Here is a 113,192-nt window from a genome sequence, read left to right as displayed (position 1 = left end):
TGCGGATTTTCCAGCCGTCGGTGTGGGTGATGCCGTGGTGGTGGCGCCAGCAGAGCAGGACCCCGTTGGTGACGTTGGTGGGGCCGCCGTTCTGCCAGGGCACGACGTGGTGGACCTCGGTCCATTGGGGTGGGCAGGTGCAGCCGGGGATGATGCAGCCGCCGTCGCGGGCGGTGATGGCTTTGCGTTGCATCGGGGTGAAGCAGCGGGCTTTGTTGCCCAGGGCCAGCACGGCGCCGGTGCCGCCGAAGAAGATCGGTTGGAAGCCGCCGTTGTCGATCATTTGGTTGATGGTTGTCATCGAGATCGGCCCCTCGATGCCGTCGATCCAGCCGACACCGGTGCCGGCGAGCAGGTCGGTCGCGCTCACGTGCACCATCACCGTGGGTGGCATGCCGCCCATGGTGGGGGTGCGGGGGTCTTGGGCGACCTGGACCAGGATGCCGCGGAGGATGTCGGCGCGTTTTTGGCCGCCGGTGCGTTCGTCCAGGATCTGGCCGGGCACGAGTTCGCCGGCCTCGATGCGCTGCTGGTCCTCCGCGGAGGGGAACGCGGGTGCACTGCGGGCGGATTGGAAGCTGTCGAAGAGGGTGTGGATGATGCCCTTGAGTTCCGGCGTCACTCCGCCGCGCAGCGGGTGCAACCCCCGGGTCAGCTTGCCGAAAGAGAGCGTCGATTTCGCCTCGAGAACAGCTTCGGTGGGTGCGGCGCCGTCGGGGTTCAGTGCGGCCTGCCAGGTCTGGGTCATTTCCCGGATCCGGTCGGCGGGGAAGGTGAACCCGGCCGAGTCACCCAGGCGGGCGATCGGACCCGTAAAGACGGTGCCGGCGTCCGTGCCGGTGCCGGCGTCCGTGTCGGTGTCGGCGCCGCTGTCAGCGTCCGGGCGGGTTTCTGCGGGGCCGGGGGTGCGGCCGAAGACCGACCCGGTGGCGCTTTCGACCAAACCGGCCTCACCGGCATCCACGTCGGCTTGGTTCGCGTCGAAGCGGCCGTGCACCTTGTAGTCGGACAGGCCCGTCACGATATTCTCGGCCGCGTCGATGCCGAGCTCGCCCGCGGCCAGCGCCGCGGCCACGAACGGGAACACCGGCTCCAACACCACCCCGCCCAATACCCGCGGGGCCACCTTCTCGCCCAAGAGCACCCGGCGTTTCATCTCCGGCACCGATGCGCCGGTCAACCGGATCAACAGGTCATTCGAGTGCGTCGCGCCCAACCGCCAGGCCATCGAGTCCCGGCCCAACCCGGACCGGGACCGGTAGCCCACCACCGTCGCGGTACTGACCCGGGCCGCATCCACCGGCCGGCCGGCACGCTCCACCATCTGCGTCAACGCCACCACCTCGGCGTCACTCAACGCATTCACGTCCAGCGAATCCATCACCGCCCGCACCGTGTCAGCCGCATCCTCCAGAGCCTGCAACTTCTCACCGAACACCCCGGTGTGCGCCCGTTGCACCCCGGGCATCTCGGCCGGATCCCGCCACTTGGGCCGCCCGTCCGTGAGGCCGCGACGGGAGTTGGCCGGGCGGGTGCCGCCCGTGGTCGGAGTGTCGGTGGTGCCGCCTAGGTTGGCGGCAGGCAAGCCGGCCGAATCCGAGACGGCAGCATCGAGGTCGGAAGCATCCGGCGCCGGAGCGGCCAAAGCTGTGTTCCAGTCATGGAGATTCGGACCGGCGGGAGGAGTTCCCGTCGGTGCGGTGGAGCCGGCTAGCTCTTCATCCATAACCCCATTCTCTCACGAATCAGAGATAAATGTGAGGAAACCTCAGATATTCCACAATCGAGTTTCGTAAGTTTCCTTCAGCCTTCGACAGGCTCAGCACGGCGTCGACAAGCGAGGCCAGCGAGGCCAGCGAGGTGGCGCTACCGGAGCGGGGCGAAAGTGTTGTATCCTGAAAGGCCGTAGTGGTGGGCTGCAATGTTCGCCACTGCGGTCTTGGAAACAAGATTGGCAACTCAACAGCGTGTGACAACAATCGCGTACTGCTTCGCTCATTAGAGTCGGCGGTACGACCATGGGGATGATCGGTTTCGACATTGCCTGCGTAACTGTGAGAAGCGGGTCGAGGATGCAGGGTTATCTCGTTAACGATCTCTGCAAAACAATAAGTGCCAATTCAAACCGCACTGTCTCGCGTTCCGCTTTCGCCCTCGCGGCCTAAGTAGAACCACATTGAGACCGTCAGACCGGGAATGCTCTCTACCCGGACCCTGACGTCATTTAGAGAGATTGCTCCTATCCTGAGCCTCGGGGTATAGGGGGACTCAAACGAGGGCTGGGCTCGTCGGATCAGCTGACAGTGGCAAGTTCCGGAGCCGAGTAGAACGTCTTCACTGGATACACCCGTAGAAGAAACATGACCACAGCAATGGACCGGGGTTCAATTCCCCGCATCTCCACCCTTGAGTTGTTGCCACACGCTGTTGAGAACCCGTCAGTCAGCCAGAAACTCCTGATGCCGGTACCCGTCCAGGTCGAGGATGAGTGCGGATGATTCCGGTACCTCCACGAAGGCTCCCGGGAGATCGTTGAGCGGTTCCGAGACGACGACCTTCGCTTGATCGCCGAAGGCGGCCAGACGCTCCTGGTCCGGGTACATCTGGCGCAACGTGCGGATGTCCGCCGAATGGAACAGCGACCGCGTGCGCCCCTGGGACGAGTACCTGAACGCCCACAGGGTTGAGCCGTCCGAGACGGCAACGGTGCCCTGCCAGGGAAATTGCACGCCATGGTCGTGACCGACGGACTCGACTGTGCGGATGGCGCGCCCGATGGCGTCGATCGGGTCGTCACGAAGACCGTAGGTCAACGCGAGATGAAAGAGCACCTCGGAGTCCGTTGTGCCGAGCACGTTCGGGTACAGCGACGGGTCGATCGCCATCGTCAGGTCGCGCCGCAGCTGTCGCCACCCCGTGATGGCGCCGTTGTGCATGAACATCCAGTTCTCGTAGCGGAACGGATGGCAGTTCGTCTGCTGGATCGGCGGTGCCGTCGCCGCGCGAACGTGGGTGAAGAAGAGCGGGCTGGTGATGGCCCGGGTGAGTTCGCTCAGATTCGCGTCGTTCCAGGCAGGTTCGATGCTGTGGAAGAGCGCCGGCTCGGTGCCCTGCGGGGCGTCCGTGGGATACCAGCCGAAGCCGAAGCCGTCACCGTTCACGGTCTCGGCCCCGAGCGGGGAGTTCAGCGATTGCGCGACGATAGAGTGCTTCGCGTCGAGCACGATCGTCGAGGGGCGCAGAGGTTCCCCGATGTACGCCAGCCATCTACACATCCGACCATCTCCCATCCGGCACGGCCGCGGCGGCGTGCACGCGACCATTGTGCACCCGTCCGCGACGGGCGGCACGGATGCCCCGGCACGACCCGGCGCCCCCGAGCGACGGACCCTTGACCACCATCCGGGGCGAGGCCACACTCGTCGCAAGCGGATCACACTGTCGTGTTCCGACGTGAACGGAAGAGGTCAACGTGGCGACGTTCGGCATCGAAGAGGAGTTCCAGTTCCTCAGTGCAGACACCCTGTTCCCGGTGGCTGTGGGCGATGAGGTCTTCGCGCGTCTCTCGGTGCTGCCCGCCTGGCGCGAGGTCACGCACCGGGAGTTCCTGGCCTCGCAGATCGAGCACGCCTCGGCGGTTTTCGACAGGATGGACGTGGCACGCACAGCCGTGACCGGCTTTCGCCGCGTGGTCGCCGAGCAGGCGGCCGACCTCGGTGTCATCGTGGCGAGCGTCGGCACTCCGCCCGACACGACGCCCTTCCCGTCGATCACCGACACCGAGCGTTACCAACGTATCGTGCGCACCATGGACGCCGTCATCGCCGACCACCAGGTGAGCGGTCTGCACGTGCACGTGGGTATCCCCAGCCGGGAGGCCGGCGTGATCGTCCTGAATGCGGTGCGGCCCTGGTTGCCGCTCTTGACGGCCATTTCGTCGAACTCGCCGATGTGGCGCGGCCAGGACACCGGGCACGACAGCTGGCGCACGGTGTTGCTGCGCCGGTGGACGACCTCGGGCTGCCCGCCCTCCTTCATCGACGCGGCGGACTACGACCGGCGGATCGTTCGGCTGCTGGGCATCGGCGGCACCGTCGACCTCGGAGTGATCATGTGGGACGTGCGCCTCTCGGAGCACCTGCCCACCATCGAGTTCCGGGTGGCCGACGCACAACTCGACGCCGAGACCACGCTGTTCATCACCGCCCTGTGCCGGGCCTTCGTGGCGCACTCCCTGGCCGTGCCGGCCGCGCGGTACGCCGCGGCACGAGCGTCCGCGCAGATGCCGTCCGAACTCCTCTCCGCCGCTCTGCTGCATTCGGCCCATCACGGGATGAGACACCAGATCTTCGACCCGCTGGTCGGCGGACTGGCCCCGGCGGCGGAGTGCCTCGACCGATTCGTGCGGATGCTCGAGCCCGACCTCGAAGAACTTGGCGACGCGGCGTTGACGAGGGAGGCAGTGGCGCGGTTGCGGATCGACGGCACCGGCGCGGCCCGGCAGCGCGCCGCATTCCAGCGCGGCGGACCGCCCGAGCTGGGCCGGCTGCTGACGGCGTCGATGACCCCGCGCGAGGATGGCGAGCGGGTGACGGCGGCGGCAGGTGCGATCCTGGGCTGAGCCCGACGTCAGCCCCCGGCGGCGACCGGATGCGGCGGCAGGCGAGCTGCGGATGCGGGGTGAGTCAGGCCGTGTCCAGGGATCACCTGGAAGGGAGCCGGCCTCACTCGGGGCCGGCGCCGTGGGGATGCAGCCGCAGGCCGGCCGAGGTGCCGATGGCCTCCCGCTGACCGCCGGAGTGCACGATCTCGGCGCCGTGCACGGTGAGCTGGCTGGCGTGCGCGCGCAACGCATCCGTCACCACGTTCAGGTGCTGGGGCAGGTCGAACCAGTCGCTGCCGGCCGCGGGTGCCTCGAGCACCTCGGCGAAGTCGGCGCCGGTGGCCAGGCATGCGGCACGCGCCGCGTCGTGGGCACGCACGTGATCGGGATGGCCGTAGCCGCCGCCGTCGTCGTAGCTGATCACCAGGGACGGCCGCAACCGCTCGACCAGGGCCGCGATGTCGGCGCTGACCTCCGCCAGCGAGGCCACCGACAGGGCGTCTTCGGCGGCGTCGTCCGCCGGTCCGGCCAGGCCGGGGCTGAGCCAGACCATGCCGGAGTCGCGATAGCGGCGGGCTTCGCGCCCGTCGACCCTGGCCGGCGGCTGGCCCAGCCAGAAGCGTTCGGTGATGCCCAGGATGTCGGTGGCCCGTTCCAGTTCCCGGTCCCGCTCCTCGGCCAGCTCGTCGGTGCCGGCCAGGGCGGTGAGCGGACCGTCGACGACCTCGCCGCGTTCACCGCGGGAGCAGGTGAGCAGGAAGACCCGGCTGCCCCTGGCGACGTACTCGGCGATGAGGGCGCCGGTGGAGATGGTCTCGTCGTCGGGGTGGGCGTGAACGAACAACACCGAGCGCTGCCCGTCGAGCAGGGTCACGCGCAAATCGCAACCGGCAGCAAAGTGCAGTACGCTCTCAACAGCGAGGCGGCGGAGCGGGGCCAGTCGAAGCTCTCGGCGCGGGCGCGGGCCGCCAGCGACAGCCGCTCAGCCAGCGCGGGGTCAGACAGTACCTCGGTGAGAGCTGCCGCCCAGACCCGCGGCTCGCGCGACTCGATCAGGAGGCCTGTGTCGCCGTCGAGCACCGCTTCGCGCAATCCGCCGGTGCCCTGGGCGACGACGGGCACGCCGCTGGCGGCGGCCTCGAGGGCCACCAGGCCGAAGGTCTCCGAGTGCGAGGGAACCAGCACCACCCGGGCGCCGCGGAGCAGCTTGGCCAGGTCGACGCGGGAACGCGGTCCGACGAAGCGCACCCCGTCCGTGATGCCGTGCGTGGCGGCCAGTCGGCCCAGTTCGTCGATGTAGCCGTCGTAGTCGGCCGACGCGTCACCCGCGATCACAAGCTCGGGCCGCAGCGCGGCCGGCACGGCGGCGATCGCCCGGATGGCGAGATCCAGGCCCTTCAGCGGCTGCAGTCGTCCGGCGACGACGGCGTAACCGCGGTCGGCGGCGACCCGGCCCGCGCCGGCCGTGCCGGCGGCGAGCGGGTGGAAGAGCGACCCGTCCACACCGGGCGGCACGATCGCGACGCGGTCCATCGACCCGCCCAGCCGCAGCACCACGGTGTCGGCCTCGGCGGCGCTCACGGCCACGATCAGGTCGGACTCCCGGGCCAACCAGGCCTCGCCGGCCATCCGTCCGCCGGACTCCGGGCGCTCACCATCCGACAGCGGGGTGGCCTCGTCGGCGGCGATGGAGTGGAAGCTCTGCACGTTCGGCACGCCCAACTCGCGAGCCAGCGGCAGCATGGCCATGCCGGAGAACCAGTGGTGCGAGTGGATGATGTCCCACGGTCCGAGCCGGGCCGCCTGGGCGCGGAAGTCGTCGATGAACCCCTCGTGGTCGCCCTTGGGCACCGATCGGAGCGGTCCGGCGTCGAGGTAACGCAGGGTGACGCCCGCGGTGAGGCGCCGGGCGGCGGGCATCTCGGGGGAGGAGCGACGGGTGAGGATCTCGACCTGGTGGCCCAGGGCCGCCAGCGCCTCGGCCTGGTGCCGCACCACGACATTCATGCCGCCGGCGTCCCCCGAACCGGGCTCGGCACCGGGGGAGGTGTGCAGGGAAACCAGGGCGATACGCAGGGGATCAGTAACAGGGGACACTGAAGAATCTTATGACACGAGCGGATGCGTAAGATGAATGCAAGTTGTATGCAATGTTCGCGTGGGACCTCGGTTCCCACAGCACCACCTTGGAGGGTCACGTGCGCGAAGCCCTGCGCTGGACGCTGGTCCCCGTGATGCGAACCTGGACGACCGCCCTCGAGCGCAAGTTCCGCGGAATCCCATTTCCGACCGATGCCCCCCAGGCTCATTCGCCGGGCATCGACAGCGACCGTATCCTCATCGTCGGTGGCGGTCCCGCCGTCGGCTGGGGTGTGCTCAGCCATACCCTCGCCCTGCCCGGGGCGTTGGCCAGGGCGCTTACTGCCCGCACCGGCCGCGGCGCCGATGTCGATGTGGTCTCTCGGCCGAAAATGACCGTACGTGCGGCGCCCGACTACATCGACTTCGCCAACCTGTGGCGCTACGACGCGGTGGTGCTCACTCTCGGCATCGGTGACGCCGGCCGGCTGACCTCCGTGCGGGCCTGGCGGCGGGACCTGAGCCGGTTGGTCGAGCAGGTCCAGCGCTCGAGTTCCCTCGGCACCGAGGTTTTCCTGGCCGGGATCGTGCCGTTGGCGGATCTTCCGGTCTTCCGCGGCCCGTGCGGGGCGCTTGCCGGAGCGCAGGCTCTCGAGCTCAACAGGGTCAGTCGTGAGGTGTGCGCCGGTGTGGACCGGTTCTGCTTCATTCCGCTGACGAGCCCGCCGGTTTCCGCGCTCGGCCGGTTCCTCGCTGCCAGCGACTATGAAGTCTGGGCGGATGCCCTGGCCGAGCGGATGGCGGTCTTCCTGGAGCGCGCACCGGGCTCCGACAGGGTGCAGGAGCCCGAGGTGCAGAGCCGCACGTCCGAGGAGATCGAGGGCGCCCGGCACCGGGCGTTGATGGCGCTGAACCTGCTCGACACCGAGCCGGAGGAGCGATTCGACCGGATCGTCGCCCTGGCCAGCTCGTCGCTCGGTACCAGCGCGGCCGCGTTCACCGTTCTCGACGGCGACCGGCAATGGCACAAGTCCACGGTGGGGCTGGACGTCGCCGAAATCCCCCGCAGCAGCTCGTTCTGCACGGTCACCGTGCTCGAACCCGCCGCTCTGGTCGTTCCCGACGCGCTGCTGGATGAGCGCTTCCGCGACAACCCCCTGGTCGTGGCCGATCCGAAGATGCGCTTTTATGCAGGGTTTCCGATCGAGTCGCCCTCGGGCGAACGGATCGGCGCCCTGTGCGTGTACGACCAGAGACCGCGGACCGAGGACGGCGTCGACGTCGTGTTGCTGCGCGAGCTGGCGCTGCTGCTGCAGAACGAACTCTGGCGCGCGGTCGACGGCGGTGGCCACCGTGCCGACTATCAGGCCGCCCCCCGTCGTGCGTGAATTCAGCCGGCCGCGCCGGCCAGTGACCCGGCGACCGGCCCGCCCATGGTGCCGATGAGGCAGGTGAACCCGTGTTCGGCCCGGGCTTTCCCGTCGGTCTCCGACGGGATCAGGTAGGTGTAGCCGAGCTCCGAGACGGTATCGGCCCGCGCGTCGGTATCGGCTGCGGCGGCCGGGTCGAGGCCGAGGAATGAGCCGAACCGTGCTCCGCAGTCCGTCTCGGCGGCGGCCATGAGCACCTCGTCGCCCGGATAGTCCTCGCCGGAGGGACCGGTTCCTGGCACACCGGCTTGGTAGTAGATCTCCCAGTCGTGGTCGTCCGCGCAGGGCACCAGGCTGACCCCGGAGTGAAGATCCCCATTGAGCGCATTGACGCAGTCGCCGACCGAGAGGGCGAACACATCCGTGCCGGGGGCCAGGCCGATGCCGGCCGAGGGGGCGGGGACGGCAGCGTCGATGGCTCCGCATCCGGTGAGCGCGGTCAGTGCGACCAGGATGCCGGCGGGCACCCCCCGACGGCGACGCACAGCGGTCTTCAGACGCATCAGGGTGCCGGCTCGGGCTCTGGCTGCGGGCCCGCTCAGCGAACCGGCCGGGCGATCGCGTCCAGCACGAGCTGGTGCAGCCGGCCGTTGGTGGCCAGGGCGCTGCCGTGCCAGGGGCCGTCCTCCCCGTCGGCGGAGCTGAACCGGCCGCCGGCCTCCTGCACGATGGGCACCAGCGCGGCCATGTCGTAAGGCTGTAGGTCGAATTCACCGGCGATGTCGAGGTGTCCCTCAGCGAGCAGCATGTACGACCACATGTCGCCGTAGGCCCGGGTGCGCCAGACCTGGCGGGTGAGCGAGACGAGTTCGTCGAGCCGGCCCGCGGCATCCCACTGCTGGATGCTGCCGTAGCTGAGCGACGCGTCGGCGAGGGTTTCGACGCCGGAGACCCGCAGGCGCGTGGGCGGGGCGTCGGGAAAGCGGGAGTCGGCCGACCAGGCGCCGCCGCCGGTCGCGGCCCACCAGCGTTTGCCCAGGGCGGGGGAGCTGACCACGCCGAGCACGGGAACTCCGTCGATCGCGAGGGCGATCAGGGTGCCCCAGATGCTGATGCCGCGCAGGAACCCGGCGGTGCCGTCAATGGGGTCGATGATCCACTGCCGGGCTGTGGGCCCCGCGGTGCCGAACTCCTCACCGAGAATGCCGTCCGTGGGGCGCCGTTCGGCCAGGAGGGCGCGGATGGCGCGCTCGACGGCCTGGTCGGCATCCGTCACCGGGGTGCGGTCGGGTTTGGTGGTGATGACCAGGTCGAGTGCCTCGAACCGGGCCATCGAGATCGCGTCGGCGGCGTCGGCCAGCTCGAGGGCGAGGGAAAGGTCATCGGCGAGGGTGGGCAGCGGGTTCTCGGTCACGCTGTCCAGAATAGTGACCGGCGCGCGACACGCCGGGACGCGACTCTCGATTGGCGTCCAGCGCGAATCTGGTGGTAATGTCTCATGTCGGCGGGGAAGCCTCCGCCGTGAAAAATATGCACAAAATACGCACCTCTAGCTCAATTGGCAGAGCAGCTGACTCTTAATCAGCGGGTTCCCGGTTCAAGTCCGGGGGGTGCACCAGACGAAGAGAAGCCCGGCCGCGAGTATGCGGCCGGGCTTTTCTGTACCCTGCACGACCGTTTAAACTGTGAGCGCGCTGTGTGTGATGAACGCACCGGAACAGGCCCGGACGCCCACACGTTGTGCCGAGGGAACGTCCACGATCAAGGAGAGACACTATGAGCACAACCACGCAGAAGGCGACACTGGCCGGCGGCTGTTTCTGGGGCGTCGAGGAACTCGTGCGAAAGCGGGACGGCGTGCTCTCCACCCGGGTGGGCTACACCGGTGGCGACACCCCGAACGCGACCTACCGTAACCACGGCGACCACGCCGAGGCCATCGAGATCACCTTCGACCCCGAGCGCACGAGCTTTCGCGAGCTGCTGGAGTTCTTCTTCCAGATCCACGACCCGTCCACCAAAGACCGCCAGGGCAACGACCGCGGCCGCAGCTACCGGTCGGCGATCTTCTTCGAGGATGCCGAGCAGGAGCGGGTCGCCCAGGACACGATCGCGGATGTCGACGCGTCCGGAATCTGGCCCGGCCCGGTGGTGACCGAAGTGGAGCCCGTCGGCGATTTCTGGTTGGCCGAGCCCGAGCACCAGGACTACCTGCAGAACTACCCGAACGGGTACACCTGCCACTTCGTGCGGCCGGGCTGGGTGCTGCCGCGTCGCGAACAGGTCGCCAACTAGCCACTCGGCATCGCCTGTCCAGGCCCGGTCGTTCGTGTGACGACCGGGCCGGTTTAGTGTGGGGGGATGAGCCACTCGCAACCGTCGCGGGAGTCCCCACCGGGCCCGGCCCTGCTCAGCCTGCCGTTCACGGGCCGCTGGATGGCCACGAACAGCCCGGCACGACGCATCCCGAGTCACGGCACCGACCTGCTGGGGGAGCGCTACGCCATCGACTTCGTGGGCGTCGACGAGCGCGGCCGCACCGCCGCCGTGCGCAGCTGGGGCACGTTCTTCGGCACCGAACCGCCGGAGCGGTTCGTCGCCTTCGGCCGGCCGATCCTGGCGCCGGCGGGCGGCACGGTCGTCCGCGTGCACGACGGTGAGCCCGATCACGTGGCCCGGCGATCCCAGCTGAGCCTGATTCCCTACGCCCTGGGGCAGGCCGCCCGGCTGCGGCAGGGAGTGGGTGCGATCGCGGGCAACCACGTCGTCATCCGGTTGGCCGACGGCGCCGGATTCGTCGCCCTCGTGCACCTGCGGAACGGGTCAATGCGGGTTCGGGTGGGCGAGGTCGTACACACGGGTGATCTGCTGGCACAGTGCGGCAACTCCGGGAACTCTACCCAACCGCATGTGCACCTGCAGGTGATGGACAACCTGGACCTCGCCAGGGCGGCTGGCCTGCCGGTGCGCTTCCGGGAATACCGGGTGTGGCCGACCGGCGGGCGCGGCGCCAAGCTGCACGAGAGCGGACTGCCCGGCGAGGGCGTCGTCGTCGAGCCGATTCGTCCGATGGCGTAGCCCAACTCACCCGCCGCGATCGACGGGGTGCTCAGCCCGTGCACGGGTCATCGTCATGGGCATCCTCTGCTCAGGTCGCGCCACAGCCTTCTTCAGGGGCTGAAACCGAGCTGGCGGGGCGGGTGCGGAACGCCCTCCCATTGACAGCCCCACCGGCCGGGGCAATCGTGGGTGCATTCAGCGTCGTCAAGCGAAGGGCTGACTTTCATGACCGAGGATTCGAGCGAGGCCGACCGTGTCGTCGGCACCGAGCATGCGAGCGTGGCCGACCGTGCCGCCGTCGGCAAGGCCGCCAGGGCCCAGACCCCGCTGAACAGTCATCGAGGCTGGTCGCCGGCCGAGGACCGGCCGGACCCCGTCGCCCTGCTCGAGGAGCAGAACCGCACCCGGGTGCCCGACCTGGTGCCGGTGCGGCACGGGCGCATGATGGCCTCGCCCTTCACCTTCTACCGGGGTTCCGCCAAGATCATGGCGACCGACCTGAAAGACACCCCCCGGGCCGGCCTCATCGTGCAACTCTGCGGGGACGCCCACCTGTCCAACTTCGGGATCTTCGCGTCGCCCGAACGCAACCTGCTCTTCGACCTCAACGACTTCGACGAGACCCTGCCGGGCCCGTTCGAGTACGACGTGCTGCGGATGACGGCGAGCTTCACGATCGCCGCTCGCAACAACGGCTTCTCCCCGTCGGACATCCGCGAGGTGACTCTGGAGGCGGTGCGCTCCTACCGGGAAGCGATGACCCAGTTCTCCACCATGGGCACCCTGGACATCTGGTACGCCCGGATGTCCGAGCAGGAGCTGTTGGCCGCGATGGACATGGCCAGGGCCAACCAGAAGGGCAAGGTGGCCAAGAAGGCCTCGAAGGTGCTCGAAAAGAACGCCCTGAAAAACGCCGCGAAAGCGCGCACCAGGGACAGTATGCAGGCGCTGGGCAAACTCGCCGAATTCGTTGACGGCCAGTACCGGATCATCAGCCAGCCGCCCATTGTGATTCCGGTCCGGGACTTCGCCGAGACCGTTGGGCTGACCGCGGAGGAAACCGAGGCCGCCGTGAGGGATCAGCTGCAGGCCTACCGGCAGACCCTGCAGGACGACCGGCGCCGGCTGCTTGAGCGCTTCGAGGTGGTCGACGTCGCCCACAAGGTGGTGGGCGTGGGCAGCGTGGGCAACCGGGCGTTCATCGCCCTGCTGGCGGGACGCGACGAGCAGGACCCGCTGTTCCTGCAGGTGAAGGAGGCGACCGCATCCGTTCTCGAAGATCACTTGCCCAAGAGCGTCTACGAGCAGCCCGGCGAACGGGTCGTGCAAGGGCAGCGGATGATGCAGGCCGCCAGCGACATCTTCCTGGGCTGGACCAAGGGGATGCAGGCCGACCGGTACCTGTACTGGCGTCAGCTGCGCGACATGAAGGCGTCAATCGTCGTGGAGGCGATGGTGCCGATGGGGATGACCTTCTACGCGCACGCGTGCGGCTGGACCCTGGCCAGGGCGCACGCACGCTCCGGCGACCCGGTCGCGATCGCGGCGTACCTCGGCGGCAGCGACAAGTTCGACCGCGCCGTCACCGACTTCGCCTACCGGTATGCCGACCAGAACGACGCGGACTACCAGGCCTTCCTCGACGCCGTGCGCACCGGCCGTCTGGTGGCCCGCGGCGGAGTCTGAGCCGCGCCGCTCCGGCGTAACTGTGCCCGTTCCGGACTAGTGGTCCCGGTGTGCCGGGTGCAATCGTCCGGAACGGGCACAGTAGCCGCCGTACGATGGCAGGACACCCCGCACGAGCGGCGGCAACAGGCGGCAGCACCGAGGGCGAGGAGGAGACGTGGCGAAAGCACCCACGGTCTACGACGTCGCCGAGCGCTCCGGCGTCTCGATCGCCACGGTCTCGAGGGTGCTGCGCTCGCCGGCTGCGGTGCGCGAGCACACCAGGGAACGCGTGCTCGCCGCCGTCACCGAGCTCGGCTACGTTCCCAGCGCGGCGGCCAGGGGGCTCGCCGCCCGGCGCACCAATGTGATCGGCCTGTTTTTCCCCGGCCACGACGAAACCGTTCCGGACCAGCCCGTGGACTCGGCGCGCGGTGACACCGTGCCCATCGTCGAGGACGACGCCGACATCTTCTCCGATACCGAGAACCTTTACTTCGACGAGGTGCTCCGTGGGGCCGAGATCGAGGCCTGGCGCCGCGGCTTCGCCCTGATGGTGGCCGCCGGACGCGGCTCGAGCCGGGAAGCCATGGTCACCGACATCGCCGGCCGGGTGGACGGCCTCGCCGTTCTGGCTCGCACCGTGCCGGACGAGCTGCTCGCCTATGTGGCCCGGCGGATCCCCGTCGTGATCCTGGCCGGCGCCCAGCGCGCCGACGACTTCGACCACGTCAGCGCGAACAACGGGCCCGGCATGCGCACGCTGGCCAACTACGTGCTGCAGGGCCACGGCGTGCACGACGTCGTCTACATCGCCGGTCCCACCGATTCCCCCGATGACGCCGAGCGGCTCGCGGGGTTCCGCGACGCCCTCGCCGACTCCGGTCTGGCCGAGAGCAGCGTGCGGATCCTGCGCAGCGACTTCACCCGCGATGGCGGACGGGCCACGGCCGCACGGATCCTGGCTGCGGACCGGCCCCGCGCCATCCTCTGCTCCAATGACGAAACCGCCCTGGGCGTTCTCGACGTGCTCGAGCAGCGCGGCATCCGGGTGCCGGAGGATGTCATGGTCACGGGGTTCGACGGCATCACGGCCGGCCGGCACTCGCGGCCGCGGCTGACCACGGTGCACCAGCCGATGGTGGAATTGGGCCGCGCCGCCGTGCACGCCATCACCGCGCGCTTGCAGGATCCAACGCTTGACCCGCAGGCGTTCACCCTGCCCGTGGAGGTTGTGCTGCGGGAGAGCTGCCCCCGCGTCTGACCGGGTGCGGCAACACCGTGGGGGAACCCGTGCTTGCATTCCGCCAATGTATGCGCATACACTCAGAGTCAGATCACGCGCCACCCCCGCCTGTCCCTGGCGCGATCAGCTCAACGATGACTGAGGAAACCCGGTAGTAATGATGCAACCCACTCGATCTCGGCCCCGATCAGGGCCTCTCCGTTCACAGGCGCGACGCTCGCTCGTCCGCCGCACGCTCGCCGGTGTGGCCCTGGCCGTCGCCGCCTCCACGCTCGCTGCCTGCAGCATCCAGATCCAGAGCGCGCCGGACCCGTCCATCCCCGACGACACCATGCTCGTCGCGGCCGACAACGGTTCCCCGCTGTTCGAAAAGAACTTCAACCCGTTCATGATCAACAAGCGGGTCGCGGCGTTCTACATGTACGAGCCGCTGATCGTGCTCGACAACCTCAACGCCGAAGAACACCCGTGGCTCTCCACCGGGTACACGCAGCCGGACCCCTCCACGATAGTTTTCGCGATCCGCGATGGCGTCACCTGGTCCGACGGCGAGGACTTCACCGCGGCAGACGTCGGCTTCACCTTCCAGCTCCTCAAGGACAATCCGTCGCTGGACCTGCAGGGCATCTGGAGCTACATCGATACCTTCGAGGTCGGCGCCGACACCGTCACGGTGCACCTCACCGCGCCGGACGTGCCCGCCGCTCAGCTGATCGCGTCCACCACCCTGATCGTGCCCGAGCACATCTGGGCCGACGTCGAGGATCCCACCACTTGGCGGAACCCCGACCCGGTCGGCACCGGTCCGTACACGCTGGGCAACTTCGCCCCGCAGCAGTACACCGTCGACAAGAACCAGGACTACTGGAAGGCCGACACCGTCGCCGCCGAGCACCTGATCCTGCCGGCCACCAACACCCAGCTCGACGTCGCCACCAAGGGCTACGACTGGGCATACTCGTTCATCAGCGATGTCGACGGCGCCTGGGTGGATGCCGGCAACCAGAACACCTACTGGTTCCCGCCGGGCGGCACCATCGCCCTGTTCCCCAACCTCACCAAGGCGCCGTTCAACGACGTCAACGTGCGCCAGGGCCTGTCCACGGCGCTGGACCGCACCCTGGTGGGCGACGCGGCCGCCGAGGGCTACATGGACGTGGCCGGGCAGACCAACATCCTGCTGCCCAACCAGGCCGACGTGCTCAACCCCGAGATCCCCGACGCCGGCCTGATCACCCAGGACACCGCCCAGGCGCTCGAGTACCTCGCCGCCGGCGGCTACACCCTTGAGGGCGGCAAGCTCGTCGACGCCTCCGGTGCCCAGCTCACCCTCACCATCACCACCGCGGCCGGCTACAACGACTGGCTCAAGGGGGTGCAGGAGGTGCAGAAGCAGTGGGGCGCGATCGGCGTCGACGTCAAGGTCGAGTCCCCGCAGCCGGCCGCCTACACCTTGGCGCTCCGGAACGGCGAGTACGACCTCGCCATGGGCGCCACTGGAGGCACCGGCAACACCTTCCGCGACTTCAACAACCTGCTCTCCAGCGAGTGGGTCAAGCCGGTGGGCGAAGAGGCCAGCAACAACTTCGAACGGTTCAGTGACCCCGCTGTCGACGAGATCCTGGCCGACTACAAGGTGGCCCTGGACCCGGCCGTGCAGGCCGAGCTCGCCAACCAGCTGCAGGAGGTGGTCTACGAGCAGATCCCGTCGATCAGCCTCTATTACGGCGGTGCCTGGGGCCTGTTCAGCGACGCGAAGTTCACCGGCTGGCCCAGCGCCGACGACCCGTACTCGTCGCCGAAGACGTACGAATCGACCCCACTGCTCATTCTCACGAACCTGAAGAAGGTCAACGATGACTAGCACCACTGCCGCGCCGCGCGGCGCCGACAGCCTCACCCCGGGGTTGAGTGCGACGGATGCGGCGCACGCGCCGAGCCCGGTTCTCACGTCCCTGGGCTTCGTCGCACGCAAGCTCGGCCTGTTCGCCCTCACCCTGTGGGCGGCCGTCACGGTCAACTTCCTGCTGCCGCGGCTGATGCCCGGCACGCCGGCGGATGCCGCGCTGGCCAAACTCGCCCAGAACGGACCGGTCACCGAGGCCACCAAGGCCGCCATCGAGGCCCAGCTCGGGGTGCCCACCGGCAACATCTTCGAACAGTACCTGGCCTACCTGCACCAGGTGGTGACGCTGGACTTCGGCATCTCGTACACCTTCTACCCGCAGAGCGTGGGCGAACTGGTCTCGGCCGCGCTGCCCTACACGCTCGTGCTGGTGGGCCTGGTCACCGTGGTCGCCTTCATTCTCGGCACCCTGCTCGGCGTGCTCGCGGCCTGGAAGCGCGGCACCTGGCTCGACAGCGTACCCACCCTGGTGGGCTCGTTCATGAGCGCCTTCCCGTACTTCTGGACGGCCCTGCTGCTGCTCTTCTTCGCCGGCTACGTGCTGCGGCTCTTCCCCACCTCCGGGGCCTACGGTCCCACGGCCTCGCCGAACCTCTCGTTCGAGTTCCTCGGGGATGCGCTCTACCACGGGGTGCTGCCGGCACTCACGATCCTGATCACCTCGCTCGGTGGCTGGATCCTGGGCATGCGCAACACCATGATCTCCACCCTGGGCGACGACTACGTCACCTTCGCGGAGGCGAACGGGCTCAAACCCCGCACCATCGCCCTGCGCTACGCCGCCCGCAACGCCATCCTGCCCAACCTCACCTCGTTCGGCCTGGCCCTCGGTGGCGTGGTCGGCGGCTCGATCCTGGTGGAACAGGTCTTCGGCTACCCGGGCATCGGCTACCTGCTCTTCAACGCCGTCACCAACCAGGACTACCCGTTGATGCAGGCACTCTTCCTGATGATCACCGTGAGCGTGCTCATCGCCAACTTCCTCGTCGACATTCTGTACGGCGTGCTGGACCCGAGGACTCGACGATGACCACCTCACTGCCCAAGGAAAAACTGCCTCCCACCACCGCCGCCATTCGCGCGCCCCGCACCCCGATCGACGCAGCACCCTCCGCCTGGAAGGTCGTTCTCCGCGTCGCCTCCACGGTGTGGAGCAATGGCAAGGCCCGCATCGGCCTCGTCATGCTCGCCGTGTTCATCGTCCTGGCGATCTTCGCCCCGCTCATCGCCCCATACGGTGCCAGGGAGACCGGCTTCGAGCGGAGCGCCGACGGCAGCGCCGCGCACTGGCTGGGCACCACCGCCGCCGGCGAAGACGTGCTCAGCCAACTCCTCTACGGCGCCCAGATCAGCATCTTCGTCGGACTCGTGGCGGGCCTGCTCTCCACCATCATCGCCGTGCTGATCGGGCTGAGCTGGGGCTACGTGCGGGGGTTCGGCGCCGACGTGATCAACTTCGTCGTCAACCTGTTCCTCGTCATCCCCGGCCTGCCGCTGATGATCGTGATCGCCGCGTACCTCTCCGGCGGCGGCATCGGCATGATCATCGTGGTCGTCGTGATCACCGGCTGGGCGTGGGGCGCCCGGGTGCTGCGCAGCCAGACCCAGTCGCTGCGCTCCCGCGACTTCGTCACGGCCGCCGTGTTCAGCGGCGAACGGCCCTTCCGCATCGTGTTCCGCGAGATCCTGCCGAACATGACCTCGCTCATCGTAGGCAACTTCTTCGGCGCCGCCACCGCGGCGATCCTCGCCGAAGCCGGCCTGGAGTTCCTCGGCCTCGGCGACTCCACCGTGGTGAGCTGGGGCACGATGCTCTTCTGGGCGCAGAACTCCAACGCTCTGCTCACCGGGCAGTGGGCGCTGCTGTTCGCCCCAGGCCTCTGCATCGCGCTGCTGGCGACCTCCCTCACCCTGATCAACTTCGGCGTCGACGGCATCAGCAATCCCCGCCTCCGGGAAGGAACCACGAAATGACCCCCGCACCGTTCAGGCAGACCCCGCCCGCCGCCAACACCACCCTGCTCGAGGTGCACGACCTCTCGGTGCACTACGGCTACGGCGCCGGGGCCACCAAGGCCGTGCAGAACGTGTCGTTCCGGCTGGCCCACGGCGAGTTCGTCGGCCTGGTGGGGGAGTCCGGCTCGGGCAAGTCCACCCTCGGCTTCGCGCTCACCGGCCTCTCCAAGCCGCCGGCGCACATCGAGAAGGGCCGCATCCTCTTCGGCGGCAAGGACATCGCCAGCCTCGACGCCGAGCAGCTGCGCGAGCAGCGCCACGGCGGCATCGCCATGGTGCTGCAGTCCGGCATGAACGCGCTCAACCCGGTGCGCAGCATCCGCAACCACTTCGTCGACATCTTCCGCGCCCACGGCCACGTCGAGAGAAGCCACTGGACGGCTCGGGCCACCGAGCTGATCGGCAAGGTCGAACTGACCCCGCAGGTGCTTGACAGGTTCCCGGGTGAGCTCTCCGGCGGCATGCGGCAGCGGGTCTCGATCGCGCTGGCCCTGTCGCTCGAACCCGAGCTGATGGTCTTCGACGAGCCCACCACGGCCTTGGATGTGTTGGTGCAGCACGCCGTGATGAACACCATCATCGAGCTGCAGAAGAGCGAGAACTTCACCGCCATCCTGATCAGCCACGACCTGGGCATCGTGCTCGAATCCGCCCAGCGGGTGATGGTCATGCACGAGGGCCGCATCGTCGAGGATGCCCCGGCCCGGCAGATCCTGGAAAACCCGGAGGCCCCGTACACCCGGATGCTGCTCTCGCACTACGCCGACCCGCGCGCCGAGGTGGTGGAGCTGCCCGGTTTCGCCGACCGGCAGCAACGCCAGAACGAGGGGGCTTTGCGGACCGAGGCCGCCACCCACACACCCACGGTCTCGCCGCGCACCCGGCGCACCGACCAGCACGCCATCATCGTCGACAACGTCTCGAAGATCTACCCGGCCCCGCGCCGCGGCGAGGCCCCCGTGCGCGCCGTGGACAACGTCTCGTTCACCCTCGAACCCGGCGCCGCACTGGCCCTGGTCGGGGCCTCCGGCTCGGGCAAGTCCACCATCGCCAAGCTCATCACTGCGGTCGAGAAGCCCACCGGCGGCAGCATCCGCTTCGGCGACCTCGACGTGGGAACGCTGGACCGCCGGCACTTCCGCCGGCTGCACCGTGACGTGCAGATGGTCTTCCAGGACCCGTACTCCGCGCTGAACCCGTTGCACACCGTGGAATACACGCTCACCCGCCCGGTGATCAACTTTACCGGACTGACCGGTACCGACGCGCGACGCCGGGTGCTGGAACTGCTCGACATCGTGGGCCTCGGCCCGGTGGAGGAGTTCGCGGCCAAGCTGCCGCACCAGCTCTCCGGCGGGCAGCGCCAGCGTGTGGTGATCGCCCGGGCGCTGGCCAGCGACCCGCAGGTGATCATCGCCGACGAACCGGTCTCGATGCTCGACGTGTCGCTGCGCGCCGGGGTGCTGGCCCTGCTCGAAGACCTGCGCGAACAGTGGGGGGTGAGCCTGCTCTACATCACCCACGACCTGCTCTCGGCCCGCGTGGTCACCGACAACATCATGGTGCTCAACGGGGGAGCGGTGGTGGAGCGCGGCGTCACCGCCGACGTGCTGCAGAACCCGCAGGACGACTACACGATCCGGCTGCTGGACGCGATCCCCAACCCGCGCAAGGTCGTCGCGTGACGGCCGCGTTCGGCGCCCTGGCCCTGGCCCCGGAGCTCGAGCACTTCAGCATCCACACCGCGGCGGGCCCGCTCACGGCGTTCCGGGTGCGGCCGCAGTGCCCGAGCCGTGGCGTGGCACTGCTGGTGCCGGGCTTCACCGGCTCCAAGGAGGACTTCCGGCTGCTGCTGCCGCTGATCGCGGCGCACGGCTGGGAGGTCGTGAGCTACAGCCAGCGCGGCCAGGCCGACTCCGCCGCGCCCGTGGGCATCGAGAGCTACCGGCTTGACGACTTCGCGGCGGATGCCGTCACGGTCGCCCACGCCATCGGCGCGGGCGGCCCGGTGCACCTGGTGGGCCACAGCCTGGGCGGCCTCGTCGCCCGGGCCGCGCTGCTGCGCAGTGTTTCCCCGAAGGATGGGCCGGCGCTGTTCACCGACCTGACCATGCTCTGCTCCGGCCCCGGCGGCCGCGCGGGTGCGCACGAGGACGAGGCCGAGTTGGTGGCCGAACACGGCACCCTGGCCGTCTGGGCACTCGACCACCCGGTGGGCAGCCCGCTCACCGCCGACGACGAGTTCGTGCGCGACCGCCTGATCGCCTCCTCGGTCGACAACATTCTCGGCGGCATCCGCATCCTCCAGTCCACCCCGGACTCCACCGCCGACGTGCGGGCCACCCGGGTGCCGACCCTCGTCGCCCACGGCGACACCGACGACGCCTGGCCCATCCCGTCTCAGAAGCTCATGGCCGAGCAGCTCGGCGCCGTGTACCGGGTGATCCCGCAGGCCGGTCACCTGCCCAACCTCGACAACCCGGGCTTCACGGCCGCGATGCTCGACGAGTTCTGGGCATCCACCAGCTGATTGTTCTCTCTTCACCACCTCGACTACGAACACCGCACCATCGCTACCCCAAGGAGATACTCCATGCTCACTTTCCCCCAAGGCTTCCTGTGGGGCGCCGCCACGGCCGCCCACCAGATCGAGGGCAACAACGTCAACAGCAACTGGTGGCCCAAGGAGCATGCCCAGGGCACGACCATGGTCGAACCCTCCGGGGACGCCGCCGACAGCTTCCACCGCTACCGCGACGACATCAAGCTGCTCGCCGACCTGGGCCTGGACTCCTACAGGTTCAGCATCGAGTGGGCGCGCATCGAACCCGAGCGCGGCTTCACCTCGCGTTCGGCCGTGGACCACTACCGCCGCATGGTCGACACCTGCCACGAGTTCGGCATCCAGCCGATCGTGACGCTGATGCACTTCACGGTGCCGCGCTGGTTCGAGAACGACGGGTTCTGGCGGTCGAAGGATGCCGCCGACCTGTTCGCGCGCTACACCGAGCTGGCCCTGCCCGTCGTGGCTGAGGGTGTCAACTACGTGTGCACCATCAACGAGCCCAATATCGCTGCGATGCTGGCCGGCGGAGAATACGCCGCCAACCTGGTGGCGCACGGGCTGCCCGACCCCGACCTGCAGGTGGCGGATGCGTTGCTCATCTCGCACCAGCGCTCTCGCGAGGTGCTCTCCCAGGTGAGCGGGCTCAAGACCGGCTGGACCATTGCCACCCAGGCCTTCGTGGCCGTGGACGAAGAGGGCGCCGCCGAGAAGCTCGTCGAGTACGGCCACCCGCGCGAGGACTGGTACCTGGAGAACGTGAAGGGTGACGACTTCGTGGGCGTGCAGGCCTACACCCGCACCTTCATCGGCCCAGAGGGCCCCCGCCCGGTCGCCGAGAACGTGGAGACCACGCTCACCGGCTGGGAGTTCTTCCCGCCGGCCGCCGGCATCGGCGTGCGCGCCGCGTGGGAGCTCACCGACCACGTGCCCGTCATGGTCACCGAGAACGGCATCGCCACCGCGGACGACAGCCGCCGCATCGACTATACCCAGGGCGCCCTCGAGGGCCTGCACGCCTGCATCGAGGACGGCATCGACCTGCTCGGTTACCTGCACTGGTCGGCGCTGGACAACTACGAGTGGGCCTCGGGCTTCACGCCCACCTTCGGCCTGATCGCCTGGGACAAGCAGACCTTCGCCCGCACCCCGAAGCCCAGCGCCAGCTGGCTCGGCGAGGTCGCCCGTCGCAACGGCCTCGAGCCGTCGGTCGCCCCCGCCCCCACCTTCGCATAACTATTACCGATGCGGACAATTGGGCCCGGTGCGCCGGGCCCAATTGTCCGCACGGGAACCAGTTAGTGGCAGAACCGCGGCGGCGGCTAGACGAAGCGCTCGAGCACGGTGCCGTCGCGCATCCGTTCGACGCGTGTGACGTGCTCACGGATGTCGCGCACCCCGCGGTACACCGCGAGCTCGGCCACATCCACCACCTTGGTCGAGGCGTGCGCCCGCGTGGGATGCGCGAACTCCTCGATCGATTGGAAGCTGTCCCGGCCGCGCGGCTCGGCGCTGAACCGCTGCGCGAAGCCCGTGTTCACCCTGGTGAGCTCGATATCGTCCTCGTGCGCGGTGATCAGGCTGCGGGTGTCCACCGTGAGCACGGTGTGCGCGTCGTCCCGGTACGACCGGGCGGCCAACAGTTCGTTCAGCCGGGTCTTCTGCAGGAAGAAGAACGCCCGCTCGTTGAGCATGGCGTACCACTCGCCGGGGGACAGGTCCTCCAGCGCCGCGGCCAGCGACGCCTCGTGGATGGCCTTCTGATGCCGGATGACGGCGGTGCCGTAGTCCGGATGCTCGAGCTCGATCGACTCGCCGCGCCGCTTGGTGAGGATCGCGGCCTGCGGCGCGCCCTGCCGCACACCCCAGCGGGTGACAAGCGCTGCCGTGGAGAGCAGCCCGTGCCGCTCGATCGACGGCCACGCGCCATCCGCTGCCACGTGGTACAGCTCGGGGTAGAGGCGGATCAGGTCCTTGGAGAGCACGGGAAAAGCGTACCGCGGCTCCGCCAATCCCCTTCAGCCGTTGTCCCCACGCACGCACGGCGGGACGGCGCCAGGGCTAAAGGTCGAAGGCCAGCCGGGCGCCGAGGGCGAGCATGACCACGGCGATGATGCCGTCCAGGATGCGCCAGGCCCCTGGGCGTGCGAACACCGGGCGCAGCAGGCGCGCGCCGAAACCCAGGGCCGCGAACCACACCAGGCTCGCGGTCATGGCGCCGCCGGCCCACCACCAGCGTTCGGCGGCATCCTGCTGGGAGGCCACCGACCCCAGCAGCACCACGGTGTCCAGGTACACGTGCGGGTTGAGCCAGGTGAGCGCGAGAACCGTGCCCACGGCGGCCCCCAGCCCGGTGGCACCGGGGGAGCCGGTCACCAGGAGGGCGCCCGGCCGAATGGCGCGGCGGGCCGCCCACAGTCCGTAACCCACCAGGAACGCCGCGCCGACGATACGCACCACGACCATGGCCACCGGCGCCGCCGCGACCAGGGCGCCCATGCCCAGCACCCCGGCCAGGATCAGCGCCGCATCGGACACGGCGCAGATCAGCACCACCGGCAGGATCACCCGGGTGCGCCCCTCGATGCCCAGTCGCAGCACGAACGCGTTCTGGGCGCCGATCGCGATGATCAGGGAGAGCCCCGTCGCCAGGCCCAGCAGTGCGGGCAGGAGTGTCGTCGCGGGGGTCATGGGTCCACGGTAGAGACCCGAGCCCGTGCAGTCTAGCTACGCTTTCTCATTATGCATAAGCTGAACTAATGCAACGCTTCACGCTCGACCAACTGGAGACCCTGCGCGCCCTGATCGAGGACGGTACCTTCGAGAAGGCCGCCCGCCGCCTGCACGTGACGGCGTCGGCCGTCTCCCAGCGGGTCAAGGCCATGGAGCAGTCCTCCGGCCGGGTGCTTGTGCAGCGCACCAGCCCGGTGCTGCTCACGCCCGCCGGTGCCGTGGTGCTGCGCTATGCGCGCCAGGTCGAGCTCCTGGAGGCCGACACCGAGCGGGCGCTGCAGGAGGATGGGCCCGCCGACCGGCCGGTGCTGATCTCCCTCGCCGTGAACGCCGACAGCCTGGCCACCTGGTTCCTCGGCGCCCTCGCCGGGGTGGCCGCCGACCTGGACCTCACCTTCGATCTGCACCGCGAAGACCAGGAGCACACCATCTCGCTGCTGCGCTCCGGCGCCGTCATGGCCGCGGTCACCTCCAACCGCGACTCCATCCAGGGCCGTGTGACCGAGCCGCTGGGCCGGATGCGTTACCGCGCCGTGGCGACGCCGGCCTTCGTGCGGCGCTGGCTCCCGACCGGGCTCGACGCGCTGTCGGCGGCGCCCGTGGTGACCTTCGACCGCAACGACGACCTGCAGGATGCCTTCCTGCGCGCCCACGCCGGACGGCCCGGCGAGGCGCCCCGCCACTTCATCCCCACCTCCCACGACTTCGCCCGCGCCGTGCTGCTCGGTCTGGGCTGGGGCGTGTTGCCCGAACAGCAGTGCCTGGCCGAGATTGCCGACGGCTCCCTGGTGGAGCTCGCGGCGGCGCATCCGGTGGACGTGCCGCTCTACTGGCAGCGCTGGAACCTGTCGTCGCCGCTGCTGGATGCCGTGTCGGCCGCGGTGCGCGCCGAGGCGAGCCGGGAACTGCGGCCGCTGCCTGGCTGAGGGTGGCTCTGCTAGAGGTCGCTGTGGGCCAGCGGTGTGCCGCTGGAGCTCGCCCGGATCTCCACGCTCCGGATCTGATCCAGCGGCAGATCGGTGGACGCGGCGAGGTTCTCGGTGCTCGGGCTGGTCGCCGTCCAGGTCGCGAGCACGGTGGAAGTGCCGGCCAGATCGGTCATCACCATGTCGTAGTTCTGGGGGCTGTTGTACTTCCACAGCTCGTTCAGGTACACACACGACCAGTCGAACCGGGTGCCCCAGTCGGTGTCGGTGATGGAGAGGTCGGCGGTGAGCGCGCCGGCCTGCACGGGCTCCATGGCCACGACCCGGGTCGCCGTCGGCGTCGAATCCGTCGGTGCTGAATCCGTCGGTGCTGAATCCGTCGGTGTTGATGCCGGCGGCGCGGATGCGGCCGGCCCCGCCTGAAGCGTCGAGGGCGCGGTCAGCGCGGCGCCGAGCAGAGCGCCGCCCAGCAGGAGAACGGCGGCGGCGGCGGTGCCGGCCAGGGCCAGGCGGATCCGGGTGCGCCGGGTGCGCCGGGCGGCGGCTCCGGCCAGCCGCCGCAGCTGAGGCTGGTGCATCGCGGCGCGCAGGTGCTCGTCGGCGGTGCTGCCGGGCAAGCCGCCGTCGGGCGAGCTGCTGAGGGGCAGAGCGCCCCCGGACGGGTCTGCCGGAGTTCCGGTCAGCGCCACGGCGTCCGCGGCGGGCAGCACGGCCAGGATTCCGGGCAGCCCGGCGAGTTCCGCGACGGCGGCCGCGCAGGCCGGGCAGGTCGGCAGGTGGCGTTCGAAGTCGCGTCGGTCCTCAGTGTTGAGCGCGCCGAGCACATAGGCGGCGTCCCAATCGCGAAAACCGTCGGGGGTGGAGGTCATTCGGTGACCCCTCTTTCCTGTAGGGCGAGCCGCATCGCTCGCAGGGCGTAGTGCAGGCGGGACTTCACGGTGCCCTCCGGTACCTGTTCCCGGCGGGCGATCTCCGCGATGGGGCGCCCGAGGTAGTAGGCGCTCACGAGCACGGTGCGGTGCTCGGGGGAGAGCGCGGTGAGGGCATCCGTCACCAGCCAGCGATCCAGGATGGCATCGGTGGCGTCGGCCGAAGCCGTTTCCGGCAGGGCGTCGGTCGAGATCTCCCGGGCGTACTTGGCGCTTCGCCGGTCATCGATCACGAGGTTGCGGGCCACGGTGAACAGCCAGGCGCGGACGGCGTCTTCGTCCCGGTCCAGCAGCGCCGGACGCTTCCACGCGCGCAGCAGGGTCTCCTGCACCACGTCCTGCGCGAACCCGTAATCCCCGGTCAGGCGCACCACGTACCTGAACAGGGCCGGCCCGTGGGCATCGTGCAGCGCCCGCAGGAGTTCCGCGTGTGGCTCTGCCACGGTTACCTCCGGCTCCGCCCGATGCCCACGACGAACATGCCTATGCCGCCGGACTAATTCTGCGCGACATTCAGAGAGAACTCGACGGAGCCGGCATCCTCGACCCTGACGAAGCCGAGGTCGGGCGCCTCGACGCCGTAGTCGCTGAAGGTGATCGGGATGCTGCCGACAACCTGGCCGCCGGCGTCGGTGAGCGCGGCCTGCAGCTCGACGCTGACCGGCTGGGTGACGCCGTGCATCGTGAGTTCGCCGTTTGCGGTCAGGGTCTGGGCCACGCCGGCCACCGGAGCCTCGAGGGTGACCGGTTCGGTGAGGGTGAACGTGGCGGTCGGGAAGTCGCCGACCTCCATGGCGGTGTCGCGGAAGTAGGAGTCCCTGGCGCCTTCGTCGGTGGCGATGCTCGCCACGTCCACCGTGATCGTGGCCGCGGTGAGGGACAGCGAGTCCACGGTGAGGTCACCGGTCACGTCTGCCGTGCGGCCGGTCACGGTGACATCGTTGCCCTGCAGCACTTCGTCGACGCGGTAACCGGCGTAGGAGTCGGCGCCGATGCTCCAGGTGCCGGAGAGGTCATCCGGGTTCACCGCGGCGGAGGTCGCCGAGCCGGTGGGGCTCGTTGGTGCCGGGGCTATGGTCGGGGCCGCCTCCACGTTGCTGTTGGCGTAGTCGGCATACACGGCCGGGCCGAAGGCCAGGGCGACGCCGCCGAGGACGACAACTGCGCCCGCTATCCACAGGCCGATTTTCGTCCTCTTCTGCATGTCGCCCTCGTTCATGGTCGGTGCGTCTCAGTGGCACGCCACGGATGATGCTCATCCACCCTGAACAACGAGCCCGGGGCCCAAAAGGTTCAGCCAGCGCCGAAGATTCTCGAAGAACCACGCATCGCTAGAGGGAAAAAGTGAGATTACAAGGACGGAATCGGACATTGGCTCCTAGTTTTCGGCCTTTTTCCTGACAATCGCATCGTGGATGCGCCTAGCCGGTGCGCCCGCTGATGCGGCGGCCCAGCTCGGCCGCGGCGTGCTCCACGGCGGCGGCGAGCTCCGGCCAACGTTCCGGCGGCACGCTCGACCTGGCGAAGGTCACGGCGATGCCGGCGGCCGGCCAACCGCTGTGGTCACGCACGGCCACGGCCACGGATGCCATCCCCGCGGTGACATCGCCGTCTTCTGCCGCGTAGCCCTGGGCGCGCACCTCGGCCAGGAGCCCGCTGAGCTCACGGTAGCTGGTCACGCTGCCCGGCAGCGGCGCGCGGGGGTCGTCGCCGCGCTGCACGAAGGCGGACCGGTCGGGGAACAACGCCCGGAGCTGGGAGAGCGGCAGAGTCGCGAGGAGTGCGCGACCGCTGGCGGTGAGGTGGCTGGGCAGCCGCACTCCGACATCCGTCACCAGGGCGGGGCGGCGGGGCGCCCGCTCCTCCACCAGGTAGATCACGTCGCGGCCGTGCAGCACCGCCAGGTGTGCGCTCTCGCCGATCTTGTCGACGAGGGAGGCCAGGATCGGCCGGCCCAGCCGGGCCAGGGGCTCCTGGCGGGCGAAGCCGCTGCTCAGTTCGAAGGCGGCCAGGCCGATGCCGTACCGGCGGGCCTCGGGGAAGTGCAGCACGAAGCCGAGCTCCTGCAGCACCCCGAGCAGCCGGTAGACCGTGGACCGGGGCAGGCCAAGGGCCTGGGCGAGACTGGACGCCGGAACCGGGCCGCGCTGGGCCGCCAGGTAGCTGAGGATCTGCAGGGTATGCCGGGCGGCCGGCACATCGGCCGTGCCCGGCGCCTCAGCGCTCATGCGACGAGGCTATCGGGTCCGGTCGGTCCGGCCCAGCCTGGCGGCGGTTTGCCGGTTTGGCAAGCGGGTTTGTCGCCGTCACACCGGCGCGGGATGATGCACTCATGCCGCACACCGACGCCGACGCCCACCCGCCTCAGGATCCCGACGCTGTGCGGGAGTTCTGGGATCAGCGCTACTCCGACCGGGAGACGCTGTGGAGCGGAGAGCCCAACGCCGCGCTGGTGAGCGAGACGCGCCCGCTGCGGCCCGGTCGTGCCCTCGACGTCGGCTGCGGTGAGGGCGCCGACGCGCTGTGGCTGGCCGCCGCGGGCTGGACCGTCACGGCCCTGGACGTGTCGCGGGTGGCCCTGGAGCGTGCCGCGCGGCAGGCCGAACTGGCCGGGATCACGTCGGTGCACTGGCTGCAGACCGGGCTCGTCGAAGCAGCCCTGCCGCACGGAACCTTCGACCTGGTCTCCGCCCAGTACCCGGCGCTGCTGCGCACCCCGGGCAACGATGCCGAACGCGCCCTGCTCGACGCCGTCGCCCCGGGCGGGGTGCTGCTCGTCGTGCACCACCCCACGCCCATCGGTGAGGAGGCCGCCGCGCACGGCTTCGACGCCGCGCTCTATGTGAGCCCGGCCCAGGTCGCGGCCCTGCTGGACGAGAACTGGCTGATCGAGGTTGACGAGACCCGGCCCCGCCACGTGGCCACCGGCGCCGGCGCCCACCACACCGAGGACGTCGTGCTGCGGGCGCGGCGGCTGGGCTGACCCCGCCGGGCTGCTGCGGGTCAGTCCCGCCGCCAGGTGTACTCGTTCTCCGGCCGCCCCGGTGTGCCGTAACGCGGGGTGCGGAGCACGGCCCCGTCGTCGGCCAGGTGCTCTAAGTACCGCCTTGCGGTCACCCGGGAGATCCCGAGCGCCTCGGTGAGCTCGGTCGCCGACACCGGTGCGCTGTTCGCCTTGAGCAGCTCGGTCACCGCGGCCAGGGTTCCCTCTGCCAGCCCCTTGGGCAGCGTCGCCGGGGAGGGCGTGCGCAGGCTGTTGAAGGCCTGGTCCACGTCCGCCTGGCTGGTCACCCGCGAGCGCTCGCCGAGCTGGCGATGGAACTCCCGGTAGGTGGTGAGCTTCTGCGCGAAGGTGGCGTAGCTGAACGGTTTGATCAGGTACTGCACCACCCCGGCGGCCACGGCGCCGCGCACCACCTGCAGGTCACGGATGGCCGTGATCGCGATGATGTCGCAGTCCAGGTTCGCCGTCCGCACCCGCCGGGAGACGTCCAGCCCGTGCAGGTCGGGCAGGTTCATGTCCATCAGCACCAGGTCGATCGGCGCACCGGATGCCGCGGCGTCGGTGAGCTGGCGGAGCGCCGCCTGTCCGGTCCCCGCCGTGCCCGCGTGGGTGAAGCCGGGCATCCGCTGCAGATAGGCGGCGTGGGCCTCGGCGGTGAGCGGCTCGTCCTCGACGATGAGCACCCGGATCTCGTCCTGCTCAGGCATCCGGACCGCCCTCCGCCGTCCACTCCGGCTCGGCGACGGGCGCCCGCAGCGGAATCGTCACGGTGAACACGGCGCCGCTCCGACGGGTGACGGTGAGGGTGCCGCCGAGCCTGGTCACCGCCTGGCGCACCAGGGCCAGGCCCAGCCCGCGACCGTAACGGCCGGGTTCCTTGGTGCTGTAGCCGAGTCTGAACACCTCGTCGAGCTCCTCGGGGTCCACGCCCCGTCCGCTGTCGGCGACCTCGATCACCACGTTCGGTGGCACGGTGTCCATCGTTGTGCGGATGGCGACGTCCACCCGGCGCGGAGCCTCGCCGCCGACCGCGGCCTCGAGCGCGTTGTCGACGAGGTTGCCCAGCACCGTCACGAGGTCCTGCACCGAGAGGCCGGAATCCACCGGCGTGCCCGCCGCATCCACGTTCAGCTGCACCCCGAGCTCACCGGCCTGGGCGAATTTGCCCACCAGCAGTGCGCCGATCACCGGCTCGTCGACCGAGCTGATCATCTCGTCGGTGAGCTGCTGGTTCACCGCCATGTCCCTGGTGGCGAACTCGAGCGCCTCGTCGGCCCGGCCCAGTTCCATGAGCGACACGATGGTGTGCAGCCGGTTGGCGTGTTCGTGGGTCTGCGCGCGCAGGGCATCCGACAGGGTGCGCATCGACGCCAGTTCGGTGCCGAGCGATTGCAGGTCGGTGTGGTCGCGGATGGTCGCCACGGTCCCCATCGGCGCCGTCCGGGGGCGCACCCGGCTCGGGGTGGGTACCGCGGGCTCCTGGCTGACCACCAGGACCCGGGTCTCGGTCAGATGGATCTCGTCGTGTGCGGTGCGCCCGCTCCGCAGCAGGTCGGCCAGGCTTGCCGGCAGGTCGAGGTCGTCGATGGCGGGAGCGGAGGCGCCGGCGGAGGGCGAGGGAGGCCGGGCCGGGATGCCGAGCAGGTCGGCGGCCTGGTCGTTGTAGAGCACGAGGTTGCCCTTGCGATCGACGAGAACCAGCCCCTCCCGCACCGAGTGCAGCACCGAGTCGTTGTAGACGAACAGCTGGGCGAGCTCTTCGGGGCCCCAGCCCAGGGTGACCCGGCGCAGGTAGCGACCCAGCAGCCAGGTGGCCACCGAGCCGGCCAGGAGCAATGCGAGCGAGAGCGCCAGGATGGCCGGCAGCCTGGCGTTGAGGGCGATCTGCAGGTTGCTCGTCTTCACTCCGGCGGCCACCATGCCCGCCACCTGGCCGTCCGGGTCGAGGATCGGCACGACAGCCCGCACCGAGGGGCCGAGGGTCCCCGCCGTCACCTCCGTCAGCGGGCTTCCGGCTTCGGCGGGGCCGGTCTCACCGATGTACTCCCGGCCGATCTCGGCGGGATCCGGGTGGGTCCACCTGATGCCGGCGGGGCTCATGATCGTGATGAAGTCCAGCGACGCGTCCTGGCTCACCTTCAGCGTGTACGCCTGCAGTGCCGCGGTCGGATCCGCCGATTCGGCGGCCGTGACCACCAACGGGCTGTCGGCGATCGAGATCGCGACCGCGAGCATCCGGTCGGCCGTTTCGGTGTAGCCGCGGTCGCGGGCGTCGACGAACGAGGCCGTGCCCACGAACACCGCCAGCGACACAACGAAGACGAAATGGGCAAGGAACAGCCGGCGTGCAATGCTCCAGCCCTGCATCCGGCACTCGCCTTTCACCGCTTTACGAATTCGAGATTCACGTCGTCGTGACCAATATGACCGCAAGAGTGACCGTACGCCTCTCGTCCCGCACTGTGTATTCACCACAGCTGATCGGGCCGTTACCGGTTCGACCAGCCTAGACAAAGGAGTCTGACATGGCACTTTCCTTTCCCCGCGGCGCTGCCGCCCGGCGCCCGGCCGGCACACCGCGCAAACGGCTCGACAAGTCCCATTACCTCTACATCGCGGTCATCGTCGCGGTGGGGCTGGGCATCCTCGTCGGCCTGATGTTCGGCGGTGAGGACGGCTTCGCGGTCGCACTCAAGCCGCTCGGTGACGTCTTCGTGCTGCTGATCAAGATGATGATCTCGCCGATCATCTTCTGCACCATCGTGCTGGGCATCGGATCGATCGCCAAGGCCGCCACGGTCGGCAAGATCGGCGGCCTGGCGCTGGGCTACTTCCTGATCATGTCCACCTTCGCGCTGGGCATCGGCCTGCTGGTCGGCAACCTGATCCACCCCGGTGAAGGCCTCAACCTGCAGGACGCGACCTACGCGCCGCCCGAAGCCGCCGACACGCATGACTTCCTGCTCGGCATCGTGCCCACCACGCTGATCTCCTCGCTCACCTCCGGCAACATCCTACAGACCCTGATGGTGGCCCTGGTCGTGGGCTTCGCGCTGCAGAAAATGGGCGCGGCCGGCAAGCCGATCCTTACGGGCATCGCCCACCTGCAGGCGCTGATCTTCCGCATCCTGGTCATGGTGATGTGGCTCGCCCCGATCGGCGCGTTCGGCGCCATCGCCGCGGTCGTGGGAGCCACCGGCATCCAGGCCGTGATCAGCCTGTTCACCCTGATGGCCGCGTTCTACCTCACCTGCATCATCTTCATCGTCGTGATTCTCGGCGGCCTGCTCAAGCTGGTCACCGGCATCAATATCTTCAAGCTGATGCGCTACCTCGGGCGGGAATATCTGCTGATCTTCTCGACCTCGTCGTCAGAGGCCGCGCTGCCCCGCCTCATCGCCAAGATGGAGCACCTCGGGGTGTCCAAGCCCGTCGTGGGCGTCACCGTACCCACCGGATACTCGTTCAACCTCGACGGCACCGCCATCTACCTCACCATGGCGTCGCTGTTCATCGCCACGGCGCTCGGCCAGCCGCTGATGCTGGGAGAGCAGATCGGGCTGCTGGTCTTCATGATCATCGCCTCCAAGGGTGCGGCAGGGGTCACCGGCGCGGGGCTCGCGACCCTCGCGGGCGGACTGCAGGCGCACGCCCCGCAACTCGTGGGCGGAGTCGCCTTCATCGTGGGCATCGACCGGTTCATGTCCGAGGCCCGCGCACTGACGAACTTCACCGGCAACGCTGTCGCCACCGTGCTGATCGGCACCTGGACCAACGAGATCGACCGTGCCCAGGTAGACCTCGTCCTCGACCGCCACGCGCCGTTCGACGAAGCCACGATGATGTCGACGCACCTGCCGGTTGAGCCGGCGGATGCCGTCGCCTCGGCGGCCGCCGCACCGCAGCCGGAGCCGGCCCTCCGGTAACGCTGACCTCGACCACCTGCACTCGCTGGAGACCGGGATGCTCGTCGATTACGAGGGCACGGACCACGGCCCCGTCGCCGCGAAGTGGATCGAAGACAACGAGGAGTACGTGGACTCGCTCACCGCGTAGTCGACCGCCCCACCAGAACGGCCCGTGCCTTGGCACGGGCCGTTTTTCTGACGTCTCCGCCGGCTGGGTTCAGGCGCTTGCCCGCAGTTCGGCACCGATGAACGCCGCCCAGGCACCGGCCTTGCCGGTCTCGCCGGGGGCAAGCGGACCCTCGGTGCCCTCGACGACAAAACCGTGCGGTTTGGCCACGATGCTGGCGCCGGCGGTTTGCAGGGCGTGCGAGATCTTGCCCGCGGCATCCCCGTGCAGAAACAGCTTGATGCGGGTGTCGAACGCGGCGGCCCGCACGCCGGCGAGTGAGCCCGGCGTGAGCGTCTGCAGGAAGGCGCGCATCCGTTCGGTGGGCTTCCAGCCGTTGATCGGGCAGCCCGCGACGAGCACATCGATACCGTCGAGGCTGGTCTCGGTGAGGTCGGTCACGTTGAGGGTGCGGGTTTCCCGGCCGAGCTCCAGGGCGATCACCTCCGCGATGGTGCGAGTGTTGCCGTAGTTGGTGTCATAGACGACGAGCGCGTGCATGGCTCCTCCAGGTTCGGGGCGACATTGGCCGACAGGAGCCATAGTGGCCCTGGCCCGCTGGGCCGACAAGAGCGAGGCTCCTGCCGGGTCAGACCCGGCGGGTCACTCCGACTGCATGAAGCGCAGCGCGGTGAAGGTCGAGAGCGCCTCGGTGATGGCCTGCTCCGACTCCGCCGGGCTGATCGTGGCCTCGCCGTCGCCGGGCTGGTCGCCGTAGGCGCCGAACGAGGCGTGGTTGGCCCCCTCGATCTCGACGAAGGTGGTGCCGGCGGGCAGCAGGTCGGCGCTGTCCTCGATCTTGGCCGGGGTGCTCAGGCCGTCCTCGCTGCCGCTGATGCTCAGCACCGGCAGGTCGTCGTCGACCGCCGCGGCGCAGTAGCTGCCGAACAGCACCAGGCCGGCCACCTCGGTGTCCAGCGTGTACATACAGGCGCGCACCCCGCCGAGCGAGTGGCCGCCCACGAACCAGGTCGTCACGTCCGGGGCGGCGGCGGTGAAGGCATCCAGGGGGCGCTGGTCGAAGAAGGCCAGGTTCAATACCGGTTTGGTGATGACCACGGTCATCCCGGTCTCCTCCACCGTGCCGCTCAACGTGGCGAGGTAGGCGTACGGGTCGACCTTGGCGCCGGGAATGAAGACCAGACCGGCGTTGGAGGGGTTCTCCGCCGGGGCGATCACCACAGAGTCAGCCGTGTCGGTCACGGTGACGGCTGGATTGTCGAAGACAGCCTGGGCCTCGGCGCGGTCGGCCGGCATGACCAGCTGGGTCCAGATGAGGAAGGCGACGATGCCGAGCGCCAGGGCAGTGAGCGCGGTCCAGCCAGCGAATTGAATGCGGGCGCGCGTGCGGGTGCGGGGTTTTTCCGTGTGTCCTGTCGTCACTGTGCTCAGTCGTCCAATCCGCGTGCGGCGAGGGCCTCTCCGATTGCATCGGCAGCGTACAACGAGCGTACGACGACCGGAACCGCCAGGGCGACGACGGACCCCTGCGCGCCGCGGGCCCTCCGGGCGTCGAGCACCTCCCGAACGATTTCCGCCACCAGCGGGATGCACCGGATGGTCAGGGCCACGAGCAGGCCCACCCGGTCGGCGTCCACCCAGCGGCGGAACGGCCGCAGCAGGATCTGGAACGCTCCGAGCACGGCGGTGACCGTCGTGGTGAGCGTGAAGAGGGCGGCGAGGGCCACCGCGACCAGCAGCCGGCCGGCCATCAGCCCCGCCGTGGTCCAGCCCTCCACCGAGCCGCCAGCGACCAGCACCTGCACCGGCACGGCGAAGAGAAGGATCCAGAGGATCGGACCGATCTGCGGCCACGCCGCCGAGGGCGGGATGCCGGCCAGCGCGTAGAGCAGCACCACGGCCGCGAGTTCGCCCGCGAGCACCAGCGGATCCGCCACCAGGCCGACCAGCACCATGGCCACGGCAAGCAGCCCCAGCTTGAGCAGGGCCGGCGCGCGGTGCAGCAGCGATGTCCCCGGCCGGTACAGCCCGATCACGACAGCAGGCTCAGATACGCGGCGAGGGCGGTGGCGGGCAGGTCGTCGGCGACCACCCGGCCCTCGTCGATCACGATCACCCTGTCAAAGCCGTCCAGCACCTCCAGGTCGTGGGTCACCACGATCACCTGCTGGGTCAGCGACACCAGCAGGCCGGTGATCAGGCGGGTGTTGCGGGCATCCAGCAGCGTGGTCGGTTCGTCGGCCACGACGACGCTGGGCCCGGCCACCAGGACCGCGGCCAGGGCCAGGAGCTGCTTCTGGCCGCCGGAGAGCCGGTGAGCGGGGCGTTCGGCCAGGTCGGTCAGGCCGAACCGGTCCAGCGCCTCCGCCGTGCGCAGGGCGATCTCGGCCGCGTCCAGGCCGCGCCGCCGCAGGGTGAACGCCACGTCTTCCTGCACGGTGGGCATCACGATCTGGTTGTCGGGATTGGTGAAGATGAAGCCCACCTCGCGCCGCACCAGCTTGGCCTGGCGGCGCACGTCCAAGCCGTTCACCGTGACGGTGCCGCCGGTCGGGGTGACCAGGCCGTTGATCATCCGCGCCAGCGTCGACTTGCCGCTGCCGTTGGCGCCGACGATGCCGACGCGCCGTTCGGTGAGGTGCAGGTCGATGCCCTGGAGCACCGGCTGGCCATCGAAGTCGTGCGTGACGCCCTCGAAACGGATGCCGGGGCAGCTCACGCTTACGCCCGGACGTCGACGGCGGGCAGGGGAACCGGTGCGGTACGGCGCGGGGTGATCAGGCCGGGGTAGGCGCGGTGCACCTGCTTGGCGACGAGCACCGTCACAACCACCTTGACCAGGTCGCCGGGCAGGAACTTGGCGCTGTCGACGGCGGCGGCCCAGAGCGGCAGGCCGAGGTTGATCGCCGTGACGGGCACCCCGATCAGGTAGACCGCCACGATCCCACCGAGCACGGTGGCGCCAAGGGCCGGCCAGAACGGGTAGCGCGGCAGCAGCCAGGCTGTGAGCGCACCGACCACCACGACGCCGAGCAGCCAACCGTACGGGTAGCCGGCGGAGGGGGAGGTGGTGAACCAGACCAGGCCGCCGCGTCCGCCGGAGAGCAACGGCAGACCGGCGGCCGCCAGCACCAGCAACAGCAACACGGCCAGGAAGCCCTTGCGCGCACCGAGGATCGCCCCCGCCAGCATCACCCCGAGGGTCTGGAAGGTGATCGGCACGGTGCTGGCGCCCAGCGAGAGCGCGCCGGGAAAACCGAGCGCGGCGATGAGGGCGGCAAAAATGGCGATCTGCGCGAGGTCGCGCACGCTGAGGCGGGCAAATGCTGAACGGGCTGTCATGGTTTTCAATCTAGGATTCCGCGCCGGGGCACCGCAGTGGAATACCTACAAAGAATCCAGCTGAACGCTGGTGGATGGCCCGGACGATGGGCCCGCAACGCCTATCGGTCTTCAGAGGGCGGTTTTATGATCGTCACAGCCGGCCACCGGCGAGGCAGTGCCAACAGAAGGGCAGTCATCATGGGTTTCTTCGGTTTTCTTCTACTCGGCCTGCTGGCCGGCGCCCTGGCCAAGCTGATCCTGCCCGGCACGCAGGGCGGCGGTTGGTTCGTGACCCTGCTGCTCGGTGTGGTCGGCGCCCTGCTCGGCGGATGGCTGGCCGGGCTGATCTTCGGGGTCGACATGGGGTCGTTTTTCGACCTGCGCACCTGGGTGATCGCGATCCTCGGCTCGATCATCGTGCTGCTCATCTACGGCGCGGCCACCCGCAATCGCGGCAGTTCCACCTGAGCGGCCCTGTCGATCCAGGGCCGCGACGATGGCGCCGGCGGCGCGCACCAGGGCCTATGGCGCGCACCAGGGCCAGTCGGACACCTTCACACGGTGACGCGCAGAGTCGGCTAAGCGACGAGACGACTCACAGTTGCGGCGCCGGCGCGGGCGCCGCTGTTCGCTTCGGAACCGCGCTGGTCGGTACTTTTCTGCACGGTGTTACGGGGTTCGGCCCAGACCGAGATCGGGGCGGGGTTCCAGGGCAACGCGGTCGGCTCGGCGCCGGAGGACACGAGGATCGCGCCGGTGGTCAGGCGGGGGTCGATGGCCGTGATGCCGTCAACGGGGGTGTCGGTACGCGGCTCGGAGACATTCGCGGGTGCGGCCGGCGCGTCGGTGCGCAGACGGATGGTTTCGGTGGCGAGGATCTCGGTGAGCGTCTCGGCGATCTGGTGGGCCTTGAGCCCGTGGAAGATCACATCCGTGTCGCCGGCCTGGCGGGGGACCAGGGTCCAGGCGCCGTGGGCTCCGACGAGGTCGGCCAGTGCTGCGTGCACGTGGTCGTAGACCTGAGCGCGGCTGAGTTCTGCCGGGGCCGGGGCGACCGGAGCCTGAATGACGGGTGCGGTGCGACGTCGACGACCGAACATCGTGAGCCCCTTCCTTCTAACAACGCGAGAAGTCCAGTTTCCTCGTCTGTGCCCCTAAAACACGGGGGACACGCCGCATAACGAGTACTGGCGGGAGCGGGCGCGCTATTTCTTCTTCGTGCCGGTCGTCAGCGCCTTCTCGTCGGCATCCTTCACCACGTTGCCGACGGCGACGGCGACGCTCAGACCCCACCCGATCCAGGTGAGCAGGAGCCGCCAGTCGCGCGGTCCGTGCCTCGTCGCCTGAACGATGTTCCACCCGCCGGCCACGACGCCGATCATGGCGCTGTTGAACAAGAACTTTCGCATGTGTTCCTCCTGGTTCTACGCTACCCGGGTGGTCGTCGATCACGCGACCGAACTCGCCCTCACCATCCGCCCCCGCCCCGCGAACTGTGAGTTAAGCCCCAAAAACCCCGAGTTGTGGGGGCTTAACTCACGGTTCGCGGGTGTGGATGCGGGCGAAGGCGAGGGTGTCGGTGAGCATGGTCAGGCGCTCAGGCTCGGTCTTGGCGGCGCGGGTGTTGACCTCGGCCACGACGGCGCCGTCCCAGCGCGACGCGGCCAGGAGCGCCAGCACCTCGGCCACCGGTTCGGAGCCCTGCCCGGGCACCAGGTGCTCGTCGAAGACCCGGCCCTCGTCGAGCGAGCCCGACCCGTCGCAGAGATGCACGTGGCGCAGCCTCTCGCCCAAGGCCGTCGCCATGGCCAGGCTGTCATGGCCGCTCAGGGCGCAGTGCGAGAAGTCGAGGGTCACCGCGGTGCAGTCCATCAGGGTGGTGTCCCAGCCGGGCGAGTACGCCTTGACCCCGCGGCCGCCGATCTTCCACGGGAACATGTTCTCCACGGCGATCTGGAGCCCCGTGCTCACGGCCAGCTCTCGCACGATGTCGAGGAAATCCTCCGCATAGCCGGCCTGCCAGCGGAACGGCGGATGCACCACGACGGTCCCGGCGCCGACTCGACCGGCCAGCTCGGCGGACTTCTCCAACTTCACCCGGGGGTCCCGGCCCCAGACGAAGTGGGTGAGCAGCAGCACCGGGGCGTGGATCGACAGGATCGGCAGGCCATACCGCTCGGACAGGGCCACCAGTGCCGTCGCATCCTGGGTCGCCTCGTCGCGCGTGACCATGATCTCGACGCCGTCGTACCCGGCCCGCCCTGCCAACCTGAAGGAGTCCTCCAGCGGCAGCGGGTAGGCGCAGGTGGAGCTCATGCCGATGCGAATCACGGCGTCAGCATAGTCTTCGCTGGTAACGTCGAGGTACAGCCAGGTGCCCGCGGAGACGGGTACCGGAATGGACGAATCATCGAAACCGCAGCCGACACTACCGCCGCCGACAGCACTCAGAGCACAACCAGCGCAGCACGCACCGACGCGAGCGGCAGCACCGCTTCCGAGCCCGGCCCCGATTCCGTGGCACCCGGTCACTTCGATCTGGTCGTGGTCTCCAACCGGCTCCCGGTCGACTACGAACTCGCCGAGGACGGCACCGAAAGCTGGCGCACCTCGCCCGGTGGCCTGGTCACCGCGCTCGAACCGATGATGCGCGCCTCCGACGGCGCCTGGGTGGGCTGGCCCGGTGTGGCCGACCGCGAATTCGACCCGTTCGAGAACGACGGCATCTCCATCGTTCCCGTGCGGCTGAGTACCGAAGACCTCGAGCTCTACTACGAGGGGTTCTCCAACGACACCCTCTGGCCGCTCTACCACGATGTCATCGCCTCGCCCAGCTACCACCGCGAATGGTGGGAGGCGTACGTGCAGGTCAACCGGCGTTTCGCCACGGCTGCCGCGGCATCCGCGGCACCCGGCGCCACGGTCTGGGTGCACGACTACCAGCTGCAGCTGGTGCCGCGGATGCTGCGCGACGCCCGACCCGACCTGGTGATCGGCTTCTTCAACCACATCCCGTTCCCGCCGTACGGCATCTTCGCGCAGCTGCCCTGGCGCAAGCAGATCCTCGACGGCCTGCTCGGCGCCGACCTGATCGGGTTTCAGCGGCTGGCCGACGCCGGCAACTTCTCCCGCGCCGTGCGTCGCCTGTTCGGCTACGCCACCCGCGGTGTCGCCGTGGACGTGCCCAGCCAGAACGGCCAGCACCGCCGCGTCATCGCCAAGCACTTCCCGATCTCGATCGACGCCGAAGCCTACGAGGAAATGGCCAGGCGGCCGGAGATCCAGGCACGCGCCCGGCAGATCCGCGAAGACCTCGGCAACCCCAAGACGATCATGCTCGGCGTGGACCGGTTGGACTACACCAAGGGCATCGGCCACCGTATCAAGGCCTTCGGCGAGCTCCTCGAAGACGGCACGCTCAGCGTCGAGGACGTCACCCTGGTGCAGGTCGCCAGCCCGTCCCGGGAACGCGTCGCCACCTACATGCAGCTGCGCGACGAGATCGAACTCGCGGTCGGCCGGGTCAACGGCGACTACTCCACCATCAGCCACACGGCCATCAGCTACCACCACCACGGTTACCCGCGTGAGGAGATGGTGGCGCTGTACCTCGCCGCCGACGTGATGCTCGTCACGGCGCTCCGCGACGGCATGAACCTCGTCGCCAAGGAGTACGTGGCCGTGCGCTACGACGGCGACGGTGTGCTGGTGCTCAGCGAATTCGCCGGCGCCGCCGACGAACTCAAGCAGGCCGTGCTGATCAACCCGCACGACATCGACGGCATGAAGGCGTCGATCATGAAGGCGATCACCATGCCCAAGCGCGAACGCACCCGGCGGATGCGGGCGCTGCGACGCAAGGTCTTCGACAACGACGTGGCCACCTGGTCCGCGTCCTTCCTGCGGACCCTCACGGGCGGGGCCGCTGTGCCCAGCGGCGTGCCGGAGAACCTGGTCGGCGCCCTCCGCGACCTGAGCCAGGCTCGGACCATCCTGGTGGCGCTGGACTTCGACGGCACTCTCGCACCGCACGTCGACGAGCCTGAGGACGCCCGTGCAGTGGACGGCACCCACGATGTGGTGCAGCGGCTGCTCGACCAGCCCGGCGTGCGCGTCGCATTCGTCTCCGGTCGCGCCCTGGTGAGCCTCAAGCACGTGGCCGAACCCCAGAGGGAGGTGCTGCTCACCGGGTCGCACGGCATCGAGGTGCAGCTGGACGCCAACGGCATCGAGCTGGGACTGGTACCCGAAGAGGTCGAGAAACTGGACACCCTCACCCGGGTGCTTGAGCGCATTTCCGGGCCGGTGTTCGGCACCTGGATCGAGCAGAAGCCGGCCGGTCTGGCCCTGCACACCCGCCTGGCCACCGCCCAGGACGGCCAGGCCGTGCAGCGTGAGGCCCGCGACCAGCTGGCCGAGCTGCTGCCGGCGCTCACCGTGCGCGAGGGCAAGAACGTGCTCGAATTCTCGGTGCGCTCCAGCACCAAGGGCGACGCCCTCGAACGCCTGCGCGTGCACACCGGCGCCGACCGGGTGCTCTATGCCGGCGACGACGTCACCGATGAAGACGCCTTCACCGTGCTGGGCGACGGTGACCTCGGCCTCAAGATCGGCCCGGGCGCCACCCAGGCCGGCTACCGGGTGCGCGGCCCCAAGGAAGTCACCGAGGTGCTGGCACTCCTGGCCGACTTCCGGGCGGCAGCCCGGCTGGAGTGACCGCGCCGTCGCGGGTGTGCCGACGGGTTCATGACCCGTGTGCCACCCGCGACGTTCTAGACTCGGAACATGTCTGAGATCGATATCAAGCCACGGAGCCGCGACGTCACAGATGGCATCGAAGCCACCACCTCCCGCGGCATGCTCCGTGCGGTCGGAATGGGAGACGCCGACTGGGACAAGCCTCAGATCGGCATCGCCAGCTCGTGGAACGAGATCACCCCGTGCAACCTGTCGCTTGACCGCCTCGCCCAGGCGTCCAAGGAGGGTGTGCACTCCGGTGGTGGCTACCCGCTGCAGTTCGGCACCATCTCGGTCTCCGACGGCATCTCGATGGGCCACGAGGGCATGCACTTCTCCCTGGTCTCCCGTGAGGTCATCGCCGACTCCGTCGAGGTCGTCATGCAGGCCGAGCGCCTCGACGGTTCGGTGCTGCTGGCCGGCTGTGACAAGTCGCTGCCCGGGATGCTCATGGCCGCCGCCCGCCTGGACCTCGCCAGCGTCTTCCTCTACGCCGGGTCCATCGCGCCCGGCTGGGTGAAGCTCTCCGACGGCACCGAAAAAGACATCACCATCATCGACTCGTTCGAGGCCGTCGGCGCCGTCAAGGCCGGCCGCATGAGCGAGGCCGACGCCAAGCGCATCGAGTGCGCCTTCGCCCCCGGCGAGGGAGCCTGCGGCGGCATGTACACCGCCAACACCATGGCCAGCGTGGCCGAGGCCCTGGGCATGAGCCTGCCCGGCTCCGCGTCGCCGGCTTCCGCCGACCGCCGACGGGACTACTACGCGCACCGCTCCGGCGAGGCCGTGGTCAACCTGCTGCGCCTCGGCATCACGGCCCGCGACATCCTCACCAAGAAGGCGTTCGAGAACGCCATCGCCGTGGCCATGGCCTTCGGCGGCTCCACCAACGTGGTGCTGCACCTTCTCGCCATCGCCCAGGAGGCAGAGGTCGAGCTGACCCTCGACGACTTCAATCGCATCGGCGACAAGGTTCCGCACATCGGAGACCTCAAGCCGTTCGGCAAGTTCGTGATGAACGACGTCGACCGCCACGGCGGCGTTCCGGTCGTCATGCGCGCCCTGCTCGAGGCGGGACTCATCCACGGAGACTGCCTCACCGTGACCGGCAAGACCGTCGCCGAGAACCTCGCCGAGATCGACCCGCCCGACCTGGACGGCACGGTGCTGCGCACCCTGGACAACCCGATCCACGCCTCCGGCGGCATCACCATCCTCAAGGGCTCCATCGCCCCGGAGGGCGCCGTCGTGAAGACCGCCGGCTTCGACAGCGACATCTTCGAGGGCCCCGCCCGGGTGTTCGAAAGGGAGCGCGCCGCCATGGACGCCCTCACCAACGGGGAGATCCTCAAGGGCGACGTCGTCGTCATCCGCTACGAGGGCCCCAAGGGCGGCCCGGGCATGCGCGAGATGCTCTCGATCACCGCGGCCATCAAGGGCGCCGGGCTCGGAGCCGATGTACTACTATTGACTGATGGTCGATTCTCAGGCGGCACAACCGGACTGTGTATCGGCCATATAGCACCCGAAGCGGTGGACGCAGGTCCCATCGCCTTCGTGCGCGATGGTGATCTGATACGGGTCGATATCGCAGCTCGCTCGCTTGACCTACTGGTCGACCCTGATGAGCTGGCCGCCCGCCGAGAAGGCTGGGCTCCGCTTCCTCCCCGTTACACCCGCGGCGTTCTCGCCAAGTACTCCAAGCTCGTGCAGTCCGCGGCCCTGGGTGCTACCACGGGCTAATCGACACCATCCGTCACCGACTTAGGGATTTGCCTCTCATGACCACGGAACATCTGCCCGTGCCATCCGCTCCGACCCCTGGTGCGCCGACCGCTCCGGCCGACACTGCTCCCGAGACCCTCACCGGTTCCGGAGCGATCCTGCGCACCCTCAAGCTGCTCGGTGTCACCGACGTCTTCGGGCTGCCCGGCGGCGCCGTCATCCCGCTCTACGACGAGCTGATGAACCAGGACGACATCCGCCACATCCTGGTGCGCCACGAACAGGGCGCCGGTCATGCCGCGGAGGGCTACGCGTCCTCGAGCAACCAGGTCGGGGTGGCCATCGCGACCTCCGGTCCCGGAGCGACCAACCTCGTCACGGCCATCGCCGACGCCTACATGGACTCGGTGCCGCTCCTGGCGATCACCGGTCAGGTGTTCTCCACCCTGATGGGCACGGATGCCTTCCAGGAGGCCGACATCGTCGGCATCACCATGCCGATCACCAAGCACTCCTTCCTGGTGAAGCGGCCCGAAGACATCCCCGCCGCCATTGCCTCGGCGTTCCTGATCTGCAACACCGGCCGGCCCGGCCCGGTACTGGTGGACATCACCAAGGACGCCCAGCAGATGAGCGCCCCGTTCATCTGGCCGCCCAAACTGGACCTGCCCGGCTACCGGCCGATCACCAAGGCGCACGGCAAGCAGGTGCAGGCCGCGGCAGCCCTGCTGGCCGGCGCCGAAAAGCCTGTCTTCTACGTCGGCGGCGGCGTCATCCGCGCCCAGGCCTCACCGGAACTGCTGGAGCTGGCCGAACTGACCGGCACCCCCATCGTCACCACGCTGATGGCGCGCGGCGCGTTCCCCGACTCGCACGAGCAGCACCTGGGCATGCCCGGTATGCACGGCACCGTCGCGGCCGTGCTCGCGCTGCAGGAGTCCGACCTGATCATCGCCCTCGGCGCCCGCTTCGATGACCGGGTCACCGGCAAGGCGAGCGAATTCGCGCCGAACGCCACGATCGTGCACGTGGACGTGGACCCCGCCGAGATCGGCAAGATCCGCGCCGCCGACGTGCCGATCGTGGGCGATGCGAAAGACGTCATCGCCGACCTCACGGTCGCGTACCGCGAGGCGATCACCACCACCACCCCCGACATCTCCGAATGGTGGACGTACCTCAGGGGCCTGCGCGAGAAGTTCCCGCTGGGCTACTCCGAGCCGGCCGACGGCCTGCTCGCTCCGCAGTACGTGATCAAGCGCATCGGTGAACTCACCGGACCGGAGGGCGTTTACGCCGCCGGCGTCGGCCAGCACCAGATGTGGGCCGCGCAGTTCATCAAGTACGAACGGCCCAACTCCTGGCTCAACTCCGGCGGCGCCGGCACCATGGGCTACTCGGTGCCGGCGGCCATGGGCGCCAAGGTCGCCGAACCCGACCGCGTGGTCTGGTCCATCGACGGTGACGGCTGCTTCCAGATGACCAACCAGGAGCTCGCCACCTGCACGATCAACAACATCCCGATCAAGGTGGCGATCATCAACAACTCGTCCCTCGGCATGGTGCGCCAGTGGCAGTCCCTGTTCTACGACGGCCGGCACTCGTTCACCGATCTCAACACCGGGCACGGCACCGCGATGGTGCCCGACTTCGTAAAGATGGCCGACGCCTACGGTGCCCTGGGCATCCGGGTCACCAGCGCCGACCAGGTCGATGACGCCATCAAGCTCGCCCTCGCCACCAACGACCGGCCCGTGGTGATCGACTTCATCGTCAGCCGCGACGCCATGGTCTGGCCGATGGTGCCGCAGGGTGTCAGCAACAGCTTTGTGCAGTACGCCAAGGACCACGCCCCCACCTGGGAAGAGGAGTAACCATGAGCACCCATGTTCTCAGCCTCCTCGTCGAGGACAAGCCCGGCCTGTTGACCCGCGTCGCCGGCCTGTTCGCCCGACGTGGCTTCAACATCGAGAGCCTCGCCGTCGGCCACAGCGAGATCCCGGGCCTGTCGCGGATCACGATCCTCGTCGACGTCGAAGACGCCCCGCTCGAGCAGGTGACCAAGCAGCTCAACAAGCTGATCAACGTCATCAAGATCGTCGAGCTCGACCCGAGCCAGTCGGTGCAGCGTGAACACCTGCTCGTCAAGGTGCGGGCGGACAACACCACCCGCTCCCAGGTGCTTGAGGCCGTCACCCTGTTCCGTGCCCGGGTCGTCGATGTCGCCACGGATGCCGTCGTCATCGAGGTCACCGGGGACTCCGGCAAGGTCGCGGCCTTCCTCCGGGTGCTCGAACCGTACGGCATCAAGGAAATCGCCCAATCGGGCCTGCTCGCCATCGGTCGGGGATCCAAGTCGATCACCGAACGCGTTTTCAAGAACTAAGGTCTCGACAAGCTCGACCAGCGCACCTTCTCGACACGAACCCCGAACAAAATTTTCTCGACACATCCACAAAACAAGGAGAACCCCACATTGTCTGAAATCTTCTACGACAAAGACGCCGACCTGTCCCTGATCCAGGGCAAGAAGGTCGCCGTCATCGGCTACGGCTCGCAGGGCCACGCCCACGCGCAGAACCTGCGCGACTCCGGCGTCGAGGTCGTCATCGGACTCAAGGAGGGCTCGAAGTCCCGCGCCAAGGCCGAAGAGGTCGGCTTCACCGTCAAGAGCGCCGCCGAGGCATCCGCCTGGGCCGACGTCATCGTGGTGCTCGCTCCCGACCAGGTGCAGCGTCACCTCTACAAGGACGACATCCTCCCCAACCTCGCCGAGGGTAAGGCCCTGGTCTTCGGACACGGCTTCAACATCCGCTTCGGCTACATCGAGGCGCCCGCGGGCGTCGACGTGGTCATGGTCGCCCCCAAGGGCCCGGGCCACACCGTGCGCCGCGAATTCGAGGCCGGCCGTGGCGTTCCCGTCATCGTCGCAGTCGAGAAGGATGCCTCGGGCAACGCCTGGCCGCTGACCCTCAGCTACGCCAAGGCGATCGGTGGCCTGCGTGCCGCCGGCATCAAGACCACCTTCACCGAAGAGACCGAGACCGACTTGTTCGGCGAGCAGGCCGTTCTCTGCGGTGGCGCGTCGCAGCTGATCCAGTACGGCTTCGAGGTTCTCACCGAGGCCGGCTACCAGCCGCAGGTTGCCTACTTCGAGGTGCTGCACGAGCTCAAGCTCATCGTCGACCTGATGTGGGAGGGCGGCATCGCCAAGCAGCGTTGGAGTGTCTCCGACACCGCCGAGTACGGCGACTACGTCTCCGGCCCGCGCGTGATCGACCCGAGCGTCAAGGAGAACATGAAGGCCGTTCTCGCCGACATCCAGAACGGTGCATTCGCCGAGCGCTTCATCAACGACCAGGATGCCGGAGCACCGGAGTTCCTGGCGCTGCGCAAGAAGGGCGAAGAGCACCCGATCGAGGCCACCGGCCGCGAGCTGCGCAAGCTCTTCGCATGGAACGCCTCGAACGACGACGACTACGTCGACGGCGAAGCCGCCCGCTAACGAGCACCACCGCAAGGACGGGACCGATTCACGAATCGGTCCCGTCCTTTCTTGTTGCCCGGCGACCGCGGCGCCGCAGTCGGCTGCACCCCTGGGTCTGGCCGGCCGTGTTCGTCTGTCGGGAAAATCGACGTCGGAGCGAGCTGAACAGCCGGTGAACAAAGGCGCTGTTCGTCAGGGTGCCGCCACGGAGTCCCCCAAGCTGGGGACATGACCCCTCTCACCCGACGTGACCTGTTTTCCGCCGGCGTGTTCATTCTTGCGGGCGCCGCGACCGTGTCAACTGGTACCGGTCCGGCCCGTGCGGCGACATCGACGGGAGCGGATTCAACCGGATTCCACCACGGTGTGGCATCCGGCGATCCCCTTCCCGACGGTGTGCTGCTGTGGACCCGAGTGACGCCGACCCTCGCAGCGATCCCCGGTTCCGGTGCAGGGCCCGCCGTGGCCGTGGACTGGGAGGTCGCGGAGGACTCGGGGTTCCAACACATCACCGCACGGGGGCAGACGCCGACCGGCCCGGAACGTGACCACACCGTCAAGGTCGCCGTGACGGGTCTGAATCCGGGCACGAGCTACTGGTACCGATTCCGCTGTGCCGGGGTGCACTCGGCCACGGGCCGCACCCGTACCGCCCCCGCGGCAGGCGCCCGCCTCGACCGTCTCCGGATGGGCGTCGTCTCCTGCGCCAACCTGCAGGCCGGGTATTTCGCCGCCTACCGGCATCTGGCGGACCGTGGCGACCTCGACGTGGTTCTGCACCTCGGCGATTACCTGTACGAATACGCGCCCGGCGAGTATCAGGCGCGCGACGTGGTCGTGCGGCCTCATGATCCCGCGATCGAGATGACCACGTTGGAGCATTACCGCCGTCGCCACGCGCAGTACAAGCAGGACCCCGATCTGCAGGCCCTGCACGCTGCCGTGGGGTTCATCGTGACGTGGGACGACCACGAGTTCGCCAACGACGCATGGTCGGGGGGAGCGGAGAACCACACGGAGGGCGTGGAGGGCGCGTGGGGCGCGCGGCAGGCCGCTTCCCAACAGGCCTACGCCGAGTGGATGCCCGTGCGTTTCGAACCCAGCGGCCAGCTGTACCGTCGATTCTCCTTCGGCACCCTCGCAAGCGTCTCCATGCTCGATCTGCGCTCCTACCGCAGCCAACAGGCCGCGAGCGTTGCCGATCCGTCCGTGTCCAGCCCCGAACGCACCATAACGGGTGCCGCTCAGATGGATTGGCTGCTCGATGGCCTCTCTGCCGCGACCACGCAGTGGAAGCTCGTGGGCAACCCCGTCATGATCGCGCCGGTGCGCTTTCCCTCCACACTGTCGGCCACCCAGATCGGTGGCGTCCAGACGCTCCTGGGCACCACAACGGTCGACGGAGTGCCGTACAACGTCGACCAATGGGACGGCTACACGGCGGATCGAAGCCGCGTGGTCGGCCATTTGCGCGACCACGCCATCATGGACGCCGTCTTCCTGACCGGTGACATCCACTCCGGATGGGCCTGCGACCTGCCGGCGGATCCGCTGACGTACCCGACGACCGGGGCATCCGTCGCCGCCGAGCTCGTCTGCACGTCTGTGACCAGCGACAACCTGGATGACATCCTCGGCGTGCCGGCACGAACGGTATCGGTCGCCGTGGAAGAGGCCTTCAAGACAGCGAATCCACATATCAAGTACCTCGACTTCGACTCCCATGGGTACTCCGTTCTCGATATCACGCCCGCCGCCGTGACGATGGACTGGTACGTGCTCGCCGAGCGCACGAACCCGGCATCGACCAGTGCGCTGTCAACCTCATGGCAGGTGCTGGCCGGAACCCGGTCGGTCACTGAACGCGTCGGAGCGACCCGGGGAGCGGGGCTGTGACGCCGCTGCGGGGCTCGGGGTCGGCAGGAACGGATCGTCGTCAATTCCTGAGGATCGCCGTCGGGACGGGCGCCGCTGTGCTGTTGTCTGCCGCTCCCGGCGCGGCGTGGGCCGTGGCGCCGGCACCCGTGACGGCGGAGGTCATGCCGGGGTCTCGCACCCGGGTGTACGTCCTGGTCGTCGACGGGTGCAGGCCCGATGAGATCACCACCGCGCTCACCCCTCGGCTGCAGGAGCTGCGCACAGCGGGAACGAATTTTCCCGCGGCCAGGTCCGTGCCGATCATGGAGACCATCCCGAACCACGTGATGATGGTGACGGGCGTGCGCCCCGACCGCTCCGGTGTTCCGGCGAACGCCGTCTACGACCGGGCGGAGGGCGTCGTGCGCGACCTTGATCGTCCGACCGATCTCCGGTTCCCCACTCTGCTCGAACGACTCCGGGAAACCGGTCGCACCACGGGGTCGGTGTTGAGTAAGGCGTACCTGTTCGGCATCTTCGGCGAACGGGCCACCTATCGGTGGGAGCCGGCACCCCTCGTTCCGATCACCAACCACGCGCCGGATCAGTTCACCATGGACGCCCTGATCGCCATGGTTGACTCCGCCGATCCCGACCTGGTCTTCACGAACCTGGGCGACGTCGACAGAGTGGGTCATTCCGACGTGACGGGCACCACGCTGCGCGCCGCGCGAACGGCCGCGCTCGCATCCACTGATCACCAGGTGGGGCGATTCGTCGATCATCTCGTTGCCACCGACCGGTGGTCGAGCAGCGTGCTGATCGTTCTCGCCGACCACTCGATGGACTGGTCGATCCCGACCAACGTCATCTCAGTGGACCAGATTCTCTCGGGCCGGCCCGAGCTTCGCGACAATATTGTGATCGGACAGAACGGCGGGGCTGACCTGCTGTACTGGGTCGGTGCTGCGGAAACACGCAGCGCGGGGCTCGCCTCCGTGCGCGATCTCGTCCTGGCGCATCCAGGGGTGCTGTCCATCGCCGAGCCGTCCGAGTTGCGGTTGGGGGACGAGGCCGGCGACCTTGTCGCCTACTGCCGCGCAGGGTGGCGATTCTCCGACCCGACACTCGTCTCCAATCCGATCCCGGGCAACCACGGGCATCCCGCCACGGAACCGATACCGTTCTTCATCACGGGCGGGAGCGCCAGCGTGAGGTCTGGTGTGGTGCTCTCCGATCCGGCCCGAACGGTGGACGTGGCGCCCACGGTCGGTGCGCTCTTCGGGCTCGCCCCGCCGGCCGGTGGGTATGACGGAACCGCACGTCTGGGGGCGTTCACCACGGCCGGATAACGGCGTTGATTGGGTTGTGCGGGGGAGTCCGCCTCCACCTCGGCAGATGGTGCCCGACTTCGTGACGGGCGGATGCACCGAGTCGCCACTTGAGGGCAGTGCCAGCGCCCTCAAGTGGCCTCACCTGCCCTCTCGCCAAGGTGCTCGGTTGTTCTCAGCGCGGGCCTGCCGAGCACCGCTACCCAGCGCCAGCCGGCCGACGCGTCTGCCCCGGTTGGAGCCCGATAGGCTTCCGGCGTGAGCACGCCGAATTCCTCGACCCAGAAGCTGGCCGACGCACCCGCGGTGAGTGGCGCCGGTGCCACTCGGTCCACCCGACTGCTGGCCACCGTCGCCCTGGTGGGCGCGGTGCTCTACGTGCTCGTCGACGTGGTGCTGCAGCTTCTGCCGCCGCACTACAGCGTGATCTCCGAGGCCGAGAGCAACCTCGCGGTGGGGCCGTACGGCTGGGTCATGAACCTGAACTTCCTGGCCAGGGGAGTGGTCACGGTCTGCGCCGTCGCCGCGCTCCGGGCTTTCGGCCCCCGGTCGCGACTGCGGCAGTGCGGCCTGGGCCTGATGTTGTTCGCCGGGGTGTGCTCCGCCGCCCTCGCCTTCCTGCCCACCGACATCCCACCGGCCGATGCTCCCGGGCTCGCCCCGACCACCGCGCTCGGCGCCTGGCACCTCATCGTCGCGGGCGCGGGCTTCGTCACCGCGCTGGTGGGCTTCGGCCTGTTGACCGCGTGGCTGCACGGCAGCGACCTGCCCGGGGCCTTTCCGGCCGCCGCCGTGCTCACCGGTGTCGCGGCTCTAGGCCTGGTGTCGCTGGGCGTCGCGGCCGCCGCCGCGCCCGGCCTGCTGGGGCTGGCCGAGAGGGTCTGCCTGGCCGGTGTGCTGGGTTGGGTCATCGCGGTGACCCAGATCATTCGGCGACGCACGGTGCCGGCAGCCCGGATCACACCACGGGCTTGACCGCCTGGATCGTGTAGCTGAGCAGGTGGCGCGGTTGGTGTCGAGATGGTGCTGCATTTTTCGCCCGGGCTCGAACGAGCCCACCAGACTACCCCCTCCGATGCTCCCGGGTACTATGGCCCGCATTGGTGAGCCATCCGCGACTCGCTGGAGCGTCTACTCACAGGAGCGTCATCGTGAAAGCACTCGTCTACAACGGTCCCGGCCAGAAGACCTGGACCGACGTGCCTGACCCGCAGATCATCCGGTCCACCGACGCCATCGTGCGGGTGGACACCACCACCATCTGCGGCACGGACCTTCATATTCTCAAGGGTGACGTGCCCGCGGTGCAGCCCGGGCGCATCCTCGGCCACGAGGGCGTCGGCACGGTCATCGCCATCGGCGACGCGGTCGAGTCCATCACCGTGGGCCAACGGGTGCTGATCTCCTGCATCAAGTCCTGCGGGCACTGTGCGAACTGCAAGACCGGACTCTTCTCGCACTGCCTCGGCGACGAGGGCCGGTCGGGCATCGGCTGGGTCTTCGGGCATCTGATCGACGGCACCCAGGCCGAGTTCGTGCGGGTGCCCTACGCGGACAACTCGTTGTATCCGTTGCCGGAGTCCGTCACCGACGCTGAGGCGGTGATGCTCTCGGACATCCTGCCCACCGGGTTCGAAATCGGGGTGCAGTACGGTCAGGTGGCGCCGGGCGACGTTGTCGCCGTGATCGGCGCCGGCCCCGTCGGCCTGGCAGCGATCGCCACCGCGGGGCTCTACGGCGCTGGCGCGATCGTGGCCGTCGACATCGACGAGAACCGGCTCGAACAGGCCACGGCCTTCGGAGCCACCCACACGGTGCTCTCCGGCCGCCCCCAGTGGCGGGACGAGGTTCTCGCCGTCACCGACGGTGCCGGCGTGGACGTGGCCATCGAGGCCGTCGGCATCCCGGAGACCTTCACCATGGCCACCGAGATCGTGCGGCCCGGCGGGCATCTGGCCAATGTGGGCGTGCACGGCAAGCCCGTGCCGCTACACGTGGAGAACCTGTGGATCCAGAACATCAGCATCAGCATGGGCCTGGTGAACACCAACACCACCCCGATGCTGCTCAAGCTGGTGACCCAGCACAAGATCCCCGTGGACCGGATGGCCACCCACCGGTTCGATTTCGACCACGTTCTGGACGCCTACGACACCTTCTCCCGCGCCGCCGACACCCACGCGCTGAAGGTGCTGATCAGTCACTGAAGCGCAGTCGCCGGTCCAATAAGCTGGACACATGACTTCTTCTCGGGATGACGACGCGCTCGGCTGGGCCGGCGACGACGACCCCACGCTCGTGTCCGGCAGCAGAACGACGCCCGAGCCAACGGATGCGCCCGCCGCCGACACCGAGGCCGCCAGCGCGGCCGGTCCTGTCACGGCGGAACCTGCCGGCGACCTGCCCGAGGGCTGGGCCGTCACCGGCTCGCCCGGCGGCTATGTCGACGCCCCTGAGGCTAAGGCTCCGTTGTCGTCGCCGGCCCTGGTGAGCCTGGGCATCCTGGGCGGGGTCTACCTGCTGTACACGATCGGCTGGTTCATCGGCGTCTCCCGCCTCACCAATCCGCCGGCCGACGTGCTGACCCAGTTCATGTTCTCCCTGGCTACCTGGCTGGCCATCGCGGCCCCCGCGGTCTGGTTCGCCTGCACCTACTGGCTCACCCGCGGCAAGCCGCGGCTGCGCTGGACCTGGCTCATCCTGGGCGTCGTACTGCTGGTCCCACTGCCCTTCATCGCCGGATCCGGGGGACTCTGATGAGCACCGAAGACACCACCACCGCTCGAACCCGCCGCACCCCCGGCTGGCTGGCCGCGACCATCTCCATCGTGTTCGGCCTGTTCTACGCGTACAGCGCGTGGGCCGGCCTGGGCAACCTGCTCGGGCTGAGCAATGCCGCCGGGATGCTCGACACCTCCCTGAACGGCTTCGGGTGGGGCCTGTTGCTGGCCGGTGTGCTGGGCCCGGTCATCGTGTTCGGCCTGGCCTTCTGGCTCGGCCGGCGCCGCGAGGCCGGTCCGCAGGCACTCACCCTGCTGGCTGGGCTCTGCCTGGTGTCCGCTCTCTCGCTCGACATCTTCGTTTTCGGCCTGGGCAGCCTGATCGTCTAGGGATCCTTGGGGGTCCTCATACCGCACGACACCAACCTGACGGCTTGGATGCTGCACGGGGCTCTACCTGCTGGCGTGATCTCAGGCTTGGCGGGTTGACGGGCTGAACACGTCGATCGCCTGTTCGGTTTTCGCAGTCCAGCTGGACAGCAGCCTCAAGCTATCCTCCGAGGGAGATCCCTCCGGTGCCATGTAGACGACAACCTTCTGGTCCTGCTCCCCAGGTACGTCGAGTGCTTGGTAATCGAGCGACATCGGGCCCGCGATCGGGTGTGCCAGACGGATTGTTCCGAATCCACAGCGATGCACACCGTGCTGGGCCCAGAGGCGACGGAAGTCCTCACTCCTGACTGTCAACTCTCCGATGAGTTCGTTGAGGGCGGCATCCTCAGGGTGTGAGCCGGCATCGGCGCGGATGACGGCGGCCGACTCGGCCGCCGCGGTCTCCCAGTCGGAGTAGAGGATTCGAGCCTCGGGTGACAGGAAGGTCCACCGAGCAAGATTCTGCTCACGCGGCGCGACCTTGGTGAAGTCGAAGTAGACCGAGCGGGCGAGCGAGTTCATCGCCAAGATGCGCATCCCGAGACCCATGACGACAGCCGGAGACGTGGTGAACGCGGCAAGGGTGCGCTGAACGCTCGGCTTCACCCGCGCTGGTACACCGTGCGCCGATGCGTGCGGCACGTCGTTCTTCTTTGCCACGAGAGCGAAAAGGTACTCCTTCTCGATGCCGTTCAGCCGCAGAGCGGATGCGACAGCAGAGAGCACAGCATCGGACACGTGCCGGGTGCGTCCTTGCTCCAGGCGAGCGTAGTAGTCGACGCTCACGCCGGCGACCAGCGCCACCTCCTCACGCCGCAGACCGGGAACACGGCGGGAGGAAATGAAGCCTTGAGCTACCGAGTCGCCGAGGCCTACGTCCGTCGGCAGAAGCTTCGCCCGGCTCGCCCGAAGGAAATCTTTCAGTTCGCTTTCGATGTTCACTGACCCAGCTTGCACCACCTGGTGCCCGAATGGGGCGGCTTGGGTCGCACCGTCAGTCCGAGGCAGAGCGGTGCGTGGTGCGGCCTAGCAGGAAGAGCTTCCAGCGGCTGTACTGGATCTGGGGCTGCACCAAGCAGCCAACTCTCGGAAGGACACCTCATGACACCTCCCACCTTCGCCGTGATCATCGTTGGCGGCGGCTCGGCGGGCGCCGTACTCGCCAACCGGCTCAGCGCAGACCCCTCCCGGTCGGTGCTATTGCTTGAGGCCGGCGTCGCTTACCCCACGGGCAGCACCCCCCAGGTCCTGCTCAACCCGGCGGTCGTCGGTGGAGACGCAGACCATGATTGGGGATTCGCGGGCCGCCTCAACTCGAGCAACCTCGCCGCCGCTATTCCTCGCGGCAAGGTGCTCGGCGGCAGCTCAGCTGTCAACGCCGCAGTCGCTCTCCGGGCACGAAAGAGCGACTTCGACAAGTGGGAGGCCCGTGGGTTATCGGGTTGGTCCTTTGCCGAGGTGCTCGAGACCTATAAGTCACTCGAGAGCACCGCAGACGGGGATGACGCGTTCCGAGGGCGCACTGGGCCCTTCCCTATCCTGCAACGCACTTACGAGGAGATCAGTGTCTCAATGCGCGCGTTTATCGACGCGAGCGTGGCGGAGGGCCTCGCCCGGGTGGATGATCCCAATAGCGGCGACCAGGAGGGCGTCTCCACGAATCCGCTCAACGTGGTCGCCGGCGTCCGCCAAAGCACCGCATTGACCTACTTGACCACTGACGTGCGCTCACGTTCCAACCTCACGATAATCGGCGGGGCGGAGATTGACCGGGTGCTCTTCGATGGCGCGACTGCCGTTGGTGTCGTTACCGCGGACGGGCAGACGTACGCCGCCGGTGAGGTCATCCTTTCGGCTGGTACCTACGGTAGCGCCGCAATACTGTTGCGCTCCGGAGTCGGGCCCGCCGAGGATCTGATCGGGCTCGGCATCGATGTCATAGCCGACCTCCCCGTCGGCCGGAGGCTGCAGGACCACCCCTTCTACTACAACGCCTATGCTCTCAAGTCCGACGCCCTGGGGATGGCCCCAGCGGCGGGTGCACTCGTATGGTCGAAGTCGCACACGGCAACAGAAGGAGACCTCGATCTTCAGATCTCTGTGACACACCTGATCGATCCGGCGTATAGCCCAACCGGTGGCGCGATCGTGCTGGCCATCTCGGTCGTGCAGCCAGAGTCGGTAGGCTCCCTGAAACTGCAGAGCAGGGATCCGCGGATCGCACCCGCTATCGACCTGAACCTTCTATCCACTCCACACGATCGCAGTCGCATGCTCGAAGGCGTGAAGCTCAGCCGTAGGATCGCTTCCAACCCGATCTTCGCGGGCATCTCCGAACTGGAGATGATGCCCGGCGCCGGGGTGCAGACTGACGAGGATCTTGCCCAGGTGATTGGCGAGCAGCTCGCGTCGTACGCGCACCCGACGTCGACGGCGCCGATGGGCGCAGCCGGCGACCCTTGGGCCGTAGTGGACGCTGCTGGTGCAGTGCTGGGGCTCAGGAGCCTCCGTGTCATTGACGCCTCCATCATGCCGTTCGTCCCGTCTGCACCGACGAATTTGACGACGATCATGCTGGCAGAGCACATCTATAAGAACGCGCTTGCAAATTGAACTCTCAAGTACGGTGCCCGTAGTACAAGAAAGATTGGTCGATGAGAAACATGAATAGCAGCGCATCCGGCGTCGAGTTCGGACTCGACACCTTCGGCGATATACCCGAGAACGCCTCGGGCGGCTTAGCCTCGCACCCGCAGACAATTCGCCAGGTGCTCGACGAGGCGATTCTCGCTGACGAACTCGGAGTGGACGTCTTCGCCGTCGGTGAACACCACCGCCCCGACTACTCGATCTCCTCTCCCGAGACCGTACTCGCAGGAATCGCGACACGAACCTCCCGCATCCGGCTGAGTTCCGGAGTCACCGTGCTCAGTAGCGACGACCCCGTGCGCGTCTTCCAGCGATTCGCCACGGTCGATGCGCTGTCGAACGGCCGAGCCGAAGTGATCCTCGGTCGTGGAACCTTCACAGAGTCCTTCCCCCTCTTCGGCTACGACATGGCCGACTACGACACACTCTTCGAAGAAAAGCTGGACCTCTTCTCTCAGCTCCTGACCGAGAAGCCAGTCACGTGGTCTGGCACCATGCGACCTGCTCTGCATGAGGCCGACGTCTATCCGAAAACCGCGACAGGCCACTTGAGCACCTGGGTGGGCGTGGGCGGATCTCCGCAGTCCGTCATACGCACCGCCCGCTACGGTTTCCCCCTCATGCTCGCGATCATCGGGGGTGACCCTGCGCGCTTCGCTCCATACACCGAACTGTACCGGCAGGCATCCGAGCAGTTCGGCACGGTGGCACACCCCATCGGCATGCACTCACCTGGGTTCGTGGCGGACACGGACGAGGAGGCCCGCGAGGTCTTCTACCCTCACTACAAGGTAATGCGCGACCGCATCGGCGCCCTCCGCGGATGGCCGGCCCTGCAACGAGCCGAGTTCGACCATGAGATCGAGCTCGGCTCCCTGTATGTGGGTTCACCGACAACCGTAGCCAGAAGGATGGCATCAGCTATCAGCACACTCGGCGTCGGTCGCTTCGACCTCATCTACTCCGCCGGCGCGACATTAATGAGCGCCCGTATGAAGGCCGTAGAGCTGTACGGGTCGACCGTGATCCCGATGGTGCGCGATCTTCTGAGCCGCGGGAAGGTTGCCGTTTGACTCGGCCCGCGACCGCCTACCGCCGACAGTCGAGAAAGAGCCCCCAAGGCAGGCTCAACCGGCCAGGCCCGCCACGAGCACCAGAGCGATCAGGACCAACTGGCCGAGCAACCGCGGAACCAGCGGAATCGCGATAGCGCCGAACCGGTCCTTGTGCCGGGCGGCGTAGGCGTTGGCGGGGAACACGGCCACCAGAAACACCGCCAGCGCGACACTTGACGTAACACGAGTGGATACCACCAGCAGCCCGATGCCGCCGGCGATCTCGCACACGCCGGTGAAGATCACCAGGTTCCTCGGCGACAGCAGACCCCGCATCCGCAGTCGTGGCGGGATCATCGCCGACATCGTGCGCTGAACCGCGGGCGCGAAATGGCTGATCCCGGCACCGACGAACGCCACCGCCAGCACGATCCTCAGGACGGTTAGGGCGGTGGTCGCTGACTCGGGGCTCATTGCTCCATTCTGGTGCAAGTAAAGTGTGTTGGTATCTGGCGCCCCAAGATCGTGGCGCAAGCTTCCCTCGCCTGACGCTTTCTAAGGATCTGTTTTCGTGTCGAAGCCCGTAGTACTAATCGCCGAAGAACTCTCGCCCGCCACAGTCGATGCCCTGGGCCCCGACTTCGATGTCCGCTCTGTCGACGGCACCGACCGTGCCGCACTGCTCGCCGAGCTCGCCACCGCCAACGCCATCCTGGTGCGTTCCGCGACCAAGGTCGACGCCGAGGCCCTCGCCGCCGCCCCGCACCTGAAGGTCATCGCCCGCGCCGGAGTCGGCCTGGACAACGTCGACATCAAGGCCGCCACCGCAGCCGGTGTCATGGTCGTCAACGCCCCCACCTCCAACATCATCTCCGCCGCCGAGCTCACCGTCGGGCACATCCTCAGCCTGGCCCGTCACATCCCGCCGGCGCACGGCGCCCTGGCCCAGGGCCAGTGGAAGCGCTCCAAGTACACCGGTATCGAGCTGTACGAGAAGACCGTCGGCATCATCGGCCTCGGCCGCATCGGTGCCCTGGTCGCCGCCCGACTGCAGGCCTTCGGCGTGAACATCATCGCGTTCGACCCGTACATCACCTCGGCCCGCGCCCAGCAGCTGGGTGTGCACCCGGTGAGCCTGGACGAGCTGCTCGCGCAGTCCGACTTCGTCACCATCCACATGCCGAAGACCCCGGAGACCACCGGCATGATCAGCGCACCGCAGCTGAAGCTGATGAAGCCCACCGCCTACGTCGTCAACGTCGCGCGCGGCGGACTCATCGACGAAGCCGACCTGTACACGGCCCTGGTCGACGGCACCATCGCCGGTGCCGGACTCGACGTCTTCGTCAACGAACCGCCGACCGGCTCGCCGCTGCTCGGCCTCGCCAACCTGATCAGCACCCCGCACCTGGGCGCCTCCACCGACGAAGCCCAGGAAAAGGCCGGCGTCTCCGTGGCCAAGTCCGTGCGCCTCGCACTGTCGGGCGAACTCGTCCCCGACGCCGTGAACGTCGCCGGCGGCATCATCGACCCGAGCGTCCGCCCCGGCATCCCGCTGGTCGAGAAGCTCGGCCAGGTGTTCTCCGGCCTCGCCGCGCACAGCCCGCTCACCAGTGTCGACGTCGAGGTGCGCGGCGAGATCGTCGCCCACGACGTTTCGGTGCTCAAGCTCGCCGCCCTCAAGGGCATCTTCACCAACGTGGTCAGCGAAACCGTCTCCTACGTCAACGCGCCCCTCCTCGCCGAGCAGCGCGGAGTGGCGGTGCGCCTGATCACCGAGGCCGAGTCGCCCGAGTACCGCAACCTGATCACCCTCCGCGGCGCCCTCGCCGACGGATCTCAGGTGTCGGTCTCCGGCACCCTGGTGGGCACCAAGCAGATCGAGAAGATCGTCGAGGTGAACGGCTACGACGTGGAGGTGCCGTTCGCCGAGCACCTGATCGTGATGCTGTACACCGACCGTCCCGGCATCGTGGCGGTCTACGGGCGCGAGTTCGGCGACGCGGCGATCAACATCGCCGGCATGCAGATCGCCCGGCACGAAGCCGGCGGCCCCGCGCTGAGCGTGCTGACCGTTGACTCGCCCGTTCCCGCCGGGCTGCTCGCGTCGGTGCGCGAAGCGATCACGGCCGACGTGATGGTGGCGATCGACCTCACCGAGTAACCCGCAGGAGTAACAAGCAGTAGTAGCACGCAGCAGTATCAAGCACAGACACGAAAAAGCCCCGGATCCGGATCCGGGGCTTTTTCCTATGGTGCGGCCAGTCGGGTCAGACGTCGTCGATCGACCGTTCCTGCTGCACGGTGCGCTCTCCGCTGACCGGGTCGACCGCGCTGCGGGTGGTGCTGATGCTGCTGCGGCGGCGGGTGAGCAGCACCAGGCCGAGCACGAAGATGAGAGCGCCGGCCCCCATCAGGATGTAGCCGACGAGGTCGAGGTCGACCCAGTCGACCTGGATGTTCAGGGCCCATACCAGGATGGCACCGACGACGAACAGGAAGATTCCCAATCCGATACTCATGATGAACTGCTTTCTTCTTCAGTGGCACATGCACGTCGGCGACGCGCAGGGTCAGGGTTCTCCAGCATAGACAGCGTAATGCGCACAGTAGGGTTGATTTGCAGGGTATCTCCACGCCAATAATGCGCCACTATCACCAGCCCACCGGCTGCCTCACCGTAAACGGAGCCGCATGTCCCGCTCAGTCAAGCTCGCAGTCATCGCCGGAGACGGCATCGGCCCGGAGGTTGTCGCCGAAGCGCTGAAGGTGCTCGACGCCGTGACCCAGTCCGAGCCCGTTGACTTCGAGCTCACACACTTCTCGCTCGGCGCCACCCGGTTCCTCGACACCGGCGATGTTCTCACCGACGAGGACCTCGCCGCGATCAGCGCCCACGACGCCATCCTGCTCGGCGCGGTCGGCGGAGTGCCCGGCGATCCGCGCCTCAAGGACGCGAACATCGAGCGGGGTCTGCTGCTCAAGCTGCGCTTCTCCCTCGACCACTACGTCAACCTCCGCCCGAGCGTGCTTTTCCCCGGCGTGCCCAGCCCGCTGGGCGACCCCGGCGAGGTGGACTTCGTTGTCGTGCGTGAGGGCACCGAGGGTCCGTACGTCGGCAACGGCGGCGCCATCCGTGTGGGCACCCCGCAGGAGGTGGCCAACGAGGTCTCGGTCAACACCGCCTACGGCGTGGAACGGGTCGTGCGCTACGCGTTCGAGACCGCTCGCAACCGCCCGCACAAGCGCCTGACCCTGGTGCACAAGACCAACGTGCTGGTCTTCTCGGGCAGCCTGTGGCAGCGCCTCGTCACCGAGGTGGCCGCCGACTACCCCGACGTGGCCGTCGACTACCTGCACGTGGACGCGGCGACGATTTTCCTCGTCACGAATCCGAGTAGATTTGACGTCATCGTCACGGACAACCTCTTCGGCGACATTCTCACTGACCTGGCAGCGGCAATCAGCGGCGGCATCGGCCTGGCGGCATCCGGAAATATCAATCCGGACGGTCGTTTCCCCAGCATGTTCGAACCCGTACACGGTTCGGCACCAGACATCGCGGGCCGGCAACTGGCCGATCCGACGGCGGCGATCCTCTCCGTCGCGCTCCTGCTCGACCACCTCGGGCTCACGGATGCCGCGGCACGGGTGAGCGCGGCCGTCACGGCCGACATCGTGGCCCGCAGCGTCGACAGCAACACCGGCAGCGCCGCCCCGGGTCCGCGATCCACCAGCGCCGTCGGCGATGCCATCGTGACCCGCCTGACCGGCACTTCCGCTTAACCGCACTCCCGTCTAACCACAAGGGACTCCCATGAGCCAGCAGACCACCACCTTCCCGCTCGAATTCGAAGTCACGCCGTCCGAGACGGCCCGGAGCAGCGCCGAGCGCGAAACCATCCTCGCCGAGCCCGGCTTCGGCAAGCACTTCACCGACCACATGGTTGTCATCGACTGGACCGTCGAGGAGGGCTGGCACGACGCCCGTGTCATCCCCTACGGCCCGCTGATGCTCGACCCGGCCTCGTCGGTGCTGCACTACGGCCAGGAGATCTTCGAGGGTATGAAGGCCTACCGTCACGCCGACGGCTCGATCTGGACCTTCCGCCCGGAGAAGAACGCCCAACGGCTGCAGAGCTCGGCCCGCCGCCTGGCCCTGCCCGAACTGCCGGTGGCCGACTTCATCGAATCGGTCAAGCAGATGATCAACGTGGACGGCGACTGGGTGCCCGATGCGCCCGAGACCAGCCTGTATCTGCGCCCGTTCATGATCGCCAACGAGAGCTTCCTCGGGGTGCGCGCCGCACACAAGGTGGGCTACTACGTGATTGCCAGCCCCGCCGGGGCCTACTTCACCGACGGTGTCGCCCCGGTCAGCATCTGGCTCTCCACCGAGTACTCCCGCGCCGGCCGCGGCGGCACCGGCGCCGCCAAGTGCGGTGGCAACTACGCCGCCTCGCTGCTGCCCCAGCGTCAGGCCTACGACAACGGCTGCGCCCAGGTGCTCTTCCTCGACGGCGAGACCGGCACCCACATCGACGAACTCGGCGGCATGAACGTGTTCTTCGTGCACGGCACCGACACCCTGGTCACCCCTCGCCTCACCGGCACCATCCTCGAAGGCGTCACCCGCGACAGCATCCTGCAGCTGGCCCGCGACCGCGGCATGACCGTCTCGGAGCGCGACGTGACCGTGGACGAGTGGCGGGACGGTGTCGCCTCCGGCGAGATCACCGAGGTGTTCGCCTGCGGCACCGCCGCCGTGGTCACCCCGATCGCCCAGCTCAAGGGTCAGGGCTTCACCATCGGCGATGCCGACGCACCGGCCGGCGAGATCACCATGTCGCTGCGCCAGGAGCTCACCGACATCCAGTACGGCCGCCTGCCCGACCGGCACGGCTGGCTGCTGCGCCTGGACGCTACGGCCCTCGATACAGCGGCCGAAACCGAGGTGACCGCGTGAAGATCGCCCGGTTCAGCCACGCCGGCACCATAGCGTTCGGCATCATCGACGACGACGAACTCGTCGTGCTCACCGGTGACCCCATGTTCGCCGGCTACAACCCCACCGGAGCCCGGCTGCCGCTGGTGGATGTGGCCCTGCTCGCGCCGGTCATCCCGCGCTCCAAGGTCGTCGGCCTGGCCGGCGCCTACTACGCGGATGCCGCGGAGAAGGCCGCCGCGCTGGCCGCGCCCGGCGACACGGCCGAGCCGCGTTTCTTCCTCAAGCCCAACACCACCGTGGTCGGCCCCAACGACCCCATCGTGCTGCCCGCGGCATCCGACGACGTGCGCGTGGAGGGCGAACTGGCCATCGTGATCGGCCGGGTCGCCAAGAACCTCAGCGTCGCGGATGCGCTGGACGCGATCTTCGGCTACACGATCGCCAACGACGTCACCGCGGTCGACCTCAGTGAGGAAGGTGGCCACGGGGCCAGGGCCAAGGGCTTCGACTCCTTCTGCCCGCTCGGCCCGGTGATCGACACCGAGTTCGATCCCACGGATGGCCGGGTCCTCGGCCGGGTCAACAACACCGAGTTCCAGAACGGCGAGGTGTCGCTGCTGGCGTTCTCCATGGCCGAAATCGTCTCGTTCCTCTCGCACTCGTTCACCCTGCTGCCCGGCGACGTGATCCTCACCGGGTCCTCCAGCGCCGCCCGGCGCGTGTCCGACGGTGACACCGCGAGCATCGAGATCCCCGGACTCGGCGTGCTCACCAACCCGGTGCGCCGCGCGGCCTGACCGCCCGGCAAATGTTACCGCTGCGGACAAGTGGTCCCGGCACACCGGGCCCACTTGTCCGTACGGGGAACAGTTAGGGCGTGGGCGGCAGTGTCAGGGTGCGGGGAACCAGGAGCGGACCTGACCGGCGGCCGTGGAGAGCAGCGCGGATGACTCGGCGGCGTTGACCCGGGCGAGCAGCATCGCGCTCATCGAGAGGGATGCGAGGGTGCGCACCCGTTCGTCGGTGCGCTCGCTGTGGTCATCGGTGCCGGTGCCGGTACCGGTGCCGGCAGCGGCAGCGGCAGTGGCAGTGGCAGTGGCAGCGGCAGCGGCAGTGGCGGCGGCAGTGGCGGCGGCGGCGCCGGCGCCGGCGCCGGCTATGGCATGGCGCAGTGCCGCCGCGAGTTCGGTGCGGTAGGCCTCCACAACCTCGCGGGCAGGCTCGTCGTGGGTGGCGAGGCCCGTGGCGCAGTTCACCAGAAGGCAGCCGCGCCGGGGGGAGTCCAGCGGCAGTTTCGCCACGGCCACGCGGAGTTCGTCGAAGTAGGCCAGCAACTCAGCTCGGCCGGCGCCATCCGCCTGCAAACCGCACAGGCGCGGGCGGATGACGGTGTCCTGGTAGTCGCTGACGGCGGCGTCGAAGAGCCCCCGCTTGCTGCCGAACGCGTGGTAGAGGCTCGACCGGTTGAGACCCGTGGCCGCTTCGAGGTCGGCCAGGGAGGCGCCGTCGTAGCCGAGGTCCCAGAAGACGTCGCGGGCGGATTGCACGACAGTGGTGCTGTCGAACGTCTGGAGCCGTCCCATGAGCTGCCTGCCTTCCGTCCGCGGACGTCTGGTCCGGGGTGTGCGCGGTGTAGATACACGCGGTGTCCCTGTGAATGTTCTGTACTGCTCGTTTCACTATAACCGATGGCCCGGCTATAGTAAAACGATCGGTGCAGAAACTGGGCGGCGCCACCCACGCCTGGCACCCACCACGAACAGTAAGGACGTTTCGCATGACGACAGCAACCAGTACCCAGATCCAGCTCGCGGCCCGGCCCACCGGCTGGCCCACCGCCGCCGACTTCTCCACCGCCGTCGTCGAGCTGCCCGAGCTGGCCGCCGGCCAAGTGCGGGTCGTGAACGACTTCATCTCCGTCGACCCTTACATGCGCGGCCGGATGAACGACGGCAAGTCCTACATCGCACCGTTCGTGCTCGGCGAGACCATGGGCGGCGGCGCCGTCGGCCACGTCGTGGCGTCGACCGTCGAGACCGTGCCCGTCGGCAGCCTTGTTGTGCACCAGTACGGCTGGCGCGATGTCGTGCAGGAGGACGCCGCGGGCTTCCGCGTCGTTCCCGAGATCCCGAACGTTCCCGCATCCGCGTACCTCGGTGTGCTGGGCATGACCGCGCTCACCGCCTACGTCGGCCTGCTCGAGGTCGCCAAGTTCAAGGTGGGCGACACCGTCTTCGTCTCCGGCGCCGCCGGAGCCGTGGGCAGCATGGTGGGCCAGATCGCTCGCCTCCAGGGCGCCGCCCGGGTGGTCGGCTCCGCGGGCACCGACGAGAAGGTGGCCCTGCTCACCGAGAAGTACGGCTTCGACGCCGCGTTCAACTACAAGACCGGCGACATCGAAACCCAGCTGGCCGAGGCCGCGCCCGAGGGCATCGACGTGTACTTCGACAACGTGGGCGGTGACCACCTCAGCGCAGCACTCGGCGCGTTCAAGGATGGCGGCCGCGCCGCCCTCTGCGGCGCGATCTCCCAGATGAACCGCACCGACGGCCCCACCGGCGTGCAGAACATGGTCAACATCGTGACTCGCGGCCTCACCCTGCAGGGCTTCACCGTGGGCAACTACCTGCAGCACTTCCCGGCCTTCACCGAGCAGATGGGCGCCTGGTTCGCGGCCGGCGACATCGTCTTCGACGAGACCGTCGTGGACGGTATCGACAACGCGGTCGACGCGTTCCTGGGCATGCTCCGCGGAGAGAACACCGGCAAGATGGTCGTGAAGACCTCTGCCACCGATTCCGCCGTGGCTGCTGACTAATCCTTGAACACCGCTCGCACCTTTCACTGAATTCGATCTAGGAGAATCATGACTTCCGTACTTTTTGTCGTCAGCGCCGCTGACCACTGGACCCTCAACGACGGTTCGCTGCACCCCACCGGCTATTGGGCCGAGGAGCTCGCCGAGCCGCACCGTCTCTTCACCGAGGCCGGCTGGTCGATCACGATCGCCACCCCCCAGGGTGCGGCGCCCACGGTCGACCTGGGCAGCCTGGCCGCCGGGGCCACCGGCGGGGAGGCTCGCTCTGCTGAACTGCGCAGCTACCTTGAGTCGCTGCCCGCGCTGAAGAGCCCGAGCTCGCTCGACGACGTCACCGTCGCCGATTACGACGTGGTCTTCTATCCCGGCGGACACGGCCCCATGGAGGACCTCGCGGTCGATAAGACCAGCGGCCAGATCATGACGGATGCGATCACCTCCGGCAAGATCCTCGCGGTGCTGTGCCACGCGCCGGCCGCCCTGCTGGCCTCCGAGGCCGAGGACGGCACCTGGCCGTTCCTGGCCTACCGCATGACCGGTTTCACTGACGCCGAAGAGGCCCTGGGCGGACTCGCCCCCAAGGCCAAGTGGCTCGTGCAGGCCCGTCTGGTCGAGCTGGGCGCCGACTTCGTCGAGGGGGCGTCCTTCGGCGAGCACATCGAGATCGACCGCAACCTCTACACCGGCCAGAACCCCGCCTCGTCGGTCAAGCTCGCCACGGCCATCATCGACGCGGTAGCCGCCCAGAAGTAGCATCACTTACGCGATAGCGGTCCATCGGTCACCTCGCCAGCACGAGGCAACCGCGGGGCCGCTTTCGTGCGTGTGGCGTCTGGACCTCGTGACGTGCTCGGGTATCGCTAGAACGGTGGATTCTCGGGTAGCGGTGGCGAAGCATGCCGGGTAGGCCGATGCCGGCGCGTCAGCGCGGTGTCGTCGGCCGGGCGTTTGCGGGTTCTCGGGCCCACTACCGGTGGCCGGGGTCGGGGCGGTCCCACCGGGTTGGCGGGATCGGTGCGGTAGCTGCGGTTCCCGGGTGAGGTCCAGTGCAGGATGCCGCCGGGTTCCTGGGTGACCCGCCACTGCGAGAGGTGTTTGAGCCGGTGGTGGGGTTCGCAGAGGTGGGCGAGGTTGTCGCAGTCTGTCGGGCCACCGCCGGCCCAGTCTTCCGTGTGATCCACGTCGCTGGTGACCGCGGGGCGGGAGCAGCCCGGGAACCGGCAGGTTTCATCCCGCACCCTCAGCCACTTCTTCATGGCTTTGGTGTTCTTGTGCTGGGTTTTACCGAGGGAGAGCACGACTCCGGTTTCGGGGTGGGTGAGTAGCCGGGTGAAGCTGGGTGCGTGGCCGGCGATCTCCCGGGCCATGTCCGGAGAGATGGGCCCGTAGCCTTCGAGGGTGGCGGGTTCGTCGTCCAGGCCCAGCAGGGTGAACACGGGCACGGTGATCATCACCGTGCCGCGGATCCCGGCGCCCATGCCGTCGGGGGTGATGCCGTCCAGGAGGAGGGCGCGGGTGATGTCGGCGCGGAGTTGGTCGAGGGTGCGCTGTTTCTGATCCTCGTCCGCCGTCACCTCCTCGTCCGCCGTCACCTCCATGTTGACGGTCACCTCCGTTTGCGCCGACGCGGGGTCGCCGACCTTTTTGAGGCTCCCGGCCATGGAAACGATCCGGTCGTAGGCGGCCTTGGTGTCGTGGGCGGTGCCGTACCAGTGCAACCACCCCATTCCATCTGGCGCGGCCTCCCAATAGGTGCGCCGTTCGGCGAGGGCGTTTCTGGTGCGGGTCACGATCGACTCCGGGTGCAGCCTTTCTCGCAGCCGGCGTGCCTTGTCGGTGAAGCGGCCCGCGGGCAGTCGTTTCGCGTCCGGCAGCAGCTTCGCCTCGAACGCCTCCTGGTCCTCCATCGGCACGGTGCGCATCTGATCGACCAAGACGGTCGCGTGCCGGTAACTGATCTCTCCCGCGGCCAGGGCCTCGAAAGTGGCCGGCGCGCACATCACCCATAGCGCCTGATCCATCAGTCGTTCCACCGTGCGTTCGGCCACCCGCAGCAGGCACGCGGTCTCGCTCACGATCGTTCGCCGGGCCACCTCCCGGTCGTCCCATCGACTGTAGGCGGCGGCGCGAGCCTGATCGTCGGTGAGGGTGGCAGCGTTCGCGTCGGCGAGCTGGATGCTCTCGGGGTTGCCGTGCAGTCGGGAGGACACTTGTGGGTCCTCACTCCAGCTCTGCAGCTCGACGAGGAACTCGACCTGCCGGGCTTGCGCCTGCGCGATAGCACGTGCCTCGGCCGCGATCAGTTCCGTGCGCCGAGCCAGCTCGGTGCGCACCAGCTCGTCCAGGGCGACGTCACGGACGTAGGGCTCGTACTCGCCGGGTTCAGCCGACCCGCCGGCCGGCGTCGGTTCGTCGGACCGGCCCGGCTCACCGGGTGGTGTCGGGCTGAGCGGGGTGGGGGTGGATCCGGGTGGAGCGGACTCCGGAGAGTAGTCGTCATCGTCCGGAGTGGGCGGTGGTGCCTGGTCGGGGCTACTCATAGTGAGATCGTCTCACCTACCCCTGACATTGAAGCCGCACGCAGACGCACCCCTCACGGGCATCCGCGAGACCGAGGCGGGAACTAGCGACCGAGGGCAGCGAGGACCGCGTCGACGTCGGCGGGGGTGTTCCAGAGGTGGAAGGCGACGCGGGCACGACCGGCGCGGCCGGAGGCAGTGATGCCGGCGGCGGTGAGGCGGCCGAGGTCGGTGCCGGCGGGATCGGCCCAGGTGACGATCGCCTGATTTCGCTGGGGGAGCCCGAGCCCGGCAGAGAGCGCATTGCCCAGGCCGGTGTCGTGGGCGTACACCGCGGCGGGGTCGAGCCGTGCGCAGAACTCCAACGCCACCCGGGTCCCCACCCAGGCCGGCCAGGCCGGCGACACGTCGAAGCGGCGCGCATCCGTGGCCAGGGTCATGGTGGGGCCGTAACAGGATGCCCACGGGTTCTCGCCCGCGAACCAGCCGGCCTGCACGGGGCGCAGCAGCTCGGCCAGTTCGGGCGTCACGGTGAGGAACGCCGCACCGCGCGGGGCGCCCAGCCACTTGTAGGCGTGGCAGATGGTGGCATCGAAGTCGCCCGCCGCCACGGGCAGCCAACCGGTGGCCTGTGTCGTGTCGCACAGGGTGAAGGCCCCCACCGCGGCGGCGGCCGCGCGGATCGCCGGCGCATCCGCGATTTCACCGGTGGCGGATTGCACGAGCGAGAAGGCGACCAGCCAGGTTCGCTCGGTGAGCGAGGTGGCCAGCTCGGCCACCGGCACGTGGCGCACCGTGATGCCGCGGTGCTCCTGCTGCAGGAACGGGAACACCATCGAGGTGAAGTCCCCGTCGACGCAGACGACCTCGCGGCCGGCCGGCACGGATGCGGCGAGCACCGCCGCCATCACCGAGGCCTGCGAGCCGATCGCCACCCGGTCGGCGCCCACCCCGACCAGCCTGGCGTACAGGGCCCTGGCCCGGTCGATCTCGACCTGGTAGTGCGCGGGAGAGGCCTCGCCGCCGCCCCAGGTGTCGGCGTCCTGGCGCAGCGCCTGCACGGTGGCGCTGGTGGGAAGGCCGGAGGTACACGCCGCGAGATAGCGGGTGGTCGTGGGGGAGTACGCGGCCCGCGCCTGGGCGATCGTGAGCAGCGTGGTGGGAGTCGCCGAGCGGGAGGGCGGGGCTGCCGCCATGGGAGTGGGCGTGGGGTGCAACGACGAAGCAGTGGAGCGCATGCTTCCAGCGTTGCTCCACCCCATCCATTCGGCAATCCCCAGTGCCCGATCAATTGCATAACCGCGGGTTATGATTCGAGCATGCCCGAAAATATCCACCGTGCACTGGACGTAGATTCCCACGCCCTGCGCATCGTGCACCGCATCAACGAGTTGGGCTCGATCACCGCCGCGGCGCGCTCGCTCGGCTACAGCCAGCCGGCTGTGAGCCAACACCTCAAACGCCTCGAGGCCCGGCTGGGCCTGCCGCTGGTGACCAAGGCCGGCCGCGGTGTGCGGCTCACCGAGGCCGGCCGCATCCTCGCTCGGCACGCCGCCACCGTGACCCAGGCGCTGGATGCCGCGGCGGGCGAACTCAGTGACCTGGCGGGCCTTCGCAGCGGCCGGGTGACCCTCGCCGCGTTCCCCTCCGCGTCGGCCACGGTTATCCCCACCCTGCTGCGCGGGCTCTCGCAAAGACACCCCGGCGTGCAACTGAACTACCTCGAGGCAGAACCGCCCGAGGCCGTGCGGGCCGTGCGCGACCAGGCGGCCGACCTGGCGATCACGTTCAGCTACACCGGTGACCAGGCCGACCCGCACCACCAGAGCGCCCAGGGCCTCACCGTTGTGCCGCTCTGGCGCGACGAGATGCTCGTGGTGGTGCCGCGTGACCATGCCCTGGCCGGCCGGGATCGCATCGACCTGGCCCACCTGGAAGCGGAGCAGTGGATCGGCGGATGCCCGCGCTGCCGCGCCCACCTGCTCGACCTTGCCGCTCGCAGCGGCTTCAGCCCGAGCATCTCCTACGAGACCGACAACGTCCTGGCCGTGTTCGGCATGGTCGCCGCGGGCCTGGGCGTGGCGCTCGTGCCTGCCCTGGCGATCGCGGCCGCGCCGTTGCCCGCCGGGATCGTGGCCCGGCCCACCAGCGCCGGCGACTTCCGCACGATCCACCTCGTGGGCACCGAGGGCGCGGAGTCGATTCCCGCGATTGCCGCCACCATCCGTGCGATCGGGGAGATCGACGCGGCCCCGTGGTCGCTGTTCGGCGCGGTGGCCGGGTCCCATTTCGCACACGCCGCGTTCGGCGCACCGTCAGTAGGATAAGAGGCGTATGTCTACTACAACAGCGCACCCGTTCTCGACCGCAACCGGCACTGAGGTGCGCGTGCGGTTCTGCCCCTCGCCCACCGGAACGCCGCACGTCGGCCTGATCCGCACGGCCCTGTTCAACTGGGCCTACGCCCGGCACACCGGCGGCAAGTTCATCTTCCGCGTGGAGGACACCGACGCCGCCCGCGACAGCGAGGAGAGCTTCACCCAGCTCCTGGACGCCATGCGCTGGCTGCGCCTGGACTGGGACGAGGGCGTGGAGGCCGGCGGACCCAACGAGCCGTACCGCCAGTCCCAGCGCTACGACATCTACCGCGACGTCATCGCCAAGCTCATCGAGTCCGGCCACATCTACGAGAGCTTCGCCACCGGCGAGGAGATCGCCGAACGCAACATCAAGCTCGGCCGCGACGCCAAGCTCGGCTACGACAACTACGAGCGTGACCTCACCGATGCTGAGAAGGCCGCCTTCCGCGCCGAGGGCCGCGAGCCGGCTCTCCGCCTCAAGGTGCCCGACACCGAGCTCTCCTTCGACGACCTGGTGCGCGGCGAGATCACCTTCCCGGCCGGCTCGTTCAGCGACTTCGTCGTGGTGCGGCCCAACGGGCATCCGCTCTACCCGTTCGTGAACCCGGTCGACGACGCTCTGATGGGCGTCACCCACGTGCTTCGCGGCGAGGACCTGCTCTCCTCCACGCCCCGCCAGATCGCGCTGTACCACGCGCTGATCGACATCGGCCTCACCACGTTCGTGCCGCGCTTCGGCCACCTGCCCTACGTAATGGGCGACAAGAACAAGAAGCTCTCCAAACGCGACCCCGAGTCCAACCTGTTCCTGCACCGCGAACGCGGCTTCATCCCCGAGGGCCTGGTCAACTACCTCTCCCTGCTCGGCTGGTCGCTCACCCACGACCGCGACGTCTTCTCCATCGAAGAGATGATCGCCGCGTTCGACGTCGTCGACGTGAACCCCAACCCGGCGCGCTTCGACCTCAAGAAGGCCGAATCGCTCAACGGCGACCACATCCGCCTGCTCGAGCCGGCCGACTTCGCCGCCCGCGTGGTGCCGTACCTGGTCAACGCCGGTATCGTCACCGAGCCGCTCAGCGACGAGGAGCACGCCGTCCTCACCGCCGCCGCCCCGCTCGTGCAGGAGCGCATCGCCCTGCTCGGCGAGACGCCCGACATGCTCGGCTTCCTGTTCCACAGCGCCGACAAGCTCGAGCACCAGGCGGATGCCCTCGCCTCGCTGCCCAAGAACGCCGCCGAGATCCTCGCAGCCTCCACAGCGGCCCTGCGGGACATTCCCGAAGCGGAATGGACCCACGAGCTCGTGCACAGCACGCTCACCGCGATCCTGATCGAGGGCCTCGGACTCAAGCCGCGGGTCGCCTTCGGCCCGCTGCGCGTCGCCGTGTCCGGCCGCAAGATCTCGCCGCCCCTGTTCGAGTCGATGGAGATCCTCGGCCAAGCCGATACCCTGGCCCGCCTGGATCGACTCTCGGCGACCCTGGTGTCATGACGCCCGACGGTTCAGTGAACGCCGGCAGCGGCTCCGCTGCCGGCGCCGAAGCGCCCTATGACGTCATCATCATCGGCGCCGGCCCGGCCGGCCTGGCCGCCGGGCTCAACCTCGTGCGCGCCCGCCGCCGCACCCTGATGATCGACAGCAACCGTCCCCGACACTCCGCCACGCTGCGCTCGCACGGCTTCATCACCCGCGACGGCGTGCCGCCGCTGGAGCTGCGCCGCATCGGCCGCGAGGAGTACGAGGCCTACCCGGCCGCCGAGTTCCACACGGGTCTGGTGCGCACGGTCGAGCAGGTGCCCGGCGCCGACGGGGCGGATGCCACCGTGGCTCGCTTCACGGTGTCCACCAAGGGGATGCGCGGCGAGAAAAACCGCGTGGTCACCGCCCGCACCGTGCTCATCGCCACGGGCCTGGCCGAGACGCTGCCGGCGCTACCGAGCATCCGTGCCTGGTACGGCACCAACCTGCACAGCTGCATCGCCTGCGACGGCTACGAAGAGGCCGACCGCGCCCTTGCCCTCATCGGCGAGACCGACGACCTCGCCGAGCACGCCCTGCTCATCTCCCAGTGGACCGACGACCTGATCGTCTTCACCAACGGCGTCGGCCAGATCACCGACGCCGACGAGGCGGCTCTGGCCGAGCGCGGCATCCGCGTCGACCGGCGCCCGCTCACCGACGTTGTGGGGGAGCGCGGTGCCATGACCGGTATCCAGGTCGTCGACGGCGAATTCGTGCCCAGATCGGGCGGTTTTGTGCGCCCCCGGTACGAGGCTGCCGCCGCGTTCGCGGGTGCGCTGCACCCGTCCGCGGATGCCTATGGCCTGATCGTCGTCGACCCGCAGGGCCGCACCTCGGTGCCCGGTCTTTTCGCCGCGGGCGACACCACCCCGCCCGGCCCGGAGCAGTTGCTCGTCTCCGCCGGCGAGGGCGCGCGTGCCGCGGTGGCCATCAACCGCGAACTTCTCGGCCCGCTGGCGACACACCCTCGCGTCAATTTGGCCGGTCGCACCGAAGTGGGCTAGAGTTATTTTTCGGCGCGGTTCTCGGACTACGCCATTGGGGTATGGTGTAATTGGCAACACGGATGATTCTGGTTCATTTGTTCTTGGTTCGAGTCCAGGTACCCCAGCAGTATTAGAACCCCCGGATCACTCGGGGGTTTTTCGTTTCGACTCTCGGGTTGACTGATGTCCGAAGACCGCTAGAACGACGGGCGAATTCGGCCTGCATCTCGTTCTTTATGCCGGTCCGCGGCAACTTGTTGATCTTGATCCTATGAGAAGCCTGAATGGAGACGCTAAGGAACGCGAGGTTCTTGGTTCGAGTCTCCGGAACATGTCCGCTCATCAGGGAATACGTAGCTTGCGTAGTTGAGCATTGTGGTTCCACCCGCACTCGAAGCCCGGAAATCCGCGATTAGCCCGACCCGAATCGCGCGTCACTGTCGTCCACCTTCAGGTCCAGCTCGACGGCCGGGGCGATCCCCGCGGCCTGGCTGGTGAAGGTGATCCCGTTCGGCATCGATCCGACCGGGACGGTAGCCACCACCGTCATCTCCTTGAGATCAAGTACAGAGACTGTGCTGTCAAAGGTGTTGGTGATGTAGGCGTGTTGACTCGTCGGGTCGATGGTGACACCGTGCGCGCCGGCGCCGGTTTCGACGGTGCGCACAAAATCAAACGTGTCGGTGTCGATGACGGAAACAGTTGTGCCTGGATACTCTTTTGTGCCCTGGTTGGCGGCCAGAAGGTATTGCCCGTCGGGGCTGACGAAGGTTTGGATTGGACCCACGCCCACGGGAAGTGTGGAGACGCGTTCACGGGTGCTGGTGTCGATTTTGGCTACAGCGTTGTCGCCGTTTAGCGATGCGTAGACGAAGTCTCCGTCGGGCGAGAACGCTACCTGTGCGGGCAATTTGCCCACCTCGATCTCGTCGATCTGGGTGTTGGTAGCGGTATCGATGACGCTGAGCGTGGTTGCCTTGTTGTTGGCCACGTAGATGGTCTTGCCGTCGGGGCTTGGCCTCAGTCCGTGAGGCCCGTCGCCGACCGGAATCGTGGCGATCGGCGTCATGGTGGCGATATCGACGGCTGTGACGGTGTCGTCGGCATTGTTCGTTGTGTAGGTTCGGGTCTCGTCGGGGGTGACGATGACGTGGGCCGGCATCGTGCCGGTGGCGGACGCGCCGTTTACCTCGTTTGTTTGCGAATCGATCTCCACAGCCATCGACGTCGTGCCACTCGCCGCCCAGATAGATTGGCCACCCGGAGTGGCTTGCACGTTGTGAGGGCTGTCGATACCGGTGAGGGTAGTCGCGACGGTATTGGTGGAAGCATCGATCGCGGTGAGGCTGGCGCCATCTTCGTTTGCGACCCAAATGGTGCCTGCGACCATGTCGTTGTGGGAGGCTGCCTTCGCGTCAGAGTTTCCGGTGGTGGTTGCGACGATGGCAGTCGTGGCGATGACGGCAGCGACGCCGACTGTGACTGCAACGGTGGTGAGGTGGCGCTTGTTCATTTGTACTTTCCTTTGGTTCGGTGGCCACCGGGTAGCGGTGGGATTTGCTCGGGCGCCGGGCAGACGATCCGCCCAGTGCTCCTTTGGGCTACCGGCACGGATCGCAAACAGGCCGGGGCGTTTAGCGAACCTTGTCAATCGTGGAGCTCAGCTCTTCGTATGTCGCTGTGTCGATTTCACCTCGAGCCAGCCGGCGCTTGAGGATGTCAGCTGGAGTGTCGATCCTCGACTCAGGCGTCGCTGCGGGGGCGGATTCTTGTCTGGGCTGGGTGACCATTCCTACGACCATCCACACGATGGCGACGATCAGCGTCACCGAGAGCAGACCCATCAGGACCCAGCCGACCCCGCCCATACCGCCCGCATAATTTCCCATCATGGAATTTCCTTTCGTCTGGCGCCAGTAGCGCTCCTACGTCGAGTCTTCTGCCCCCGAATATGGAACTGTCGAAGGAACTATGAAGTTTCCATGTGGTTCCTTCGATACTTGATCGTTCCTTTACTGAAACTCCATCGTTTTCAATGCGCTCGCGGGCGATGGTGGAACGATGAGTACCTCCTTGGCACACCCTGACGATGTCTCCATCGTCCGCTTTGCACCGTCTGCAACGAAGACCCAGGCCCGATGCTCCTTTCGCTCTTCGTCGTTGGCCCACTGATAAGCGCGCCAGTGCTGCAACCCTCCACGGGATCCTCGCGAGCGATGCACAACACCCATCACCCCTGAGGCAACTGCCTGGCATAGAAACCACCACAACCGACAGCACCGACAGAAATGAACTGATTAGAAATGCAATCGAGCAACGAGCGAAAACTCGACCGGCAAGCGATCGTGGACCAGGCGAAAGGGAAGATCAAGAAGGACGAGCAACGACGGAGGATGTTGATTCGCGGGTCATGTGCCGTCCTGATTGCCGCCGTATTGGCGACAGTTGGATTTGTTGTCTTCGGTAGTCCGCAGGCAGAGTCTGACGACAATTCTGCGGCTGGCTCGACGATCGAAGGAATGGAGAGCTTTTCGAAGCTCAGCCGTGAGCACGTCCTCAGCACGGTCGCCTTCCCGGAGTTGCCGCCGGTGGGCGGGGATCATTCGGAGGACCTCACGAACTGTGGGGTTTACACGCAGCCGGTGGATACGTGGCGTGCCGTCCATTCCCTTGAGCACGGAGCCGTATGGGTGACGTACCAAACTGGCCTGCCTGCATCTGAGCTGGAGATCCTTACCTCCAACGCGGCAGCGAATTCGTATGAGATCTTGAGCCCGTATCCGGACCTGCCGGCGCCGATCATCGCCACCGCGTGGGGTAAGCGGCTCCAGGTAGAAAGTGCGGGCGACCCGAGACTGAGCGAATTCCTCTCCACCTATCTGCAGGGCCCGCAAACCCCCGAACCCGGCGCCCCCTGTTCTGGCGGAGTCCAAGGCTGAGAGCTCCCTCGGAGATTGAGGAGCATTCTTTATTGTTTCTTCGTCAAACCTGCACCAGGAGCCGCGGGTAGAGGGACCACAGTCAAGACAGGACATCCCGGTAGGAGGAACTGATGGTCATGAGTGCGTGGCCGATTCTCGCCGGGATTTGTGTGGTGTTCGTCATTCTCGGTGTGTGGGCGATCGCTCAGATCTTCCCCGTGAATAGCCGAGGGACTGACACACCGCCGGAGGACGCAGTCCACCCAACCGAACCCCAGAAAAGAGAAAGTCCATGAACGGGCACAACCACGGCGGCAAGTCTCATCTCATCGGCATGATCGTGATCGGTGTCGTCATCCTCGGCGGACTGCTCGTGGCCGGAAGATCGATCGGCGAGGCGCTTCCGATCGCAGCGGTTCTGGCATGCCCCGTGATGATGATCGGAATGATGTTCATGATGATGCGCAGCGGCAAGGCCACGGGCAGCGACACCTCAAACGACTCCCACGTTCACGCCGCCACCGACGAAACCGCAAAGACCACGACCCAGGCTTGACCCTCGGGCGTTTGCCCCGTACCCCGTACCCCGCGGCACGGCGGTGAGTCCGTGCACTGTTGAAGGAGCAATACATGGAGCAGGTCCTGCTCTCCACCACAATCCTCGCCTCGTTTTTAGGCGGCATCGTCGCCCTACTGGCCCCCTGTTGTGTGTCGGTCATGCTGCCGGCGTTTTTCGCATCCAGCTTTCGCCGTCGTGGCCAAATTCTGGGCATGACATTGGTTTTCGCTGCCGGTGTCGGCACGATTATCCTGCCCATTGCGTTGGGGGCCGCGATCGTGAGCCGTGCCCTGGGGCAGTACCACTTCTGGATCTTCAGTGTGGTGGGAATTGCCATGGTCGTCGTTGGTGTCGCGACGCTGGTGGGTTGGAAGTTGATGCTGCCGATGCCGTCGGGGAAGAGTTCAGGGTAAGGCATCGGCTCCGTGTACGGCTTGGGCGTGTTTTCTGGCGCGGCGAGTGCGTGTTGTGCACCTGTGCTGGCCGGAGTCGCCGCGATGTCTGGGGCAGCGTCGTCCATCTCTACCGCCGCACTGGTGGGTATTGCCTACGTCTTCGGCATGGTCGCCCCGCTCTGCGTCCTTGCGCTGGTGTGGGACCGGAAGGACTGGAGTAACAGCCGTCTGCTGACGGCGCGCACTGTCGCCCTGTGGCCCGGTGGACGTCGTCTGCCGCTGTCGAGCCTGTTGTCCGGTGGCTTGATGCTCGGGATGGGTATCGTCACCATGATCATCGCGGTTCGCGGCATCGGAATGGCTCCCGACGGCTGGCAGGTGCGTGTCACCGCCTGGCTGAATCACGCAGCTGTGGTTATTCAGCAGTCCGTCGGTTTCGTCCCCGGCTGGCTCTCGGCCCTCGTCGTCTTTGCCGCCCTGGCCACCCTGGTGTGGAAGGCGCTGCGAGCCCGACGCCCACAGGCCGGTCACACCGCTTCGGCGACAGAGCCAGATACGTCAGAGCAGGTTTCAGCCGGTGCGACCACTCCGGCCTGTCACGACAATGCAAAGGAACTACAGTAATGGCATCACGCAACAAGAAGTCGGCTGCAGCGATACGGCCGCTGAGGAAGAACACCAACCGCCTTGCCGTGCTGAGCGGTGCCGGCGTGGTCGTGGCCATTTTCGGCGCGTTCTTCCTTGTTCTCGCGCAGCAGCCCTCCGCGCCCGCCCAGACGGCCCAGTCTGCTCCTCTGGGCAGGAGCGCCGATGCGGCCGACTACGCAGTGGGATCTCCGGGAGTGGGAGAGATGGCCCCGGGATTCGCGATGGAGTCCACCACGGGGGACACCGTGGAACTGAGTGACTACTCGGGCGAATCGGTGCTCTTGTACTTCCATGAGGGACTGGGCTGCCAGCCGTGCTGGGACCAAATGCGTGACCTGGATGCCGCATCCGACCAGCTGGCCGCCGCCGGAGTCGACGATGTGCTCACGATCACCAGTGGACCGGTGGACCTGATCGCGCAGAAAATGGACGACGACAAACTTGCCTCCGTCGCGCTGGCGGACACGAAGATGGACGTCATCAAGGAGTACGGTGCGAACGACTACGGCATGATGGGCGACTCTCGCGCCGGACACAGCTTCCTCCTCGTCGGGCCTGACGGCACGATTCAGTGGCGCGCCGATTACGGTGGCGCACCGGATTACACAATGTACGTGTCCATGACCGACCTGCTCGCCGACCTGAAGGCTGCCGGGGTGAGCGGATCATGATGATCACCGTCCTGACCCAGGAATCATGCCCATCCTGCGTGAACGCCAAGAACACCCTGGCGCAGCTCAGCGACGAGTACCCCCTGGACATCGTGGAAATTCCATTGGCATCAGCCGAAGGGCGTGAGCTTGCCAACCGCGTCGGCATCGTTTTCGCCCCGGGCATCTTGATCGACGGCGAGCTGTTCAGCTACGGCCGCCTGTCCGAAAAGAAATTGCGGCGCCACCTCTCCTTGCTGGAGTGGCCCGCCATCCGCGTGCCCGCGAGCCAGAACTAACGGAAGCAAAAATGGTCACTCATTTCAACCGACGCACCTTTCTCGGCGTGACCCTGGCGGCCACAGCCACAGCGGTCCTTGCGTCCTGCACGACGGAAACCGGCGCACGAGCTGAGGCCGACCGGATTCTCTCGACCGATCCCTTGGTCGCCCAGTACGAGGCCCGCCGTGTCGCCAACGGTGCCACAGTGACCCAAAAACTCATCGCCGGCACCTTCGACACCATGGTCGCCGGCACCGCGCTCACCACGTGGGGATACAACGGAACAGTCAATGGGCCTCTAATCCGCGCCACAACGGGCGACCTCCTGGCGGTGCCGGTGACGAACACCCTGGCAGAGCCGACGAGCATCCATTGGCACGGCCTCGCCTTGCGAAACGATGCAGACGGCGTCCCAGGCGTCACCCAGAAGGCCATTGCTCCAGGCGTCAACTACGGATACCAATTCCTACTCCACCAACCCGGAACCTACTGGTACCACTCCCACGTGGACATGCAGCGAGAACGCGCCTTGTCGGGCGCGCTCGTTATCGACGATCCCAATGAACCGATGGCTTACGACCAGGAATGGGTCATCCTCCTCGACGACTGGCTCGACGGTCTCCCGGGCACCCCCAACGACGCTCTCAAGGTTCTAGCCGATGGGTCGGGGATGAGCGGGATGGATTCGGGCATGAGCGGAATGGGGTCGACTTTCACCAGCCCGTACTTGGGCGGTGACGCGGGCGACGTGCCATTCCCCGTCCATCTGTTCAACGGCCAGGCTCCGCAAACGGCCGAAGTGTTCGACAGTCGACCCGGCAATCGGATCCGCTTGCGCATCATCAACGCGGCGGGGGACACCGCCTACAGGGTGGGCATCCCCGGGCAGAAGTTGACTCTGACCCACACCGACGGCTTTCCTGTCCAGCATCAGGAGGTGGACGCCGTTGTCCTCGGAATGGGCGAACGCATCGACGCGCTCGTCACCGTCGTCGACGGCTACACCCCGGTTCTGGCTCTCCCCGAAGGCAAGGACGGAAGCGCCTATGGACTCATCCGCACGGGTTCTGGCACCCCACCCTCACCGGATCGAATGCCGTCCACCCTGACGGGTGACGTCACCGACGGCGGTCAGTTGCGAGCCGATGAATCCGTCCGCCTCCAATCCCGCACGCCGACACGTCGACACGAGATGCGGCTCACCGGAGGCATGCACTCCTACGACTGGAGCATCAACGGGCGAACCTTCAACATGGACGACCCCTACGCCGGCGCCTTCGATATCAGCCTCAACGAGCGAGTGCAGATCACGGTGACCAACGACACGATGATGTGGCATCCGATGCACCTGCACGGGCACACTTTTCAGATCGCGGGCAACGGAGCACGCAAAGACACCGTCATCGTCCGGCCCGGGAGAACTGTCACCATCGAATTCGACGCTGACAATCCCGGCCAGTGGCTGGTCCACTGCCACAATGCGTACCACGCTGCTCGCGGCATGATCGGGCTGGTCTCTTACGTGCGGTGACGCGGGACGAGCAGCGGGCTCAACTGCCCGCCCTCAGCCCTCATCGCGGCCCAACTTCGGCTGCCCGTCCGGGTTGCTCAGGAGCGCGCGTTGCACAGTTACAGTGTCGACGCCAAGAGTGGTCGCGATTGTGTCGATCGTGGCGCCCCTCTCACGCATATCGATAGCCACAGCAGTACGCTCTTTGGTCATCGCTGTGGGGCGTACGCCGTCGCGACCATGCGCCCGAGCCGGTGCGGGGCCATCGCGCCTGTGTACTTGGATCGACTCAGTACGCAGCTGAGCGAACACGGAGATGATGTCGAAAAGGGCCCGGCCTGAGGGGCCGGTCGTGTCGATCGCCGGTTCCGCCAACGAACGAAGTCCGATGCCGCGCTCGCCGAGCTCATGAAGTAGCGCAATCAAACGATCGTCACGACCCAAGCGATCCAACTGGCTCAGCTGGCAAACCAACAGGAGGTCACCTGCCCGCAAGTAGTCCAGGCAGGCAGAAAACTGCGGCAGCGACGCCTTATTCCTCGACTCGCCGTGGTCCACAAACACGCGCTCGGCGCCGGCCGCGGTCAACGCGATTTCTCGCTCGTCGACTTTCTTCTTGCGCGTTGCAACACGCGCATAGCCGATGACGGTCATCCCAGCCTTCCTCGCTCAGGGGCGCTGGGGGTCGATGCATCGGATGGCACGCGGACATCTTCAGCCGGGATCCCAGTGCTGCCCTGCCGAATCGGCAGCTTGGGGTCGGTCTCGGCCTCGGGGTGGCGCCGCGACTGCACGATGATCAATAGGATCCCTCCTATGGCGACGAGAGTGGCGATTAGCATGTTGATCTTAAACCCGCCGAGTTCGAACTCGGTGGGATCGAGTCGAAAGGACTCGAACCAGGTGCGGCCCATCCCGTAGATGACTAGGTAGAGACCCAGTGCGCGTCCCCACCGGAGGTTGAGTTGCCGCTCGGCAAGCAGGATGAGGATCACCCCGAGAAGATTCCACAGGATCTCGTAGAGAAACAGTGGATGAAAGAGCGTGCCCGCGGGTAGGCCAGTGGGAAATGCGGGTTGGGTTGCATCTATCTGCAGTCCCCAGGGGAGAGCCGTCGGAATGCCGAAGAGTTCCTGGTTGAAGTAGTTCCCGAGCCGTCCGAACGCTTGGGCCAACAGCATCCCCGGTGCAAGGGCGTCGGCGAAGGACAGGAAGCGCAGTCCTGCCCGGCGGCAGGCGATGTACGCACCGAGGCTGCCGAACAGGATGGCGCCGAAGATGGCCAGGCCGCCTTCCCACACGTACAGCGTCTTCCAGAGGTCAGCGCCGGGGAAGAAGTAGTCGGTGGGGTGGGTGACGACGTGATAAAGCCGGCCGCCGATGATGCCGAACGGCACAGCCCAGAGGGCGATGTCGAGCACCGTGTCGGGCGCCCCGCCGCGTGCCGTGAGTCGCCGGGACGTGAGGATTACGGCGACGGCGATCCCGGCAAGGATGAAGAGGGCATAGAAGTGGATCTGGAATGGTCCCAGTTGGATGGAGCTGATATCGGGGCTGGGGATGCTGGCTGGAACGTTCATGGGCTCGGTGTCGTTTCTTGGATTCTCGGGGTGTGTGAGCGGTGTGTCATAGAGTGGCGGCGTAGCTGAGGACTGATGTCCACGTGGCACCGAAGTCAGGGGAAGCGCTGATCCCGCGAGGGTCGGCGACCAGGATCCAGGGGGAGCTGCCGCCGACGGCGCTGAGGGCTTCGGGTGCACCCTGAGCCTCGCCCGTCTGCGTCCAGAGGCCGGATTCTTCCTGTCGCCACAGCGCACCGGCAGGGTCGACGCCAACAAGCTCGCCGCCGGCGCTTTCATCCAAGATGTCCACAGGCAGCAGGACGGGCGCGTCGGAAACGGCGCGGAAGGTGCGGCCACCGTCTGAAGTTTCGATGAGTCCGTCCGCCGTTGTTGCGATGGCCCGATCGGGATCGGAGGGGTCTGCTGTCAGGTCCCGGATCGGGGCGGTCGCCCCCGTGGTCCAGGTGGATCCGCTGTCGTCGCTGACCAACAGGGCGCCTTGCTGCGGGTCATACCCGTATACGCGGAGTTCGCCGGTGGGCGGGGTCACGGTGTCGAGGTCGTGAAAGTCCGTCTGTCCGCCCAGTGATAACGTGTCCCACGTTTGTGCTTGGTCGTTGCTGGACACCAGCCCGAGGTTCGGTGCCCGGGAGGCAGATTGTTCTGTGGGGTCCGGGTGGCCCGACATGAAGAGCATCCCGGCGGGGGAGACTGTGAACCCCATGGCATCTGGGGCGCGGCCACCGATCTGGGTCAACTCTGTGTCAGCGGGCCGGGCCGGGCCGGTGAGATAGGTATCGGGCAAACCCCCGTCGGGATCAACCACACGCCGTGATGGGTTGCCGCGTAGGTGTTTCCGGTTACAGGGTCGGCACCAAGACCGTGAACATGCTCGAATGCAGTCGTCGGGTTTGACGGATCTGATGGATCTTCCGCCGTCGAGTAGCCGGCCAGGGCAACGGCTGCTCCCATAGCGATCAGCATCGGGCCGGCCAACTGGGACTGACGCCGCCTAGCCAAGGGTGATGCCTCGTGCGCTCATGAACGGCTCCGGATCGATGCGGGCGCCATCGACTCGAGTTTCAAAGTGCAGGTGGCAGCCGGAGGATGCCCCGGTGGTCCCGACCAACGAAATGGTCTCCCCGGCGGACACCTGCTGGCCGTTGCTGATCAGGATCTCGCTGTTATGGGCGTACCCGGTCTGGACACCATTGCCGTGATCGATGAGCACCCAGTTGCCATAGCTGCCGAGGTACCCGGAGTAGATGACGGTGCCTCCCGTTGCGGCCTTGACCGGAACGCCGCACCCGGCGGCGAGGTCTGTGCCGTAGTGGAACGCGCCCACTCCGGCGACGGGTTTGTTGGGACGCGGACCGAAGTTGTCGCTGATCCACCCGGACACGGGAAGTGCCCAGCCCTGTCCGCTGAGTTGGCCGGAGTCGGAGCCTGACCCGCTCGACCCTCCCGAACCGCCCGTAGATGCCTTCGCTGCTGCCGCGGCGGCGGCTGCTGCAGCCTCGGCAACCCGTCGGGCTTCCTCTCCTGTGGCAAAGTCGACTTCAGTGGCAGCGCGGCCGTCGGTCAGCACGGCAAGTTGGGCTTGCATAATGCCCGCGTTTGTTTGCTGCTCGGCGAGAGTGACTTCCACTGCGGCGCTAGCGGCAATGGCCTTGGTCAGGGCCGTCTCGGCCTCCTTGGCCAAGGAGCCGAGCTTTTGTTGTGCCACTTTCGCCTGGTCGGTCAGGGCGGTTGCGGAATTTCGGTCGGATGCGGCCTGATCGTAGACCGCGGCGGAACGCTCCGTGAGTTTGCTCATGGAGCCCAGCTGATACAGCAAAGCGTCAGTTTCGTCTCCCGCGAGGAGGATGGCCATAGAAAGGTCGGCGCCCCCGCTGCGGGCGAGCCCTGCCGCGAGCCGGCCGGCTTGTTCGCTGGAGAGTGCGGCTTGCGCGCCGGCATCGTCAGCCTGGGCTTGCAGAGCTGTGGCACGGTAGGTGGCCTCGTCGAAGGCGCCCTGGGCGTGTTCGAATTCGGCGCCGCGGCGTGTGGACTCTTCTTGTGCGGCGGCGACGTCGGCTGTCAGGCCAGAAATGAGGGTGTTGAGTGTGCTGATTTGATCTTGTTTGGACGCTTCGTTCGCTCGCGCGTTTTCAACATCGGACCAGGACGGATACTCGGCTGCTACTGCCGGTTGGGCAGCCCAGCCCGCACCTGACACCAAAGTCAGGACCACGGCCGCGGTCCAGAGTGCGTTCAGGTTTCGGCGCGGCGTGCGACGTTGATCACGCTGAGGGCTCGTCATCGTGTGCTCACATTTTTTGTTAGCCAGGCGTACGGGTCAATGGGCGTGATGCCATCGAGGAGAATCTCGAAGTGAAGGTGTGGCCCGGTGCTTTGGCCGGTATTGCCGACATTCCCCACCAGCTGGCCGACGAGGACGGGGTCGCCGACGGCAAGTGCCAGGGTGCCTTCCGTCATGTGGGCGTACAGGCTACTGACCAGACGCCCATCGATCATGTGGTCGATGATCGCGTACACACCCAGGCCGCTTTTGTCGGTGCTGGAGACTTCTCGTACGACGCCGTCCGCTACCGCCTGAATTGGAGTATTCACGCCCGGGTTCATATCGATGCCCTTGTGGAAGCTGGAGCATCCATCGCACGGGGGAATCCGAGGGCCGAAGTCAGTGGTGATGGGTACTCCGACAAGGAAGGGCCACTGAATTGCAGAGCCGAGATAATTCACGTAGGTATTTGCGGTCTGGGAGTAGACGCCCGGGAGCGAGTCCTCAGTCCGCAGCGTCTCCTGGATGGCTTGGGACGTGTACGTGTCCTGGGCGACAGCGATGGTTCCGTTTCCCGACGCCGTCAAGCTTTGTACTTCCATATCGGATCGCTCAGTGGGCGCCGCGAGGGTCTGCGCGTAAGGGTTCACGACGAGTGCTGGGACCGACACGCTGATCGCGAGGAGGGCAGCGAACGCAAGAGCGGCCGCGGAAGACAGCTGTTTACGAGGGGTAACTTTCATGCGGCGGGCCGGTTGACGGGTCGCGGGGAGTGGTCGTTGTGCTCGGAGGCGGCGGTGCGGGTGCTTTTCGGCCAGACGCAGTTCTTTGCGGGAAAGATCGGGTGATGCGGTCATGAAGAGGTGGTCCTTGCGATCACAATGGCGCGCTCCATCGGGGCCTTAGGGAGGCAAGGAGATGGTTTCCGAGTTGGGCACGCCGCGGAGCGGGGCCGCGATGCGCGGCCCCGCTCCTGGTGGAGGAGTTCTACAGTGTGGCGAGGATGTCGTTCATGACATCAATCTCAGCCGTCTGGCTCTCTACGATGTTCGTGGCCATGTCAGCCGCGTCCGGGTATTGTCCCTCGTCGATCTCGGTCTGCGCCATGGCGATGGCGCCCTGGTGATGAACGATCATCTGTTCGAGGAAAAGCTTCCCGGCGTCCTCTGAGGACGCGGACTTGAGGGCGTTCATGTCGTCATCGGACATCATGCCGTCCGTGCCGTGATCCATGTCAGACATATCCATCTCGCTGGAGCTGGTGTCATCCATGCCCCAGGCTGTCAGCCACGATTCGAGCTGCTGGATTTCGGGCTCCTGGGCGTCTTTGATCTCGGTGGCCAGATCCATGATGCGTTGGTCGATGCCGTCTTTCGCAAGGAGGTCATCGCTCATCTCAACGGCCTGTTCGTGATGGGGGATCATCATCTGGGCGAACTCGACGTCCGCGTCGGCGAAATCGACCGAGGAGGCGGAGGAATCGGGGGAGCTGGGGGCGGCAGATGAACCGGTATCGGTAGTTCCGCCGGCGCAGGCGCTGAGAGTGAGTGCTGTCGCGATGGCCGCGGCAGTAAGGAGGTAGGTACGTGGCTTGGGCATTGTCAATCCATTCAGAGTCAGGCGTAAGAAACCGGTTCGCCATACGGCGTCGTGAAGGCAGGCGTCAAGTGACGCGAAGGCCAATGCCGGTTTTAGGTGCGACTGATGGAAAGCACGATCAAGCTGGGCCGGAAAAGATGAAGCGCAGGGCCCTGGAAATCTGCGACGATCCGCCCGCCAGCGTCGAGGAGGCGCCGATACGTTGCCGGGTAGCGCGCGAGCACGATCAGCGCGGCCAGGACGAGTAGCAGGGCGCAGGTCATCGCCCATACTGCACAGACGAGCATGCAGTCCGCGCAGCCGTGGAGTCCGACTTCGGCATGCGCACTGAGTGGAATGACCGCCGCCACAGCTCCGGCGGTTGTGAGAACCCCAGCTTCTACGGCGGTAGGTAGTGCGGTTTCATGGGCGGCAGCGTCGGCAGTATGTGAGATTGAGCCGTGACTACCGATCATGGAGTGCATGGCTAGCAGGCTCAATAGCATGGCTGCCAACACCAGAGCGGCCGTGAACGCGATGGAGTAAACGGGCTTTCGGCGACGACCAGCAGCAGCAATACTCTGCGAGTTCATGTCACCTCCAGTCGACCGAAAAATAGATACCCGGCTACCGTATCGGCACTTGACAAAGTTCAGCTGTGAACGTGAGCAGCCTGCTAATTGATCCCCACTGGCTGAGCGCTGGGCTGGGGCGTGACGGGAGTCGCAGTGGCAACGGTCAGTCCTCGGAAGCCGCGCAGTCGGAGGCTGTTGCTGACCACGAAGACCGACGAGAGCGCCATGGCGGCGCCGGCGATCAACGGATTGAGCAGGCCCAGCATGGCAAGAGGGATCGCGGCCACGTTGTATGCGAAAGCCCAGAAGAGGTTGGCTTTGATGGTGGCTAGGGTGCGCCGAGAAAGCCGGATGGCGTCGGCGGCAGCGACAAGGTCGCTGCGGATCAAGGTCAGATCGCTGGCCTCGATGGCGACGTCGGTGCCGGTGCCCATCGCGATGCCCAGGTCCGCGGTAGCCAACGCCACTGCGTCGTTCACTCCGTCGCCGACCATGGCTACTACGCGCCCTTCCTGCTGGAGCGCCCGGATGACTTCGGCTTTCTCAGCAGGGAGGACACCAGCGCGAACATCAGCGATGCCGAGTTCTGTGCCGACGACGCGCGCCACGGTCTCGTTGTCACCAGTCAAGAGCACGGGTCGCAAACCCAGGCGACGAAATTCCCCGATTGCGGCGGCGCTGGAGTCCTTGACGACGTCGGATACCGCCAGGATGCCTTGCGCCTGCCCGTCCCACGCGACGGCAACGACTGTCTGGCCCTGCTTCTCGCAGGCGGACAGTGCGAACTGGAGGTCGGCGGGAAGCTCGATAGACCAATGCTCGCTGAGCCAGCTGGGGCGTCCCACCAGAACAATGCGTCCGTCAATGACGGCCTGCACACCGAGCCCGGCTGTGGACGAGAACGACTCCGGTTCGGGGAGCGAGACAACGCGTGCTTGTGCGCCCGTCACGATCGACCTGGCGATCGGGTGTTCTGATCCCGACTCGGCGGCTCCGGCGAAAGCGAGGAGTTCCTCTTCGGTGACGTTTCGATTCGGGTGGACCGCGACGAGGGTCATCTGCCCGGTGGTGACGGTGCCGGTCTTGTCGAGAACGATGGTGTCGACTCGCCGCGTCGACTCGAGAATTTGCGGTCCCTTGATGAGGATGCCGAGTTGCGCGCCCCGACCGGTTCCAACAAGTAGAGCCGTTGGCGTGGCCAACCCGAGGGCACAAGGGCAGGCGATGATCAGTGTCGCCACCGCTGCCGTGAATGCCACCACGGGGCCGGCTCCGATCAAAAGCCATACAACGAGGGTGCCAAGGGCGAGGGCGATCACGATGGGCACGAAAATGGCGGATACTCGATCAGCGAGTCGTTGCACCTCCGCTTTGCCGGTCTGGGCCTGTTCGACCAAGCGACCCAACTGGGCCAGCTGGGTATCGGAGCCGATACGCGTTGCCTGGATGACGAGGCGGCCACCGGAGTTCAAGGTGGCGCCGACCACGGCATCGCCCGGGCCGACCTCGACGGGAACGGACTCTCCGGTGAGCATGCTCGCATCGACCGCCGAGTTGCCCTCGACGACGGTGCCGTCTGTGGCGATTTCCTCGCCGGGCCGCACCACGAAATGGTCACCGACGATCAAAGAAGATGTGGGCACAGTTGTTTCGACGCCGCCACGCAGCAGTGTCGCGTCTTTCGCGCCCAGTTCGAGCAAGGCACGGAGGGCTGCGCCCGATTGCTTCTTCGCCCGCGCCTCGAAGTATCGACCGGCCAGGATGAAGACGGTGACAGCCGACGCGACTTCGAGGTAGATTTCGTGCGCGGCGCCGCCGGGTTCTGTCGTGAGGCTGAGGCTCATCGTCATTCCGGTCATTCCCGCGGTGCCGAAGAACAGGGCGTAAAGCGACCACCCGAGTGCCGCGAGCACTCCCATGCTGATCAAAGTGTCCATGGTCGCTGCGCCGTGCCGCAGGTTGACCCAAGCGGCCCGGTGGAATGGCCAGGCACCCCAGATCGCTACGGGGCCGGCGAGTGTAAGGGCAAGCCACTGCCAGTTGGAGAACTGGAGGGGGGCGATCATGGACAGGGCCACGACGGGTGCTGCCAACACCGCGGAGATCACGAGTCGCTGGCGAAGACTTTCAACTTCTTTGTCGGCCTCGGTGGGCAATACCGTCCCGTCGGGCGTGGGCCTCTCGGAGCGGGGGAGAACGGCCGTGTATCCGCTTGCCTCAATGGTGGCGATCGCATCCTCAACGGACGTCCCGTCTGGAATGAACACGCTCGCCTTCTCCGTCGCGTAGTTGACGGTGGCCTCGACGCCCGTCATCCGATTCAGTTTCTTTTCGATCCGCGCTGCACACGAAGTGCAGGTCATTCCGCCGACGACAAGATCGACCTGTATGCCACTCATGGGGTCTGGCGGATCAGTTCGTAGCCCGCTTCAGCAATGGCGGCGGCAATTGCCGCTGGATCGACAGGACTGCTGCTGGACACGGTGACCAGGGAGAGGCCGCCGGGTGCGAGGTCGACGCTGACGCTGTCAGTACCCGCTACTCGGCCTAGTTCGGTGGTCACGCTCGCGACACAGTGAGAGCAGGTCATCCCGGCAACCTGGACCGTGCTCGAAAAGCCCGAGCGCGCCGTTTTGGGTGAAGCGTTATCGCCGTCTGGATGTGAGACATGAGCGCACGCACAAGATGAGTCCGTGAGGCCGAGGTCGTTTTCTTTACCGGTAAGCATGATCAGAATTTCCCTTCGTCGCTGACGGTCAATTCCGTCACGTTTACCCCTGGGGGCACATCGAACTATACCCCCTTGGGGTATCAGGTTCGCCCGATCGCCTCGAAGTTTCATTTCGAAAACGTGGAACCGACCGGCTCGCGGGCCCCTGTTGACTGATACCCCGGTGGGCATCCCGGCTATGTCGCATGACGGGCACGAACGAGCTGCGACCCACGACGGGCAGGCCACACGGACAGCTCGGGACACGATGGGTCACGGTGGAGCTCACGCGGGCATGTTGATGGATGCCATGCGCCGAGGTGTTGCCAGAGGGAAAGGCAGAGAAGATCGCCGCGCTCCAACAGGCGGCGAGACGAGTTGCCGTGGTGGGGGGTGGGTCATCGGGTACAACGTGATCGCCCTCCCATGCGGCACGGACGACGCAACCAGCGGTGAGCGAAGCCCACTAGTCAGGCTTTTGACAAAGATTGACTGGGGATATTGGCTGCAGCCGCTCATTGCAGCGGTCCGGGATGAACCCGGAGGGACAATGAGACCATGATGTCAACGACCTTCAGGCCACAGACCACTGCGGAGCCGCGTCCGCGAGTCTTGGTGGTCGACGACGAGGTACCGCTGCTCGAGTTGGTGGCCGGCTACTTGGAGCGAGATGGATTCGACGTTGAGACGGCGGCCGACGGCCAGTCCGCCGTGACGAAGGCACGCGATTGGGCCCCCGCCATCATCGTTCTCGACCTGGGCCTGCCGGGGATGGATGGCATTGAGGTTTGTCGTACCGTTCGCACCTTCACTGATTGCTACATCATCATGCTGACCGCGCGGGTCGAGGAGATCGACAAACTCGTTGGCCTCTCTGTAGGAGCAGACGACTACCTGACCAAACCCTTCAGCCCGCGAGAGCTTGTGGCTCGAGTGCGCGCTATGCTCCGCCGACCGCGCCCCAGCGAACAGGCCGCCGCACTCGGCACACCGCCTCTTGTCTTTGGCTCCCTTCACATCGACGTCGCCGGCCGCGAAGTCCACCGAAGCGGTGAGCCGGTAGACCTCACCCGCACCGAGTTCGAGGTGCTGGTGGCGTTGGCCGGCCAACCTCGCATTGTCTTCTCTCGGCAGCAACTCATTGAGGCCGTATGGGGTGACGGTTGGATGAGCGATCCGCATCTTGTGGATGTGCATATCGGGCATGTGCGGCGCAAGATCGGTGAGGATCCGTCGTCACCGGTCTTCATCCGGACAGTGCGCGGAGTTGGCTACCAGATGGGCGTCGGAGCGTGAGCAGAACACGCACTCGGGTCCCTGGCCCTAGGGACCTCAGCGCTCGCCTGCTCGGCGCCATCCTCGTCGTTGTACTCGTCGGAGTCGCAACTGCTTGGGTCGTCGTCGCAGGGATCGGCCCGGCCATATTCCACGTTCACATGATGGGCATGGGCGGTTCTGATGCTGACTCAACGGTGCATGCCGAGGAGGCATTCCGGACGGCATCCATGCTTTCCCTGGCCGTCGCCCTTTTTGCTGCTCTGGCAGCGTCAGTCGGGGTGAGCCTGTTCCTCTCCCGCCGGATCACGCGATCCCTGGCACCCGTCACTGAAGCGGCTGGCCGGGTGGCGGACGGAGACTACACGGCGCGTATCCCCGCTGTGGGCCTGGGCAGTGAGTTCGACGACCTCACGTCGGCCTTCAACTCGATGGCCACCGATCTGGGCCGGATCGAAGTGACCAGAACGAGGATGCTGGGCGACCTGGCGCACGAAATGCGTACCCCGATCACCACCATCGGCGCCTACCTTGAGGCCATCGCCGATGGCGTTCAGGAAGCGGATCCGGCAACCCTCACGATGCTGGGGGACCAGGTCACCCGTCTGGCACGGCTGAGCGAGGACGTCGCCATCGTGACGACTGCAGAGGAAGGCCGACTCACTATGCACCGACGACGCCTGCCCGTTGCCCAGGTAGTCGCGGACGCAGTAGCCCAGGCGACGGCGCAATACGCTGCCCAGAACGTCACGCTGACGGTCACCATGTCTGGAGAAGCCCGCGACGCTGCTGTCAGCGGGGACAGCGATCGCATCGGTCAGGTCCTGACGAATCTCCTCGACAACGCGGTTCGGCACACCCCGTCCGGGCGCGAGGTGGTGATTTCCGCAACGGTAGTGGACGGCAGAGCGGTGATAGCCGTGTCCGACGAGGGCGATGGGATTCCTGCCGATCACATTTCGCATGTCTTTGAGCGTTTCTACCGAGTGGACGCAAGCCGGGACCGCGCTCACGGCGGGTCGGGGGTAGGCCTGGCGATTGCCAAGTCCATCACCGAGGCCCACGGCGGAAGCATCCGAGCCGAGAGTGAGGGTGTCGGCCGTGGCGCGACCTTCACCGTTGAGTTCCCGTTGCTCCGCCAGTAAAGAGAATGACACCGGGGTTTCCCGGTGTGCGAGTGTCTCACTCGTTGTAGACGAACACGCATCGTCACGTGTCGTTATGCAGACGTAGGGCTATCCATAGGCCGCATCGTCGACAGACGAAGCCAACTCCTCCAGCCAAGGCGTGCACTTGGTGACACGGCAGAGTCCTGCCGCAGCAGGAACAAACTGCGGTCGAGTCAAACGCCACGAGAAGCGATTGCCTTCATGAGTTGCTCTGTCGTAGGGAGCCCGGCGAGTCCTGAGGGCGTGAAATAGATCCGGCAGGCAAGATCCGTTGTGCGACCGTTTGTAGCAAATAGGTCATCCCCGTCAAGTGTGATCGTCGGCGAGCCGGCGAACGATACTTCCGCTGCCTCGTCGGGCGTCCGAAGGAGCCGGTAGCTGATCGGCGTCCGTGAGTTTCCGACCATGGCAAGCGCATCTTCAAGTCGGCGGCCAACCTCAACCCAATTCGGGCAGTCATCTATGTATAGGACTTCGATCTTCATGTACCAATCATCCTCCCGAAGTAGCGGTCGAGCGGCGGCCGGGTGCACCGATCCTCGCTGGCAGTTGGCGATGGTCTGGGGATAGTCCGCATTCTCGAACTATGGAGGCGCACGGGCACCCGAACGAAAGGTATGTAAGAATCTGCGTATCGATGCAGATAATCCTATGTGCGGTCGTGACCCGGCGAGCCCGTGCGTGGAGCTCGCGGTCGAAATATTCTCGATGCTCGCCGATGCCACTCGGATATGGATCGTCCTTGCGCTGCGCGACGGAGAGCTGCCCGTTAACCGATCGGCCGACATCGTCGACAAGACTCCGGCCGCCGTGTCGCAGCACCTCGCGAAGCTCAGGCTGGCCCGGATCGTTTCGACCTGGCGGTGTTCGAGCTGTGTTGCTGTCCGCGGTGCTCTTAGGTGCCGTACGCCGTTGGCTATGCTGCTCCTCGACGAGGACGTTAGCCCGTGGCTACTCGCAGGGCTCCTGTACTGTGGATCGCCCAGAACGTAACGCTGACCGTCGCAATGACTGGATACGCCCGCGACGCTGCTGTCAGCGGGACAGCGATCGCATCGGTCAGGTCCTGAAAATCTCCCTCGACAACGCAGGTCGACACACCCCGTCCGGGCGCGAGGTGGTGATCTCCGCAGCGGCAGTTGATGAGCGATCTCCGACGAGGTCGATGGGACTCCGGCCGACCGCATTTCGCATACCTTTGAGCGTTTCTACGGAGTGGACGCCAGCGGGGACCGCGCCCACGGCGGCTCGGGAGTAGGCCTGGCGATCGCCAAGTCCAGCACCGAGGCCCACGGCGGAAGCATTCGAGCAGAGAGCGCCGATGCCGGTCAATGCGCAACCTTTACCGTTGAGCTTCCCTTATCCGCCATCAACGCTGAGGTTTGGTGCACGGCGATTGCAAGACGTAAAGTTCTAATGTATAAGTCTGCGTTTGGATGCAGATAGGCCCGTATGCGGACTTGCAAACACGGTAGCCGTACGAACTTGCGTGCGCGCCCGACCGGCAGGGACGGATGGTGCTCACCGCCGGCCAGGGAATCTGAACTGGCTTTGTGAGAAGCTAGATCTGCATGTAATTGGGCGCTGAGCCTGACCACTGATCAACCACGGTCGGGTTGAGATTGGGCGGTGTGCGAATGAATGGATAGCAAATATCGACAACCAACGCGGAAGGTCTGTGCTGCTCACCCGTACGCAGCTGGCGGACACGGGCACGGTGCCCCGACCTGGCGCGAGGATTCCCGGAGGCAAGCGCCCCGGGGTGAAAGGCTTGCTCGTCGGTCTCGCCCTGGTCGGTCTTCTTGTAGCACTTCGCATGTCGGCCCCTCAGTCCCTGACAGCAGGCATGACGGACTCCGCCAAAGACTTCGCAACGCTCGGGATCAGCGTGCTCATCGAGTCGCTGCCGTTCGTATTCCTGGGCATCTTCCTCTCCGTCGTGGTCCAGGTTTGGCTTCCCGAAGGGTTCCTCCTTCGCCATTTGCCTAAACGAGGGGTCTTGCGACGGATCGCAGTTTCACTGATTGGCATTCTTGTGCCGGTTTGCGAATGCGGAAACGTACCGCTCACGCGCGGCCTCATTATGAAGGGTCTGACTGTCGCTGAGGCAATGACGTTCCTTCTTGCCGCACCGATTCTCAACCCGATCACGATCATTACGACGTATCAGGCCTTCGGTTGGGACAACGGCATACTCGTGAGCCGTATCGCCGGCGGGTTCCTGATTGCTAACCTCGTCGGCTGGATTTACAGTCGGCACCCCCGCCCGAATGCTCTACTCACGCCTCAATTCGAGGCTGCCTGCACCGCTCAAAACGGCCATCACGACGACGGCGGCCGACTGAAGCGCAGCGTGCGACTATTCACCAGAGAGACCAGCGCGATGATGCCGGCATTGTTCATCGGATGTGCCATCGCAGGCATAATTCAGGTGGGGATACCCCGGGACGTGTTGGTCACACTGGGTACGAATCCTGTCTGGTCCGTTCTGGCGCTGATGACTTTAGCTTTTGTGGTATCCATCTGTTCCAACGTCGACGCATTTTTCGTGTTGTCGTTCGGAGCCACCTTCCTACCCGGCGCAATCGTTGCTTTTCTGGTCTTCGGTCCCATGATTGACATCAAGATGCTCGCCCTGATGCGCACCACATTCACGGCAAGAACCCTGATCCAAATCACTTGCGTGGTGGCCCTCTGTGCGGCAGTGCTGGGTCTGGCGGTGAACTATGTCGCTTAGCCGCCTGATCGCGCGATGGCAGGGAGCGGTACTGAGCTTGATCGGAATCGTGGCGACGGTGTGGCTCGGTGTGACCGGCCAGCTAGGCCTCTACATTCACCCGCGCTACTTCGCTTTTGCGATCATTATGGCGGTGGTGGCCGCAGCGGTCGTAATCGTCTCATTCGCACTGTCTGCAGACGACGAGCATGCACTGCACGACCACGAAACCGAATCAGGACCGAAACGTTTGTGGGGAGCCGCGAGCGTCATCGTCATCATGGCCTCCGCGACAGCCTTGCTGATTCTCCCACCCGCCACTTTGACGACAACCACCCTCGAGCAGCGTGACCTGAACGGGTCGGCCGCCGCTTTGACCGAAGAAGCCTCAATCGAGTTGACAGGAGGGGATGCGTCAAAGTTTTCGGTGAAGGAATGGGCTTCGCTACTGCGGCAAGGCGCCGGGCCGGAGTTCTACGCCGGAAAAAAAGCGAGACTTACAGGATTCGTGACGCCCGATAAAGATGATCCGGAAAACGTGTTCTACGTGGCACGGTTTGTTGTGACCCACTGCGTGGTCGATGCCCAACCGGTCGGAGTGCCGGTATATCGGCCCGGGTGGCAGAACGAGTTCGCGCGGGACAGTTGGGTGGACGCATCGGGCGGCTTCGCCGTCAATCCAAGCGTCGCCAGCAGCGAGGGGATAGTGCTCATTCCTGAAGGTGTCGCCGCCGTCAAACAACCCCAACAGCCTTATGTCTACTGATACGTCGTCTGGGTCCATTCGAACCGGACGGAAATTCACCCGGCTCCTACTCGGCACGGTCGTGGTCCTCGCCCTGCTGGCCAGCACGTTGGCACTTTTGAACACCACCCGGGGACCCGGGCTGCAATCGGCTGCCATTAACCTCAAAAGCGTTATCGCCCTCCCGGGGCAACGACTACTGCTGACCGCGGATCAACCGATAGCCAGCATCGACCAGGATCACATCACAGTAACCCCCGACGTGCCGGTATCTGTCGCCGTAGACGGCACCGCCGCAACCGTCACCTTTGAAGAAACCCTCAAATACAACACCGAGTACCGAGTTCGAATCGACCCGGTCATTGGTTTGTTCCAAGGCGCCCGGTCGTCGATTGAGTACGACTTCACCACCGCTGACGTGGAACTTTTCACATTGCATCGCGACTTGCGAACCGGCAGCGATGGACACAAGCGACCTGACGAGATCCGGCGAGACACACTTTCTGCTAACGGTGAAGGTGGAGTCGTGTTCAACGCAGATCGGATACAGGAATTCGCGGTGCTGCCAAGCCACCTCGCCGTGGTGACCCTCGATCAGGATGATACGAATCACCTGACGCTATTTTCTCTCGCCGACGACACAGAGCTGGAGCTCACGCTGCCGTCTAACGCAGTCGTCAAAGATCTCTTGACATCCGGCACAACAAACCTGTTCGGCTTCACGCTCGCGGGCGCACCGATCGACGGGGACGACGATCCGGCGGACATCCTCTACACCTACGACGCGAGCGGTCAGTCGGCGGTACCGCAACCCGTTCTCGGGATCGACCAGCAGCCCTTGACGGTTTCGGACTACCTTTTCGTTCCCAACACGACATCGCTTGTTGCTCAGGGCCCTGACGAGGTCATGTATTTGATCGACGTTACTGCTGGCGGTGACATCGTTCCGCTCGGCCAGCATGTAGAGATGCGAGGCCTCATTCCGGGAACGAACTCCCTCGTGGTTGCCGACCCCACCCAGGGCTCAACGATCGATCTCAGCAACGGCAGGGTGACGCCACTGGACCTACCCGTCAATGATGAAACTGGAGACGCCATACCCGCGAAACTCGAACTTCTAGACCGTGATGGGCAGTACGTTCGTCTCTATCAGGCATGGGGCACCGATGGAGAAGTTCGGCCGTTCTTGGCCCTTACCGGCCGCACTGGCAGCTCTTTTGTCTATGAGCCTGCATCAAAGAACACTGAGATCCGCGACTTCTGCGTGTCTCCCAACAGGCAATATGTGGCCGTGGAAACCGTCTCCGAAGAGGGTGAAAGCGACCAATACCCCACGCTGCCAGCGTCCACAGGAACCATGACGACCTTCGTCGATCTCGCTACCGGTGCCAGCGTCCGGAGCATCAACGGGTTCCTGCCGCACTGGTGCAACTGAAACACGCCCAGGGCCTTGCTGAGCCACTGGCCTAGTCAACCCAGCGATGTAGGACATTCGGACGTCAGAGGGGGGTTTTCGCGAATTCGTCGGCCTTACGATTTGGGTGAGATGGCCGCCGAGATTCTCCCGCGGATTTGGTGGCCATGTCGATCTCGGTGCCGCGAGCTCGAGCGAGAGCCTTCTTCGTGCGTATCTCGTCCATGGTGAGTCGGCGACGCGCCTCGATGACTGCCGGGTCCGAGCGGCTCTTATGGAGCCGTTCGCCGGGTTTCAGTCCATTCGGTTATGGATAGAACCGGGTGTCGGTTGTGATGATGCCCCTCACCAGCGCCACGACACGGTCTGCATCAGCGAGCACGGCTGGGTCATGCGAGACGCAGACCACAGCGACTCCACGTTCGGCCTCGGACCGCATGATCTCTCGAATCCGCTGGGCGCTGGCGCTGTCCAGTCCCGAGGTCGGCTCGTCCAGAAGCAGTAGTTCGGCGGCACGTGCGAGCCCCTGTGCAAGCAGCGTCCGCTGCCTCTGTCCGCCGGAGAGCGCCGCGAAAGGTTCGGCCGCGAGCCGGGTGATCTCAAGCATCTCCATCGCGTCGGTGATAGCGACCCGGGACTCAGTGCCGAGGGAGCGCCAGCGGCCGGCCGTCCCCCATGCTCCAACAACGACAACGTCCCGGACGGTGAGGGGTAGGCGGTCAGAGACGGCGGTGCGCTGAGGGACGAACGCCACGGCGGAGGTGGCGGAGCGTGTGCCGGAGGACGGCTCTCGTGTGCCCGCGACGACCTCTAAAAGTGTGGATTTCCCGGCTCCGTTTGGTCCGGTAACGATCGTCAGCGAACTGGGTAGCACGTCGAGGTCCACTCCGGCCAGCGCCCTCCGGCCGCCGAAGTCGACGCACACGCCGCGAAGGCTCGCTCGAGGTGCTGAGGGGTGAATGGTCGACATCATTCGACCAATACTACTTTGTTGATAACTATTCTCATTATCAAGTAGGGTCGGGTACCGTGCCTACTCCTATTCACGGATTCTTCGAGCCGTTCGCGCTCGACTTCCTCCAGCGTGCCCTCCTCGGTGGGGCGTTGGTCGCGATCCTCTGTGGAGTCGTGGGCACCTGGGTGGTGATCCGCGGCATGGCGTTCCTCGGTGAGGCCCTCGCTCACGGGATGCTGCCTGGTGTCGCCCTCGCGACTGTTCTCGGGGTGCCGGTGCTGGTTGGTGGAGCGCTCAGTGCCGTCACGATGAGCCTCGGGATCGCGGTACTCCAGCGTCGCGGGAGGCTGTCGTACGACACGAGCATCGGCATGCTTTTCGTGTCAATGCTGGCGCTGGGCGTCATCATCATCTCCCACTCGGGAAGCTTCGCCACCGACGCGACGTCGATCCTGTTCGGCGATATCCTCGCTATCGCGCCCATCGACATCACGCTCCTTGCGATTGCGGCGGCAGCAGGGCTCGCGGTCGCGGCCGCGTTCCACCGGCCGCTCGTCGCGCTCGCGCTGGACCCGAGGATCGCCGCCGTTCTCGGCCTCGGCCCGCGCTCGGCTCAGGCGGCGCTCGTCGGACTGGTCACCTTGGCGGTCGTCGCCTCCTATCAGGCCGTCGGGTCGCTGCTGGTGGTGGGACTGTTGCTTGCTCCAGCAGTCGCCGCCGGGCATTGGACCAACCGCATCCCCACCCGCATGCTACTTGCCGCGGTTCTCGGCGTGCTCTCCGTGTTTGTCGGCTTGCTGATCTCCTGGCATGCGGCGACGGCAGCCGGGGCATCGGTCGCGGCAACCGCCATCGCCGTCTCCGGCTTGTCGTTTATGACACGCGCGGCATTCACGGCGCTACGACCACGCAGATTCTTGTCGGCCATACCCGCGTAACAGCTGCCGCACACGCGGGGCTATCGAAAGTTTGTCTTGCCATACCTCGCTCCATTCGAAAGGAACACGTGCGCCATCGCATCACGACCTCCGCTTTTCTTCTCGGCGCCCTCGCGTTCGGTGTGACCGCCTGCTCCACCGAGCTGGGCGAGGCGCCCGCGGACAAGGAGGCCGGGGCGGACCACGGAGCGATCGCGAATGCTGCAGAGCTAGCTGAGCCGCGCCTGGGGCTTACATCGATCGACCCGACAGGTGCCGTCTCCCATCTCGACCTCCTCGATGAGAGCGTCACCGATATCGGCACCGTTGGCGAACCAGAGGCGATGACGACGGACGGCCGCTACCTGTTCGCACAGACGGCCGACGGTATCGAAATCATCGACAGTGGCGTATGGACCTGGGACCATGTCGACCACTTCCACTACTACCGCGCCGAACCGCGGCTGATCGGCTTCGTTCGGGGACAAGGCGAGACGACCGTTGCCACGACCAACCTGTCGACCGCAGGCGGCACCGGGTTGTTCTTCCCCGATTCCGGCGAGGCCGTACTGCTTGACACTGAGGCGCTCTCCAAGGGCGAAATCTCGGAGAAGTTCCGTATCAGCACCGAGCCTGGGGCCGGGATGGTTGTACCCGTCGGATCGTTCGCGCTCGTCACCGAGGGTACCGGGTCCTCGGCTTCTGTCGTCGGGTACACCGCCGAGGGGGAGCGCACCGGCCTCGTCGAACGGTGCCCTGACGCGGCCGGCACGATCACTACCCGGGTCGGCGCCGTCATCGGCTGCGGTGACGGGGCCCTGCTCGCCTCCGTTCAAGACGGTGAGGTCGCTGTCGAACGGATCCCGTATCCCGCTGATGCAACCGCTCCCGCCGCGACTTCCTTCGACAATCGCGAGGGCCGCCCCACCGTCGCCGGCCTCGCCGGCGACGAGGGCATCTGGCTGCTCGACACTCGCGAGCAGTCGTGGGTACTCTTGCCTGCTCCCGCACCCTTGGTGGAAGCGACGGCGGTCGATGACGACGACGAGCATGTGCTCGCTCTCACCGAGGACGGCCGCGTACTCGTGCTCGACGGCGGCGGGTCGGTCATCGCCGAGACACCCCCCCTCGTGGCGGCATCCATTGCCGCAGGTCACCTTCCTGTCCTCATTGCCGACCAACAGCGCGCCTACCTCAGCGCACCTGTGGAGCGGCAGCTGCACGAAATCGACTACGCCGACGGCGCCCGCATCGCGCGCACCTTCACCACGTCCACCGAGCCCGCCTTGACCGCAGAAACGGGGCGCTGACCATGCGACCGAACCGTATCCGTAGATCGCTGACCGCGTCGATAGTGGCAGCCGGGGTGGTCCTTTCCCTTGCAGGCTGCTCAGGAGCAAATGATGATCGCCCGCTGGTGATCGTCTCGACGAACATCCTCGGCAATGTCGTAGAGGAAATCGTTGGTGACGAGGCAGAAGTCGTAACGCTGATGAAACCGAACTCCGACCCGCACTCATTCGAGATCTCCGCCCAAGAGGCCACCCGCCTGCGCTCGGCCGACCTCGTCGTCTCGAATGGGCTCGGCCTTGAGGAGGGGCTACAGCAACACCTCGACGCAGCGTCGGCGGAGGATGTGCAAACTTTCGTTGCGGGCGACTACATCGAGGTCCTCGACTATATCGAGGGCGATGCGGCGGGGAGCCCCGACTCGCACTTCTGGACCGATCCCGCTCGCGTGATTGCCGTGGTCGATGCGCTAGAGCCCGTGCTCGCCGAACTGACCGGTGCGGATCCCGGCGGCATAACTCAGCGCACTGCCGAATACCGTGCGGAGCTGGAAAGCCTCGACGCGGATATGACTGCGGCTTTCGCCGCGATCCCGGAAGAGCGCCGCGCTCTCGTCACCAACCACCACGTCTTTGGGTACCTCGCCGACCGCTTCGACTTCGAGGTCGTCGGAGCCGTAATCCCCGGCGGCACAACCCTCGCCGCTCCGTCCGCCTCCGACCTCGCCGACCTTGTCGACGCCGTCGAAGACACCGGCGTGCGAACGATCTTCGCGGAATCCTCCTCACCAGACCGGCTCGTCCAGGCTCTGGCGAGTGAAGCCGATGTCCGTGTGGAAGTAGTCGAGCTGTTCACCGAGTCCCTCACAGGACCTGAGGGCGGTGCCCCCGACTACCTCACCATGATGCGCGTCAACACGCAGCGCATCGCCACTGGGCTTTACCCATAGCACCCGAACCCACCACCTATAAAGAAGGAAAACCATATGCGCACCCCCCATCTCCGGCGAGCAGGCGTTACGCTGCTGACCCTCGGCACGATCGCGACCCTCGCGGCCTGTTCGTCAAGCACTACCCCCGCAGCAGCTCCTCCGAGCACGGTTGAGAAGGCCGATTCACGCGTCGCCGTTTCCTACGAGGGCGGAGTCCTCGTCCTCGACGGGACGACCCTCAAAACGGTCGCCGACTTCGAAACCGAAGAGTTCACCCGACTCAACCAGGCCGGTGACGGCCAACACGTCATGGTCACCATGAGCGAAGGCTTCCAGGTGCTCAACACCGCTGCCGGCACTGGCGGCAAGCCTGAGCTCACCGACGTCCTCTTCGAGGCCGACGCCCCCGGCCACGTCGTCCGCCACGCAGGCAAGACGATCCTCTACGCCGACGGCACCAGCGACACCACGATCTTCGACACCGCCGCACTGGCATCCTCGGACGGCCTCCCCGACGTTGAGACCATCGCTGGAGTAGAGGCGCACCACGGTGTCTCGGTCGTTCTCGAGGACGGCACCTTCCTCACCACCGTCGGAAACTCCGACGAACGCAACGGGATCGAGGCCCGCGATACCTCCGGTGCAGTGATCGCCTCGAACGACCAGTGCCCCGGGGTTCACGGCGAAGGCACCGCCGCCGACGAGGCAGTAGTTTTCGGCTGCGAAAACGGCGCCATTGTCTACCGTGACGGCAAGATCAAGAAGCTCGATGCCCCCGATCAGCCCTACGGACGCATGGGCAACGCGTACGTCAGCGAGACCAGCCCCATCATCGTCGGCGACTACAAGAACGACCCCGACGCCGAGGGCTACCTGTTGAAAGCGGTCGCTCTTATCGACACCGCCGCCGAGTCGCTCGAGGTCGTAGACCTTCCTGAGGGCGTCGAGTACACCTTCCGCGGCGTCGCACGCGGCCCGAACGACCTCGCGTACCTCATCGGTACGGACGGCGCGATCCACGTGCTCGACCCCGAGACCGGTGAACTCACCGACTCCTTCCCCGTTATCGAGGCGTGGGAAGGTCCGGCCGAATGGCAGGATCCGCACCCCGCCCTAGTCGTCGCCGACGGCATCGCGTATGTCACAGAGCCCGATGCGAACAGTATCCACGCCGTCGACCTGGCCACCGGTGACATCCTCTCCAGCAGCGAACTCGACATCACGCCGAACGAGATCGCCGTAGCCGCCGGCTAACCCTGCGGCGAATCGAGGGGCGCGGAGCCGCGTGCTCCGCGCCCCCCAGCGCACCTGGGTATCGGTCAGACTGCCGTGGTTCGTGGGCGCGCGGACCAGCCACCTTCTGGACGGCCGACGGAGTTAGCTCTTGAGCTTTGGTGACTGGGTGCTGGACGTGACACCAACGTCCCATTCGCCGGTCTGCGAACCTGTCGCGGCGAAGGACGGTGTCGAGGCGCCAAGAACTAGGGAAAATGCGGCCGGGAGGCCGAGAGCTGTGCTGCCAATGGTGTGCGTGGCTCGACGCGTGGTACGTGTGGAGGAATAAATGGCCAAGGGAGACTTCCTTTCCGGGACGCAATGCCAACGAAGCGCTCCTGTGAGAGCGATTCTCAGTTCGACCTATTGTCTGCTGCTTGTCGACCAACCGACGGAATTCACGCCACTGGTGTGATCACCAGCAACGCCGGCAATCGTTCCGCCGCTGCCAGGGACAGTGCTGGGTCGGTGAGTTTGAGGGCTGCCTTTGACAAGGAAATGTCACAGGGCGATCACGGATCTCAGCCGAAGTGCGCCAGTAGTCACGAGCGCACACTGGCGAAGCGGGTGTCCGCTGGCGTGTGGACGTGTCTTATTGAAAATCATTATAATTAAGGAATGATGTCGACCTTTGCTTCGCCCGCATGACCCGGCCTGTGTTCGCGCCGCCGTCGGCGTCTCTGACAGTTCTGCGCCAAAAAGGAACTCGGTGGTCTCAGATTCTGTACGCTACTCTCTGTGTTTTGATCCTTCTGACTGTGCTTGTTTCGAGCAGCGCCGGACCGGTGGCGGTGTCATCGGCCGACTCGCTGCGCATCATCATCGGGCATCTCGTACCTGGCATGCCGTGGATGGTCGACGGATCGATCACGGTTTTGCAGGACCAGGCGGTGTGGCAGTTCCGATTGCCGCGGGTTTTGATGGCTCTGCTCGCCGGGGGAGGCTTGGCTCTTGCCGGCACGCTCATGCAGGCGGTGGTGCGTAACCCGCTGGCCGAGCCATACATTCTGGGAGTTTCAGCAGGTGCGGGTGTGGGTGCTGTGTTGGTGATTGTGTTGGGTTCTGCCGTCGTCGGCGGTCTGAGCGTGCAGGCCGCGGCTTTCGCGGGCGCGCTTGTGGCCACCACGGCCGTGTATCTATTCGCCCGTCAGCGCGGTGCTATTTCACCGACCCGGCTCATCCTTTCTGGGGTTGCTCTGGGTTCGTTGTTTAGCGCGGCCACGAGTTACCTCACAATCACAACCGATGCGCAGAATGTCTTCAGTGTGCTGTTTTTCTTGCTGGGGAGTGTCTCGGCGGTCACCATGAACCAGCTGGCTGCACCGGCTGTGGTCTTGGCAGGAGTCTTGGTGCTTGCCCTTGTGCAGGGTAGGTCGTTGAATGCTTTGCTGATGGGTGACGAGGCGGCGACGTCGCTCGGTGTCTCTGTGCAGCGGCTGCGAGGCGGGTTGCTGGTGGCCACGGCGCTACTGACGGGGACGATCGTGTCCGTTGCTGGGGGAATCGGTTTTGTCGGCCTGGTCATTCCGCACGTGTGCAGGATCCTTGTGGGCAGCGACCACCGTCGGATGATGCCGGCCGCGGTGCTTGCGGGGGGCCTGTTTCTCGCGTTAGCCGACCTTCTCGCCCGAACGGTGGCTGCGCCGACGGAGATCCCGTTGGGCATTCTCACCGCCATGGTGGGAGCACCGTTTTTTCTCTGGTTGATGCGCCGCAAACGCGCCGTCAAGGCGGGGCTGCACCGATGAGAGGCCTGATCTGATGCGAGTCACATTCGACCGGGTGAGCATCTCACTTGGTGGTACGCCCGTTGTCCACGAAGCCAGTCTCGTGATCGAGCCAGGGCACACCGTCGGAATCCTGGGGGCCAATGGAAGCGGGAAATCAACGTTGCTGCGCAGCCTCTACCGCGTTGCACGGCCGACGGGCGGTGCGGTTCTGTTGGACGGCGCCGACGTCTGGAGCATGCCGTTGCGAACGGTGGCACTCAACGTGGCCGTGATGGCCCAGGAATCCGAATCGGAATTTGACCTGGATGTTCTCGATGTCGTACTTCTGGGGAGGGTGCCACACCGAAAGGGATTCGGTGCAGATACTAGGCACGATCTCAGCCTTGCAGAGCAAGCGCTGTCGGATGTCGGATCACTCGATTTTGCAGCCCGGGCGTTCTCCGGGCTGTCCGGTGGTGAAAAGCAGCGGGTTCTGCTGGCCCGTGCCCTCGTGCAACAAAGCCGGGTGCTTGTGCTTGATGAACCAACCAACCACCTCGACATCGCTTTCCAGCTCGAGTTGATGCACATCATCTCAAACCTCGGCCTCACCACGATCGCGGCCTTGCACGACCTCAATCTGGCTATTGCACACTGCGACGAGATCGCTGTGATGCACTCCGGCCGAGTCGCCGCCTTCGGGCGACCCGAAGACGTGCTGACCCCCGAACTAATCGGCGACGTCTTCGGGGTGCGCTCACACCGCATGCGTCACCCCGAAACTGGGCAGCTTCTCATCGCCTACAGCTCACGGCAGTCCAGCCAAACCAACCCCACACCAAAACAGAAAGCTCAGCAATGAAACACCGTATCCTCACACGAAACCTGACGGCAACCGCGGCGGCCACCGGAATGGTCCTCATCCTCAGCGCCTGCGGAACGGGAGTCGGCGCGACCGGCGGCCCCGCTGCTTCTTCAGACGCTTGGACGGTTGAAAACTGCGGCCGCACACTAAATTTTACGGGCGTGCCAGTATCCGCGGTGGGTTTGAGCCCTTCTCAAACGGAGTTGATGCTGCGCCTAGGCCTCGACGAGAGCCTGGTGGGCCAGGCCCAGGTCGGTACTGCAGAGTTGCCCGCCGATGTGGCCGCACAGGCGGCTAACATTCCGGTGCTGAGCGATGACGCACCGCCGACGCGCGAAATTCTGCTCAGCGCAGAACCGGACTTTGTGTATTCGCCCACCGGGTACGAGTTCACCGCTGAGCAGGGCTTCGCAAGTATCGCCCAGCTCGAACAAGCTGGGGTGAATGCTTACACAGCAACCGGTGGGTGTCTCGAGCGTCGCAACGCGGGCACGGTCGACGATATCTTCACTGATATCGACAACCTCGGCCGAATTTTTGATGTCCGGGAGGCCGCGAAGACCCTGAGCGACCAGGGACGAGCCGACCTAGCCGCCGTGAAGGCAGCCATCGCTGAGGAGCCCCGTCTGAGCGTTGCCCAGCTCTTTGTGGAAGGGGGATCGCTGTCCGCAATCGGTGCGGGTGTCGAATACGACATGATTTCACTTGCCGGCGGAGACAACGTGTACTCGCCAGATGACGCGGCCTTTGCCGACTTCTTCGCTGCGAGTATCTCACCGGAGTCCCTCGCCGCCGAAAACCCGGAGGCCATCGTCTTCGCTGTCAGCACGGAGCAGCAAGCCGCGGAGACCGAAGACTACCTTCGCGCAACGTTCCCCAACCTTGCTGCAGTGAAGAATGACCGGATGATCGCGATCAGTGCCGCGGACGTGTTCCCCGGCACTCTGGGCAACATTCGTGTTGTTCAGCAGCTGGCGGCCGAGTTGTATCCGACGGCTTTCTAGAACGGAAACTGGTGTCCGTCGCCCGAGGTTAGCTCGGGCGACGGATGTCGATGATGCGTCCAGAGGCGGCGAGCGTTGACGCTCGGTGCGTGATTGTGATCACCGTCACGTCGGGGGAGAGGCCCTGAACGAGTCGGGTAACGTCGCCTTCGGCGGTGGGATCAAGGCTCGCCGTCGTTTCGTCTAGGATCAGGATCCGCGCACGCATGAGCAGTGCGCGAGCTAAACATATTCGGGCTTGCTGCCCGCCCGATAGGGCTGTGCCTCGTTCCCCGATGATGGTATCCATACCCTGGGGCCAGGCGTCGATGAAGTCGTCAGCGCCCACCTTGTGAAGGACAGAAGCGATGTTGGCCACCGTCGCCGCCGGTGCGGCCAGGCGGAGGTTGTCGATCACGGTGCCGTGGAACAGTAGGGCGTCCTGGCTGACGACGGCGACGACACTCCGGAAGTCAGCGTCGTGGATTTCGGTTAGCCCGACTCGGTGGCCGGCCCGGTTGACGAGGTCGATGTGTCCCGTATCCGGTGCCCATAAGCGAGAGAGCAGGTGCGCGAGGGTGGTCTTTCCTGCGCCGGATGCGCCTCGAAGTGCCACCCGTTCCCCTGGTGCGATGGTGAGGCTGTAGTCCGTAAAGACCGGATTGCCGGCGGCATACCCAAAGGAGAGGTCAACGACGTCGAGGCCGAGGGCGCCGGCTGGTAGCTGGAGCGGTGCGGTGGCATCGGCGACCTCGGTTGTTTTGGCGATTCCCTCGAGGACGCGTCGAGCGCTGGCTCGGTGTGAATGGAGCTGACTGAGTGTTGATCCGGCGTCGGCCACCGGGCCGAGCACGGCAAAGCATCCCGCCATCAGCGGCGGCAGGAACGCCACGCTCAGGCCTGGAGTTGAGGTGGCGATGATGACAAGGGCCACCGCAGTGCTGACGATGATGACGTCGCGCAGGCCGGTGGTCAGGACAGTTGTTGCATCGAGCTGGCGTTGTAGGCCTGCGCTTCGGCGGGTGAATCGGTCCAGATCGTCGACCACGCGTCCCTGGAGCCCGTAACCGATAATTTCGCGACGCCCGGTGAGGCTTTCGACCACCCGGGACGAGAGAGCCGAGTTGCACTCCTGAATGTTCTCGCCCAACCGGCGGGACCGTGCCACACCAACTCGGCTGCAGGCCAGGAGCAGTACTACTGCCGCCACAACGGCCACTGCCATGGACGGGTGTAGGACGCCCAGGAACGCGATGCCGCTCACAGCCACGACTCCGGTCGCGGCGAGCTGAGCGATCGTATGGGCGTAGAAGAACTCGAGCTTTTCGATGTCGCCCATGGCGGCCGCGGATTGGTCCCCGCTGTGCGAAAGGCTGCTGAGGTGGCTCGGGGATGGCGTGCTGCGGGCGAAGCCGTCGAACAGGCTCATGCGCAGGGCGGCGAGTACCCGGTACGCAAGGCTGTGCGAGACGTCCATTTCCTGCCAGGTGAGCGCCGCCCGCAGCAGCACCCCCGCACCGAGCAGCGCCCAGAAGCCAGGCTGCGGGGCCCGGTTCTCCACCACGGCGAGGCCCAACGCCCAGGCCGTACCCACCATCAGCGCTGCCAGGGCGAGTGAACTGAGCACGCTCACGGCGAAGGCCCAGGCAAGACCTCTTGTCTCTCCGCGCAGGTACGGGACCAACCCGAGGATCGGATGCCGATTCATGCGCGAACTGCCTGTTCGCACTCATGGAGGACACCATCGTCTAGGCGCAGAATCCGACCAGCGAAGTCGAGCGTTTCCGTGCGGTGGGCGATCATCAAAACAACCTTCGTTCGGGCCACGGACTGAAGCGTTGCCATCAGGTGATGGGCCAGCGAGTCGTTGAGGGCGCTTGTCGGCTCGTCGAGAAGCAGCACCGGGCGGTCGGCGAGCAGCGCCCTGGCGACCGACAGGCGCTGTTTTTGACCGCCGGAGAGGGATTCGCCGCCTTCAGCCAGGATGGCGTCGTATCCGCCCGATAGTGTGAGAATCTCCTCGTGGATGCCCGCGGCGCGCGCGGCGGCATGTAAATCAGCATCCGTTGCCCCGGGCCGAGCAACCGTCAGATTATCGCGCACCGACCCGGAAAAGAGATAACTGTGTTGGGACACCACGCTTACGTGAGTGGCCGCAGCGCCAGACTCGGCTACCGAGACCGACCCCGTTTCGGGTTGCAGATAGCCAAGAATCAGATCGAAAAGGGTGCTTTTACCCGCGCCTGATGAACCGGTCAGGGCGGTGATCGTGCCGGGTCCCAGGGAGCACGTCACACCGCGCAGCACGGGTATTCCACCGGCGTAGCCAAACGTTACGTTCGTGAGGGTGATCGCGGCGTTGCTGGGACTGAGTTCTGCCTCGGTTGAAGCAGCAATAGCGTCGGCGCGGAGAACGTCGATGCCCGCGACCGCCGACAGGCCAAGATAGCCAGAGTGCCAGTGCCGTGACAGGTCGCGGATGGGGCGGAACAGTTCAGAAGCCAGGAGCAGGAGTAGATATATTTCGACGCTCGGCTGTGCGGTGCCCGTTGCTGCGAGCACGGCAGTCGCGGCCGCCCCGACGATTCCTGCTTGAATGGCGAGGTCGACCAATGCGGTGTCGAACAGTGAGGTTCGCATGGTGGCGACTGTGGCTTGGTGCAGTTCGTTGGATCGTCGGGACAGTCGTTCACGGGTGCGCCCGACTGCACCGATCAGCCGCAGGGTCTTCATGCCCTGAAGCGATTCGAGAAAGTCGGCGGCGAGACGTTCATAGCTGTCCCAGTGGGCGCTGCCGCGGCTACGCAGCACCCGGTGCCACAATCGAGGGGCCAGCACCGCCATGGCGAGGCAACAGGTCAAGATAAGTGCGAGCCAGAAATCGAGTTGGGCGATCGCGATCAGGATCACCGGGCACAGGATGAACACCTGCAGAAGGTGACCCACGTACTTGCTCACATACACGTCAACGCCGTCGATGCCGTCCGTGAGCGTGAGGCGTGCAACGCCCGTGCGTTCGGCAGTGTCGTGCAGGCGGCGGGGCGCCAGCGCTGCCGCGGTCAGCTCGCGACGCAAGCGCAGCCGAACGGCGCCGCCTAGGCTGTTGGCGAGACGTGTTTGGACCAGGTTCACGGCCACTCGCAGGATCGAGACCGCCACGATGCCCGCCAGCCACCCCAGGGCCGCATCGCCGCGACCTGCCACGAGTGCGGCCAGGGCGTGCGCTGTGAACCATGCTTGGGCAAGATAAGTGCTTGTGGCCAGGATCAGCAGTGCAGTCGTCCCGGCCAGGCGTCGTGGATGCTGCCGGGTGATCGCCCACAGGCTGTGATTGAGCATCATTGATGCGGTGTCCTATTCTTCCCAGAGAGTGATGTTGTGTTTCAGACGCTGAGTCGGCGATAGCGGGTGAGGCGGCGCAACCCGTTTCCGGTGAGGCGTTCCGCAACAGGCTGAAGGGCGCTTTCGAGTCGGTCTGCGACGGCGTGCCCGCGCAGATGCATACCGATCGCCACGAGCCCATCGGTGCCCGTGTTTGCAGGGTGCGATCCGACGTGGATATGCCGACCGACGACGTTGACGGCATACCGGTAGTGATGTGTGCCGGTACCGACTGTGACGGCGCCTTTGAGTCGGTAGACCCCGTCGGGTGGCTCTTCGAGTAAGTCAACGAGTCGGCCGGGGTCAACGGGTCCGGAGGCCAGCACGGTCACGGCATCCGCGTGCGTGTGGGATTCATCGTTGTCGTGCATGAGGGATGCGAACGGGAGCTCTGCCTCGGGGGCCGGGGTCCGGGCGGCGTCGAACACGAGGGCGGGGTCTATGCGGCCGCGGGCGGCGGAGATGATGTGTGCGTGTGGGTTGCGTTCGTGGACCCGCTGGGTGATTTTGGCGATTGCCGCGTCCCGCCGGGCGGCGGGGAGGCGGTCGGTTTTGTTGATCACGATGAGAGACGCTGCCGCGTACCGTGCCGGCGGCAGAACACCGAGGTCGATGGTGCGGAAGTGTTCGACGGCATCGATGACATCGACAAGTCCCCCCGGACGGACACGGTCGATGCCGCTGTAGCGGATCAGGCGGGCCAGAGCGGTCGGGTCGGCGACGCCACTGGCTTCCACGATCACGGCGTCTAGGCGCAACCGTGGTTGGGTGAGTTTTTCCAGGGCGCCATCCAGTCCGCCGGCATCCGGTAGGCAGCACACGCAGCCTCCGCTGATGGCCTCCGCCTCATCGACCTGCCCAATGACTAGGCCGGCGTCCACGTTGATGGTCCCGAAGTCGTTGATTACCACGCCCAGGCGTGACTGGGGGGCGCGCAGCAACCTGTTCAAGACTGTCGTTTTGCCCGCGCCAAGGTGCCCCGTCAACGCGATGACCGGGATTTGCCGCATTAGCGCGCCCTGTTTCTCACATCGACGTTGGGCGCCCGCACCACACCCCGTGGTGGCCGACGGTGGAGGCAGGGCTGGGGGGAAGTGCAGTCCAGTGGCTGGTTCTCGGTGGTGTGGCGGTTGCGGATCAGCAGCACACGGATGACGGTCAGGTGGGGGAACTCGACGAGCATGCCGATGATGAGGGCCGCGTAGATGAGGGGTTGCCCGGGAAAGGCGATCATGGTCAGCGCGAGCATGAGCGGCGCGTTTCGGGCCGCGGTCGTCATCGTCAGAAGAGCATGCTCGGGGTACCGGAACCTGAACACTGTTGAGAGTATGTGGCCGAGCAGATACGTGAGAGTGAAGAAGATCACGACGGCAAGCAGGATAGTCGCGAACACCTCAACCCGGCTGAGGATCGCGCCGATATGAACGGCGAATATCTCCACGATCACTGTGGCGAGTACCCACGGAATGATGACGCCGACGACTTGGAGGAGCCGGTCGAAAGCCGCTGCGGTGAGGCACCGGGTGAGCAGCAAGCGCGCACACACTGCGATGGTTACCGGAACGGCGAACCACAGCCCGACCGTCTGAAGCATCGATCCGGGATCTGCGACGGGAGTCGTGCGGGCGAAGAGAGCGACGAAGACGGGAAACAGCACGAGCTGGGTGAGGAGGTTCACAGGCAAAAGAACGGCGCCGAGCGCGGTGTTGCCCCCGGCAAGTCGGGTGAACCCAAGAAACCAGTCCGTACATGGGGCGAGGAAGTAGATCAGCAACCCAGTGAACAGCAACGGCTCCTCGGAGAGAAAGAGGGAGGCGATGGTGAACCCGATGATCGGAATAAGAATAAAATTCGCGCACCACGCCACCACCAGAAATCGTGGTGCGGAGCGCAGCCGCCGAACATCGGAGAAACGAACCTCAAATAGGAGCAAACACAGCAGCGTGAGCACGGTGGCGTCGACGGCGCCGCTGAGCCGTTCACCTGTATGGGGGCTGATGGACCCGAGAACGGAACCAACCCCGATCGCTGAGAGCAGCAGAACCGACAACGCCCACGGCGACGTCACCGACCGTCCTGCGAGCGCAAAAAATGAGCGCGGTGTGCTGGCGGGATTTAGCAGGCGCATTCCGTGCCGCAGCAGCTCAAATCATCGGTCAACATCCCGGCGAGTCGCCACGCTTCTAATCCGGAACAGTCCTTGGCGAGTCGTTCTCCGATTACCCGAGCAACGTGCGCGAAGCGTTGTCGATACTTGTAGACAAAGCAAAATTTCAGCCCGCCGTGACGCAGCGCCGCCCCAGAAAGAAAAATGCCCGGATTCACGGTCGATTCGTCGTTGTCATCGAGGAGAGGCCAGCCGTCTGCACGATCTTCAAACAAGTGCGCGGCCGGTCCCAATCCAGGTCCGAATCCAGTGGCCAGAACGGGGCGGGAATGAGACGCTACAGCGATGCCACCCATGAGAGCGACCGTGTAGACACCCCGGGCATCGGGCCTGATCCCTGTGGCCCGGCCGGCGTCGGACAGGGTGAGCCGCCCAGTGGCCAGAGCCGACTTGACGCGTTGACGAGTACGCGGAGCCAACCGAAACGACGGGTCGGATCCGGACCTGGCTTGCCACGGATGATCCGGGTCGACAACCGTGACGCTAGCGCCCTCTTCCACGTGGAAACAAGCAACGTCGAGTCCGGACTCGTAGCCGCCGATGACCACCACCTGGCCTGATCGTGCCGTCCACGCCGCCGGAGCAGAGGAATGGTCGGCATGCTCACTACCGGCCATGCTCGGTTGACGCGGGTTGTGAAATTCCCCACCGGCCCAGACCACCGTGCGGGCTAGAACGGTGCCCTTGCTGGTGGTTAGGGTGAACCCCTCAACAGTGGCTGTGATAGCCGAGACCTCGGTTTGGGTCATGACCGGCACGGAGAAATGCTTGGCTACCCCCCGGAGGTAGCGGGCGTACTGGGCGCCGGTGGGATAGTCGACACCCAAACTGAACGCCGGGGACGTTTCCGGGTGCACTGAGTTCAGATCCGTCGCCCCGAATCCATTTCCCGTGAAGGACGGCGTCAAAAAAGTCAGCTGCTCGGGCCACTGCAGAAACGTTTCGCCGAGCTGGCCGCGCTCGATGACCCCGTGCACCAGGCCCTCCACAGCCTGGAGCGCAAGGGCAGTGCCCACACCGGCGGGACCGGCGCCGACAACGACGGTGTCGAGAATGCTGCGGTTCTCTCCCACGCTAACCCTGTCGGGCCTTCAAGCGCGGGTTTTTCTTGTTGATCACGAACACCCGTCCCCGGCGGTGCACGATCTGTGCACCCGGGAGCTTCTTGAGCGCCTTGAGCGAATTTCTGACTTTCATGCCCACTTCTTCCTTATTGAGAACAAATCTCAATTAGAGTAGCAGTTATGAACTTATCGCCCTCTCACACCGTGAACCTCGTTAGTGGACTGACCGGTGCCGGTAAAACGTCCATCGCGCGGGCCACCGGCACGACCAGTATCAGCCTCGCCGGGGCCGATCCCAGTGCCGTGCGTGACGCTATTGCGCGCGTCACCCCGACCGGAGCGATGCTGGAGATTCACCCGTCCGCAGTCCCTATCGAGGTGGCAATGTCCGTTGTCGCTGCCAGCGACGAGAGGTCACTGTGGCCGGGTGCTGACGGACTCCGTGTCGGCAATTTTGTGAGCGTGCTTGACGCGTCCACATTCTGGGTGGACATCCGTAGCGACGCTCTGGCGCCGTTTCCTCCTGTGTCCTGTGTGACGCACGGTGAGCATGACCGCACGATTGCCGATGCGCTGGTCGAGCAGATCGAATGGGCAAGCGTTGTGGTGATCAACAAGACCGATTTGTCGACCTCGGCCGGTTGTGCCGACCTGCGCGATTTCGTCCGCCTCCTCAACCCCTCCAGTCAGGTCGTGTTCGCCCGACACGGCCGCAGCACGATCAGCCCCTGGCTACCTCCGCGAGAGAACATGCTGGATTGGCTTCAGCAGAGCCCGGGCTGGATTCGTCAGCTCAACGGTGAGGGGCTCCTGACCACGAGCCGTGCCGGGCTGGGATGCGTCGTCTACCGTGATCCTCGCCCGTTCCACCCGGGTCGGCTGGCTGAGTTTCTCAGTGCTCGGACGGCCGAGGCGGGGGAGATCCTGCGCTCCCGCGGGCTCTTCCGTCTCGCCTCCCGTCCCCACGTTGTCGGCTCATGGAATAGTGCCGGTCCGACCATCGGTTTTGAACCGACCAGCATGGGAAGTCAGGACCCCGAGTCGCCGTGGGGTCAAGAGATCGCCTTCTTCGGAATGGACCTCGACGCTGCCAAGCTCACCGCAAACCTCGACGACTGCCTGCTGACCAATCACGAGTTCGTGGGCGGTCCCATCGAATGGAAGTCTCTGGCCGATCCTTTCCCGGCCTGGGACCTCGACAGCGAGTCCACCACCTAAGAGCCACCTCGACACGACAGAACAGGTGCCCACGATGAAAAACGCAGACGCTACACCCTCGACCGACCGAGGAGCCAGCGGACCGCTGGTGGCCATGTGTGCAGGTCACCGCTGCGAGGCGCTTCACCGGTTGGCTGCTGGCCAGAGCGGCGCCGACCGGCTGCGGTCAACTATCACCACCGGCAGGGGCGCCGTCTTGGTCGCCACAGAATGTTTAGGAGCGTGCGCCACCGGCGCGGTTGCTGCGGTGGCCCGGCGCAACGGTGCCACCGGAAAAACCGGTCCATCCGTGTGGCTGGGCGGCATGGACCAGCCAGCCGCGCTGGACGCCCTGGTGGACTGGATAGCATCCGGCGGCCCAACGCGCCTCGACACGCCGGCCGAGAGCGTTCCGGCCGTGCTGCTTGACGCCGTACTGGGGATCGGCAAGCCCATACGCACGCACAGCCCCGCGCACTACTTCCAAGCTGCACCTACCGCGGAGAACCTGCCGCCGGCCATCGCCAAGCGCTAGGCTCGGGCAGGCCTATTTAGGGCGCGTCGGTGTTGATTAGTGCTCGTCGTAGTGGCCAGCGTGCTCAGCGTGCTTGTGGCCGTCATGCACGAAGTCCGTGTGGTCGCCGTGGCTGACGGATTCGTGGCCACAGTCAGCGCCGTGGGTGTGATCCTCGACCGTGTGCTCCGCCTTGGCCTCGTGTTCGTCATAGTGACCCTCGTGGAGAGCGTGGTGGTGCGCGCCATGAACGTAATCGGTGTGATCGTCGTGCTCGATTGCCTGATGCCCGCAGTCGACACCGTGCTCGTGCTCGGACAGGGTGTGCTCAGCGTGGATTTCGATTGTCGACATGATCGTCTCTTCCTATTTAGTGAGTGTGTGTTGGAGGTCCTCTTCGAGGACGTGAGAGATCGCGTCCTCAACTATGTGGGCGATATGACGATCCACAATTGAGTACGTCGCCTCCCGTCCAATCCGGCGAACGGCGACCAGCCGCGCTGAACGCAATGTGCCCAGATGCTGTGACATTAGAGGTTGTGACAAGCCCGTCGCGCCCACAAGGGCTGTGACCGACATGTCAGATAGAGCAAGCAATCGCAGCACCTCCAGCCGAGCCGGTGAAGACAGCGCCTTGAAAATCTCTGCCGCCTCGATTACACCTGCACCGCTTGCCATGACCTCATCAGATCAGATACATAAGCGCATTGCAATAGATTTATCTAGTTGGCAATGCTTCTCAATGACCAATGCCACATAGAGTCGGCGAAGCCTCATCGCCGCTCGCGGGCACGGGCGACGAGCGGCTCCTGCGACTGGCGCCGAAGTATTTCGTGACGCGACATCAGTGAGTTTGAGTTCTCCCAGCAGGTCGAGCAGGGCAGACAGGTCTAGAGCCATCGTGTGGTGTCCTTTGTCAGTTCTTTGATCGGTACTCACTGACCATTCCACGGTGGACCTTCACGTTGACGAAGCAACGCTCAAGAGCGGGAAACCACACCACTCACAGGGACGCAACCCTTCAAGTAGCCTTGGTGAGTCGGGAATGACGTATCCCCTTGGGCGATGCTGGCGTGACGTCAGGCGCAACCACGTCCTCGGAATCCTGCTACCAGCTCGTCGCAAAGGCGCTACCGCCAGGGGCGACTCGCCAAGTTTGTCGAGCGGTGGGCGGGCGCCACGTTGGCAGCTCTGACTCCTGTCTCCCACGAGGAATAGGACGTACCGGGAGGGGGCGGATGACGAACTCAACGCGGACCCTGGAGTCCTGTCCGTAATCGCAAAAGATACATCGCATCGTGGCCAGAATCAGCACGTATTCGTTCGTCTCAGCACGTTCTCTAATCCAATGAAAACAGCGGAAACCCACGTGATTCCGCCCCAGTTGCGGGTGGGCGAAAAGCCGAAGCAGCCATCAGCGGTTCTGGGTTGGAGTCAAGATACCCCAGCAGTAATAGGCTCAGGATTCCGCGGCGCGAGCACCCTTCAGAGACCCTTACGAACTTCGATTAATTGCGACGGCACCGTCCGACCAGACCGGTGCCACGTGCGGCCGCGTCAGGCGGACCGGGGCTGAGCTCGGGCCATCTGGGAGAAACCTACCGGCCTGTCCGTGTTCACCTGAGCGCAACCGGACGGCCACCTGCGCCTTGTTGCGTTGAGCTTGTCGAGACGGACCGACGAAGGGAATCAGAATCATGTCGCAGCAGGAAACACGGACGAGTCTTCCGATGGCCAGCCACACCAAGGGCAAGCGCAGTCCGGTGACGTGCCAGCTGAAATGCGGTAACGCCTGCGCGATGGGGGTCTGCAACCAGTCAGACAATGAATACTTGAGAGACATCGTCAGCCTGGCACTCTCCCGTCGCTCGATGCTGCTGGGCGCGGGTGCCGGCGCCCTGGCGCTCGCGTTTTCTGCGTTCGATTCGCCGGTCGGCGGCACGTCTGCAGCCCACGCCGCAGGGCCTGGGTTGGAGTTCACCGCCATCGCTCCGGTTGCCGCGACGGTGGACAGTTTTGTGGTTCCGTCCGGGTATCAGTGGGCGCCGATCATCCGCTGGGGCGACCCCATCCTGGCCGGCGCGCCCGAGTTTGACATCAACAACCAGACTCCTGAGGCGCAGGCGCTGCAGTTCGGCTATAACAACGACTACCTCGACATCATCGAGTTGCAGGGCGGCGGCGGTCGCCATGGCCTGCTGGTCACGAACCACGAATACACCAACCCTGGAATCATGTTCCCGCCGGCCGCGAACGAGGCCGCACGGCTGCAGCAGTTGCGGATCACGATGGCTGCGCACGGCCTGGCCGTTGTCGAGCTCGAGCGCGACAAGAGAGGTCGCC

110 protein-coding genes, 2 tRNA genes, 1 other RNA gene and 1 pseudogene (2 of these 114 running past the window's edge) are annotated in these 113,192 nt (G+C 66.4%); 66 read left to right on the top strand and 48 right to left on the bottom strand.

What is annotated here, in order from left to right; translation table 11 throughout:
* Positions 1-1,726: the 5' portion of an HNH endonuclease signature motif containing protein gene (locus tag BJQ95_RS19430; RefSeq protein WP_305088556.1), read on the bottom strand. 122 nt of this gene lie to the left of the window's left edge; 1,726 of the gene's 1,848 nt are visible here — the first part of the coding sequence; the start codon lies at positions 1,724-1,726; its stop codon lies off the left edge, out of view.
* Positions 1,727-2,020: 294 nt separating this feature from the next.
* Here BJQ95_RS19430 and ssrA point away from each other — a divergent pair.
* Positions 2,021-2,406: a transfer-messenger RNA gene (ssrA, locus tag BJQ95_RS12350) on the top strand.
* A gap of 32 nt (positions 2,407-2,438) precedes the next feature.
* Here ssrA and BJQ95_RS12345 read toward each other — a convergent pair.
* Positions 2,439-3,275: a class II glutamine amidotransferase gene (locus BJQ95_RS12345; protein ID WP_130178948.1), complete on the bottom strand. Its 837-nt coding sequence runs from the start codon at positions 3,273-3,275 to the stop codon at positions 2,439-2,441.
* A gap of 197 nt (positions 3,276-3,472) precedes the next feature.
* Here BJQ95_RS12345 and BJQ95_RS12340 point away from each other — a divergent pair, with 197 nt between their 5' ends.
* Positions 3,473-4,621 carry a YbdK family carboxylate-amine ligase gene (locus BJQ95_RS12340; RefSeq protein ID WP_130178949.1) on the top strand — a complete coding sequence of 383 codons (1,149 nt, stop codon included), beginning with the start codon at positions 3,473-3,475 and terminating at the stop codon, positions 4,619-4,621.
* Between the two features lie 103 nt (positions 4,622-4,724).
* Here BJQ95_RS12340 and BJQ95_RS12335 read toward each other — a convergent pair whose 3' ends face one another.
* Together BJQ95_RS12335 and BJQ95_RS12330 are read right to left on the bottom strand one after the other, a co-directional pair.
* Positions 4,725-5,477 (bottom strand): PIG-L deacetylase family protein, encoded by a 753-nt coding sequence (locus BJQ95_RS12335; protein ID WP_240694902.1) that lies wholly within the window; start codon positions 5,475-5,477, stop codon positions 4,725-4,727.
* Positions 5,474-6,700 carry a glycosyltransferase gene (locus BJQ95_RS12330; protein WP_130178951.1) on the bottom strand — a complete coding sequence of 409 codons (1,227 nt, stop codon included), beginning with the start codon at positions 6,698-6,700 and terminating at the stop codon, positions 5,474-5,476. Before BJQ95_RS12330 ends, BJQ95_RS12335 begins: the two co-directional genes overlap by 4 nt.
* 53 nt (positions 6,701-6,753) lie before the next feature.
* On the opposite strand from BJQ95_RS12330, the gene BJQ95_RS12325 reads away from it, so the two are divergent.
* Positions 6,754-8,070, top strand: a complete 1,317-nt coding sequence (locus BJQ95_RS12325) for a GAF domain-containing protein (protein WP_130178952.1) — start codon at positions 6,754-6,756, stop codon at positions 8,068-8,070.
* Positions 8,071-8,072: 2 nt separating this feature from the next.
* Here the strand turns inward: BJQ95_RS12325 and BJQ95_RS12320 are convergent, their stop codons facing one another.
* Together BJQ95_RS12320 and BJQ95_RS12315 are read right to left on the bottom strand one after the other, a co-directional pair.
* Positions 8,073-8,615, bottom strand: coding sequence for a hypothetical protein (locus BJQ95_RS12320; protein WP_130178953.1), 543 nt, complete (start codon positions 8,613-8,615; stop codon positions 8,073-8,075).
* A 35-nt stretch (positions 8,616-8,650) separates the two neighbouring features.
* Complete coding sequence (locus tag BJQ95_RS12315; protein WP_130178954.1) at positions 8,651-9,466, bottom strand: inositol monophosphatase family protein; 816 nt, start codon at positions 9,464-9,466, stop codon at positions 8,651-8,653.
* Between the two features lie 129 nt (positions 9,467-9,595).
* Here BJQ95_RS12315 and BJQ95_RS12310 point away from each other — a divergent pair.
* The 11 genes from BJQ95_RS12310 to BJQ95_RS12260 all read left to right on the top strand — a co-directional run bounded on the left by BJQ95_RS12310 (position 9,596) and on the right by BJQ95_RS12260 (position 21,744).
* Positions 9,596-9,670: transfer RNA gene (locus BJQ95_RS12310), tRNA-Lys, on the top strand.
* 158 nt (positions 9,671-9,828) lie between these two features.
* Positions 9,829-10,347, top strand: coding sequence for a peptide-methionine (S)-S-oxide reductase MsrA (gene msrA, locus BJQ95_RS12305; protein WP_130178955.1), 519 nt, complete (start codon positions 9,829-9,831; stop codon positions 10,345-10,347).
* A 66-nt stretch (positions 10,348-10,413) separates the two neighbouring features.
* Positions 10,414-11,130, top strand: a complete 717-nt coding sequence (locus BJQ95_RS12300) for a M23 family metallopeptidase (protein WP_130178956.1) — start codon at positions 10,414-10,416, stop codon at positions 11,128-11,130.
* A 207-nt stretch (positions 11,131-11,337) separates the two neighbouring features.
* Positions 11,338-12,798, top strand: a complete 1,461-nt coding sequence (locus BJQ95_RS12295) for a DUF2252 domain-containing protein (protein ID WP_130178957.1) — start codon at positions 11,338-11,340, stop codon at positions 12,796-12,798.
* Positions 12,799-12,955: 157 nt separating this feature from the next.
* Positions 12,956-14,041 carry a LacI family DNA-binding transcriptional regulator gene (locus BJQ95_RS12290; RefSeq protein ID WP_130178958.1) on the top strand — a complete coding sequence of 362 codons (1,086 nt, stop codon included), beginning with the start codon at positions 12,956-12,958 and terminating at the stop codon, positions 14,039-14,041.
* Between the two features lie 226 nt (positions 14,042-14,267).
* Positions 14,268-15,887 carry an ABC transporter substrate-binding protein gene (locus BJQ95_RS12285; RefSeq protein WP_240694903.1) on the top strand — a complete coding sequence of 540 codons (1,620 nt, stop codon included), beginning with the start codon at positions 14,268-14,270 and terminating at the stop codon, positions 15,885-15,887.
* Positions 15,880-16,959 carry an ABC transporter permease gene (locus BJQ95_RS12280; protein WP_370688337.1) on the top strand — a complete coding sequence of 360 codons (1,080 nt, stop codon included), beginning with the start codon at positions 15,880-15,882 and terminating at the stop codon, positions 16,957-16,959. The genes BJQ95_RS12285 and BJQ95_RS12280 overlap by 8 nt, the downstream gene beginning before the upstream one ends.
* A complete protein-coding gene (locus BJQ95_RS12275; RefSeq protein ID WP_130178959.1) occupies positions 16,956-17,903 on the top strand; it encodes an ABC transporter permease in 948 nt (315 codons plus the stop codon). Before BJQ95_RS12280 ends, BJQ95_RS12275 begins: the two co-directional genes overlap by 4 nt.
* Complete coding sequence (locus BJQ95_RS12270) at positions 17,900-19,630, top strand: ABC transporter ATP-binding protein (protein ID WP_130178960.1); 1,731 nt, start codon at positions 17,900-17,902, stop codon at positions 19,628-19,630. The genes BJQ95_RS12275 and BJQ95_RS12270 overlap by 4 nt, the downstream gene beginning before the upstream one ends.
* On the top strand, positions 19,627-20,475 hold the full coding sequence (locus BJQ95_RS12265) for an alpha/beta fold hydrolase (protein ID WP_130178961.1): 849 nt from the start codon (positions 19,627-19,629) through the stop codon (positions 20,473-20,475). Before BJQ95_RS12270 ends, BJQ95_RS12265 begins: the two co-directional genes overlap by 4 nt.
* 63 nt (positions 20,476-20,538) lie before the next feature.
* Positions 20,539-21,744, top strand: a complete 1,206-nt coding sequence (locus tag BJQ95_RS12260; RefSeq protein WP_130178962.1) for a glycoside hydrolase family 1 protein — start codon at positions 20,539-20,541, stop codon at positions 21,742-21,744.
* An 86-nt stretch (positions 21,745-21,830) separates the two neighbouring features.
* Here BJQ95_RS12260 and BJQ95_RS12255 read toward each other — a convergent pair whose 3' ends face one another.
* Positions 21,831-22,493, bottom strand: a complete 663-nt coding sequence (locus tag BJQ95_RS12255; RefSeq protein ID WP_130178963.1) for a hypothetical protein — start codon at positions 22,491-22,493, stop codon at positions 21,831-21,833.
* 76 nt (positions 22,494-22,569) lie between these two features.
* Complete coding sequence (locus BJQ95_RS12250) at positions 22,570-23,199, bottom strand: LysE/ArgO family amino acid transporter (RefSeq protein WP_130178964.1); 630 nt, start codon at positions 23,197-23,199, stop codon at positions 22,570-22,572.
* A gap of 68 nt (positions 23,200-23,267) precedes the next feature.
* Here BJQ95_RS12250 and BJQ95_RS12245 point away from each other — a divergent pair, with 68 nt between their 5' ends.
* Positions 23,268-24,167 carry a LysR family transcriptional regulator ArgP gene (locus tag BJQ95_RS12245; protein ID WP_130178965.1) on the top strand — a complete coding sequence of 300 codons (900 nt, stop codon included), beginning with the start codon at positions 23,268-23,270 and terminating at the stop codon, positions 24,165-24,167.
* Positions 24,168-24,178: 11 nt separating this feature from the next.
* On the opposite strand, the gene BJQ95_RS12240 is transcribed toward BJQ95_RS12245, so the two are convergent.
* The 4 genes from BJQ95_RS12240 to BJQ95_RS12225 form a co-directional block, all read right to left on the bottom strand.
* Entirely contained in the window at positions 24,179-25,036 is an 858-nt protein-coding gene (locus BJQ95_RS12240; RefSeq protein ID WP_205750230.1) for a zf-HC2 domain-containing protein, read from the bottom strand.
* Positions 25,033-25,539, bottom strand: a complete 507-nt coding sequence (locus BJQ95_RS12235; RefSeq protein WP_130178966.1) for a sigma-70 family RNA polymerase sigma factor — start codon at positions 25,537-25,539, stop codon at positions 25,033-25,035. The genes BJQ95_RS12240 and BJQ95_RS12235 overlap by 4 nt, the downstream gene beginning before the upstream one ends.
* A gap of 53 nt (positions 25,540-25,592) precedes the next feature.
* Entirely contained in the window at positions 25,593-26,300 is a 708-nt protein-coding gene (locus BJQ95_RS12230) for a YceI family protein (RefSeq protein WP_130178967.1), read from the bottom strand.
* A 217-nt stretch (positions 26,301-26,517) separates the two neighbouring features.
* Positions 26,518-27,324 carry an IclR family transcriptional regulator gene (locus BJQ95_RS12225; protein ID WP_130178968.1) on the bottom strand — a complete coding sequence of 269 codons (807 nt, stop codon included), beginning with the start codon at positions 27,322-27,324 and terminating at the stop codon, positions 26,518-26,520.
* Positions 27,325-27,428: 104 nt separating this feature from the next.
* Here BJQ95_RS12225 and BJQ95_RS12220 point away from each other — a divergent pair, with 104 nt between their 5' ends.
* Positions 27,429-28,079, top strand: coding sequence for a bifunctional 2-polyprenyl-6-hydroxyphenol methylase/3-demethylubiquinol 3-O-methyltransferase UbiG (locus BJQ95_RS12220; RefSeq protein WP_130178969.1), 651 nt, complete (start codon positions 27,429-27,431; stop codon positions 28,077-28,079).
* Between the two features lie 20 nt (positions 28,080-28,099).
* On the opposite strand, the gene BJQ95_RS12215 is transcribed toward BJQ95_RS12220, so the two are convergent.
* Both BJQ95_RS12215 and BJQ95_RS12210 read right to left on the bottom strand, forming a co-directional pair.
* Positions 28,100-28,807 carry a response regulator gene (locus tag BJQ95_RS12215; protein WP_130178970.1) on the bottom strand — a complete coding sequence of 236 codons (708 nt, stop codon included), beginning with the start codon at positions 28,805-28,807 and terminating at the stop codon, positions 28,100-28,102.
* Positions 28,800-30,467, bottom strand: coding sequence for a sensor histidine kinase (locus tag BJQ95_RS12210; RefSeq protein WP_256041369.1), 1,668 nt, complete (start codon positions 30,465-30,467; stop codon positions 28,800-28,802). The genes BJQ95_RS12215 and BJQ95_RS12210 overlap by 8 nt, the downstream gene beginning before the upstream one ends.
* A gap of 158 nt (positions 30,468-30,625) precedes the next feature.
* Between BJQ95_RS12210 and BJQ95_RS12205 the strand changes: the two genes are divergently transcribed.
* The gene (locus BJQ95_RS12205) at positions 30,626-32,026 is read left to right on the top strand and encodes a cation:dicarboxylate symporter family transporter (protein ID WP_130178971.1); all 1,401 of its coding nucleotides are present in this window, start codon (positions 30,626-30,628) and stop codon (positions 32,024-32,026) included.
* Positions 32,027-32,225: 199 nt separating this feature from the next.
* Here the strand turns inward: BJQ95_RS12205 and BJQ95_RS12200 are convergent, their stop codons facing one another.
* The 5 genes from BJQ95_RS12200 to BJQ95_RS12180 form a co-directional block, all read right to left on the bottom strand.
* Positions 32,226-32,675, bottom strand: a complete 450-nt coding sequence (locus tag BJQ95_RS12200; protein WP_130178972.1) for a flavodoxin domain-containing protein — start codon at positions 32,673-32,675, stop codon at positions 32,226-32,228.
* Positions 32,676-32,777: 102 nt separating this feature from the next.
* A complete protein-coding gene (locus tag BJQ95_RS12195; RefSeq protein WP_370688336.1) occupies positions 32,778-33,557 on the bottom strand; it encodes an alpha/beta hydrolase in 780 nt (259 codons plus the stop codon).
* 5 nt (positions 33,558-33,562) lie between these two features.
* Complete coding sequence (locus BJQ95_RS12190) at positions 33,563-34,171, bottom strand: energy-coupling factor transporter transmembrane protein EcfT (RefSeq protein ID WP_130178973.1); 609 nt, start codon at positions 34,169-34,171, stop codon at positions 33,563-33,565.
* Positions 34,168-34,854, bottom strand: a complete 687-nt coding sequence (locus tag BJQ95_RS12185; protein ID WP_130178974.1) for an energy-coupling factor ABC transporter ATP-binding protein — start codon at positions 34,852-34,854, stop codon at positions 34,168-34,170. Before BJQ95_RS12185 ends, BJQ95_RS12190 begins: the two co-directional genes overlap by 4 nt.
* Positions 34,855-34,856: 2 nt before the next feature.
* A complete protein-coding gene (locus tag BJQ95_RS12180; RefSeq protein WP_130178975.1) occupies positions 34,857-35,477 on the bottom strand; it encodes a biotin transporter BioY in 621 nt (206 codons plus the stop codon).
* 180 nt (positions 35,478-35,657) lie between these two features.
* Here BJQ95_RS12180 and BJQ95_RS12175 point away from each other — a divergent pair, with 180 nt between their 5' ends.
* A complete protein-coding gene (locus tag BJQ95_RS12175; protein WP_130178976.1) occupies positions 35,658-35,927 on the top strand; it encodes a GlsB/YeaQ/YmgE family stress response membrane protein in 270 nt (89 codons plus the stop codon).
* A 110-nt stretch (positions 35,928-36,037) separates the two neighbouring features.
* Here the strand turns inward: BJQ95_RS12175 and BJQ95_RS12170 are convergent, their stop codons facing one another.
* The 3 genes from BJQ95_RS12170 to BJQ95_RS12160 all read right to left on the bottom strand — a co-directional run bounded on the left by BJQ95_RS12170 (position 36,038) and on the right by BJQ95_RS12160 (position 37,790).
* Positions 36,038-36,559 (bottom strand): hypothetical protein, encoded by a 522-nt coding sequence (locus BJQ95_RS12170; protein WP_130178977.1) that lies wholly within the window; start codon positions 36,557-36,559, stop codon positions 36,038-36,040.
* Between the two features lie 105 nt (positions 36,560-36,664).
* A complete protein-coding gene (locus BJQ95_RS12165; protein WP_130178978.1) occupies positions 36,665-36,868 on the bottom strand; it encodes a hypothetical protein in 204 nt (67 codons plus the stop codon).
* A gap of 127 nt (positions 36,869-36,995) precedes the next feature.
* A complete protein-coding gene (locus tag BJQ95_RS12160) occupies positions 36,996-37,790 on the bottom strand; it encodes a sugar phosphate isomerase/epimerase (protein WP_130178979.1) in 795 nt (264 codons plus the stop codon).
* A 186-nt stretch (positions 37,791-37,976) separates the two neighbouring features.
* On the opposite strand from BJQ95_RS12160, the gene BJQ95_RS12155 reads away from it, so the two are divergent.
* From BJQ95_RS12155 to BJQ95_RS12105, 11 genes are all read left to right on the top strand, one after another.
* Positions 37,977-40,175: a bifunctional alpha,alpha-trehalose-phosphate synthase (UDP-forming)/trehalose-phosphatase gene (locus BJQ95_RS12155; RefSeq protein ID WP_130178980.1), complete on the top strand. Its 2,199-nt coding sequence runs from the start codon at positions 37,977-37,979 to the stop codon at positions 40,173-40,175.
* A 69-nt stretch (positions 40,176-40,244) separates the two neighbouring features.
* Positions 40,245-41,939, top strand: a complete 1,695-nt coding sequence (gene ilvD, locus BJQ95_RS12150) for a dihydroxy-acid dehydratase (protein WP_130178981.1) — start codon at positions 40,245-40,247, stop codon at positions 41,937-41,939.
* 38 nt (positions 41,940-41,977) lie between these two features.
* On the top strand, positions 41,978-43,795 hold the full coding sequence (locus BJQ95_RS12145) for an acetolactate synthase large subunit (protein ID WP_130178982.1): 1,818 nt from the start codon (positions 41,978-41,980) through the stop codon (positions 43,793-43,795).
* A 2-nt stretch (positions 43,796-43,797) separates the two neighbouring features.
* A complete protein-coding gene (gene ilvN / locus BJQ95_RS12140; protein WP_130178983.1) occupies positions 43,798-44,307 on the top strand; it encodes an acetolactate synthase small subunit in 510 nt (169 codons plus the stop codon).
* A 90-nt stretch (positions 44,308-44,397) separates the two neighbouring features.
* Entirely contained in the window at positions 44,398-45,426 is a 1,029-nt protein-coding gene (gene ilvC, locus BJQ95_RS12135) for a ketol-acid reductoisomerase (protein WP_130178984.1), read from the top strand.
* Between the two features lie 210 nt (positions 45,427-45,636).
* The gene (locus BJQ95_RS12130; RefSeq protein ID WP_130178985.1) at positions 45,637-47,304 is read left to right on the top strand and encodes an alkaline phosphatase; all 1,668 of its coding nucleotides are present in this window, start codon (positions 45,637-45,639) and stop codon (positions 47,302-47,304) included.
* Positions 47,301-48,617: an alkaline phosphatase family protein gene (locus BJQ95_RS12125; RefSeq protein WP_370688335.1), complete on the top strand. Its 1,317-nt coding sequence runs from the start codon at positions 47,301-47,303 to the stop codon at positions 48,615-48,617. Before BJQ95_RS12130 ends, BJQ95_RS12125 begins: the two co-directional genes overlap by 4 nt.
* A 237-nt stretch (positions 48,618-48,854) precedes the next feature.
* On the top strand, positions 48,855-49,571 hold the full coding sequence (locus tag BJQ95_RS12120) for a DUF998 domain-containing protein (RefSeq protein WP_130178986.1): 717 nt from the start codon (positions 48,855-48,857) through the stop codon (positions 49,569-49,571).
* Positions 49,572-49,747: 176 nt separating this feature from the next.
* Positions 49,748-50,803 carry a zinc-dependent alcohol dehydrogenase family protein gene (locus BJQ95_RS12115; RefSeq protein ID WP_130178987.1) on the top strand — a complete coding sequence of 352 codons (1,056 nt, stop codon included), beginning with the start codon at positions 49,748-49,750 and terminating at the stop codon, positions 50,801-50,803.
* Positions 50,804-50,834: 31 nt separating this feature from the next.
* Positions 50,835-51,353: a DNA polymerase III subunit gamma/tau gene (locus BJQ95_RS12110; protein WP_130178988.1), complete on the top strand. Its 519-nt coding sequence runs from the start codon at positions 50,835-50,837 to the stop codon at positions 51,351-51,353.
* Positions 51,353-51,706, top strand: coding sequence for a bacitracin resistance protein (locus tag BJQ95_RS12105; RefSeq protein ID WP_130178989.1), 354 nt, complete (start codon positions 51,353-51,355; stop codon positions 51,704-51,706). Before BJQ95_RS12110 ends, BJQ95_RS12105 begins: the two co-directional genes overlap by 1 nt.
* 81 nt (positions 51,707-51,787) lie before the next feature.
* Here the strand turns inward: BJQ95_RS12105 and BJQ95_RS12100 are convergent, their stop codons facing one another.
* The gene (locus BJQ95_RS12100) at positions 51,788-52,690 is read right to left on the bottom strand and encodes a helix-turn-helix transcriptional regulator (RefSeq protein WP_205750231.1); all 903 of its coding nucleotides are present in this window, start codon (positions 52,688-52,690) and stop codon (positions 51,788-51,790) included.
* Between the two features lie 159 nt (positions 52,691-52,849).
* Here BJQ95_RS12100 and BJQ95_RS12095 point away from each other — a divergent pair, with 159 nt between their 5' ends.
* Positions 52,850-54,361: a GMC family oxidoreductase gene (locus BJQ95_RS12095; protein ID WP_130178990.1), complete on the top strand. Its 1,512-nt coding sequence runs from the start codon at positions 52,850-52,852 to the stop codon at positions 54,359-54,361.
* 41 nt (positions 54,362-54,402) lie between these two features.
* Positions 54,403-55,470 carry an LLM class flavin-dependent oxidoreductase gene (locus BJQ95_RS12090; protein ID WP_240694906.1) on the top strand — a complete coding sequence of 356 codons (1,068 nt, stop codon included), beginning with the start codon at positions 54,403-54,405 and terminating at the stop codon, positions 55,468-55,470.
* Positions 55,471-55,524: 54 nt separating this feature from the next.
* Here the strand turns inward: BJQ95_RS12090 and BJQ95_RS12085 are convergent, their stop codons facing one another.
* Positions 55,525-55,926: a DoxX family protein gene (locus BJQ95_RS12085; RefSeq protein ID WP_130178991.1), complete on the bottom strand. Its 402-nt coding sequence runs from the start codon at positions 55,924-55,926 to the stop codon at positions 55,525-55,527.
* Positions 55,927-56,023: 97 nt separating this feature from the next.
* Between BJQ95_RS12085 and serA the strand changes: the two genes are divergently transcribed.
* On the top strand, positions 56,024-57,616 hold the full coding sequence (gene serA, locus BJQ95_RS12080; protein WP_130178992.1) for a phosphoglycerate dehydrogenase: 1,593 nt from the start codon (positions 56,024-56,026) through the stop codon (positions 57,614-57,616).
* Positions 57,617-57,722: 106 nt separating this feature from the next.
* Here serA and BJQ95_RS12075 read toward each other — a convergent pair whose 3' ends face one another.
* On the bottom strand, positions 57,723-57,974 hold the full coding sequence (locus BJQ95_RS12075; protein ID WP_066596422.1) for a DUF6458 family protein: 252 nt from the start codon (positions 57,972-57,974) through the stop codon (positions 57,723-57,725).
* A gap of 172 nt (positions 57,975-58,146) precedes the next feature.
* On the opposite strand from BJQ95_RS12075, the gene BJQ95_RS12070 reads away from it, so the two are divergent.
* Genes BJQ95_RS12070 through BJQ95_RS12060 form a run of 3 tightly spaced genes read left to right on the top strand, consistent with a single transcriptional unit; the run spans position 58,147 to position 61,197 of the window.
* A complete protein-coding gene (locus BJQ95_RS12070; protein WP_130178993.1) occupies positions 58,147-59,238 on the top strand; it encodes a 3-isopropylmalate dehydrogenase in 1,092 nt (363 codons plus the stop codon).
* Positions 59,239-59,269: 31 nt separating this feature from the next.
* On the top strand, positions 59,270-60,418 hold the full coding sequence (locus BJQ95_RS12065; RefSeq protein WP_130178994.1) for a branched-chain amino acid aminotransferase: 1,149 nt from the start codon (positions 59,270-59,272) through the stop codon (positions 60,416-60,418).
* Positions 60,415-61,197, top strand: a complete 783-nt coding sequence (locus BJQ95_RS12060) for a fumarylacetoacetate hydrolase family protein (protein WP_130178995.1) — start codon at positions 60,415-60,417, stop codon at positions 61,195-61,197. The genes BJQ95_RS12065 and BJQ95_RS12060 overlap by 4 nt, the downstream gene beginning before the upstream one ends.
* Before the next feature lie 93 nt (positions 61,198-61,290).
* Here BJQ95_RS12060 and BJQ95_RS12055 read toward each other — a convergent pair whose 3' ends face one another.
* Positions 61,291-61,983 carry a TetR/AcrR family transcriptional regulator gene (locus BJQ95_RS12055; protein ID WP_130178996.1) on the bottom strand — a complete coding sequence of 231 codons (693 nt, stop codon included), beginning with the start codon at positions 61,981-61,983 and terminating at the stop codon, positions 61,291-61,293.
* A 194-nt stretch (positions 61,984-62,177) separates the two neighbouring features.
* Here BJQ95_RS12055 and BJQ95_RS12050 point away from each other — a divergent pair, with 194 nt between their 5' ends.
* Together BJQ95_RS12050 and BJQ95_RS12045 are read left to right on the top strand one after the other, a co-directional pair.
* Positions 62,178-63,218 carry an NADP-dependent oxidoreductase gene (locus BJQ95_RS12050; protein ID WP_130178997.1) on the top strand — a complete coding sequence of 347 codons (1,041 nt, stop codon included), beginning with the start codon at positions 62,178-62,180 and terminating at the stop codon, positions 63,216-63,218.
* Between the two features lie 48 nt (positions 63,219-63,266).
* Positions 63,267-63,971, top strand: coding sequence for a type 1 glutamine amidotransferase domain-containing protein (locus BJQ95_RS12045; RefSeq protein ID WP_130178998.1), 705 nt, complete (start codon positions 63,267-63,269; stop codon positions 63,969-63,971).
* A 107-nt stretch (positions 63,972-64,078) separates the two neighbouring features.
* Here the strand turns inward: BJQ95_RS12045 and BJQ95_RS12040 are convergent, their stop codons facing one another.
* Together BJQ95_RS12040 and BJQ95_RS12035 are read right to left on the bottom strand one after the other, a co-directional pair.
* On the bottom strand, positions 64,079-65,758 hold the full coding sequence (locus tag BJQ95_RS12040; protein ID WP_130178999.1) for an HNH endonuclease signature motif containing protein: 1,680 nt from the start codon (positions 65,756-65,758) through the stop codon (positions 64,079-64,081).
* An 83-nt stretch (positions 65,759-65,841) separates the two neighbouring features.
* Positions 65,842-66,975, bottom strand: a complete 1,134-nt coding sequence (locus BJQ95_RS12035) for an aminotransferase class V-fold PLP-dependent enzyme (RefSeq protein ID WP_240694907.1) — start codon at positions 66,973-66,975, stop codon at positions 65,842-65,844.
* 81 nt (positions 66,976-67,056) lie between these two features.
* Between BJQ95_RS12035 and BJQ95_RS12030 the strand changes: the two genes are divergently transcribed.
* The 4 genes from BJQ95_RS12030 (at position 67,057) to BJQ95_RS12015 (ending at position 70,733) form a co-directional block, all read left to right on the top strand.
* On the top strand, positions 67,057-68,064 hold the full coding sequence (locus BJQ95_RS12030) for a LysR family transcriptional regulator (RefSeq protein WP_130179000.1): 1,008 nt from the start codon (positions 67,057-67,059) through the stop codon (positions 68,062-68,064).
* Positions 68,065-68,071: 7 nt separating this feature from the next.
* On the top strand, positions 68,072-69,592 hold the full coding sequence (gene gltX, locus BJQ95_RS12025; protein ID WP_130179001.1) for a glutamate--tRNA ligase: 1,521 nt from the start codon (positions 68,072-68,074) through the stop codon (positions 69,590-69,592).
* Entirely contained in the window at positions 69,589-70,626 is a 1,038-nt protein-coding gene (locus BJQ95_RS12020; RefSeq protein WP_130179002.1) for an NAD(P)/FAD-dependent oxidoreductase, read from the top strand. Before gltX ends, BJQ95_RS12020 begins: the two co-directional genes overlap by 4 nt.
* Positions 70,627-70,661: 35 nt before the next feature.
* Positions 70,662-70,733 (top strand) — tRNA-Gln (locus BJQ95_RS12015).
* A 287-nt stretch (positions 70,734-71,020) separates the two neighbouring features.
* Here the strand turns inward: BJQ95_RS12015 and BJQ95_RS12010 are convergent.
* Both BJQ95_RS12010 and BJQ95_RS12005 read right to left on the bottom strand, forming a co-directional pair.
* Positions 71,021-72,121, bottom strand: coding sequence for a cytochrome D1 domain-containing protein (locus BJQ95_RS12010; RefSeq protein WP_240694908.1), 1,101 nt, complete (start codon positions 72,119-72,121; stop codon positions 71,021-71,023).
* A gap of 121 nt (positions 72,122-72,242) precedes the next feature.
* On the bottom strand, positions 72,243-72,500 hold the full coding sequence (locus tag BJQ95_RS12005) for an SHOCT domain-containing protein (protein WP_130179003.1): 258 nt from the start codon (positions 72,498-72,500) through the stop codon (positions 72,243-72,245).
* A gap of 411 nt (positions 72,501-72,911) precedes the next feature.
* On the opposite strand from BJQ95_RS12005, the gene BJQ95_RS12000 reads away from it, so the two are divergent.
* The 7 genes from BJQ95_RS12000 (at position 72,912) to BJQ95_RS11970 (ending at position 77,594) form a co-directional block, all read left to right on the top strand.
* Entirely contained in the window at positions 72,912-73,547 is a 636-nt protein-coding gene (locus tag BJQ95_RS12000) for a DUF3105 domain-containing protein (protein ID WP_130179004.1), read from the top strand.
* Positions 73,548-73,821: 274 nt separating this feature from the next.
* Positions 73,822-74,085, top strand: coding sequence for a hypothetical protein (locus BJQ95_RS11995; protein ID WP_130179005.1), 264 nt, complete (start codon positions 73,822-73,824; stop codon positions 74,083-74,085).
* A gap of 74 nt (positions 74,086-74,159) precedes the next feature.
* A complete protein-coding gene (locus tag BJQ95_RS11990; protein ID WP_130179006.1) occupies positions 74,160-74,501 on the top strand; it encodes a hypothetical protein in 342 nt (113 codons plus the stop codon).
* 123 nt (positions 74,502-74,624) lie between these two features.
* A complete protein-coding gene (locus BJQ95_RS11985; RefSeq protein ID WP_130179007.1) occupies positions 74,625-75,107 on the top strand; it encodes a hypothetical protein in 483 nt (160 codons plus the stop codon).
* Positions 75,107-75,802 carry a peroxiredoxin family protein gene (locus tag BJQ95_RS11980; protein WP_130179008.1) on the top strand — a complete coding sequence of 232 codons (696 nt, stop codon included), beginning with the start codon at positions 75,107-75,109 and terminating at the stop codon, positions 75,800-75,802. Before BJQ95_RS11985 ends, BJQ95_RS11980 begins: the two co-directional genes overlap by 1 nt.
* Positions 75,799-76,080, top strand: a complete 282-nt coding sequence (locus BJQ95_RS11975; protein ID WP_130179009.1) for a thioredoxin family protein — start codon at positions 75,799-75,801, stop codon at positions 76,078-76,080. The genes BJQ95_RS11980 and BJQ95_RS11975 overlap by 4 nt, the downstream gene beginning before the upstream one ends.
* The gene (locus BJQ95_RS11970) at positions 76,044-77,594 is read left to right on the top strand and encodes a multicopper oxidase family protein (RefSeq protein ID WP_256041368.1); all 1,551 of its coding nucleotides are present in this window, start codon (positions 76,044-76,046) and stop codon (positions 77,592-77,594) included. Before BJQ95_RS11975 ends, BJQ95_RS11970 begins: the two co-directional genes overlap by 37 nt.
* Positions 77,595-77,627: 33 nt before the next feature.
* On the opposite strand, the gene BJQ95_RS11965 is transcribed toward BJQ95_RS11970, so the two are convergent.
* From BJQ95_RS11965 to BJQ95_RS19555, 9 genes are all read right to left on the bottom strand, one after another.
* Complete coding sequence (locus tag BJQ95_RS11965) at positions 77,628-78,227, bottom strand: recombinase family protein (RefSeq protein ID WP_130179011.1); 600 nt, start codon at positions 78,225-78,227, stop codon at positions 77,628-77,630.
* Positions 78,224-79,153: a prolipoprotein diacylglyceryl transferase gene (gene lgt / locus BJQ95_RS11960; RefSeq protein ID WP_130179012.1), complete on the bottom strand. Its 930-nt coding sequence runs from the start codon at positions 79,151-79,153 to the stop codon at positions 78,224-78,226. The genes BJQ95_RS11965 and lgt overlap by 4 nt, the downstream gene beginning before the upstream one ends.
* A gap of 46 nt (positions 79,154-79,199) precedes the next feature.
* Complete coding sequence (locus BJQ95_RS11955) at positions 79,200-79,859, bottom strand: hypothetical protein (protein WP_130179013.1); 660 nt, start codon at positions 79,857-79,859, stop codon at positions 79,200-79,202.
* A gap of 288 nt (positions 79,860-80,147) precedes the next feature.
* Positions 80,148-81,437, bottom strand: a complete 1,290-nt coding sequence (locus BJQ95_RS11950; RefSeq protein ID WP_130179014.1) for a M23 family metallopeptidase — start codon at positions 81,435-81,437, stop codon at positions 80,148-80,150.
* On the bottom strand, positions 81,434-82,276 hold the full coding sequence (locus BJQ95_RS11945; RefSeq protein WP_130179015.1) for a M23 family metallopeptidase: 843 nt from the start codon (positions 82,274-82,276) through the stop codon (positions 81,434-81,436). Before BJQ95_RS11945 ends, BJQ95_RS11950 begins: the two co-directional genes overlap by 4 nt.
* 130 nt (positions 82,277-82,406) lie before the next feature.
* A complete protein-coding gene (locus BJQ95_RS11940; protein ID WP_130179016.1) occupies positions 82,407-83,018 on the bottom strand; it encodes a DUF305 domain-containing protein in 612 nt (203 codons plus the stop codon).
* 92 nt (positions 83,019-83,110) lie between these two features.
* Positions 83,111-83,590: a hypothetical protein gene (locus tag BJQ95_RS11935; protein WP_130179017.1), complete on the bottom strand. Its 480-nt coding sequence runs from the start codon at positions 83,588-83,590 to the stop codon at positions 83,111-83,113.
* An 83-nt stretch (positions 83,591-83,673) separates the two neighbouring features.
* Positions 83,674-85,971 (bottom strand): cation-translocating P-type ATPase, encoded by a 2,298-nt coding sequence (locus BJQ95_RS11930; RefSeq protein ID WP_130179018.1) that lies wholly within the window; start codon positions 85,969-85,971, stop codon positions 83,674-83,676.
* Positions 85,968-86,135, bottom strand: a complete 168-nt coding sequence (locus tag BJQ95_RS19555) for a heavy metal transporter (RefSeq protein WP_240694909.1) — start codon at positions 86,133-86,135, stop codon at positions 85,968-85,970. The genes BJQ95_RS11930 and BJQ95_RS19555 overlap by 4 nt, the downstream gene beginning before the upstream one ends.
* Positions 86,136-86,840: 705 nt before the next feature.
* Here BJQ95_RS19555 and BJQ95_RS11920 point away from each other — a divergent pair.
* The gene (locus BJQ95_RS11920; RefSeq protein ID WP_130179020.1) at positions 86,841-87,578 is read left to right on the top strand and encodes a response regulator transcription factor; all 738 of its coding nucleotides are present in this window, start codon (positions 86,841-86,843) and stop codon (positions 87,576-87,578) included.
* Between the two features lie 140 nt (positions 87,579-87,718).
* Positions 87,719-88,702: a HAMP domain-containing sensor histidine kinase gene (locus BJQ95_RS11915; protein WP_130179021.1), complete on the top strand. Its 984-nt coding sequence runs from the start codon at positions 87,719-87,721 to the stop codon at positions 88,700-88,702.
* Between the two features lie 197 nt (positions 88,703-88,899).
* Here BJQ95_RS11915 and BJQ95_RS11910 read toward each other — a convergent pair whose 3' ends face one another.
* The gene (locus tag BJQ95_RS11910; protein ID WP_130179022.1) at positions 88,900-89,211 is read right to left on the bottom strand and encodes a thioredoxin family protein; all 312 of its coding nucleotides are present in this window, start codon (positions 89,209-89,211) and stop codon (positions 88,900-88,902) included.
* Between the two features lie 166 nt (positions 89,212-89,377).
* Between BJQ95_RS11910 and BJQ95_RS11905 the strand changes: the two are divergent.
* From BJQ95_RS11905 to BJQ95_RS11890, 5 genes and pseudogenes are all read left to right on the top strand, one after another.
* Positions 89,378-89,584: pseudogene (locus tag BJQ95_RS11905) on the top strand (ArsR/SmtB family transcription factor); the annotation flags it as partial.
* A 291-nt stretch (positions 89,585-89,875) separates the two neighbouring features.
* A complete protein-coding gene (locus BJQ95_RS19550; RefSeq protein ID WP_130179131.1) occupies positions 89,876-90,172 on the top strand; it encodes an ATP-binding protein in 297 nt (98 codons plus the stop codon).
* A 232-nt stretch (positions 90,173-90,404) separates the two neighbouring features.
* On the top strand, positions 90,405-91,463 hold the full coding sequence (locus BJQ95_RS11900; protein WP_370688334.1) for a permease: 1,059 nt from the start codon (positions 90,405-90,407) through the stop codon (positions 91,461-91,463).
* A 37-nt stretch (positions 91,464-91,500) separates the two neighbouring features.
* On the top strand, positions 91,501-92,208 hold the full coding sequence (locus tag BJQ95_RS11895; RefSeq protein ID WP_240694910.1) for a TIGR03943 family protein: 708 nt from the start codon (positions 91,501-91,503) through the stop codon (positions 92,206-92,208).
* A 61-nt stretch (positions 92,209-92,269) separates the two neighbouring features.
* Complete coding sequence (locus BJQ95_RS11890) at positions 92,270-93,622, top strand: hypothetical protein (RefSeq protein WP_130179025.1); 1,353 nt, start codon at positions 92,270-92,272, stop codon at positions 93,620-93,622.
* A 286-nt stretch (positions 93,623-93,908) separates the two neighbouring features.
* Here BJQ95_RS11890 and aztA read toward each other — a convergent pair whose 3' ends face one another.
* A complete protein-coding gene (aztA, locus tag BJQ95_RS11885) occupies positions 93,909-94,526 on the bottom strand; it encodes a zinc ABC transporter ATP-binding protein AztA (protein WP_240694911.1) in 618 nt (205 codons plus the stop codon).
* 104 nt (positions 94,527-94,630) lie between these two features.
* On the opposite strand from aztA, the gene aztB reads away from it, so the two are divergent.
* The 7 genes from aztB (at position 94,631) to BJQ95_RS11850 (ending at position 102,547) form a co-directional block, all read left to right on the top strand.
* The gene (aztB, locus tag BJQ95_RS11880; protein ID WP_240694912.1) at positions 94,631-95,494 is read left to right on the top strand and encodes a zinc ABC transporter permease AztB; all 864 of its coding nucleotides are present in this window, start codon (positions 94,631-94,633) and stop codon (positions 95,492-95,494) included.
* A gap of 68 nt (positions 95,495-95,562) precedes the next feature.
* A complete protein-coding gene (locus BJQ95_RS11875; RefSeq protein ID WP_130179026.1) occupies positions 95,563-96,783 on the top strand; it encodes an ABC transporter in 1,221 nt (406 codons plus the stop codon).
* Between the two features lie 2 nt (positions 96,784-96,785).
* Positions 96,786-97,712 (top strand): zinc ABC transporter substrate-binding protein AztC, encoded by a 927-nt coding sequence (gene aztC / locus BJQ95_RS11870; protein WP_205750232.1) that lies wholly within the window; start codon positions 96,786-96,788, stop codon positions 97,710-97,712.
* Between the two features lie 36 nt (positions 97,713-97,748).
* Complete coding sequence (aztD, locus tag BJQ95_RS11865; protein ID WP_205750233.1) at positions 97,749-98,948, top strand: zinc metallochaperone AztD; 1,200 nt, start codon at positions 97,749-97,751, stop codon at positions 98,946-98,948.
* Positions 98,949-99,712: 764 nt separating this feature from the next.
* On the top strand, positions 99,713-100,717 hold the full coding sequence (locus BJQ95_RS11860; RefSeq protein WP_240694913.1) for an iron ABC transporter permease: 1,005 nt from the start codon (positions 99,713-99,715) through the stop codon (positions 100,715-100,717).
* A 34-nt stretch (positions 100,718-100,751) separates the two neighbouring features.
* Positions 100,752-101,540: an ABC transporter ATP-binding protein gene (locus BJQ95_RS11855; RefSeq protein ID WP_240694914.1), complete on the top strand. Its 789-nt coding sequence runs from the start codon at positions 100,752-100,754 to the stop codon at positions 101,538-101,540.
* Positions 101,537-102,547 (top strand): ABC transporter substrate-binding protein, encoded by a 1,011-nt coding sequence (locus BJQ95_RS11850; RefSeq protein WP_130179029.1) that lies wholly within the window; start codon positions 101,537-101,539, stop codon positions 102,545-102,547. Before BJQ95_RS11855 ends, BJQ95_RS11850 begins: the two co-directional genes overlap by 4 nt.
* 28 nt (positions 102,548-102,575) lie before the next feature.
* Here BJQ95_RS11850 and BJQ95_RS11845 read toward each other — a convergent pair whose 3' ends face one another.
* From BJQ95_RS11845 to ykgO, 6 genes are all read right to left on the bottom strand, one after another.
* Complete coding sequence (locus BJQ95_RS11845; RefSeq protein ID WP_130179030.1) at positions 102,576-104,234, bottom strand: ABC transporter ATP-binding protein; 1,659 nt, start codon at positions 104,232-104,234, stop codon at positions 102,576-102,578.
* A complete protein-coding gene (locus BJQ95_RS11840) occupies positions 104,231-105,868 on the bottom strand; it encodes an ABC transporter ATP-binding protein/permease (protein WP_130179031.1) in 1,638 nt (545 codons plus the stop codon). The genes BJQ95_RS11845 and BJQ95_RS11840 overlap by 4 nt, the downstream gene beginning before the upstream one ends.
* Before the next feature lie 41 nt (positions 105,869-105,909).
* Positions 105,910-106,917, bottom strand: coding sequence for a GTP-binding protein (locus tag BJQ95_RS11835; protein ID WP_130179032.1), 1,008 nt, complete (start codon positions 106,915-106,917; stop codon positions 105,910-105,912).
* Positions 106,917-107,957: an arsenic resistance protein gene (locus BJQ95_RS11830; protein WP_256041367.1), complete on the bottom strand. Its 1,041-nt coding sequence runs from the start codon at positions 107,955-107,957 to the stop codon at positions 106,917-106,919. The genes BJQ95_RS11835 and BJQ95_RS11830 overlap by 1 nt, the downstream gene beginning before the upstream one ends.
* A gap of 65 nt (positions 107,958-108,022) precedes the next feature.
* A complete protein-coding gene (locus tag BJQ95_RS11825; RefSeq protein WP_130179034.1) occupies positions 108,023-109,147 on the bottom strand; it encodes an NAD(P)/FAD-dependent oxidoreductase in 1,125 nt (374 codons plus the stop codon).
* A 1-nt stretch (position 109,148) separates the two neighbouring features.
* Positions 109,149-109,271, bottom strand: a complete 123-nt coding sequence (ykgO, locus tag BJQ95_RS11820) for a type B 50S ribosomal protein L36 (protein ID WP_088455075.1) — start codon at positions 109,269-109,271, stop codon at positions 109,149-109,151.
* A 170-nt stretch (positions 109,272-109,441) separates the two neighbouring features.
* Between ykgO and BJQ95_RS11815 the strand changes: the two genes are divergently transcribed.
* The 3 genes from BJQ95_RS11815 to BJQ95_RS11805 all read left to right on the top strand — a co-directional run bounded on the left by BJQ95_RS11815 (position 109,442) and on the right by BJQ95_RS11805 (position 111,305).
* Positions 109,442-110,356 carry a GTP-binding protein gene (locus BJQ95_RS11815; RefSeq protein WP_165385015.1) on the top strand — a complete coding sequence of 305 codons (915 nt, stop codon included), beginning with the start codon at positions 109,442-109,444 and terminating at the stop codon, positions 110,354-110,356.
* 196 nt (positions 110,357-110,552) lie between these two features.
* The gene (locus BJQ95_RS11810) at positions 110,553-110,870 is read left to right on the top strand and encodes a hypothetical protein (RefSeq protein ID WP_130179036.1); all 318 of its coding nucleotides are present in this window, start codon (positions 110,553-110,555) and stop codon (positions 110,868-110,870) included.
* Positions 110,871-110,909: 39 nt separating this feature from the next.
* On the top strand, positions 110,910-111,305 hold the full coding sequence (locus BJQ95_RS11805; protein WP_165385013.1) for a hypothetical protein: 396 nt from the start codon (positions 110,910-110,912) through the stop codon (positions 111,303-111,305).
* On the opposite strand, the gene BJQ95_RS11800 is transcribed toward BJQ95_RS11805, so the two are convergent.
* On the bottom strand, positions 111,216-111,527 hold the full coding sequence (locus tag BJQ95_RS11800; protein WP_130179038.1) for a helix-turn-helix transcriptional regulator: 312 nt from the start codon (positions 111,525-111,527) through the stop codon (positions 111,216-111,218). The two genes, BJQ95_RS11805 and BJQ95_RS11800, sit on opposite strands and share 90 nt — an antisense overlap.
* Positions 111,528-112,546: 1,019 nt before the next feature.
* On the opposite strand from BJQ95_RS11800, the gene BJQ95_RS11795 reads away from it, so the two are divergent.
* Positions 112,547-113,192, top strand: partial view of a PhoX family phosphatase gene (locus BJQ95_RS11795; protein ID WP_130179039.1) — the beginning only. It continues 1,412 nt past the right edge of the window; only the first 646 of its 2,058 coding nucleotides appear in the window; it begins with the start codon at positions 112,547-112,549; its stop codon lies off the right edge, out of view.

The organism is Cryobacterium sp. SO1 (assembly GCF_004210215.2).
Taxonomy (GTDB): domain Bacteria; phylum Actinomycetota; class Actinomycetes; order Actinomycetales; family Microbacteriaceae; genus Cryobacterium.
This window is presented reverse-complemented; position numbering and strand designations above follow the sequence as displayed.

Excerpts from the sequence above, each read along its gene's own strand:
- BJQ95_RS12345 (WP_130178948.1), bottom strand. The coding sequence starts at position 3,275 with ATGTGTAGATGGCTGGCGTACATCGGGGAACCTCTGCGCCCCTCGACG.
- BJQ95_RS12325 (WP_130178952.1), top strand. The coding sequence starts at position 6,754 with ATGTTCGCGTGGGACCTCGGTTCCCACAGCACCACCTTGGAGGGTCAC.
- BJQ95_RS12320 (WP_130178953.1), bottom strand. The coding sequence starts at position 8,615 with ATGCGTCTGAAGACCGCTGTGCGTCGCCGTCGGGGGGTGCCCGCCGGC.
- msrA (WP_130178955.1), top strand. The coding sequence starts at position 9,829 with ATGAGCACAACCACGCAGAAGGCGACACTGGCCGGCGGCTGTTTCTGG.
- BJQ95_RS12300 (WP_130178956.1), top strand. The coding sequence starts at position 10,414 with ATGAGCCACTCGCAACCGTCGCGGGAGTCCCCACCGGGCCCGGCCCTG.
- BJQ95_RS12295 (WP_130178957.1), top strand. The coding sequence starts at position 11,338 with ATGACCGAGGATTCGAGCGAGGCCGACCGTGTCGTCGGCACCGAGCAT.
- BJQ95_RS12280 (WP_370688337.1), top strand. The coding sequence starts at position 15,880 with ATGACTAGCACCACTGCCGCGCCGCGCGGCGCCGACAGCCTCACCCCG.
- BJQ95_RS12275 (WP_130178959.1), top strand. The coding sequence starts at position 16,956 with ATGACCACCTCACTGCCCAAGGAAAAACTGCCTCCCACCACCGCCGCC.
- BJQ95_RS12270 (WP_130178960.1), top strand. The coding sequence starts at position 17,900 with ATGACCCCCGCACCGTTCAGGCAGACCCCGCCCGCCGCCAACACCACC.
- BJQ95_RS12260 (WP_130178962.1), top strand. The coding sequence starts at position 20,539 with ATGCTCACTTTCCCCCAAGGCTTCCTGTGGGGCGCCGCCACGGCCGCC.
- BJQ95_RS12250 (WP_130178964.1), bottom strand. The coding sequence starts at position 23,199 with ATGACCCCCGCGACGACACTCCTGCCCGCACTGCTGGGCCTGGCGACG.
- BJQ95_RS12245 (WP_130178965.1), top strand. The coding sequence starts at position 23,268 with ATGCAACGCTTCACGCTCGACCAACTGGAGACCCTGCGCGCCCTGATC.
- BJQ95_RS12240 (WP_205750230.1), bottom strand. The coding sequence starts at position 25,036 with ATGACCTCCACCCCCGACGGTTTTCGCGATTGGGACGCCGCCTATGTG.
- BJQ95_RS12230 (WP_130178967.1), bottom strand. The coding sequence starts at position 26,300 with ATGCAGAAGAGGACGAAAATCGGCCTGTGGATAGCGGGCGCAGTTGTC.
- BJQ95_RS12225 (WP_130178968.1), bottom strand. The coding sequence starts at position 27,324 with ATGAGCGCTGAGGCGCCGGGCACGGCCGATGTGCCGGCCGCCCGGCAT.
- BJQ95_RS12220 (WP_130178969.1), top strand. The coding sequence starts at position 27,429 with ATGCCGCACACCGACGCCGACGCCCACCCGCCTCAGGATCCCGACGCT.
- BJQ95_RS12215 (WP_130178970.1), bottom strand. The coding sequence starts at position 28,807 with ATGCCTGAGCAGGACGAGATCCGGGTGCTCATCGTCGAGGACGAGCCG.
- BJQ95_RS12210 (WP_256041369.1), bottom strand. The coding sequence starts at position 30,467 with ATGCAGGGCTGGAGCATTGCACGCCGGCTGTTCCTTGCCCATTTCGTC.
- BJQ95_RS12205 (WP_130178971.1), top strand. The coding sequence starts at position 30,626 with ATGGCACTTTCCTTTCCCCGCGGCGCTGCCGCCCGGCGCCCGGCCGGC.
- BJQ95_RS12200 (WP_130178972.1), bottom strand. The coding sequence starts at position 32,675 with ATGCACGCGCTCGTCGTCTATGACACCAACTACGGCAACACTCGCACC.
- BJQ95_RS12180 (WP_130178975.1), bottom strand. The coding sequence starts at position 35,477 with ATGACAGCCCGTTCAGCATTTGCCCGCCTCAGCGTGCGCGACCTCGCG.
- BJQ95_RS12175 (WP_130178976.1), top strand. The coding sequence starts at position 35,658 with ATGGGTTTCTTCGGTTTTCTTCTACTCGGCCTGCTGGCCGGCGCCCTG.
- BJQ95_RS12170 (WP_130178977.1), bottom strand. The coding sequence starts at position 36,559 with ATGTTCGGTCGTCGACGTCGCACCGCACCCGTCATTCAGGCTCCGGTC.
- BJQ95_RS12165 (WP_130178978.1), bottom strand. The coding sequence starts at position 36,868 with ATGCGAAAGTTCTTGTTCAACAGCGCCATGATCGGCGTCGTGGCCGGC.
- ilvD (WP_130178981.1), top strand. The coding sequence starts at position 40,245 with ATGTCTGAGATCGATATCAAGCCACGGAGCCGCGACGTCACAGATGGC.
- BJQ95_RS12145 (WP_130178982.1), top strand. The coding sequence starts at position 41,978 with ATGACCACGGAACATCTGCCCGTGCCATCCGCTCCGACCCCTGGTGCG.
- ilvN (WP_130178983.1), top strand. The coding sequence starts at position 43,798 with ATGAGCACCCATGTTCTCAGCCTCCTCGTCGAGGACAAGCCCGGCCTG.
- BJQ95_RS12130 (WP_130178985.1), top strand. The coding sequence starts at position 45,637 with ATGACCCCTCTCACCCGACGTGACCTGTTTTCCGCCGGCGTGTTCATT.
- BJQ95_RS12110 (WP_130178988.1), top strand. The coding sequence starts at position 50,835 with ATGACTTCTTCTCGGGATGACGACGCGCTCGGCTGGGCCGGCGACGAC.
- BJQ95_RS12105 (WP_130178989.1), top strand. The coding sequence starts at position 51,353 with ATGAGCACCGAAGACACCACCACCGCTCGAACCCGCCGCACCCCCGGC.
- BJQ95_RS12095 (WP_130178990.1), top strand. The coding sequence starts at position 52,850 with ATGACACCTCCCACCTTCGCCGTGATCATCGTTGGCGGCGGCTCGGCG.
- BJQ95_RS12090 (WP_240694906.1), top strand. The coding sequence starts at position 54,403 with ATGAGAAACATGAATAGCAGCGCATCCGGCGTCGAGTTCGGACTCGAC.
- BJQ95_RS12085 (WP_130178991.1), bottom strand. The coding sequence starts at position 55,926 with ATGAGCCCCGAGTCAGCGACCACCGCCCTAACCGTCCTGAGGATCGTG.
- BJQ95_RS12075 (WP_066596422.1), bottom strand. The coding sequence starts at position 57,974 with ATGAGTATCGGATTGGGAATCTTCCTGTTCGTCGTCGGTGCCATCCTG.
- BJQ95_RS12070 (WP_130178993.1), top strand. The coding sequence starts at position 58,147 with ATGTCCCGCTCAGTCAAGCTCGCAGTCATCGCCGGAGACGGCATCGGC.
- BJQ95_RS12065 (WP_130178994.1), top strand. The coding sequence starts at position 59,270 with ATGAGCCAGCAGACCACCACCTTCCCGCTCGAATTCGAAGTCACGCCG.
- BJQ95_RS12055 (WP_130178996.1), bottom strand. The coding sequence starts at position 61,983 with ATGGGACGGCTCCAGACGTTCGACAGCACCACTGTCGTGCAATCCGCC.
- BJQ95_RS12050 (WP_130178997.1), top strand. The coding sequence starts at position 62,178 with ATGACGACAGCAACCAGTACCCAGATCCAGCTCGCGGCCCGGCCCACC.
- BJQ95_RS12045 (WP_130178998.1), top strand. The coding sequence starts at position 63,267 with ATGACTTCCGTACTTTTTGTCGTCAGCGCCGCTGACCACTGGACCCTC.
- BJQ95_RS12040 (WP_130178999.1), bottom strand. The coding sequence starts at position 65,758 with ATGAGTAGCCCCGACCAGGCACCACCGCCCACTCCGGACGATGACGAC.
- BJQ95_RS12035 (WP_240694907.1), bottom strand. The coding sequence starts at position 66,975 with ATGCGCTCCACTGCTTCGTCGTTGCACCCCACGCCCACTCCCATGGCG.
- BJQ95_RS12030 (WP_130179000.1), top strand. The coding sequence starts at position 67,057 with ATGCCCGAAAATATCCACCGTGCACTGGACGTAGATTCCCACGCCCTG.
- gltX (WP_130179001.1), top strand. The coding sequence starts at position 68,072 with ATGTCTACTACAACAGCGCACCCGTTCTCGACCGCAACCGGCACTGAG.
- BJQ95_RS12020 (WP_130179002.1), top strand. The coding sequence starts at position 69,589 with ATGACGCCCGACGGTTCAGTGAACGCCGGCAGCGGCTCCGCTGCCGGC.
- BJQ95_RS12010 (WP_240694908.1), bottom strand. The coding sequence starts at position 72,121 with ATGAACAAGCGCCACCTCACCACCGTTGCAGTCACAGTCGGCGTCGCT.
- BJQ95_RS12005 (WP_130179003.1), bottom strand. The coding sequence starts at position 72,500 with ATGATGGGAAATTATGCGGGCGGTATGGGCGGGGTCGGCTGGGTCCTG.
- BJQ95_RS12000 (WP_130179004.1), top strand. The coding sequence starts at position 72,912 with ATGCAATCGAGCAACGAGCGAAAACTCGACCGGCAAGCGATCGTGGAC.
- BJQ95_RS11995 (WP_130179005.1), top strand. The coding sequence starts at position 73,822 with ATGAACGGGCACAACCACGGCGGCAAGTCTCATCTCATCGGCATGATC.
- BJQ95_RS11990 (WP_130179006.1), top strand. The coding sequence starts at position 74,160 with ATGGAGCAGGTCCTGCTCTCCACCACAATCCTCGCCTCGTTTTTAGGC.
- BJQ95_RS11980 (WP_130179008.1), top strand. The coding sequence starts at position 75,107 with ATGGCATCACGCAACAAGAAGTCGGCTGCAGCGATACGGCCGCTGAGG.
- BJQ95_RS11975 (WP_130179009.1), top strand. The coding sequence starts at position 75,799 with ATGATGATCACCGTCCTGACCCAGGAATCATGCCCATCCTGCGTGAAC.
- BJQ95_RS11965 (WP_130179011.1), bottom strand. The coding sequence starts at position 78,227 with ATGACCGTCATCGGCTATGCGCGTGTTGCAACGCGCAAGAAGAAAGTC.
- lgt (WP_130179012.1), bottom strand. The coding sequence starts at position 79,153 with ATGAACGTTCCAGCCAGCATCCCCAGCCCCGATATCAGCTCCATCCAA.
- BJQ95_RS11955 (WP_130179013.1), bottom strand. The coding sequence starts at position 79,859 with ATGGGGTTCACAGTCTCCCCCGCCGGGATGCTCTTCATGTCGGGCCAC.
- BJQ95_RS11950 (WP_130179014.1), bottom strand. The coding sequence starts at position 81,437 with ATGACGAGCCCTCAGCGTGATCAACGTCGCACGCCGCGCCGAAACCTG.
- BJQ95_RS11945 (WP_130179015.1), bottom strand. The coding sequence starts at position 82,276 with ATGACCGCATCACCCGATCTTTCCCGCAAAGAACTGCGTCTGGCCGAA.
- BJQ95_RS11940 (WP_130179016.1), bottom strand. The coding sequence starts at position 83,018 with ATGCCCAAGCCACGTACCTACCTCCTTACTGCCGCGGCCATCGCGACA.
- BJQ95_RS11935 (WP_130179017.1), bottom strand. The coding sequence starts at position 83,590 with ATGAACTCGCAGAGTATTGCTGCTGCTGGTCGTCGCCGAAAGCCCGTT.
- BJQ95_RS11930 (WP_130179018.1), bottom strand. The coding sequence starts at position 85,971 with ATGAGTGGCATACAGGTCGATCTTGTCGTCGGCGGAATGACCTGCACT.
- BJQ95_RS11920 (WP_130179020.1), top strand. The coding sequence starts at position 86,841 with ATGATGTCAACGACCTTCAGGCCACAGACCACTGCGGAGCCGCGTCCG.
- BJQ95_RS11915 (WP_130179021.1), top strand. The coding sequence starts at position 87,719 with ATGATGGGCATGGGCGGTTCTGATGCTGACTCAACGGTGCATGCCGAG.
- BJQ95_RS11910 (WP_130179022.1), bottom strand. The coding sequence starts at position 89,211 with ATGAAGATCGAAGTCCTATACATAGATGACTGCCCGAATTGGGTTGAG.
- aztC (WP_205750232.1), top strand. The coding sequence starts at position 96,786 with ATGCGACCGAACCGTATCCGTAGATCGCTGACCGCGTCGATAGTGGCA.
- aztD (WP_205750233.1), top strand. The coding sequence starts at position 97,749 with ATGCGCACCCCCCATCTCCGGCGAGCAGGCGTTACGCTGCTGACCCTC.
- BJQ95_RS11850 (WP_130179029.1), top strand. The coding sequence starts at position 101,537 with ATGAAACACCGTATCCTCACACGAAACCTGACGGCAACCGCGGCGGCC.
- BJQ95_RS11845 (WP_130179030.1), bottom strand. The coding sequence starts at position 104,234 with ATGAATCGGCATCCGATCCTCGGGTTGGTCCCGTACCTGCGCGGAGAG.
- BJQ95_RS11840 (WP_130179031.1), bottom strand. The coding sequence starts at position 105,868 with ATGATGCTCAATCACAGCCTGTGGGCGATCACCCGGCAGCATCCACGA.
- BJQ95_RS11835 (WP_130179032.1), bottom strand. The coding sequence starts at position 106,917 with ATGCGGCAAATCCCGGTCATCGCGTTGACGGGGCACCTTGGCGCGGGC.
- ykgO (WP_088455075.1), bottom strand. The coding sequence starts at position 109,271 with ATGAAAGTCAGAAATTCGCTCAAGGCGCTCAAGAAGCTCCCGGGTGCA.
- BJQ95_RS11800 (WP_130179038.1), bottom strand. The coding sequence starts at position 111,527 with ATGGCAAGCGGTGCAGGTGTAATCGAGGCGGCAGAGATTTTCAAGGCG.